The 113,961-nt window shown below is 72.8% G+C and carries 104 protein-coding genes (2 of these 104 only partly in view); 51 read left to right on the forward strand and 53 right to left on the reverse strand.

What is annotated here, in order from left to right:
- Nucleotides 1–471, forward strand: the 3' portion of a protein-coding gene (locus MICAU_RS03945; RefSeq protein ID WP_013283994.1) for a GTP-binding protein. The gene continues 123 nt to the left of window position 1, outside the view; only the last 471 of its 594 coding nucleotides appear in the window; its start codon lies beyond the left edge, outside the window; the stop codon is at nt 469–471.
- A 124-nt stretch (nt 472–595) separates the two neighbouring features.
- Here the strand turns inward: MICAU_RS03945 and MICAU_RS03950 are convergent, their stop codons facing one another.
- The 3 genes from MICAU_RS03950 to MICAU_RS03960 form a co-directional block, all read right to left on the reverse strand.
- On the reverse strand, nt 596–1,816 hold the full coding sequence (locus tag MICAU_RS03950) for an ABC transporter substrate-binding protein (protein WP_013283995.1): 1,221 nt from the start codon (nt 1,814–1,816) through the stop codon (nt 596–598).
- A gap of 121 nt (nt 1,817–1,937) precedes the next feature.
- Nucleotides 1,938–4,349, reverse strand: a complete 2,412-nt coding sequence (locus MICAU_RS03955) for a hypothetical protein (protein ID WP_013283996.1) — start codon at nt 4,347–4,349, stop codon at nt 1,938–1,940.
- 40 nt (nt 4,350–4,389) lie between these two features.
- Nucleotides 4,390–5,340: a SatS C-terminal domain-containing protein gene (locus MICAU_RS03960; protein WP_013283997.1), complete on the reverse strand. Its 951-nt coding sequence runs from the start codon at nt 5,338–5,340 to the stop codon at nt 4,390–4,392.
- 145 nt (nt 5,341–5,485) lie between these two features.
- Between MICAU_RS03960 and MICAU_RS03965 the strand changes: the two genes are divergently transcribed.
- Nucleotides 5,486–5,827, forward strand: a complete 342-nt coding sequence (locus MICAU_RS03965; RefSeq protein ID WP_013283998.1) for a PadR family transcriptional regulator — start codon at nt 5,486–5,488, stop codon at nt 5,825–5,827.
- Between the two features lie 70 nt (nt 5,828–5,897).
- Here MICAU_RS03965 and MICAU_RS03970 read toward each other — a convergent pair whose 3' ends face one another.
- The 10 genes from MICAU_RS03970 to deoC all read right to left on the reverse strand — a co-directional run bounded on the left by MICAU_RS03970 (nt 5,898) and on the right by deoC (nt 18,051).
- Nucleotides 5,898–6,581, reverse strand: a complete 684-nt coding sequence (locus tag MICAU_RS03970; RefSeq protein ID WP_013283999.1) for a permease prefix domain 1-containing protein — start codon at nt 6,579–6,581, stop codon at nt 5,898–5,900.
- 63 nt (nt 6,582–6,644) lie between these two features.
- Nucleotides 6,645–8,483 carry a thiol reductant ABC exporter subunit CydC gene (gene cydC, locus MICAU_RS03975; RefSeq protein WP_013284000.1) on the reverse strand — a complete coding sequence of 613 codons (1,839 nt, stop codon included), beginning with the start codon at nt 8,481–8,483 and terminating at the stop codon, nt 6,645–6,647.
- Nucleotides 8,484–8,517: 34 nt separating this feature from the next.
- The gene (gene cydD / locus MICAU_RS03980) at nt 8,518–10,197 is read right to left on the reverse strand and encodes a thiol reductant ABC exporter subunit CydD (protein WP_013284001.1); all 1,680 of its coding nucleotides are present in this window, start codon (nt 10,195–10,197) and stop codon (nt 8,518–8,520) included.
- A complete protein-coding gene (locus tag MICAU_RS03985) occupies nt 10,194–11,201 on the reverse strand; it encodes a cytochrome d ubiquinol oxidase subunit II (RefSeq protein WP_013284002.1) in 1,008 nt (335 codons plus the stop codon). Before MICAU_RS03985 ends, cydD begins: the two co-directional genes overlap by 4 nt.
- An 11-nt stretch (nt 11,202–11,212) precedes the next feature.
- On the reverse strand, nt 11,213–12,460 hold the full coding sequence (locus MICAU_RS03990) for a cytochrome ubiquinol oxidase subunit I (protein ID WP_013284003.1): 1,248 nt from the start codon (nt 12,458–12,460) through the stop codon (nt 11,213–11,215).
- A gap of 103 nt (nt 12,461–12,563) precedes the next feature.
- Nucleotides 12,564–13,469: a M56 family metallopeptidase gene (locus MICAU_RS03995; RefSeq protein ID WP_013284004.1), complete on the reverse strand. Its 906-nt coding sequence runs from the start codon at nt 13,467–13,469 to the stop codon at nt 12,564–12,566.
- Between the two features lie 10 nt (nt 13,470–13,479).
- Entirely contained in the window at nt 13,480–13,950 is a 471-nt protein-coding gene (locus tag MICAU_RS04000; protein WP_013284005.1) for a BlaI/MecI/CopY family transcriptional regulator, read from the reverse strand.
- Nucleotides 13,951–14,838: 888 nt separating this feature from the next.
- A complete protein-coding gene (locus MICAU_RS04005; RefSeq protein WP_013284006.1) occupies nt 14,839–15,663 on the reverse strand; it encodes an aldehyde dehydrogenase family protein in 825 nt (274 codons plus the stop codon).
- Nucleotides 15,656–17,086 (reverse strand): aldehyde dehydrogenase family protein, encoded by a 1,431-nt coding sequence (locus tag MICAU_RS04010; RefSeq protein ID WP_013284007.1) that lies wholly within the window; start codon nt 17,084–17,086, stop codon nt 15,656–15,658. Before MICAU_RS04010 ends, MICAU_RS04005 begins: the two co-directional genes overlap by 8 nt.
- Nucleotides 17,087–17,091: 5 nt before the next feature.
- Nucleotides 17,092–18,051: a deoxyribose-phosphate aldolase gene (gene deoC / locus MICAU_RS04015; RefSeq protein ID WP_013284008.1), complete on the reverse strand. Its 960-nt coding sequence runs from the start codon at nt 18,049–18,051 to the stop codon at nt 17,092–17,094.
- A 136-nt stretch (nt 18,052–18,187) separates the two neighbouring features.
- Here deoC and upp point away from each other — a divergent pair, with 136 nt between their 5' ends.
- Nucleotides 18,188–18,820 (forward strand): uracil phosphoribosyltransferase, encoded by a 633-nt coding sequence (gene upp, locus MICAU_RS04020; protein ID WP_013284009.1) that lies wholly within the window; start codon nt 18,188–18,190, stop codon nt 18,818–18,820.
- Between the two features lie 193 nt (nt 18,821–19,013).
- On the forward strand, nt 19,014–19,688 hold the full coding sequence (locus MICAU_RS04025; protein WP_013284010.1) for a GOLPH3/VPS74 family protein: 675 nt from the start codon (nt 19,014–19,016) through the stop codon (nt 19,686–19,688).
- A gap of 88 nt (nt 19,689–19,776) precedes the next feature.
- Here MICAU_RS04025 and MICAU_RS04030 read toward each other — a convergent pair whose 3' ends face one another.
- Nucleotides 19,777–21,441: a phospho-sugar mutase gene (locus tag MICAU_RS04030; RefSeq protein WP_013284011.1), complete on the reverse strand. Its 1,665-nt coding sequence runs from the start codon at nt 21,439–21,441 to the stop codon at nt 19,777–19,779.
- A 49-nt stretch (nt 21,442–21,490) separates the two neighbouring features.
- The gene (locus MICAU_RS04035; protein WP_013284012.1) at nt 21,491–23,509 is read right to left on the reverse strand and encodes a serine/threonine-protein kinase; all 2,019 of its coding nucleotides are present in this window, start codon (nt 23,507–23,509) and stop codon (nt 21,491–21,493) included.
- A gap of 200 nt (nt 23,510–23,709) precedes the next feature.
- Here MICAU_RS04035 and MICAU_RS04040 point away from each other — a divergent pair, with 200 nt between their 5' ends.
- Entirely contained in the window at nt 23,710–25,293 is a 1,584-nt protein-coding gene (locus tag MICAU_RS04040) for an acyl-CoA mutase large subunit family protein (RefSeq protein ID WP_013284013.1), read from the forward strand.
- A gap of 472 nt (nt 25,294–25,765) precedes the next feature.
- Nucleotides 25,766–27,025 carry an amidohydrolase gene (locus tag MICAU_RS04045; RefSeq protein WP_013284014.1) on the forward strand — a complete coding sequence of 420 codons (1,260 nt, stop codon included), beginning with the start codon at nt 25,766–25,768 and terminating at the stop codon, nt 27,023–27,025.
- Here MICAU_RS04045 and MICAU_RS04050 read toward each other — a convergent pair.
- Nucleotides 26,982–27,977, reverse strand: coding sequence for a DUF4349 domain-containing protein (locus tag MICAU_RS04050; protein WP_013284015.1), 996 nt, complete (start codon nt 27,975–27,977; stop codon nt 26,982–26,984). The two genes, MICAU_RS04045 and MICAU_RS04050, sit on opposite strands and share 44 nt — an antisense overlap.
- A gap of 124 nt (nt 27,978–28,101) precedes the next feature.
- Between MICAU_RS04050 and MICAU_RS04055 the strand changes: the two genes are divergently transcribed.
- Genes MICAU_RS04055 through MICAU_RS04070 form a run of 4 tightly spaced genes read left to right on the forward strand, consistent with a single transcriptional unit; the run spans nt 28,102 to nt 31,449 of the window.
- Nucleotides 28,102–28,731, forward strand: a complete 630-nt coding sequence (locus MICAU_RS04055; RefSeq protein WP_013284016.1) for an MBL fold metallo-hydrolase — start codon at nt 28,102–28,104, stop codon at nt 28,729–28,731.
- A 2-nt stretch (nt 28,732–28,733) separates the two neighbouring features.
- Nucleotides 28,734–29,660 (forward strand): hypothetical protein, encoded by a 927-nt coding sequence (locus tag MICAU_RS04060; protein WP_013284017.1) that lies wholly within the window; start codon nt 28,734–28,736, stop codon nt 29,658–29,660.
- A 43-nt stretch (nt 29,661–29,703) separates the two neighbouring features.
- A complete protein-coding gene (locus MICAU_RS04065) occupies nt 29,704–30,444 on the forward strand; it encodes an SCO6745 family protein (protein WP_013284018.1) in 741 nt (246 codons plus the stop codon).
- Nucleotides 30,445–30,486: 42 nt separating this feature from the next.
- Nucleotides 30,487–31,449 (forward strand): GNAT family N-acetyltransferase, encoded by a 963-nt coding sequence (locus tag MICAU_RS04070; protein ID WP_013284019.1) that lies wholly within the window; start codon nt 30,487–30,489, stop codon nt 31,447–31,449.
- A gap of 74 nt (nt 31,450–31,523) precedes the next feature.
- On the opposite strand, the gene MICAU_RS04075 is transcribed toward MICAU_RS04070, so the two are convergent.
- A complete protein-coding gene (locus MICAU_RS04075; protein ID WP_013284020.1) occupies nt 31,524–31,979 on the reverse strand; it encodes a gamma-glutamylcyclotransferase in 456 nt (151 codons plus the stop codon).
- Nucleotides 31,980–32,085: 106 nt separating this feature from the next.
- Between MICAU_RS04075 and MICAU_RS04080 the strand changes: the two genes are divergently transcribed.
- Complete coding sequence (locus tag MICAU_RS04080; RefSeq protein WP_013284021.1) at nt 32,086–33,489, forward strand: NAD(P)H-quinone dehydrogenase; 1,404 nt, start codon at nt 32,086–32,088, stop codon at nt 33,487–33,489.
- A 24-nt stretch (nt 33,490–33,513) separates the two neighbouring features.
- Here MICAU_RS04080 and MICAU_RS04085 read toward each other — a convergent pair whose 3' ends face one another.
- The 3 genes from MICAU_RS04085 to MICAU_RS04090 all read right to left on the reverse strand — a co-directional run bounded on the left by MICAU_RS04085 (nt 33,514) and on the right by MICAU_RS04090 (nt 35,117).
- Nucleotides 33,514–34,176, reverse strand: a complete 663-nt coding sequence (locus tag MICAU_RS04085; protein ID WP_013284022.1) for a DUF998 domain-containing protein — start codon at nt 34,174–34,176, stop codon at nt 33,514–33,516.
- Between the two features lie 96 nt (nt 34,177–34,272).
- The gene (locus MICAU_RS32345) at nt 34,273–34,455 is read right to left on the reverse strand and encodes a hypothetical protein (RefSeq protein WP_141722566.1); all 183 of its coding nucleotides are present in this window, start codon (nt 34,453–34,455) and stop codon (nt 34,273–34,275) included.
- A 38-nt stretch (nt 34,456–34,493) separates the two neighbouring features.
- Nucleotides 34,494–35,117 (reverse strand): DedA family protein, encoded by a 624-nt coding sequence (locus tag MICAU_RS04090; protein ID WP_013284023.1) that lies wholly within the window; start codon nt 35,115–35,117, stop codon nt 34,494–34,496.
- A 502-nt stretch (nt 35,118–35,619) separates the two neighbouring features.
- Here MICAU_RS04090 and thrS point away from each other — a divergent pair.
- A complete protein-coding gene (gene thrS / locus MICAU_RS04095) occupies nt 35,620–36,834 on the forward strand; it encodes a threonine--tRNA ligase (protein ID WP_013284024.1) in 1,215 nt (404 codons plus the stop codon).
- 70 nt (nt 36,835–36,904) lie between these two features.
- Here thrS and MICAU_RS04100 read toward each other — a convergent pair whose 3' ends face one another.
- The 4 genes from MICAU_RS04100 to MICAU_RS04115 all read right to left on the reverse strand — a co-directional run bounded on the left by MICAU_RS04100 (nt 36,905) and on the right by MICAU_RS04115 (nt 41,805).
- Nucleotides 36,905–38,983, reverse strand: coding sequence for an ABC transporter ATP-binding protein (locus tag MICAU_RS04100; RefSeq protein WP_013284025.1), 2,079 nt, complete (start codon nt 38,981–38,983; stop codon nt 36,905–36,907).
- Entirely contained in the window at nt 38,980–40,713 is a 1,734-nt protein-coding gene (locus MICAU_RS04105; protein WP_013284026.1) for an ABC transporter ATP-binding protein, read from the reverse strand. Before MICAU_RS04105 ends, MICAU_RS04100 begins: the two co-directional genes overlap by 4 nt.
- Nucleotides 40,707–41,228 (reverse strand): MarR family winged helix-turn-helix transcriptional regulator, encoded by a 522-nt coding sequence (locus MICAU_RS04110; protein WP_013284027.1) that lies wholly within the window; start codon nt 41,226–41,228, stop codon nt 40,707–40,709. Before MICAU_RS04110 ends, MICAU_RS04105 begins: the two co-directional genes overlap by 7 nt.
- A 61-nt stretch (nt 41,229–41,289) precedes the next feature.
- On the reverse strand, nt 41,290–41,805 hold the full coding sequence (locus MICAU_RS04115; protein WP_013284028.1) for a MarR family winged helix-turn-helix transcriptional regulator: 516 nt from the start codon (nt 41,803–41,805) through the stop codon (nt 41,290–41,292).
- A gap of 54 nt (nt 41,806–41,859) precedes the next feature.
- Between MICAU_RS04115 and MICAU_RS04120 the strand changes: the two genes are divergently transcribed.
- A complete protein-coding gene (locus MICAU_RS04120) occupies nt 41,860–43,482 on the forward strand; it encodes a DHA2 family efflux MFS transporter permease subunit (RefSeq protein WP_013284029.1) in 1,623 nt (540 codons plus the stop codon).
- Nucleotides 43,483–43,526: 44 nt separating this feature from the next.
- Here MICAU_RS04120 and MICAU_RS04125 read toward each other — a convergent pair whose 3' ends face one another.
- Nucleotides 43,527–43,970 carry a DoxX family protein gene (locus MICAU_RS04125; protein WP_013284030.1) on the reverse strand — a complete coding sequence of 148 codons (444 nt, stop codon included), beginning with the start codon at nt 43,968–43,970 and terminating at the stop codon, nt 43,527–43,529.
- Between the two features lie 84 nt (nt 43,971–44,054).
- On the opposite strand from MICAU_RS04125, the gene MICAU_RS04130 reads away from it, so the two are divergent.
- A complete protein-coding gene (locus MICAU_RS04130) occupies nt 44,055–44,594 on the forward strand; it encodes a TetR/AcrR family transcriptional regulator (RefSeq protein ID WP_013284031.1) in 540 nt (179 codons plus the stop codon).
- 21 nt (nt 44,595–44,615) lie between these two features.
- Here the strand turns inward: MICAU_RS04130 and MICAU_RS04135 are convergent, their stop codons facing one another.
- Both MICAU_RS04135 and MICAU_RS04140 read right to left on the reverse strand, forming a co-directional pair.
- Complete coding sequence (locus tag MICAU_RS04135) at nt 44,616–46,055, reverse strand: GuaB1 family IMP dehydrogenase-related protein (protein WP_013284032.1); 1,440 nt, start codon at nt 46,053–46,055, stop codon at nt 44,616–44,618.
- Between the two features lie 125 nt (nt 46,056–46,180).
- Complete coding sequence (locus MICAU_RS04140; protein ID WP_013284033.1) at nt 46,181–47,932, reverse strand: acetyl/propionyl/methylcrotonyl-CoA carboxylase subunit alpha; 1,752 nt, start codon at nt 47,930–47,932, stop codon at nt 46,181–46,183.
- Nucleotides 47,933–48,064: 132 nt separating this feature from the next.
- Between MICAU_RS04140 and MICAU_RS04145 the strand changes: the two genes are divergently transcribed.
- The 4 genes from MICAU_RS04145 to MICAU_RS04160 all read left to right on the forward strand — a co-directional run bounded on the left by MICAU_RS04145 (nt 48,065) and on the right by MICAU_RS04160 (nt 52,114).
- Nucleotides 48,065–48,655, forward strand: coding sequence for a PadR family transcriptional regulator (locus tag MICAU_RS04145; protein WP_013284034.1), 591 nt, complete (start codon nt 48,065–48,067; stop codon nt 48,653–48,655).
- A 127-nt stretch (nt 48,656–48,782) separates the two neighbouring features.
- On the forward strand, nt 48,783–49,742 hold the full coding sequence (locus MICAU_RS04150; RefSeq protein WP_013284035.1) for a daunorubicin resistance protein DrrA family ABC transporter ATP-binding protein: 960 nt from the start codon (nt 48,783–48,785) through the stop codon (nt 49,740–49,742).
- 17 nt (nt 49,743–49,759) lie between these two features.
- Complete coding sequence (locus MICAU_RS04155) at nt 49,760–50,515, forward strand: ABC transporter permease (RefSeq protein WP_013284036.1); 756 nt, start codon at nt 49,760–49,762, stop codon at nt 50,513–50,515.
- 63 nt (nt 50,516–50,578) lie between these two features.
- Nucleotides 50,579–52,114 carry an MFS transporter gene (locus tag MICAU_RS04160; RefSeq protein WP_013284037.1) on the forward strand — a complete coding sequence of 512 codons (1,536 nt, stop codon included), beginning with the start codon at nt 50,579–50,581 and terminating at the stop codon, nt 52,112–52,114.
- A 119-nt stretch (nt 52,115–52,233) separates the two neighbouring features.
- On the opposite strand, the gene MICAU_RS33360 is transcribed toward MICAU_RS04160, so the two are convergent.
- Genes MICAU_RS33360 through MICAU_RS04175 form a run of 4 tightly spaced genes read right to left on the reverse strand, consistent with a single transcriptional unit; the run spans nt 52,234 to nt 54,860 of the window.
- Nucleotides 52,234–52,368, reverse strand: a complete 135-nt coding sequence (locus tag MICAU_RS33360; RefSeq protein ID WP_255352853.1) for a hypothetical protein — start codon at nt 52,366–52,368, stop codon at nt 52,234–52,236.
- A gap of 25 nt (nt 52,369–52,393) precedes the next feature.
- Nucleotides 52,394–53,047, reverse strand: coding sequence for an O-methyltransferase (locus MICAU_RS04165; RefSeq protein WP_013284038.1), 654 nt, complete (start codon nt 53,045–53,047; stop codon nt 52,394–52,396).
- Between the two features lie 9 nt (nt 53,048–53,056).
- Complete coding sequence (locus MICAU_RS04170; RefSeq protein WP_013284039.1) at nt 53,057–53,713, reverse strand: Maf family protein; 657 nt, start codon at nt 53,711–53,713, stop codon at nt 53,057–53,059.
- A gap of 10 nt (nt 53,714–53,723) precedes the next feature.
- On the reverse strand, nt 53,724–54,860 hold the full coding sequence (locus MICAU_RS04175) for a S8 family serine peptidase (protein ID WP_041798796.1): 1,137 nt from the start codon (nt 54,858–54,860) through the stop codon (nt 53,724–53,726).
- An 813-nt stretch (nt 54,861–55,673) separates the two neighbouring features.
- On the opposite strand from MICAU_RS04175, the gene MICAU_RS33535 reads away from it, so the two are divergent.
- On the forward strand, nt 55,674–55,928 hold the full coding sequence (locus tag MICAU_RS33535) for a hypothetical protein (protein ID WP_013284041.1): 255 nt from the start codon (nt 55,674–55,676) through the stop codon (nt 55,926–55,928).
- Between the two features lie 292 nt (nt 55,929–56,220).
- On the opposite strand, the gene MICAU_RS04185 is transcribed toward MICAU_RS33535, so the two are convergent.
- Both MICAU_RS04185 and MICAU_RS04190 read right to left on the reverse strand, forming a co-directional pair.
- Nucleotides 56,221–56,673 (reverse strand): hypothetical protein, encoded by a 453-nt coding sequence (locus MICAU_RS04185; protein WP_013284042.1) that lies wholly within the window; start codon nt 56,671–56,673, stop codon nt 56,221–56,223.
- A gap of 101 nt (nt 56,674–56,774) precedes the next feature.
- Entirely contained in the window at nt 56,775–56,987 is a 213-nt protein-coding gene (locus MICAU_RS04190; RefSeq protein WP_013284043.1) for an acyl-CoA carboxylase subunit epsilon, read from the reverse strand.
- 91 nt (nt 56,988–57,078) lie between these two features.
- Between MICAU_RS04190 and MICAU_RS04195 the strand changes: the two genes are divergently transcribed.
- Nucleotides 57,079–59,058: a serine/threonine-protein kinase gene (locus MICAU_RS04195; RefSeq protein WP_013284044.1), complete on the forward strand. Its 1,980-nt coding sequence runs from the start codon at nt 57,079–57,081 to the stop codon at nt 59,056–59,058.
- An 87-nt stretch (nt 59,059–59,145) separates the two neighbouring features.
- Nucleotides 59,146–59,358 (forward strand): hypothetical protein, encoded by a 213-nt coding sequence (locus MICAU_RS04200; RefSeq protein WP_013284045.1) that lies wholly within the window; start codon nt 59,146–59,148, stop codon nt 59,356–59,358.
- Nucleotides 59,359–59,422: 64 nt separating this feature from the next.
- On the opposite strand, the gene MICAU_RS04205 is transcribed toward MICAU_RS04200, so the two are convergent.
- Nucleotides 59,423–60,175, reverse strand: a complete 753-nt coding sequence (locus tag MICAU_RS04205) for a GH25 family lysozyme (RefSeq protein WP_013284046.1) — start codon at nt 60,173–60,175, stop codon at nt 59,423–59,425.
- A 128-nt stretch (nt 60,176–60,303) separates the two neighbouring features.
- Nucleotides 60,304–60,852, reverse strand: coding sequence for a Uma2 family endonuclease (locus MICAU_RS04210; RefSeq protein WP_013284047.1), 549 nt, complete (start codon nt 60,850–60,852; stop codon nt 60,304–60,306).
- Nucleotides 60,853–60,952: 100 nt separating this feature from the next.
- On the opposite strand from MICAU_RS04210, the gene MICAU_RS04215 reads away from it, so the two are divergent.
- The 4 genes from MICAU_RS04215 to MICAU_RS04230 all read left to right on the forward strand — a co-directional run bounded on the left by MICAU_RS04215 (nt 60,953) and on the right by MICAU_RS04230 (nt 64,222).
- Nucleotides 60,953–61,696, forward strand: a complete 744-nt coding sequence (locus tag MICAU_RS04215; protein ID WP_013284048.1) for a M50 family metallopeptidase — start codon at nt 60,953–60,955, stop codon at nt 61,694–61,696.
- A 102-nt stretch (nt 61,697–61,798) separates the two neighbouring features.
- The gene (locus MICAU_RS04220) at nt 61,799–62,782 is read left to right on the forward strand and encodes a ketopantoate reductase family protein (protein ID WP_041798799.1); all 984 of its coding nucleotides are present in this window, start codon (nt 61,799–61,801) and stop codon (nt 62,780–62,782) included.
- A gap of 59 nt (nt 62,783–62,841) precedes the next feature.
- Nucleotides 62,842–63,345, forward strand: a complete 504-nt coding sequence (locus MICAU_RS04225; protein ID WP_013284050.1) for a SigE family RNA polymerase sigma factor — start codon at nt 62,842–62,844, stop codon at nt 63,343–63,345.
- Nucleotides 63,338–64,222: a hypothetical protein gene (locus MICAU_RS04230; protein WP_013284051.1), complete on the forward strand. Its 885-nt coding sequence runs from the start codon at nt 63,338–63,340 to the stop codon at nt 64,220–64,222. The genes MICAU_RS04225 and MICAU_RS04230 overlap by 8 nt, the downstream gene beginning before the upstream one ends.
- A gap of 43 nt (nt 64,223–64,265) precedes the next feature.
- Here MICAU_RS04230 and MICAU_RS04235 read toward each other — a convergent pair whose 3' ends face one another.
- Nucleotides 64,266–65,849 carry an acyl-CoA carboxylase subunit beta gene (locus tag MICAU_RS04235; RefSeq protein WP_013284052.1) on the reverse strand — a complete coding sequence of 528 codons (1,584 nt, stop codon included), beginning with the start codon at nt 65,847–65,849 and terminating at the stop codon, nt 64,266–64,268.
- Nucleotides 65,850–65,945: 96 nt separating this feature from the next.
- Here MICAU_RS04235 and MICAU_RS04240 point away from each other — a divergent pair, with 96 nt between their 5' ends.
- Both MICAU_RS04240 and MICAU_RS04245 read left to right on the forward strand, forming a co-directional pair.
- A complete protein-coding gene (locus MICAU_RS04240) occupies nt 65,946–66,818 on the forward strand; it encodes a biotin--[acetyl-CoA-carboxylase] ligase (protein WP_013284053.1) in 873 nt (290 codons plus the stop codon).
- Between the two features lie 142 nt (nt 66,819–66,960).
- Complete coding sequence (locus MICAU_RS04245; RefSeq protein ID WP_013284054.1) at nt 66,961–67,530, forward strand: PH domain-containing protein; 570 nt, start codon at nt 66,961–66,963, stop codon at nt 67,528–67,530.
- Nucleotides 67,531–67,585: 55 nt separating this feature from the next.
- Here MICAU_RS04245 and MICAU_RS04250 read toward each other — a convergent pair whose 3' ends face one another.
- Nucleotides 67,586–68,281 carry a GtrA family protein gene (locus MICAU_RS04250; protein ID WP_013284055.1) on the reverse strand — a complete coding sequence of 232 codons (696 nt, stop codon included), beginning with the start codon at nt 68,279–68,281 and terminating at the stop codon, nt 67,586–67,588.
- A 62-nt stretch (nt 68,282–68,343) separates the two neighbouring features.
- A complete protein-coding gene (locus tag MICAU_RS04255) occupies nt 68,344–68,880 on the reverse strand; it encodes a GtrA family protein (RefSeq protein WP_013284056.1) in 537 nt (178 codons plus the stop codon).
- A gap of 490 nt (nt 68,881–69,370) precedes the next feature.
- Between MICAU_RS04255 and MICAU_RS04260 the strand changes: the two genes are divergently transcribed.
- From MICAU_RS04260 to MICAU_RS04275, 4 genes are all read left to right on the forward strand, one after another.
- Nucleotides 69,371–71,212 (forward strand): phosphoenolpyruvate carboxykinase (GTP), encoded by a 1,842-nt coding sequence (locus MICAU_RS04260; protein ID WP_013284057.1) that lies wholly within the window; start codon nt 69,371–69,373, stop codon nt 71,210–71,212.
- Between the two features lie 40 nt (nt 71,213–71,252).
- A complete protein-coding gene (locus MICAU_RS04265) occupies nt 71,253–72,110 on the forward strand; it encodes a hypothetical protein (RefSeq protein WP_013284058.1) in 858 nt (285 codons plus the stop codon).
- A 91-nt stretch (nt 72,111–72,201) separates the two neighbouring features.
- Nucleotides 72,202–73,362 (forward strand): geranylgeranyl reductase family protein, encoded by a 1,161-nt coding sequence (locus MICAU_RS04270; protein WP_013284059.1) that lies wholly within the window; start codon nt 72,202–72,204, stop codon nt 73,360–73,362.
- Between the two features lie 31 nt (nt 73,363–73,393).
- Entirely contained in the window at nt 73,394–74,164 is a 771-nt protein-coding gene (locus MICAU_RS04275) for an isoprenyl transferase (protein WP_013284060.1), read from the forward strand.
- A gap of 131 nt (nt 74,165–74,295) precedes the next feature.
- Here MICAU_RS04275 and otsB read toward each other — a convergent pair whose 3' ends face one another.
- From otsB to MICAU_RS04290, 3 genes are all read right to left on the reverse strand, one after another.
- Nucleotides 74,296–75,120 carry a trehalose-phosphatase gene (gene otsB / locus MICAU_RS04280; RefSeq protein WP_013284061.1) on the reverse strand — a complete coding sequence of 275 codons (825 nt, stop codon included), beginning with the start codon at nt 75,118–75,120 and terminating at the stop codon, nt 74,296–74,298.
- Nucleotides 75,121–75,189: 69 nt separating this feature from the next.
- Nucleotides 75,190–75,543, reverse strand: coding sequence for a hypothetical protein (locus MICAU_RS04285; protein ID WP_013284062.1), 354 nt, complete (start codon nt 75,541–75,543; stop codon nt 75,190–75,192).
- Nucleotides 75,544–75,706: 163 nt separating this feature from the next.
- Nucleotides 75,707–76,147 carry an XRE family transcriptional regulator gene (locus MICAU_RS04290; RefSeq protein ID WP_013284063.1) on the reverse strand — a complete coding sequence of 147 codons (441 nt, stop codon included), beginning with the start codon at nt 76,145–76,147 and terminating at the stop codon, nt 75,707–75,709.
- A 264-nt stretch (nt 76,148–76,411) separates the two neighbouring features.
- Here MICAU_RS04290 and MICAU_RS04295 point away from each other — a divergent pair, with 264 nt between their 5' ends.
- The 6 genes from MICAU_RS04295 (at nt 76,412) to MICAU_RS04320 (ending at nt 81,660) form a co-directional block, all read left to right on the forward strand.
- Nucleotides 76,412–76,753, forward strand: a complete 342-nt coding sequence (locus MICAU_RS04295) for a hypothetical protein (protein WP_013284064.1) — start codon at nt 76,412–76,414, stop codon at nt 76,751–76,753.
- Nucleotides 76,750–77,175: a hypothetical protein gene (locus tag MICAU_RS04300; protein ID WP_013284065.1), complete on the forward strand. Its 426-nt coding sequence runs from the start codon at nt 76,750–76,752 to the stop codon at nt 77,173–77,175. The genes MICAU_RS04295 and MICAU_RS04300 overlap by 4 nt, the downstream gene beginning before the upstream one ends.
- Before the next feature lie 317 nt (nt 77,176–77,492).
- Nucleotides 77,493–78,902, forward strand: coding sequence for an RNA 5'-3' helicase PhoH2 (phoH2, locus tag MICAU_RS04305; RefSeq protein WP_013284066.1), 1,410 nt, complete (start codon nt 77,493–77,495; stop codon nt 78,900–78,902).
- A 233-nt stretch (nt 78,903–79,135) separates the two neighbouring features.
- The gene (locus MICAU_RS04310) at nt 79,136–79,825 is read left to right on the forward strand and encodes an aggregation-promoting factor C-terminal-like domain-containing protein (RefSeq protein ID WP_174361695.1); all 690 of its coding nucleotides are present in this window, start codon (nt 79,136–79,138) and stop codon (nt 79,823–79,825) included.
- A gap of 103 nt (nt 79,826–79,928) precedes the next feature.
- Nucleotides 79,929–80,585 carry a rhomboid family intramembrane serine protease gene (locus MICAU_RS04315; RefSeq protein WP_013284068.1) on the forward strand — a complete coding sequence of 219 codons (657 nt, stop codon included), beginning with the start codon at nt 79,929–79,931 and terminating at the stop codon, nt 80,583–80,585.
- Nucleotides 80,586–80,691: 106 nt separating this feature from the next.
- Complete coding sequence (locus MICAU_RS04320) at nt 80,692–81,660, forward strand: NAD(P)/FAD-dependent oxidoreductase (protein WP_013284069.1); 969 nt, start codon at nt 80,692–80,694, stop codon at nt 81,658–81,660.
- Between the two features lie 12 nt (nt 81,661–81,672).
- Here MICAU_RS04320 and MICAU_RS04325 read toward each other — a convergent pair whose 3' ends face one another.
- The gene (locus MICAU_RS04325) at nt 81,673–82,359 is read right to left on the reverse strand and encodes a TetR/AcrR family transcriptional regulator (protein ID WP_013284070.1); all 687 of its coding nucleotides are present in this window, start codon (nt 82,357–82,359) and stop codon (nt 81,673–81,675) included.
- Nucleotides 82,360–82,498: 139 nt separating this feature from the next.
- Here MICAU_RS04325 and MICAU_RS04330 point away from each other — a divergent pair, with 139 nt between their 5' ends.
- Entirely contained in the window at nt 82,499–83,437 is a 939-nt protein-coding gene (locus MICAU_RS04330; protein ID WP_013284071.1) for an NAD-dependent epimerase/dehydratase family protein, read from the forward strand.
- On the opposite strand, the gene MICAU_RS04335 is transcribed toward MICAU_RS04330, so the two are convergent.
- Both MICAU_RS04335 and glpX read right to left on the reverse strand, forming a co-directional pair.
- Nucleotides 83,434–84,414: a DMT family transporter gene (locus MICAU_RS04335; RefSeq protein WP_013284072.1), complete on the reverse strand. Its 981-nt coding sequence runs from the start codon at nt 84,412–84,414 to the stop codon at nt 83,434–83,436. The two genes, MICAU_RS04330 and MICAU_RS04335, sit on opposite strands and share 4 nt — an antisense overlap.
- Nucleotides 84,411–85,442 (reverse strand): class II fructose-bisphosphatase, encoded by a 1,032-nt coding sequence (glpX, locus tag MICAU_RS04340; RefSeq protein WP_013284073.1) that lies wholly within the window; start codon nt 85,440–85,442, stop codon nt 84,411–84,413. Before glpX ends, MICAU_RS04335 begins: the two co-directional genes overlap by 4 nt.
- Nucleotides 85,443–85,589: 147 nt before the next feature.
- On the opposite strand from glpX, the gene MICAU_RS04345 reads away from it, so the two are divergent.
- Both MICAU_RS04345 and MICAU_RS04350 read left to right on the forward strand, forming a co-directional pair.
- Entirely contained in the window at nt 85,590–86,279 is a 690-nt protein-coding gene (locus MICAU_RS04345) for a DUF4245 domain-containing protein (protein ID WP_030270737.1), read from the forward strand.
- A 92-nt stretch (nt 86,280–86,371) separates the two neighbouring features.
- Nucleotides 86,372–87,211, forward strand: coding sequence for a hypothetical protein (locus MICAU_RS04350; protein WP_013284075.1), 840 nt, complete (start codon nt 86,372–86,374; stop codon nt 87,209–87,211).
- Between the two features lie 40 nt (nt 87,212–87,251).
- Here the strand turns inward: MICAU_RS04350 and MICAU_RS04355 are convergent, their stop codons facing one another.
- Together MICAU_RS04355 and xseA are read right to left on the reverse strand one after the other, a co-directional pair.
- Entirely contained in the window at nt 87,252–87,464 is a 213-nt protein-coding gene (locus tag MICAU_RS04355) for an exodeoxyribonuclease VII small subunit (RefSeq protein WP_013284076.1), read from the reverse strand.
- A gap of 13 nt (nt 87,465–87,477) precedes the next feature.
- A complete protein-coding gene (gene xseA / locus MICAU_RS04360; RefSeq protein WP_041798801.1) occupies nt 87,478–88,644 on the reverse strand; it encodes an exodeoxyribonuclease VII large subunit in 1,167 nt (388 codons plus the stop codon).
- A 213-nt stretch (nt 88,645–88,857) separates the two neighbouring features.
- Between xseA and MICAU_RS04365 the strand changes: the two genes are divergently transcribed.
- Nucleotides 88,858–89,847, forward strand: coding sequence for a 4-hydroxy-3-methylbut-2-enyl diphosphate reductase (locus MICAU_RS04365; protein ID WP_041799174.1), 990 nt, complete (start codon nt 88,858–88,860; stop codon nt 89,845–89,847).
- A gap of 38 nt (nt 89,848–89,885) precedes the next feature.
- Entirely contained in the window at nt 89,886–90,302 is a 417-nt protein-coding gene (locus MICAU_RS04370; protein ID WP_013284079.1) for a hypothetical protein, read from the forward strand.
- A 58-nt stretch (nt 90,303–90,360) separates the two neighbouring features.
- Here MICAU_RS04370 and MICAU_RS04375 read toward each other — a convergent pair whose 3' ends face one another.
- Together MICAU_RS04375 and MICAU_RS04380 are read right to left on the reverse strand one after the other, a co-directional pair.
- Nucleotides 90,361–93,651: a S8 family serine peptidase gene (locus MICAU_RS04375; RefSeq protein WP_013284080.1), complete on the reverse strand. Its 3,291-nt coding sequence runs from the start codon at nt 93,649–93,651 to the stop codon at nt 90,361–90,363.
- 148 nt (nt 93,652–93,799) lie between these two features.
- Nucleotides 93,800–94,978, reverse strand: a complete 1,179-nt coding sequence (locus tag MICAU_RS04380; RefSeq protein WP_013284081.1) for a DNA recombination protein RmuC — start codon at nt 94,976–94,978, stop codon at nt 93,800–93,802.
- A 54-nt stretch (nt 94,979–95,032) separates the two neighbouring features.
- On the opposite strand from MICAU_RS04380, the gene MICAU_RS04385 reads away from it, so the two are divergent.
- Nucleotides 95,033–95,827, forward strand: a complete 795-nt coding sequence (locus tag MICAU_RS04385; protein ID WP_013284082.1) for a hypothetical protein — start codon at nt 95,033–95,035, stop codon at nt 95,825–95,827.
- 149 nt (nt 95,828–95,976) lie between these two features.
- Here the strand turns inward: MICAU_RS04385 and ppc are convergent, their stop codons facing one another.
- Entirely contained in the window at nt 95,977–98,763 is a 2,787-nt protein-coding gene (ppc, locus tag MICAU_RS04390) for a phosphoenolpyruvate carboxylase (protein WP_013284083.1), read from the reverse strand.
- Between the two features lie 123 nt (nt 98,764–98,886).
- The gene (locus tag MICAU_RS04395) at nt 98,887–99,915 is read right to left on the reverse strand and encodes an ABC-2 transporter permease (RefSeq protein WP_013284084.1); all 1,029 of its coding nucleotides are present in this window, start codon (nt 99,913–99,915) and stop codon (nt 98,887–98,889) included.
- Nucleotides 99,916–99,999: 84 nt separating this feature from the next.
- Here MICAU_RS04395 and MICAU_RS04400 point away from each other — a divergent pair, with 84 nt between their 5' ends.
- Complete coding sequence (locus MICAU_RS04400) at nt 100,000–101,040, forward strand: S66 family peptidase (protein WP_013284085.1); 1,041 nt, start codon at nt 100,000–100,002, stop codon at nt 101,038–101,040.
- A gap of 27 nt (nt 101,041–101,067) precedes the next feature.
- On the opposite strand, the gene MICAU_RS04405 is transcribed toward MICAU_RS04400, so the two are convergent.
- Nucleotides 101,068–101,976, reverse strand: coding sequence for a cyclase family protein (locus MICAU_RS04405; protein WP_013284086.1), 909 nt, complete (start codon nt 101,974–101,976; stop codon nt 101,068–101,070).
- A 155-nt stretch (nt 101,977–102,131) separates the two neighbouring features.
- Here MICAU_RS04405 and mfd point away from each other — a divergent pair, with 155 nt between their 5' ends.
- The 4 genes from mfd to MICAU_RS04425 all read left to right on the forward strand — a co-directional run bounded on the left by mfd (nt 102,132) and on the right by MICAU_RS04425 (nt 109,704).
- Complete coding sequence (mfd, locus tag MICAU_RS04410) at nt 102,132–105,788, forward strand: transcription-repair coupling factor (RefSeq protein WP_013284087.1); 3,657 nt, start codon at nt 102,132–102,134, stop codon at nt 105,786–105,788.
- A 104-nt stretch (nt 105,789–105,892) separates the two neighbouring features.
- Nucleotides 105,893–106,663, forward strand: a complete 771-nt coding sequence (locus MICAU_RS04415; protein WP_013284088.1) for a hypothetical protein — start codon at nt 105,893–105,895, stop codon at nt 106,661–106,663.
- A complete protein-coding gene (locus MICAU_RS04420) occupies nt 106,660–107,649 on the forward strand; it encodes a nucleoside triphosphate pyrophosphohydrolase (protein WP_013284089.1) in 990 nt (329 codons plus the stop codon). Before MICAU_RS04415 ends, MICAU_RS04420 begins: the two co-directional genes overlap by 4 nt.
- 435 nt (nt 107,650–108,084) lie before the next feature.
- Complete coding sequence (locus MICAU_RS04425) at nt 108,085–109,704, forward strand: DUF885 domain-containing protein (protein WP_013284090.1); 1,620 nt, start codon at nt 108,085–108,087, stop codon at nt 109,702–109,704.
- Between the two features lie 33 nt (nt 109,705–109,737).
- Here the strand turns inward: MICAU_RS04425 and MICAU_RS04430 are convergent, their stop codons facing one another.
- Both MICAU_RS04430 and MICAU_RS04435 read right to left on the reverse strand, forming a co-directional pair.
- Nucleotides 109,738–110,565 carry an NAD(+) diphosphatase gene (locus tag MICAU_RS04430; RefSeq protein ID WP_013284091.1) on the reverse strand — a complete coding sequence of 276 codons (828 nt, stop codon included), beginning with the start codon at nt 110,563–110,565 and terminating at the stop codon, nt 109,738–109,740.
- The gene (locus tag MICAU_RS04435; RefSeq protein ID WP_013284092.1) at nt 110,562–111,254 is read right to left on the reverse strand and encodes a hypothetical protein; all 693 of its coding nucleotides are present in this window, start codon (nt 111,252–111,254) and stop codon (nt 110,562–110,564) included. The genes MICAU_RS04430 and MICAU_RS04435 overlap by 4 nt, the downstream gene beginning before the upstream one ends.
- Nucleotides 111,255–111,466: 212 nt before the next feature.
- On the opposite strand from MICAU_RS04435, the gene eno reads away from it, so the two are divergent.
- The 3 genes in view from eno to MICAU_RS04450 are tightly spaced (at most 28 nt apart) and all read left to right on the forward strand, a layout consistent with a single transcriptional unit that may run on beyond the window.
- Nucleotides 111,467–112,750 carry a phosphopyruvate hydratase gene (eno, locus tag MICAU_RS04440; protein ID WP_013284093.1) on the forward strand — a complete coding sequence of 428 codons (1,284 nt, stop codon included), beginning with the start codon at nt 111,467–111,469 and terminating at the stop codon, nt 112,748–112,750.
- Nucleotides 112,751–112,778: 28 nt separating this feature from the next.
- Entirely contained in the window at nt 112,779–113,414 is a 636-nt protein-coding gene (locus tag MICAU_RS04445) for an FtsB family cell division protein (RefSeq protein WP_013284094.1), read from the forward strand.
- Nucleotides 113,415–113,437: 23 nt separating this feature from the next.
- Nucleotides 113,438–113,961, forward strand: the 5' portion of a protein-coding gene (locus MICAU_RS04450) for a DUF501 domain-containing protein (protein WP_013284095.1). Its footprint extends 34 nt past the window's final position; only the first 524 of its 558 coding nucleotides appear in the window; the start codon lies at nt 113,438–113,440; its stop codon lies beyond the right edge, outside the window.

Consider the following 113,961-nt stretch of genomic DNA (forward strand, 5'->3'; position numbering starts at 1 on the left):
ACCGAGGCGATCATGACCTCCGCCGGTGTCGGCGTCGACGACACCCGGCAGGTGCCGGGTAAGACGACGACCACGGTGGCGATGGACTTCGGTCGTATCTCGATCGACCGGGATCTGATCCTGTACCTGTTCGGTACTCCGGGTCAGACGCGGTTCTGGTTCATGTGGGACGAGTTGGTCCGGGGTGCGATCGGCGCGGTGGTGCTGGTCGACACCCGTCGGCTCGCCGACTGCTTCGCCGCGATCGACTTCTTCGAGCACCGGCGGTTGCCGTACCTGATCGCCATCAACTGCTTCGACGGCATGCAGTACCACGATCCGCAGGACGTCCGGGACGCGCTGGCGATCTCCCGCGACGTGCCGGTGGTGCCGTGCGACGCCCGGAACCGGGAGTCCACGAAGCACGTGCTGATCTCGCTGGTCGAGTACGTGCTCACCATGCGGCGCTCGCGGGCCGTCGCGCCCGCCTGACCGACGCGCGGAAGCGCCCGGCGGCCTCAGGGCCACCGGGCGCTTCCTGCCGTCTGGGGGCGGACACGGTACGCGATCACCCGGTGACCCTCCAGGCGGGACGGTCACCGGGCGACGGGTGAGGTCAGGCGTACCGGGTCCAGTTGCCCCGGAACACCTGGTACACGGCGAGCGAGTCGGGCTCCATGCCGCCGTGCCGGTCGGCGCGGAACGCGTACCCGCCGGCGATGCCCTCGACGGTCTGCGCCTGGAGGAGCGCCCGCAGCCGGCCCCGGTCCAGGCTCGTCGCCATCCGCGCCGACGTGGCGAGGAGCTGGAGCGCGTCCGAGGCGTACGGGGCGAAGTCCGGGCTGACGCCGTGCCGCTGCGTGTAGCGGTTGACGAAGTCCCGGCGGGCCAGCTGCGCCGTCGTGGTGGCGGTGGCGGCGGAGACGTCCAGGCAGGCCGGGTGCACCGCGTACGCGCCCTCCACGGCGGCGGCGTTCGCCCCCTGGACGGTGTCGTCGGCGACCGCGCCGGCGTCGAAGAAGATCGGGCCGCGGTGACCGGCGGCGCGCAGCTCCCGTGCCGCGACACCGGAGTCGGGTGCGGTAGCCCAGACCACCACGCCGTCCCGCTGGCCCCCGGCGACGCGCTCGGCGGCGGTACGGAAGCGCCGGCCGGTCGCCGGAAGGCGTACCGTGCGGGCCAGGTCGGTGCTGCTGTCGGCGAGCGCCTCCCGCATCGCCCGCACACCCGAGTCGCCGTGCATCCCGTCGGCGGCGAGCACCGACACCCGCCGGATCTTCTTGGACTCGAACAGCTCCACCAGGCGACGTGCCATGTCGACGGCGTCCGGGGTGAGCTTGTAGGTGAACGTGCGCTCGTCCAGCGGCAGCGCGATGCGGTCACCGTAGCCGAGCGACAGGAAGGGCGTCTTGACCCGCTGGGCGGCCGCCGCGAGGGCCACCGAGGTCTCGCCGAGCACGCCGCCGATCAGCGCCTGGGCGCCGGCCCGGGTGAACTCGGCGGCGTGGCGGGCGGCGACCTCGGGATTGCTGCCGTTGTCCAGGATCTGGAGCCGGACCGACCGGACCAGGTTCCCGACCGGCAGGCCGGTGCGGTTGAGCGAGTCGGCGGTGAGCTGAAGGGCCTGCCGCTGGGCGACGCCGAGCAGCGACCCGGCGCCGGTCAGTTCCAGGCTCGCGCCGACGATCAGGTCCTGGTCGCTCGGCGCGCTGCTGGACGGGCCGTCGTCCGGCCGCTGGCCCTGCGGCGCGCACCCGGCGAGCAGCAGGCTCCCGGCAGCGGCGGCGAGGACGCCCCGCCGGGTGAGCACAGTGGAGTCGAACGCCGGTGTCGCCAATGGAATCGCCTTCCCACCCCGGCGAACAGGCGCCGCCGCTGGTCCGCCGGGTATGTTCCCGGCCGGTCCAGCCCAGCGTCAAATCGTCCCGGTGTGGGATGGAACACCCCGGCGGGCCCGGTCAGGAGCGGTAGCCCGCCGAGCGGTACTCGTACTCCCGGTCGTCGTCGCGGTCGCCGGTGTCGCGGGTGAAGTCCCAGCCGCCGGCCGCCTCACGGCCCGGACGGCCGCCCACGGCGAAGCCGCCGATCTCCTGGCCGCGCCGCCAGCCCCGGAAGTATCCGGTGGTGTTCTCGGCGAGGCTCGCCGCGTTCCGGACGATCCGCAGAGGACGCTCCTCGCGCAGCGGGGAGCCCGGGACCAGGTTGGCCTGCGGCACGCGCTTCGGCAGCCCGGCCTTGGTCTCCGCGCCGACGGCCGGGCGGGCCGCCTGCTCGGCCGCCTGCCAGCCGGTGTCGGCGGTGGTCGACCACTCCAGGTCGGCCTCGTCGCCGTGGCCGACGAACCAGGCGGACTTGGCCTGCGCGAAGATCAGCAGGTCGCCGTCACCCTCGTCGGAGACCGGCGGCGGCCGGTGCTCCTTCGGGGCGGGACGCCGCTCGGGCGCGGCGGGCAGCGGTACGCGGCCCGGGTCGCCCTGGTCGACGAGACGCAGCGGGGGCGTCTCCAGGCCGGGGTCGGCCGGCCGGCCCATCTCGTCGCGCAGCGCGCGGTCGGCGAGCGGCGGCGGCTCCACCAGCCGCAGCATCGGCGGCTCCTGCGGCAGGTCGTCGGCGAGCCACGGCGGCGTGACCCGGCCCGGGTCGCTCGGCGCGTCCACGCCCCGCCCGTACGGGTAGGTGGTGCCCTCCCGCTCCCGGGCGGTGTCGTCCTCGGTGTTCACCAGCGGCCAGTTCGCCCGGGAGCCCGGCGGCGCCTCCGGCGCGGGCGGACGCGGGGCCGGCACCGGGATGCTCAGGTCGGTGGCGCTGAATCCACCGGTGGGCGGTTCCTGGTGCGGGTTCTGGTTGGTCTTCGGCCGGGGCGGGATGACTGTGCGCTGCCGCTCGGCCCGCGCCTTGTTGATCGCCGCGGTGGTGAGCGTCGGGCGGAACGGCTCGCCGGCCTCGGCCGGCGGCACGGCGCCGCGCGGGGACGGGGCGATCGGCGTGATCCCGGGTGGCGGCGGAGGCGGCGCGGAGACCGGCCGGTTGGTGGGGCCGTCCACCCGCGACGGCAGCGGCGCGCCGGTCGGCTCGGGCCGCGCCGGGGGAGCCGAGGACGGCCGGCCCAGTGCTGCTGCCGGAGCGACGGGCGTGACCGGCGCCGGGGCGACCGGCGGCGGCGTGACGGGCGCGGGCGCGACAGGTGGCGGGCCGAGCGGCCGGGGCGTCGTCGTGGCGGCCGGACCGGACACCGGCTCCGGACGGCTGCGCCGCCCGCCGGGGAGCGGCTCGGGACGACCGCGACGGCCGGCCGGCTCGGGTGCCCCGGCCGGCTCGGGACGACCGCGGTGGGGCTCGGCGATCGGGTCCGGCTGGATGGAGCGCACCGGACGCAGGTCGGCCGCCGGCGTCGAGGCCAGCTCGTCGACCTGCTCGCCCCGTCGGGCGGCGGCCCGGCGGCCGGTCGCGGGAGTGGGAGCGGTGCGTTCGGCGAGCGCGCCGACGAGCGCATCGCAGCCGGCGTCACAGGTCCGGACGGAGGCGACGGCCTGGCGTACGGTCTCGGCGACGGCCGCGGTGAGCGTGCGGTTGACGGTGGCCCGCCGGGGCGTCTCGGAGATGGCGACACGCAGCGCGGTCACCGCGTCGGAGACGGCGTCGGCGTCGGCCACGCCCTCGCCGGCCAGCTGCGCGACGACCGCGTCGGCGGCCAGCGCGCCGTCCCGGCCACCACGGCCCGCGGGGCCGGTGAGCATCCCCGGCTCGGGCAGCGCGTCGAGGACCGCCAGGGCGACCCGGTCGGCAGGATCCGGGTAGGCCCGCAGCGCGGCCGGGTAGAGCTCGCGGAGCACCTCGCGCAGTGTCACGGCGGCGGAGTGACGGCCACTCGCCAGCGCCGCGTGCGCGGCCAGGACCTGCGTGTATCCGGCGAGTTCGCGCGGCGCCGGGAGGGTCACCGCGGAGAGCGCGCCGGCCTGGAGCGCACGGGCCAGCCCGACCGCCCGGCGCTCGGCGGGCGGGGACTGCATCTCCTCCAGGGAGTCGTCGTCGGCGAAGCGCTCGGCGAAGTCGTCGACCGAGTCGTCGTCCGCGATCGCCAGCGGGCGGCCGGCGGCGCTCAGCAGCGAGGTGACGATGTGGTCGTCGCTGTCCGCGGCGATGGCCGCGCCGCTCGGACCGCCGGACCGTTCCACCAGCAGCGCGACCAGCCGGGCGTAACCGGCGGGATCGTCACCGATCTCGCAGACGTGCAGCAGACGGCCTGCGTCGTCGACCACAGCGGACGTCAGCGTCGTTCCGGCCGAAGCCGTTCGGTCGGCCGGATCTGCCGAGGCCAGACCGCAGTACACGCGCACGAGCGCCACGGCGTCGTCCTCCTCCCGGGACACAGGTCTTGCTCTGCCAGAGACTGATGCTCCCCGCTCCGGGTCAGTCGCGCCAGTCCACAACCGCAGAGATCTTGCCGACAATGGTGCGCCAACCCAAACTTGCGGTTTGTGCCCCGATTTTCTTCAGCCGCCGACGACCCAGGAAACCACCGACGCCACCGTTGACGGAAGCGCGCAGCGCCTCGTCCAGGTCGTCCAGGCTGGAGCCCGCCGAGAGCATGTCCAGCACGGCGGGTAGCCGCAGGGCGTACGCCAGGTCACGGGCGATCTCACCGGCTTCGATGAGCAGCTCGTGGTCCCACGCGTCGTGGCCGCCGCGCAGGTTCTCCACCACCAGGTCGAGCTCGTACGTGTCCTCGTCCAGCGGGGCGATGTCGGCCGGCTCCAGCCGTTCGGACAGTTCATTCCAACTGTCCAGCTGGGACAGGTCGTTGGGCGCACCGGAACGGATGAAAGTGACCAATGACTCCGGCGTCTTGAACAGCAGGAGCCGGCCCTTGTGGGTGAGGAAGACAGGCACCTCCTCGTCGCCCGCCTCGTCCTCGTCCTCGTCGTCCTCGGCGTCGTCCTCGTCGGCCTCGGCCTTCTCGTCGTCCGAGGCGTCGGCCTTGCCCTTGCGGCGGGACTTGGCGTCCTTCTCCTCGTCCTCGTCGTCCTCCTCGGCGGAGAGGGCGGCGAACTCCTCGTCGAGGATCACCACCTCCTCGTCCTCCTCGGTCTCGACGACCTGACGGCGGGCCAGGAACGGGTCGTCCTGGTCGCGCTCGGCGACGTCGGTCGGGGTCAGCTCGCGCGCCTGCCGGTACGCCCGCAGCGTGAAGCCGGTGCCGGCGGGCAGGGCGATCTCCACCGGGTCGATCCGCACCTCGTCCCAGAGCGCGCGGTCGGCCGGCGGGCGGTCCTCCTCGACCTCGTCGGCCGCGGCGGCGGCGTCGGTGTCGTCGAGCTCGGGCTCGTCGGCGTCGGGCCGTTGGGGCGACTGGCGGGCCACGCTGACCTCCGTGTGCGTTCGGGTTGCCCACCCGACGGCGTCGCGCCGCCGAGTGACTCTGCGCACATACCCTAGTGGGCGACGGTTCCGACCGGGAGTCGCACCCCTTGGCGTCGCGGCGGCGCGACAAGTAGCGTTGCTACGCATGAAGGCGCAGGCGCTGCACGGACACCTGGACGCGCTGCTGCTCGCCGTGCTGGAACGGGGCGCGCTGCACGGCTACGCGATCATCGAGGCGTTGCGTGCCCGCAGCGGCGGCACGCTGGATCTGCCCACCGGGACCATCTATCCGGCTCTGCGCCGGCTGGAGCGGGCCGGGCTGGTGGCGAGCACCTGGAGCACTGTGAACGGCCGGGAGCGCCGCACCTACGAGCTGACCGATGCCGGCGGCCGGGCGCTGGCGGGGGAGCGGGCCGGCTGGCGCGAGTTCAGCGCCACCGTCGGACGGTTCCTCAGCGCGGACGAGCCACCCACCGCACCGGCCTGACCGCGGCGGCAGCCCGGCCCGCCGAGCGGGCAGCCGGGACGCCCGAGCAGCAAGGCCGAGGGGCGGCCGCTCAGCCGGCCAGCCGGCGGTCGGCGAGCACCCAGCAGCGGGCCGCCCGGGCCAGCGCGAACCAGGCCGCCGAGACCACCACCATCCCGATGACCAGGGGCGGCCAGGTGAGCGCGGCGTCCCACAGCCCGATCGACCAGCCGAACAGCGCGCCCCCGGCGACCGCGCCGAGCAGCAGGCTGCCGGTCAGACCGAAACCGATCAGCCGCGCCGGGCGGACGAGCCGCGGTGAACCCCATCGGGCGACCAGCGGACCGACCAGCAGCGCGACCAGCGCCAGCGCGGCGACCACGCCCCAGATGCCGTTCAGCGCGGCGGAGAGCAGCAGGTAGCTCTGTGGCGGGGGCGGACCGTCGCTCCAGCTCGACCCCTGCCAGGTCAGGTCACCGGCGGCGATGAGCACCACCGCCACCACGAGCGTGCGCAGCGCCAGCCCGCGCAGCGCGCCGACCGCCAGCTCGGCCTGGAAACCCGGCACGAGCTGGGCGTCGCTGCCGAACTCGGCGACCGCCCGCCGCTGCGCCTCCGCGCGCGGCAGGCCCCCTTCCCGGTACGCCTCGACGGCGTCCTCCAGCGCGTGCCGCGCCTCGGTCAGCAGGTCGGCCTTGAGCCGGTTCGGTCCGTGCAACCGCGTGGACAACTCGTGCAGCCGGCGGTCGACCACTGCCTCCTCATGCACCCGCATGCGGGTAAGCCTGCCACCGGCGGGCGACAACCCGCGTCAGGGAAAACCCCGATCGGCCGGACGTCAGGGCGTGATCGCCAGGTAGCCGCGCTCGGCCGCCTCCTGGCGCAGCCACTGCTCCCGGTACCAGCCGGGGCGCGCCACCAGCTCGTCGTGCCGGCCGCGCTGCATCACCCGGCCGCCTTCGAGCACCACGATCTCGTCGAACCCGGCGAGGCCGCTGAGCCGGTGGCTGATCAGCAGCACCGAGTGCCCGGCCGGGGTGGCGGCGAGCGTGGAGTCCAGCACCGCGTCGGCGGCCGCCGGGTCGAGCCCCTCGGTCGGCTCGTCGAGCACCAGCACCGGTGGGGCGGCCAGCAGCGCGCGGGCCAGCGCGAGCCGCTGCCGCTGCCCACCGGAGAGCTGCCCGCCCTGCTCGCCGACCACCGTGTCCCAGCCGTCTGGCTGTTCGCGTACCCAGTCGAGCAGGCCGGCCGCCCGGGTCGCGGCGGTCAGGTCCGCCTCGGTGGCGTCCGGCCGGCCGAGGAGCAGGTTCTCCTTGACCGTGGCGTGGAAGACGTACGCCTCGGCGAGCAGGCCGCCGACCACCCGGGGCAGGTGCTCGGCCGGGATCTCGGACACCGGCACGCCGCCGGCGGTGACGCGGCCGGTGTCGGGGCGTACCGCGCCGGTGAGCACCGCGGCGAGCGTGCTCTTGCCGGCGCCGCTCGGCCCGACCACCGCCACCCGTCGGCCGGCCGGCAGGTCGAGGTCGAATCCGGCCAGGGCGGGGGCGGCGCCGGCCCGGTAGCGGACCGTCACGTCGGCGAACCGCACGTCGTGGCCGTCGACAGTGGGCTCCGGCGCGTCCGGTGGCGTCGCCGGGCCGGGCTCGGTGAGCAGGTCGGCGACCCGGGCCAGCCCGGCCCGCAGCTGGGTGCGCTGGCGGGCCGCCGCGACGAGCGCGAGCGCTACCTCCACGGCGGCGAGCGAGCCGACCGCGAGGACGCCGACGAGCACGCCGCCGACCTCGGCGCGCAGCGCCACGACCACCACGGCGGCGGCGGTGAGACCAGCCACGAGGACGCCGAGCGCGTCCACCGCGAAGCCGGTCGCGGCGAGCCTTCGTTCCAGCCGGGCCAGCCGTGCGGCCCGCTCGTCGGCGGCGGCGAGCGCGGCGCCTGTCGCCCCGAACGCGGCCAGGTCGGCGGCGCCGTGGGTGAGGTCGACCGCGTCGACGGCGAGCGCGCCCCGCAGCGGGGCCACCTCGTCGGCGGCGCGGCGGGTGATCCGGGCGGCGAGCGCGGGGAGCGCCATGCCCGCCACGAGCAGGCCGATCGCGAGCACACCGGCGGCCGGTGGCGAGATCAGCGCGGCGACGCCGACCGCGAGCACGCTGACCAGCGCCGCCGCCGCACCCGGTACGAGGACGCGCAGGAGCAGATCCTGGGCCGCCTCCACGTCCGACACCAGGCGGCTCAGCGCGTCCCCGGTACGGCGGCCGGTCTCCCGACGGGCGGCGAGCGTGGCGAAGACGCGCGCCCGCACGTCGGTGATCATGCGCAGGACGGCGTCGTGCCCGGCGAGCCGTTCGGTGTACCGGAACACGCCCCGGCTGACCGCCAGTGCCCGGACCGCGACGATCGCCACCGTCAGCCGGTCCAGCGGCGGACGGCCGGCGGCGCTCATCAGCAGCCAGGTGGCGGTGGCCATCAGCGCCAGGCCGGCGAACTCGGTGGCGGCGGCGAGCAGCCCGGCGCCGAGCAGCCGGCTCAGGTAGGGCCGGGCCAGGCGCAGCACCGCCCGTTCCGCCCCGGGCCGGGCGGGCGCGGGCGGTTCCGGCGAGCCGGAGGGCGGCACCGGAACCCCCGTCGGCCCGGCCGGCTCGCGGCCCACAGGCGTCACGCCGTCGCCGGCGGTCACCGGGTCACCGCCGGGCGGGCGGGGGAGACGGGGCTCATCGGGGCACCCCCGGTCCGGTGGCGGTCGGGTGCAGTTCGGTGACCCGGCCGTCCTCGACGCGCAGGATCCGGTCGGCGTCGGCGAGCAGCGCGGGCCGGTGCGCGACGAGCAGCGCGGTACGTCCGGCGACCAGCCGCCGGGTCGCGTCCAGCACGACCGCCTCGCTGGCGCTGTCCAGCCGCGCTGTCGGCTCGTCGAGCAGCACGATCGGCGCGTCCCGCAGGAACGCACGAGCCAGGGCGACACGCTGCCGCTGACCGCTGGACAGGCCGTGACCGCGCTCGCCGAGGCGGGTGTCCAGCCCGTCGGGCAGGGCGCCTACCACCTCGTCGAGCGCGGCGCCGGTGACGGCCGCGGCGAGCGCGGCGTCAGGGGTCTCCGGTGCGCCCAGGCGGATGTTGTCGGCGAGCGACCCGGCGAACAGGTGCGCCCGCTGCGGCACCCAGGCCAGTTCGCGCCGCCAGGCGTCGAGGTCGACCCCGGCCAGGTCCACCCCGTCGACCGTGACCCGGCCCGAGGTCGGTGCGACGAAGCCGAGCAGCAGGTTGAGCAGCGTGCTCTTGCCCGCGCCGCTGGGCCCGATGATCGCCACCCGGTCGCCGGGCCGGACGGTCAGCGTGACGTCGCGCAGCGCTGTGGTCCGGTCGTACGCGACTGTGACGCCCTCGAAGCGGATCTCACCACGGCCGCGCGGCGCCGGACGGCGCGGCTCGGCGGTGGCGGGCTCGGCGGTGGCGGAGAGCGTGAGCGCCTCGTCCAGCGCGGTGAGTCCTTCCATGCTGGCGTGGAACCGGCTGCCCGCGGCCCGCAGCGGCAGGTACGCCTCCGGGGTGAGCAGCAGCACCAGCAGCGCGGTGGAGAGCGTGAGGCCGCCGCCGAGCAGCCGGATGCCGACCGGCACCGCGACCAGCGCGACGGAGAGCGTGGCGACCAGCTCCAGCACCAGCGCGGACAGGAACGCGATCCGCAGCGTCTTCATGGTGGCCTGGCGGTGGCCGTCGGCCATCCGGCGTACCACGTCGACCTGCCCCCGGGACCGGCCGAACGCGCGCAGCGTGGGCAGCCCGGCCACCATGTCGAGGAAGTGCCCACCGAGCAGCGACAGGCGCCGCCACTGCCGTTCGGTGGCGGCCTGCGCCTGCCAGCCGAGCAGCGCGCCGAAGATCGGGATGAGCGGGATGGTGAGCGCGATGATCAGCGCCGAGCTCCAGTCGGCGAACACGATCCGGGCCAGCACCGCCACCGGCACCGTGACGCTCAGCACGAGCTGCGGCAGGTAGCCGGTGAAGTAAGGGTCGAGCGCGTCCAGGCCGCGCCCGGCCAGTGTGGCGAGCTGCCCGGCCCGCTGCCCGGCGACCCAGGTGGGGCCGTGCCGGCCGACCGCGCCGAGCAGGTCGGCGCGCAGCGCCGCCTTCACCGTGGCGGCGGCCCGCGCCGCCACGGTGCCCTGCGCCCAGCTCACCAGCGCCCGCCCGGCGACAGCGGCCACGAACCCGGCGAGCGCCGGCCGGTGCAGCCGCCCGTCGAACGCCGTCGCCAGCAGTGTCGCCAGCGCGGTGGCCTGGGCGATCACCAGCAGCGCGGTGAGCCCGCCCAGCACCGCGAGCACGGCGAGGTCGCGCCGGGCCGCGGGGACCCGACGCAGCAGACGCGGGTCGAACGGGCGGCGGTTCACCAGTACACCGGTGCCCTGCCGTCGATCCGTCCCCGGAAAACCCACCAGCACATCGCCTGAAAGCCTAGTAGGGCCGGCAGGAGCGGTAACGCGAGCCATCCCAACAGCGCCAGCGTCGGGCGGCCGGCGGCCGCCTCGGCCACCGTCAGCGACGCCGCCGGGTCGGCAGTGGAGACCAGGATCCGGGGCCAGAGCGCGGCCCCGATCAGCGGCGCCGGAAGCGCCAGCGCCGTCGCGGTCGCCGCGAAGGCCACCCCGGCCCGGCCCCGCCGCAGCGCCGCGCGGGCCGCCAGCAGCGCCGCCACGAGCGCCAACGGCAGGAGTACGGCGACAGCCGGGCGCGCCACAGCGGCGCGTACCCGATCGGAGAGCACACCCAGGACGGTGGCCGCGCCGACCGCGACGAGTGCGGCGGGCACCAGGCCGCTCGCCAGCCGGGCGAGCGCCGGGGCTTCGGCGGCGGGCAGCCGGAGCGTGAGGAACGTCGCACCGTGCACCGCCACCAGCGCGAGCAGCGCCAGCCCGGCGGCGGCGACGAACGGGGTGGCGAGATGACCGACACCGACCACGTGGCCGTCGGCGCTCAACGGCACGCCCTGGAGCAGCCCGGCGAGCACCGCGCCCCAGCCCAGCGCGGCGAGCAGGCAGCCGACCACCACCACCCGGTCCCAGCGGGCGCGGGCGGCGGCGGAGGCCGGGCGGCTGCGCAACTGCACCCCGGCGGTCACCAGCACCACCCCCGCCAGCGCGGCGAGCACGGCCGGGTAGAAGCCGGAGAGCAGTTCGCCCTCCAGCCGGGGGAACGCGCCGAACAGGATGCCGACGGCGGCGACCAGCCAGACCTCGTTGCCGAGGAAGAACGGCCCGAGCGCGGTGAGCGTGGCCCGGTTGCCCGGCGCCGGGCCACGTCGGGCCAGCAGCAGGCCGACGCCGTAGTCGTAGCCGCCGAGCACGAGGTAGGTGGCGAAGAAGAGGCCGAGCAGGGCGTACCAGGCGAGTTCCACGTCGGGCTCCCTCAGACGAACACGGGCTGGTGGCGGGCGTCGGTGTCGGGCGCGGGCGGGCGGCCGAGCGCGGGGTCCTGCGCTCCACGGGCCGCGTGCCGGGCCAGCAGCGTCCAGTTGGTCACCGCGAGCGCGCCGAGCAGCAGACTGAACCCGATCAGCGAGGTGAGCATCAGCCCCGGTGAGACCGGCGAGACGGCCTGCGCGGTGGGCAGCAGCCCGTACGCGGCCCAGGGCTGGCGGCCGACCTCGCGGGCGATCCAGCCGAGCAGCATCGCCACGAAGGGCAGCGGCAGGCCGAGCAGGATCAGCCAGAGCGGCGCCTTCAACCTGATGATCCAGTCGCGCCAGAGCAGCGGCAGCAGGAGCCAGAGCGCGCCGAGCGTGAAGCCGATCAGGATCATGAAGCCGAGGCCGACGTTCGACAGCACCGGCGGTTCCCAGTCGCCGGGGCCGAAGCGCGCGGTCCAGTCGGCGACGAGCGCGTCCCGCTCCGGCCCGCCGCCGAACTTGGTCGGCTGGAGCTGCCCGACCGGCCCGAACTGGGCGAAGCCGAAACCCTGGAGCATGCTGACCGCCAGGGCCGCGGTGACCAGGCCGAGCCGCAGCGAGGTGCGGAACAGCGCGTAGTCGGGGGTACGCCGCAGCAGGTGCCAGGCGCTCACCGCGGCCATCAGCAGCCCGCCGGTGACCAGGCTCGCCGAGATCACGTGACCGAACGCCATGCCGAACGTCGGGTTGGTGAGCAGCGCGCCGAAGTCGGTGAGGTGGGCGACGCCGTCGCGGACCTCGTACCCGACCGGGTTCTGCAGCCAGGCGTTCGCGACCATGATCCAGAAGGCCGAGGCGTACGCGGTGATCGCCACGCCCCAGAGCAGCGCCAGGTGCACGCCGCGCCGCAGCCGGTGCCACCCGAAGATCCACATGCCGAGGAACGTGGACTCCAGGAAGAACGCCACCAGCGTCTCGATGGCCAGCGGCGCGCCGAAGACGTTCCCGACGTAGCGCGACAGCCCGCTCCAGTTCAGGCCGAACTGGAACTCCATGACGATGCCGGTGGCGATGCCGAGCACGTAGTTGATCACGTAGAGCTGGCCCCAGAACCGGGTCAGCCGCTCGTACACCGGCTTGCCGGTCAGGTAGCCGGCCGTCTGCAACCCGACCAGGAGCGTGACCAGGCCGAGCGTGACCGCCACGAACAGGAAATGGATCGAGGTGGTGGTGGCGAACTGGAGGCGGGCGAGGAGCAGCGGGTCCACTGTCGTCCTCCCATGGGTTGGCTCTCTTGTCGTAGCCAACCTACACGTAGCCTCGCTACCTATAGGGGCGCGCGAACCCGGAGAAGTCCCGTAGGGGGCGACGTCAGCTCAGGAACAGGGCGAACGGCAGGGAGACGAGCGTGCCCGCGACAGCCAGCGCCATCGCGCCGAGCACCCGCGGCGGGCGGTCCGCGACGAGCAGCCGCTGCACGCGTACGTCGAGGTCGCGGTCGCCGAGTCCGAGCGTGCCGGCCGGCTGCACCCGGTGCTCGGCGGCGGCGAACCGGCGCAGCGCACCGGCCAGCGGCGCGTCCGCGTGCAGCTCCCGGGCCTTGTCGTCGGCACGCATCTCGACCAGCAGCGCCACCCGCGCGTGCGCGTCCCGCACCCACCGGAACCAGGGCAGCGCCCGGCACAGCGCGGTGAACGGCAGCAGCACCAGATCGTGCCGCTCCTGCGCGTGCGCCCGCTCGTGGGTGAGCACCGCCGCCAGCTCGGCCGGGTCGAGCAGGTCGAGCGTGCCCGCGCTCACCACTACCCGGGGACGCACCCCGGGCAGGCAGTACGCCGCCGCGCTCGGGTGGTCGAGCACCAGCGCGCCGGGCACCGTCGGGTCACGCCGGGCCACCAGGTGCAGCAGCTCCCGGTGCCGGCGCTGCGCGCGGACCGCGCCGTGCAGGCTGCGGACCGTCGTGGTGAGCAGCACCGCGCCGATGCCGATACCGACGCCGACCAGGCTGAGGTGCACCGCGCCCACACCGGCCGGCAGCGTGCCGTGGGCCAGGTCGTCGGCCAGCGCCAGCAGCGCGTGCCCGGTCGCCCGGTCGTACGCGTCGAGCCCCAGCGCCATCGGCAGCCCCATGGCGGACAGGCCGAGCGCCAGCCCGACCGCCTGCCAGCAGATGATCGCCACCCGGGGTGCCCGCCAGGTCCAGCGCGCGGCGGCGAGGACCTGCGCGGTCAGCCAGCAGGCCAGGATGATCGCGGCGAAGTGCAGGGCGTACGCCACGGCAGCCGCCCTACCGGTCCGTCGCCTCGTCGAGCGCCGGCCGGCCGGGCCGGGGGTTCTCGACCCGGCCGGCCGGTCCGTCCTCGACAGTCGACCCGGCCTCGGCGCCGAGCGCGGCCCCGGCCTCGGCGCCGAGCGCGGCGCGGAGCACGTCCGCCTCCGTGCCGGTCACCGAGCGGGCGAAGCGCACGAGCGCGGCGTCCCGGCTGCCGCCGAGGTCGAGGGCTTCGAGCATGAGCTGGGCGATGTGCGCCTCGCGGGTGGCGGCCGGACGGTAACGCCAGGCGCGGCCCTCCCGCTCACGCTGCACCATGCCCTTGCCGGCGAGCCGGTCGAGCACGGTCATCACAGTGGTGTAGGCGAGTTCCCGGCCGTCCAGGGCGTCGGCGACCTCGCGCACGGTCACCCCGTCCGACGAGGCGGGCGCCGCGTCCCACAGCACGTCCATCACCGCACGCTCAAGGTCCCCCAGCCGAGTCACCCGTCAATCCTACCCCCGGTAGTAGATCCCTTCCGTCGCCCCCGGTCCCCGTTCCCCGCTCCCGAAGATCAACACCAGCTCGGGGAAGTGGTGCCGTCCTGCGTCGGTCCATGCAGTCACTTCGGCGTACTGGTGTCGATCTTGCTGACGGGGAGTCCGGGCCGCTTCCCGGCGAACCGGTGCCGACCATGCCGCGGTCGTGTGGGCGCCCGTCGGCAAGATCCACGCCAGTTCGGGGAAGTGGTGCCGTCCTGGGCCGGTTGATGCAGCCACTTCGGCGCACTGGTGTTGATCTTGGTCATTCCGTATGGGTGCTCCGGGTGGGATCAACGCGGCTCGGGGAGGTGGCGCCGTCCCGGGCTGGTCGATGTGGCCACTTCGCGGAGCTGGTGTTGATCTTGCTGGCTTCGGGCGGCATCGGGGCCTTGTCCAGGCCACTCCGGGGTCTGGTGTTGATCCTGCTGATCCGGGCGGGCACCGCGGGCAAGATCCACGCCAGTTCGGGAAGGTGGCGCTGTCCCGGGCGGGTTGATGCAGCCACCTCGCCGTGCTGGTGCTGATCTTGAAGTCCGGGGTGGGGGTGCGTGGACAAGATCCACGCTGGTTCGGGGAGGTGGCGTTATCTGGGGCGGGTGGGATGCGGCCGCTTCGCGGAGCTGGCGTTGATCTTGCTGGCCGAGGGGGCAGGTTGGAGCAAGGTCGGCACCGGCTCGGGGAGGTGGTGTTGTCCGGGGGTGGCTGATGTGGCCACTTCGGGGGAATGACGTCGATCTTGGCGTGCGCACCGGGTGAGATCGACACCGGCTCAGGGAGGTGGGTGGAAGGGGAAGTGGCGGCAACCCGGCTGGGGGTGTGCCGCCACTTCGGGCCGGACTTGGGCTGCGCCGGTCAGACGCCCTTCGGGTGCCAGACCGTCTTGGTCTCCAGCAGCGTGGTCATCCGGGTGATGCCGGGATCGGCGTACCAGTCGTGGTCGGCCGGGGCCGGCCGGAGCACCCGCTTGAGGTTCTCCGCGGCCTTGATCTCCAGGTCGGCCGCCAGCTCGGCGTCGGCGACGCCGGTCAGGTCGATCGCGTTGACGTCCATGTGCGCGGCGAGCGTCGGCACGGTCTCGGTCAGCCGGCCGGTGAGGATGTTGACCACCCCGCCGGGCAGGTCGGAGGTGGCAAGCACCTCGGCCAGCGTCACCGCCGCCAGCGGCGCCGCCGGGGAGGCGGCCACCACCACCGTGTTGCCGGTGACGATCGCCGGGGCGATCACGCTCACCAGGCCGAGCAGCGCGGGCTCCTCGGGTGCCACCACCGCCACCACGCCGGTGGGCTCCGGCGCGGACAGGTTGAAGTACGGGCCGGCCACCGGATTCGCCCCGCCGTACACCTGGGACAGCTTGTCGGACCAACCGGCGTACCAGACCCAGCGGTCGATCGCCGCGTCCACCTCGTCGGCGGGGACGCCCAGGGCGACGAACTGCTCGCGCCGGCCCTCCAGCATCTCGGCGACCCGGTAGAGGATCTGACCCCTGTTGTACGCGGTCGCCCCGGCCCAGCCCTTCACCGCGGCGCGGGCGGCGACTACCGCGTCCCGCGCGTCCTTCCGGGAGGCAAGAGACACGTTCGCGGATTGCACGAGATACGACCGTCCCGACTCGCTGCGCGGGAACTTCCCGCCGATGAAGAGCTTGTACGTCTTGCGTACCGCGACCCGCTCAGACATTGAGGTACCCCTCCAGCCCGTGCCGGCCGCCCTCGCGACCGTAGCCCGACTCCTTGTAGCCGCCGAACGGCGACGTCGGGTCGAACTTGTTGAACGTGTTGGCCCACACCACGCCCGCGCGCAGCCGGTCGGCCAGCCACAGGATCCGGGAACCCTTGTCGGTCCAGATCCCGGCCGACAGCCCGTACGGCGTGTTGTTGGCCTTCTCGACGGCCTCCGCCGGGGTGCGGAACGTCAGCACGGACAGCACCGGGCCGAAGATCTCCTCGCGGGCGATCCGATGGGCCTGGGTGACGCCGGTGAAGATGGTCGGCGCGAACCAGAAGCCGCGCTCCGGCAGCTCGCACGGCGGCGACCAGCGCTCCGCGCCCTCGGCGGACCCGGCGTCGGACAGCTCCCGGATGCGGGCCAGCTGCTCGGCCGAGTTGATCGCGCCGATGTCGGTGTTCTTGTCCAGCGGGTCACCGACCCGGAGCTGGGCCATCCGGCGCTTGAGCGACTCCAGCACCCGGTCGGCCACCGACTCCTGGACCAGCAGCCGGGAACCGGCGCAGCAGACGTGCCCCTGGTTGAAGAAGATGCCGTTGACGATGCCCTCGACGGCCTGGTCGATCGGGGCGTCGTCGAAGACGATGTTCGCGGCCTTGCCGCCCAGCTCCAGCGTGAGCTTCTTGCGGGTGCCCGCGACCGAGCGGGCGATGGCCCGGCCCACCTCGGTGGAGCCGGTGAATGCCACCTTGTCCACGCCCGGGTGCTCGACCAGCGCCCGGCCGGTGTCGCCGGCGCCGGTGACGATGTTCACCACGCCGGCGGGCAGGTCGGCCTGCTGGCAGATCTCGGCGAACAGCAGCGCGGTCAGCGGGGTGGTCTCGGCCGGCTTGAGCACCACGGTGTTGCCGGCGGCCAGCGCCGGGGCGATCTTCCACGCCAGCATGAGCAGCGGGAAGTTCCACGGGATGACCTGGGCCGCTACGCCGAGCGGCTTCGGGTCGGGGCCGAAGCCCGCGTGGGGGAGCTTGTCGGCCCAGCCCGCGTAGTAGAAGAAGTGCGCGGCGACCAGCGGCAGGTCGACGTCGCGGGACTCCTTGATCGGCTTGCCGTTGTCCAGCGACTCCAGCACCGCCAGCTCACGCGAGCGCTCCTGAATGAGCCGAGCGATCCGGAACAGGTACTTGGCCCGGTCGCGGCCCGGCATCGGACCCCAGACCTTCTCGTACGCGCTCCGGGCGGCGCGGACCGCGCGGTCCACGTCGTCGGCGCCCGCCTCGGCGATCTCGGCCAGCACCTCCTCGGAGGCCGGGTTCACCGACTTGAAGCTGCCGCCGGAGGCCGGGTCGACGAACGCGCCGTCGACGAAGAGCCCGTACGAGGGCTTGATGTCCACCACCGAGCGGGACTCGGGGGCGGGTGCGTATTCGAACATCGCGTTCAGTCCAGGGTGAAGTAGTCGGGGCCGGCGTACACGCCGGTCGTCAGCTTGGTGCGCTGCATGAGCAGGTCGTTGAGCAGGCTCGACGCGCCGAACCGGAACCAGTCCGGGCTCAGCCAGTCCGCGCCGACTGTCTCGTTGACCATGACCAGGTACTTGATCGCGTCCTTGGTGGTCTTGATGCCGCCGGCCGGCTTGACGCCGACCTGGCGCCCGGTGGCGGCGCGGAAGTCGCGGACCGCCTCCAGCATCACCAGCGTCACCGGCAGGGTGGCCGCGACCGGGACCTTGCCGGTGGAGGTCTTGATGAAGTCACCGCCCGCGAGCATGGCGAGCCAGGACGCGCGCCGCACGTTGTCGTACGTGGCCAGCTCACCGGTCTCCAGGATCACCTTGAGGTGGGCGTCCCCGCATGCCTCCTTGGTGGCCACGATCTCGTCGTAGACGTCGGAGTAGCGCCCGGCCAGGAACGCGCCCCGGTTGATCACCATGTCGATCTCGTCCGCGCCCGCCTCGACCGCCGCCCGCACATCGGCGAGCTTGATCTCCAGCGGGGCCTGGCCGGACGGGAACGCGGTCGCCACGCTGGCCAGGTGCACGCCGCTGCCGCGCAGCACCTCGGCCACGTACGGGACCATCGACGGGTAGACGCAGACAGCGCCGACGTGCGGGCAGCTCGGGTCGGCCGGGTCGGGGCGCAGCGCCTTCGCGGCCAGCGCGCGCACCTTGCCCGGGGTGTCCGCCCCTTCGAGGGTGGTCAGGTCGACCATCCGGATCGCCAGGTCGATCGCCTCGGCCTTGGCTGTGGTCTTGATGGAGCGGGTGCCGAGTTGCGCCGCCCGCTGCTCCGCGCCGACCTGGTCCACGCCGGGCAGGCCGTGCAGGAAGGTCCGCAGAGCGGTCTCGGATCGTCCCAGCTCGGTGAGGTCCGACCGGGCCGACGTCGTTGTCGCCGTCATGCCCCGAATAGTACGCACCCGCGAGTCGAGTGATCTTGCTCACGGACGACCGGTCGTGAGCGTCATACGTGAGCGGTGTCGCTGGTCGTACCGCACCCGCCCTGCGCCGGACCGCCAAACGGTAGGTTGAGCGATCGTGGACGTACACGTCATTGACCATCCGCTCGCCCAGACGCGGCTGACCGCCATGCGGGACGCCCGGACCGACTCGTCGTCGTTCCGGGCGGCGCTGCGCGAACTCACCACCATGCTGGTGTACGAGGCCGCGCGCTCCTTCCCGGTCGAGAAGTACTCGATCCAGACCCCGGTCACCGCCACCGAGGGCAGCCGGCTGGCGAACCCGCCGCTGCTGGTGCCGGTGCTGCGGGCCGGTCTCGGCATGGCCGACGCCGCGCTCGGCCTGCTGCCCGAGTCGTCGATGGGCTTCGTCGGCCTGGCCCGCGACGAGGAGACGTACGAGCCCCGCGCGTACATGGAGTCGCTGCCGCGCGACCTCAGCGGCCTGCCGGTGCTGGTGCTCGACCCGATGCTCGCCACCGGCGGCTCGCTGGAGCACTGCTGCCGGCTGCTTGCCGACCGGGGCTGCACCGACATCACCGTGCTCTGCGTGCTGGCCGCGCCGGTCGGCATCGAGCGGCTGGAGCGCTCCGGCCTGCCGCTGCGCCTGGTCACCGCCTCGATCGACGAGGGACTGAACGACTCGAAGTTCATCGTCCCCGGCCTGGGTGACGCCGGCGACCGCCAGTTCGGCGGCATGCCCCGCTTCTGACCCGGCCGTCCGGGTTCCGGATCCGGCACCGGCGACGCCGGGGCTCCGGCGTCGCGGCGCCGCCGGCAATTCGGCAATCCGGCGATTCGGTGGAGAGGGCTCTTTCCTGCTGGGAAGGGCCCTCTCGCCGTGAATCGGGCGGCCCCGGCGAGTCGATGCGCGGGGGTGCGGGGAGGCGCTAGCGTTCCGGGCCATGACTGGTGTTGCGCTCGCCGAGGAGCTGCTGCTCCTCGCGTATGACGACGAAACCGGCAAGGCCACCATGCCACGGATCAGCCTGGACCTGGGCATGGCCGCCGCGGTGCTGGTCGAGCTGGCCCTGGCCGGACGGGTCGCGTACGCGGACGGGAACCTGGCGGTGGTCGACCCGGCCCCGACCGGCGAGCCGATCGCGGACGCCGTACTCGCCAAGATCGCCGCGGATACCCCGCACACGCCGTCGTCGTGGGTGCAGCGACTGCGGCACGGGCTGCGCGATCGGATCCTCTCCGACCTCTGCGGCCGGGGCGTGGTCCGCGACGTCGACGAGACCGAGCTGGGCTTCATCCACGTGCACCGCTACCCGGTGGCCGACGCCTCGGTCGAGGCGGACATCCGGCAGCGGCTGGCCGACGCGCTGACCAGCGGGCAGCTCCCGGACGAGCGGACCGCCGCGCTCGCGACGCTGGTCGCGGTGCTGCGGATGGAACCCGCGCTGGGGCTGACCGGCCCGGCCGCCGAGGACGCCGGCCGGCGCCTGGAGGAGATCGCCGCCGGCGCCGGGTTCTCCGGCACGGTGAGCCTGGACGACAGCGTCGTACGCCCGTCGATCAGCCTGGTCATCGCCGCGCTGGGCCAGGCCGTCGACGCCGCCCTGGGCAAGCGGTAAGGAAGGGCCCCCTCTTAACGCCTCAGGTAGAGGAAGGGCCCCTTGTTAACGCCAGGCGTTAACAAGGGGCCCTTCCTTGCACCAGGGGTCAGAGGCCCAGGGCGGCGGCGATCTCGTTGCGCAGCTCGGTGACGGCGGCCCGCGCGCGCTGCCGGGCCGCGGGCACGTCGCCGCCGGTCACCGGCTCCACCACCTCCAGGTACGCCTTGAGCTTCGGCTCGGTGCCCGACGGCCGGATCACCACCCGGGCCGCGCCGGTGCGCAGGATCACCACGTCCGCGTCGGGGAGCAGGTCGGACGCCTCGGTCACCGGCTGCCCGAGCAGCGTGGTCGGGGTGGCCGCCCGGATCCGGGCCATCGAGTCCGCGATCACCCGCAGGTCCTCCACCCGGACCGAGAGCTGCTCGGTGTGGTGCACACCGAACTCGGCGGCCAGCTCGTCCAGCCGGTCGAGGAGCGTACGGCCCTCGGCCTTGAGACCGGCGGCCAGCTCGGCGACCGTCAGCGCGGCGGTGATGCCGTCCTTGTCCCGGACGTGACCCGGCGCGACGCAGTAGCCCAGCGCCTCCTCGTAGCCGTACACCAGCGGCTCCCGGCCCCCGCCGGCCCGCACGATCCACTTGAACCCGGTGAGCGTCTCGTCGTAGGGCAGGCCCCGGGCCGCCGCCATGGCCCGCAGCAGCGCCGACGACACGATCGTGGTGGCGTACAGGCCGGTCACGCCGCGCCGCATCAGGTGGTCGGCGAGCAGCGCGCCCACCTCGTCGCCGCGCAGCATCCGCCAGGACCCGGCGTCGCGTACGGCCACCGCGCAGCGGTCCGCGTCCGGGTCGTTGGCGACGGCGAGGTCGGCGCCGGTGCGGTCGGCGAGCGCGACGAGGAGGTCCACCGCGCCCGGCTCCTCCGGGTTGGGGAAGCTCACGGTCGGGAACGCCGGGTCCGGCTCGGCCTGCTCGGGCACCACGCCTGGAACGCCGAAACCGGCGTGCGCGAACGCGGCGGTCAGCACCGCGCCACCCACCCCGTGCAGCGGCGTGTATGCCACCTTCAGGTCCCGCGGTCCGGCCGGGTCCACCACCGCGGCGGCCTGCTCCACGTACGCGGTCACCATGTCGTCGCCGAGCACCTGACCGGCCGGGCCGAGCGGCACCGCCGCGAGCGGGCCGACCGCCCGGATGGCCGCCTCGATGCCGGCGTCGGCGGGCGGCACGATCTGCGCGCCGGCGCCGAGCTCACCGCCGAGCTGCGCGCCCAGGTAGACCTTGTAGCCGTTGTCCTGCGGCGGGTTGTGGCTGGCTGTGACCATCACCCCGGCGACCGCGCCGAGCTGCCGGACCGCGAACGCCAGCACGGGCGTGGGCAGCGGCCGGGGCAGCAGCAGCGCCGGGCGGCCAGCACCGGTGGCCACCTGTGCGGTGCGCTCGGCGAAGGCACGGGAGCCGCGCCGGGCGTCGTACCCGATCACCAGCGGGCCCTCGCCGCCCTGGGCGGCGAGCCAGCCGACGAGCCCGGCGGCGGCCTGGGTGACCACGGCGAGGTTCATGCCGTTCGGCCCGGCCCGCAGCGGGCCGCGCAGCCCGGCGGTGCCGAACGTCAGCGGGCCGGCGAACCGGTCGGCCAGGTCGGCCGCCGTGCCGGGCAGCCCGTCGAGGACCGTGCGCAGCTCGACGCGGTCGTCCGGGTCCGGGTCGTCGGCGAGCCAGCGCTCGGCGCGTACGCGAAGGTCGTCAAGGTCAGTGGTTTCCGCCGCCATTGCCTCATGAAAGCACGGCGGCGGATCACCACTGGCCGTCGGCCTCGACTCAGTTGGCCGCCGTGAGCTGGAACGAGCCGGCCATCGCGTCGAAGATCGGCTTGCTCTCGGTGAACCGCGCGTCGGTCGAGGAGAGGTAGAACGAGTAGACCTTGCCGTCCTTGACCACGCCCCGCCAGATGCCGTGGCGCATGGACTCACCCTCGCCGCAGGTGTATTCGAGCTGGCCGGCGGTCTGCCCGGCCAGCGGCTGCTCGGAGACCGACACCTCGGTGTAGGGGGCGGGGCAGGTCTTGCTCTTGGTGCTGTTCTTCTTCAGGTTCCGCGAGGCGAACTCGGCCCAGCTGATCGAGGTGCCGCCCCACGCCTCGGCGATGACCCGCACCTTGCGGCCCTCGTCCTCCGGGTCGACGTAGTCGACGTAGAGGCCGCCGGTCTGCCGCTGCCAGCCCTTCGGCACCTGGATGGTCACGCCCTTGACGGTCTGTTCCTGCATCTCCACCGGCGAGGCGGCGGCCGAGTTCGACGGCAGCGCGCCCACGATCGGCGGGGGAGCGTCGTCGCCGCCGCTGGTCAGCGCGATCACGCTCACCAGCAGCACCACGGCGAGACCACCGGCGGCGGCGAGCTGGACCTTGCGCGGCCACGCCTTCACGCGCCCGAGCAGGCCCTTGGCGCCGCCGACCGCGCCGCCACCACCGGCGGCCGGTGGCGAGGTGGCCGCTGTGGTCCAGGGCTGGCCGGTGCCGGGCACCGACCACTGGTTGCCGCCGTACACCGGCTGGGTGGCGTCGACGGTGCGGCCGTAGGCGGTCGGCACCGCCTGCGTCGCGTCCGCTCCGGCGCCCTGGCCGAGCCGCACCGTGGCGTCCGGCGAGATGCGCTGGGTGGCCTCCGGCGTGCCCGGGCCGGACATCGCGCCGGTCGGGGTGTGCAGCGGGCCGGCCAGCGCGTCGGCGCTGGTCTCGTCGAGCGCGGCGGCACCCGCCGCGGGCTTCTCGCCGGCGGGCCGCTCCCCGCGGCGCAGCGCGGCGAGCCGGTCGGTGAGCGACTCGTCCGGGCCGATCATCGCCCGGCCGCCGATCTGCCCGCTCGGCTTCGGCTCCGCCGCGATCGCCGGCGGCGTGGTCGGGCGCGGCACCGGCACCACCGCGTACGGGTCGGTGACCGAGTTGACGGCTGTGGCGGTGCTGGTCAGCGGCCCGGCGAGCAGCTCGCGCAGGTTGGCGCGGGCCCGGTGCACGTCCATCCGGCGGGCCGGGTCCTTCTCCAGCAGCCCCATCAGCACGCCGGTCAGCGGGCCGCTGCGCTGCGGCGTGGCGGGCGGGTCCTCGACCACGGCGTGCATGGTCTCGATCGGGTCGCCCTTGTCGAACGGGGGCCGGCCCTCGACCGCTGTGTAGAGCGTCACGCCGAGCGAGAACAGGTCGCTCGGCGGCCCGAACTCCTGGCCCATGGCCCGCTCGGGCGAGATGAAGTGCGGCGAGCCGAGCACCATGCCGGGCGTGGTGAGCTGCACGTCGGTGGGCATCCGGGCGACGCCGAAGTCGGTGAGCACGCAGCGGCCGTCGGTGCAGATCAGCACGTTGGCCGGCTTCACGTCGCGGTGCAGCACGCCGATCGCGTGCGCCACCTCCAGCGCGCCGAGCAGCGCGATCCCGATCTTGGCGACGGCGCGCGGAGCGACCGGCCCGTCCTCGATCACCATGTCGGCCAGGCTGCGGGCGTCCAGCAGCTCCATCACGATCCACGGGCGGCCACCCTCGGTGACCACGTCGTAGACCTGCACCACTGCCGGGTGCTGGATCGCGGCGGCGGCACGGGCCTCCCGCAGCGTCCGTTCGTAGAGCGCGTCGCGGTCGCTCGGGGCGAGCCCCGGCGGGAGGACGACCTCCTTGACCGCCACATCACGGCGCAGCAACGTGTCTGTGGCCCGCCAGACCGTGCCCATGCCTCCGTTGCCCACCGGGGAGCGCAGCGAGTAGCGACCACCGATGGTGGTGCCGGGCGCCGCGCGTCCAGTGGGGGGACTGGCCGGTCCGCCGCTCCACGTCGGAATCTGAGTCACAGAAAAGCCACCGGGGGATATCGAGGGGGCTGGGACACAACCCCTCTATCTTGCTGGTTCCGACGCCCGATGCGAAACCCGACGCGGCGGGCGTTTACCTACTCGACGGTATGTGGTCGGTCGCTCACCTCCGGTGGGTCGCCGCGAGGTGTGCGGTATCCCTCACCCACCAGGCGGTCTGCGCGTCCTACCATCCGGTAATGAGCGATGCGCGGTCAAGCGAGTCGGGTTTCCCGATCCAGGGCGTCTACACGGCGGCAGACCTTCCGGCGGACCTGGACGCCCGGCTGGGCGAGCCGGGCGAGTTCCCGTACACCCGCGGGGTCTACCCGACGATGTACACGTCCCGGCCCTGGACCATGCGACAGTACGCCGGGTTCGGCACCGCGACCGAGAGCAACGCGCGCTACCACCAGCTGCTTCGCGCCGGCACCATGGGCCTGTCCGTCGCGTTCGACCTGCCCACCCAGATGGGGTACGACTCGGACGACCCGATCGCGCACGGCGAGGTGGGCAAGGTCGGCGTCGCCATCGACTCCATCGAGGACATGCGCACGCTGTTCGGCGGCATCCCGCTGGGCAAGGTCTCCACCTCGATGACCATCAACGCGCCCGGCTCGGTGCTGCTGCTGCTCTACCAGCTCGTGGCCGAGGAGAACGGCGTGCCCGGCGCGGCGCTCAACGGCACGATCCAGAACGACATCCTCAAGGAGTACATCGCCCGGGGGACGTACATCTTCCCGCCGAAGCCCTCGCTGCGGCTGGTCGCCGACACCTTCGCCTACTGCCGGGCCGAGGTGCCGAAGTGGAACACCATCTCCATCTCCGGCTACCACATGGCCGAGGCCGGCGCGTCGCCCGCGCAGGAGGTCGCGTTCACGCTCGCCAACGGCGTGGAGTACGTCCGCGCGGCGCTCGCCGCCGGGCTGGCCGTCGACGACTTCGCGCCCCGGCTGTCGTTCTTCTTCGTGGCCCGCACCACGCTGCTGGAGGAGGTCGCGAAGTTCCGCGCGGCCCGGCGCATCTGGGCCCGGCTGATGCGCGACGAGTTCGGCGCGAAGAACCCGAAGTCGATGATGCTGCGGTTCCACACCCAGACCGCCGGCGTGCAGCTCACCGCCCAGCAGCCGGAGGTGAACCTGGTCCGGGTGGCGGTGCAGGGCCTCGGAGCGGTGCTCGGCGGCACCCAGTCGCTGCACACCAACAGCTTCGACGAGGCCATCGCGCTGCCCACCGAGAAGGCGGCCCGGCTGGCGCTGCGGACCCAGCAGGTGCTGGCGTACGAGACGGACCTGACCGCCACCGTCGACCCGTTCGCCGGGTCGTACGTGGTGGAGGCGATGACCGCCGAGGTGGAGGCGGCCGCCACCGAGCTGATGGACCGGGTCTTCGACCACGGTTCGGCGGTGGACGCGATCGAGGCCGGGTTCCAGAAGCGGGAGATCGAGCAGTCCGCGTACCGGATCGCCCAGGAGATCGACTCGGGTGAGCGGGTGGTGGTCGGGCTCAACCGGTTCCGGATCGACGAGGAGGAGCCGTACGAGCCGCTGCGGGTCGACCCGTCGATCGAGGCGGCGCAGGGGGAGCGGCTGGCCCGGCTGCGCGCGGAGCGGGACTCCGGCGCAGTCGAGCGGGCCCTGGCCGAGCTGCGCGCCGCCGCCGAGGGGGACACCAACGTGCTCTACCCGATGAAGGAGGCGCTGCGCGCCCGCGCCACGGTCGGCGAGGTCTGCGGGACGCTGCGCGAGGTGTGGGGGATCTACCGGCCCAGCGACCGGTTCTGAAACTGTCCGGAGGCGGCCCCGTCGTACACCCTCGGTGTGCGGCGCGGGCCGCCTTCGCGTGTGCGATTCGGCGATTCGGGTAACCGGATCGGGTGAACGGGACGGACAGCGTGTGCGGTCGGCGGTCGGACGCTCGTGTCACCGTCGGGAGTCTTCCGGCAGCCGACAGTTGTCGTGCAATTGTCGGAGCGGCAGTTAATTGCCGCGACTAATGCGACAATTCGGAACGACGGGTCGTTATTTGTGACCGATGAAACGGTTACGCGTTGTAGGAGGTGGGAGGCGGATGACGGCGTTCGACCGCGATCTACCTGCTGTCCCGCAGATATTCGAGCCCTCTCACCAGGGCATTCGTGACGCTGCGCGGTCCGACCGCTACGCGAAAGATGTTGCGCAGCGTCACCGTCGGAGGTCTAGGCTGTCTGCTGTCCGACCCGAAGATCCATCCACTTCTAGTGATCGAGAATTCGACGTGACGAGTGCGTTGACGCTGCCTTCCGGCGGCCTGCTGTCGTCGTCCCGGCCCGAGGCGCCGACCGGTTACCAGCCCCTGCCCTTCGAGCTCGACCATCTGCTCGCGCTGCGCGTACCCGGCCTCATCGAAACGCGCCGTCACATCCACTCCCACCCGGAGTTGTCCGGCGAGGAGTTCGAGACGGCCGCGCTGGTGCACCGTGAGCTGTCCCTCGCCGGTCTCAAGCCGCGCCTGCTGCCGAAGGGCAACGGCGTCATCTGCGACATCGACGGACGCCCGGACGGTCCGGTCATCGCGCTCCGCGCCGACATCGACGCGCTGCCGCTGAGCGACCCGAAGGACGTGCCGTACCGCTCGACCGTGGAGGGCGTCTGCCACGCCTGCGGCCACGACGTGCACACGTCGGTGATGCTCGGCGTCGGCATGCTGCTGGCCCAGCTCGCCGACACGGGCCGCCTCGACGGCCGGGTCCGGCTGATCTTCCAGCCGGCCGAGGAGATCCTGCCCTGCGGCTCGCTGGAGGTCATCGAGGCCGGTGGCCTGGACGACGTGGTGCAGATCTTCGCGCTGCACTGCGACCCGAACCTGCCGGTGGGCAAGGTCGGCCTGCGGGTCGGGCCGATCACCGCCGCCGCCGACAACGTCACCGTCCGGCTCACCGGGCCCGGCGGGCACACCGCCCGCCCGCACCTGACCGTCGACCTGGTGGACGCGCTCGGCCGGCTGGTCACCGAGGTGCCGACGCTGATCAGCCGCCGGGTGCCGGCCAACAGCGGGCTGCTGCTGGTGTTCGGCCACGCCTCGGCCGGCACCCGTTACAACGTCATCCCGTCCGAGGCGTGCGCGGCCGGCACGCTACGCGTGATGGACCGCGACACCTGGGACCAGGCGCCCAAGATCGTCGCTCAGGTGGTGCGGGACGTGCTCGCGCCCACCGGCGCCACAGTCGACCTGGAATACCTGCGCGGCCGGCCCCCGGTGACGAACGACGCCCGCGCCATCGGTGTGCTCACCGCGGCCACCGCTGCGGCGCTCGGCCCCGACGGCATCGCCGAGACGCCGCAGAGCATGGGCGGCGAGGACTTCTCCTGGTACCTGGAGCACGTGCCGGGCGCGCTCGCCCGCCTCGGCGTCGGTCGCAGCGGTCCCAACGTGGACCTGCACCGGGCCTCGTTCGACGTGGACGAGCGCGCCATCGAGGCCGGCGTACGCCTCATGGTCCAGACCGCGCTGCGGGCACTGGCGGCGGCGCGCTGACCGGACCGCCGAGCGGCCCCGGCGGCATCGGCGCCGCCGGGTTCGGGCCGGGCGGCGGCGTCCGCCGGGCGCGCACCCGGCGCCGCCACAGGAGCAGCAACCACAGCGGTACGCCGATCACGACCGCGAACGGCAGCACCGCGCCGAGCACTGTGAGCAGGACCCGGGCCGAGGCCAGGAACGCCGTCCAGCCGCCGCCCAGCCCGGCCAGGAAGCCGAGGTCGGCCTCCTCCTCGGCGGTGCTGGCGTCCTGACCGAGGAACGTCACGGTGATGGTGGACAGCGAGGTCAGGTCCGCGAGCCGGCGCTTGCGGGCCTCCAGCGCGGCCAGGTCGGCCTGCCGGGTGCCCACCTCGTTCTCCAAGCGGACCAGCTCGTCCACCGACGTGGCCCGGGCCAGCAGCTTGCGGGAACTCTCCACCCGCGCCCGCTGGGTGGCGATCCGGGCGTCCAGGTCGACCACCTGCTCGGTGACGTCCTCGGTGCGGATCTCCCGGCGCTCCTGCCGGCCGAGACCGGCGAGCCGGTCGATCACCGCGGCGAACCGGTCCGCGGGCACGCGCAGCGTCAGCGCCGCCCGCGCCTCGGCGGCCCGGCTCGACCGCCGGTCCGCGCCGACGAATCCGCCGGCCGCCGTCACCGCTGTGGTCGCCTCCCGCGCGGCGGCCTCCACATCGTCCACCCGGACCTGCATGGTTCCGGTGTAGATGATGGACCGCTGGTCGACCCGCAGGTCAGCGCCACCGGTGCCGCCCGGAGCGGCCTGGTCGCGATCCGCGCCACCGCTGTCCGCGCCGCCCTCGGCGGCCTGCTCGCGCCCCGCGCCCCCGTCGGCCGCCGGCGCGGCCGAGTCGCTGCCGGAGTCCCCGCCCGCGCCGCAGGCGCCCACACCCAGTGCCGCTATCAGACCCACAGCCACCAGGGCCACGCCCCGGAGTCGTCGTCCGCCCATACCCCGTACTCCGATCGTCGACGGCCCCGACTGCCGGGACCGATACCTCGGACGTGACGCGTGGTCGCGCCGGTTCCGGCAGACTGCGCTGAGGACATCACGATTCGATAATCGAGGAGTCACGATGCAGGTGACCAAATACGCCCACTCCTGTCTCCGGCTGGAGCACGACGGTGCGGTGCTCGTCGTCGACCCGGGTGTCTTCAGCGATCCGGCGGCGCTGGACGGCGCCGACGCGGTGCTGATCACCCACGAGCACCCGGACCATGTGGACGTCGCCGCGCTGACCCGGGCGCTGGAGCGGCGGCCGGTGCCGGTGCACGGTCCCGCCTCGCTCGCCGGGGTGCTCGGCGACGCCGTCGAGGCGCTGGTGACGGTCGAGCCCGGACAGTCGCTCACAGTCGCCGGGACGCCGGTGCGGACGTACGGCGGGCAGCACGCGGTCATCCACCCGGACATTCCGGTGATTCAGAACATCGGCTACCTCTTCGCCGACGTGGTGTACCACCCGGGCGACGCGTTGTTCGTGCCCGACGACGTGCAGGTGGACACGCTGTTCGCCCCGATTCACGCGCCCTGGTCGAAGTTCTCCGAGGTGCTCGACTTCATCCGCGCGGTCGCGCCGCGCCGGGCGTACGCACTGCACGACGGGCTGCTCAACGACAACGGCTTCGGTGTGCTGGACCGGCAGTACACGGCGATGTCCAACACCGACTACCGCCGTCTGGAGCCGGGCACCCGGATCGACGCCTGAGCATGGCCGAGGTGCCCGCGGAGGTGGTCCGGCAGCTCTACGCCACGCCGCCGGACCGGTTCGTGGCGGCCCGGGACGCCGCCGTCGCGCAGGCGCGGCAGTCCGGCGACCCGCGTACCGCCCGGGAGATCGGCAAGCTTCGCCGGCCCACAGTGGCGGCGTGGCTGGTCAACCTGCTGGCGATCCGCCGTCCCGAGCTGGTCGCCGACCTCACCCAGCTCGCCGAGTCGCTGCGCGCCGCGCAACGCGACCTGCGCGGCGGCACGCTGCGGGAACTCTCCGCGCAGCGGCGCGCCGTCGTGGGCGCGCTGGTGGCGGAGGTACGCCGGCTGGCCGCCGCCGAGCCCGCCGCGCCCCCGGCCGGGAAGCTGCCGCTGGGCGAGGTGGAGGCGACACTCAACGCCGCGCTGTCGGACACCGAGGTGGCCGAGCAGGTACGCGCCGGACGCCTGCTGCGGGCCAGCCACTACGCCGGGTTCGGCGAGGTGCCCCGCCCCCAGCTCCGGCTCGTGACAGGGGGCGAGGAGGCGCCTGTCGTACCGGATCGGGCGGCCGAGCGGGCCGACGCGCGCCGGGCCCGCGACGAGCGGGCGGCGCGGGCCGAACGGGCCGGGCGGCGGCGGACCGCGACCCGGGAGCTGACCCGGGCCCGCGCGGACCTGGACCGGGCCGAGAAGGAGCTGGCGACGGCCGACGCGGCCGAGCGGGACGGCGCCGCGACGCTGGACCGGATCGAGACCGAGCTGGCCGAGCTGGAGCGTCGCCGGGCCGTCGCCGAGCAGGAGCTGAGCCGGGCCCGGCTGGCCCGCCGGGGCGCGGAACGGGCGGTCACAGCGGCCCGGCGCCGCGCCGGCGAGGTGGAGGCCGTGTTGGAGGCGCTCGACGCCGAAGAGGGGGATGCCGACACCGGTGACCACGCGGCAGACTGAGCGTGATGAATGGCTTCGGTGGAGTGACGGTGACGGGCGGCCGATGACTCCGGAACAGCTCGCCGCCGCCTGCAAACCGCTGGTGCTCGAACTCGGGGAGGCGTTCGCCCGCTGCCCGTCCACGCTGCGCCGGGCGCGGCTGCTGGGCATCTCCGGATGGGCCTTCTACATCACCGGGCGGGCCGGTGCGCTCGGCGACGTCCGCGCCGAGACGGTGGCCGCGGCGCTCGGCTTCATCGCGCCGGAGGCGGTCACGGACGGCTGGGACGCCGCCGCGCGGACCGTCCCGCCGCTGGAGGTGGCCGCCGCCAACCTGGCCGAGTGCTGCCGGTGGGGCACCGCCCGGCTGGGCGACGGCGCCGAGTCGTCGCGGCTCGCCGCGCTGCTGGGCCGGGCGGTCGACGCGGCGGACGGCAGCGGCATGCCACTGTTCGCCGCATGGCGGGCCATGCCCGTGCCCGATCCGTCCCCGGGTGCGCGGGCGGCTGTCGGCATGCTGCTGCTGCGCGAGCACTTCGCCGGGGCGTACCTGCTGGCGGTGCGCGCGGCCGGGCTGACGCCGCTGGAGGCGGTGCTGGCCGGGCCGGAGGGCGAGGCGGGCGCTGCGGCGTGCGGCTGGGTGCCCCCGTACCCGCCGGTCGGGCCGCTGGTGCGGCGCCGGCTGTGGGCCGAGGCGGTGACCGACCGGCTGGCGTCGGCGGCGTTCCGCGCGCTGGACGCGGCCGAGGGCGCTGAGCTGCTGGGTCTGCTCGGCGCCGCGAGGCTACGCGCCCGCGGCGGATAAATGGGAGGCGATCCGGCCGGTCCGGCTGCCAGGATCTGGCCCGTGACGCTCCCCGCCGGCTGGTCGGCCCGCCGCCCGACCCTCGACGACGTGCCCGCGATCCTCGCGGTGGTGCACGCCTCCGACACCTTCGCCGTGGGCTACCCGGACTTCGACGACGAGGACGTGCGGTCCGCGCTGACCGCGCCGTTCGTCGACCCGGACCGGGACTCCTGGCTGGTCACCGACCCGGACGGTACGGCGGTGGCCTGGTCGATCCTGGCCAACCCGAGCGGCGTGGGCCGGGAGTGGGTGGACGTCCTCGTCGACCCCGACCGCGGCGCCGACCTGCGCGCGCCGCTGCTTGCCCGGCTGCTGGAGCGCGTCGCCGAGCGGGCCGCCGAGCGCGGCCTGCCCGCGCTGACCGCGCGCACCGGGGTGTACGCGCCGGAGACCCGCTGGGCCGGTGAGCTGACCGAGGCCGGGTTCACCCGGATCAAGCGCTACATCCGGATGAGTCGCTCGTTCGCCGACCTGCCCGCCGAGCCGGCGCCCCCGCCCGGGGTGACGGTGCGGTCGCTGCGCGCCGACGACGAGAGCGACCTGCGGCTGTTCCACCGGATCTACGACACCGCGTTCCGGGACACCCCGGACCACGACCCGCTCGACTTCGAGCAGTGGCGGGAGCTGCTGCCGTCGTACGGCAAGGTCTGGGACGAGTGGTTCCTGGCCGAGGTCGACGGCGAGCCGGCCGGTGCGCTCCAGTCCTCCGACCAGGCGCTCGACCAGGACCTCGGGTGGGTGCGGACGCTGTCGGTGCTGCCCGCGTACCGGCGTCGCGGGGTGGGTGCGGCGCTGCTGCGCCGGGCCTTCGCGGTCTACGCGGCGAAGGGCCGCGCCGGGGCCGGGCTGGGCGTCGACCTGGCCAACCCGACCGCGCCGGTCACGCTCTACCGCTCCGTCGGGTTGGTGGAGGAGCGCTGGACCGACATGTACGAGCGGAGTGTGCCCGCCTCGCGGGTGTGACCCGGCACCCGCGTACCGGGGTCGCCGAGCGCCCGTAGGGTCGCGCGGCGCAGACTGTCGGTGTGGGAGACGCGCTACGCGGACGCGGTGCCGGTGGGGCGGGACCGCAGCTCGGTGACGTAGTCGTCCGGCGCGCCCGCCTTCTCCGCGGCGTTCGCGATCTCCGAGAGGTACCACGCCGTGGGCAGCCCGCCCTCGTACCCGTCGAACACGTAGACCCATGCGGTCACGTCGCCGTCGAGCGTCGAGACGCGGACGGTCAGCCTGCGGTACGTCTCGGCCGTCACGCCCTCGATCTCGTCGAGCTGCGCGGCGTCGTACGGGTGGATGTCGTAGAGCGCCACGAACACCCGGTCACCGGGGGACTCGACCACGGTGCTGACCGAGCCCTCCCACCCGATGACGTCCTCGCCGGCGAAGGTGAGCCGCCACCCCTCAAGCCAGCCGGTGCCCACCATCGGCGAATGCGGGCAGTAGGCGCGCATGCGGGCGGGGTCCAGGTTCGAGCCGTAAGCAGCGTAGAGACGCACGGCGACGACGATAGCCCGGCCGACGGGTGGGGGAGAATACGACAGTGCGTGTCGGACGGGACGGGGAGAAGAAAGTCACTGTGAGCTTCGACGAAGGGATGGCTCTGTGAGCCAGATCGTGATCATCGGCGGCGGGCCGGCCGGGTACGAGGCGGCTCTGGTCGCCGCACAGCTGGACGCCGATGTCACAGTGGTCGAGGCGGAGGGCGCCGGCGGCGCCTGCGTGCTCTCCGACTGCGTGCCCTCCAAGACGTTCATCGCCAGCTCCGAGGTGGTCACCGGCTACCGGGACACCGAGGAGTTCGGGGTGCACTCCGACGGCCTGGAGGCGGTCACCGTCGACGCGCGGGCGGTGCACGAGCGGGTCAAGCGGCTCGCGCTGGCCCAGTCCGCCGACATCCACACCAAGCTCGTCAAGGCCGGCGTCGAGTTCGTCGCCGGCACCGCCCGGCTCGGCGAGGACACGCTCGGCCACACCCACCGGGTGATCGTCACCCCGGCCGACGGCGGCGCCGAATACTCCATCGCCGCGTCGACGGTGCTTGTCGCGACCGGCGCGACCCCCCGCCAGTTGCCCACCGCCGTACCGGACGGCGAGCGCATCCTGACCTGGCGCCAGGTGTACGACCTGCCCGAGCTGCCCGAGCACCTGATCGTGGTCGGTTCCGGTGTGACCGGTGCCGAGTTCGCCAGCGCGTACCTCGCCATGGGTGTCAAGGTCACGCTCGTGTCCAGCCGGGACCGGGTCATGCCGCACGAGGACGCCGACGCCGCGTCGGCGATCGAGCGGGTGTTCCGCAACCGGGGCATGAGCATCCTGAACAACTCCCGCGCCGAGGCGGTCCGCCGTGTCGGCGACGGGGTGGAGGTGGTGCTCTCCGACGGCCGCCAGGTCACCGGCTCGCACGCGCTGATCGCTGTCGGTTCGATCCCGAACACCGCCGACCTGGGCCTGGCCGAGTACGGCGTGGAACTGGCCCGGGGCGGTTACGTAACGGTGGACCGGGTCTCGCGTACCAACGTGCCGGGCATCTACGCGGCGGGTGACTGCACCGGCGTGCTGCCGCTCGCGAGCGTCGCGGCCATGCAGGGCCGCATCGCCATGTGGCACGCGCTGGGCGAGGCGGTCCGGCCGCTGCGGCTGCGCACCGTCGCGGCGAACGTCTTCACCGACCCGGAGCTGGCCACCGTCGGCGTCTCGCAGGACGAGGTGGACGCCGGCAAGACCCCGGCCCGCCAGGTGATGCTGCCGCTGTCCGGCAACGCCCGGGCGAAGATGGACGACCTGGCCGACGGCTTCGTCAAGCTGTTCTGCCGGCCGGCGAGCGGCCAGGTGATCGGCGGCGTGGTGGTGGCGCCGAAGGCCAGCGAGCTGATCCTGCCGATCACGATGGCGGTGGAGAACAACCTCACCGTCAACGAGCTGGCCCACACCATCACCATCTACCCGAGCCTGTCCGGCTCCATCACCGAGGCCGCCCGCCAGCTCATGCTCCACGAGCTGGAGTAGCAGCCGTTCGCGGGCATTCGTCGATCATGGAGTTGTGGCCCCCGATCCGACCGGTATGCCCGGTCCGTGCGGGGTCGCAACTGCATGATCGACGGCGCTGGTCCTGGGGTTCAGGGTGGCGTGCAGGGCCAGGGTGGTTATGACGGCTGTCTCGGTGAGGATGAGGAGGCGCTCGATCAGGCCGAGCAGCGCGCGGTCGCCCGGGTAGGCGGACCAGATCATCGCGCCCGCCAGCACCAGGCTGGCCACGGTCAGTCCGCGCAGCCAGGCGGCGGCTCCGGCGACCGGGTGACGGGCGAGCAGCCAGCCGGCGACCGGCAGGGCCAGGAACGACAGCACCGAGGCGTACCGGTGCACGTACGCGGCGGTGTCCATGGGCGTGCCCGGCTCGTTCGTGGGCACCACGGCGGCGGCCAGCAGCCCGGCCGACCAGGCGGTCAGCAGCGCGAGCGGCACGCGGCCCGCACCGGCCCGGCGCAGCGACGGCAGCAGGACCAGGCTGGCCGCTGCGAGCACCGCCATCGCGGTGTCGATGACGCCGCCCCGGTCGGAGACGGCGAAGTCGCTGACGGTCAGCGACCAGGGATCCAGGTCGTCGCTCACCTCGAGATGACCGACCATCGCGAGCACCGCCGCCAGGACGATCCCGCCGAGGGCCAGCAGGCCGCTGCTCCGCGTTCCAGGCATACGGCCAGCCTGTCGCCGGAACCGCCCCAGACGGATCCGGGACCACCACCCACTTCGCTCCCCGGGTCGTCCCCTACCGGACCCCCGAGAACCGCGTCAGGTGAGGTCGGGTCGAGGTGGATCGTCCGCCCGGTCTCCCGCCGGTTGCGCGGCGGCGATCGATGCCAGCATCTGCTCCCTGAGATGTCTGCGCCGAGCCGCGCGCTCGGCGTCGTCCCACGAAGGATCGATTCGCCGGGCCCTGGCCTTGACGTCGTGCCATCTCGCCGCGTCGCTCATGGCCTGTGCTTCCTTTACGTCGATCAGGTGCTCGGGGGTCAGCTGCCGACGGAGTCGGCGGTGGCCTCGGCGCGGGTCTGCCGGGTGCTGCTGATCCAGGTCATCGCCCACCCGGCCAGCGCGAACCCCGCAGCGGCCACCCCACCGATCAGCAGCAGCCGCCACGCCGAGTGGGTCAGCGCCGTACCGCCCAGGTGACCGACGAGCGTGCCGTAGCTGGACCAGGCGAGCGCCGCCGCCGCCTCGTACGGCAGGAACAGGCGGTACGGGTAGCGGCTGCGCCCGGCCGAGAAGCAGGCAGCCATCCGGCCGCCGGGTACGAAACGGCAGAGCAGGATCACCATTGGCCCCGGTTCGCGCAGCCCACGGGTGACCCGGGTGACGGCGCGGCGTGCCCGTCCGGGTGGCGTGGCGCGTGCCGCGCGGCGGGTCGGCGTACTGCGGCCGATCAGGTAGCAGGCCAGGTCACCGATGAACACACCGGCAGCGCCGACCGCGATGGTGAGCGGCAGGCTGAGCCCGCCGTACACCGTCAGCGCCCCACTGGTGATCATGACGAGCTGGGTCGGCACCACCGGGACGAAGGCGTCGGCGATCAGCAGGATCAGCAGCAGCGCGTACGCCCACATGGGCGACGCGACGTCAGAGATGAGTTCGGCCACGACCGCCACCTCGCCGGAGTTCTCCGTTCGACCGGATCGAGCCTGACGCCGTGCCCGGCGTCACCACCACCGGCCCCACCGCACGGTGACAGCCGACACCGGCAGGCCGTAGATGTGAAACGAGGCGGCCCGCCCGCGAGTGACGGGTCACCGGGGCATACGCGCCGGGGCGGGGCGGCGCATCGTCGATTCCCGGCGTACCGTTGGTCGGACGCGGCACCGGAGCCGTCGGGTCCCCCGTTCCCGATGCCCGGGCCGCCGCGGGTCGCCGGCAGGTCCCGTGCCGGCGACCCGCACCCACTCTCCGAAACTCAGATGCGCCGTCGATACCCGCGTGCCTATCGTTCGGGCATGCGCAGCGCGGTAGTGACCACGACGCCGGGTGTTCCCGGCGCGCCGCACTGACGTTTCCGTCGACGAGGCCCCGGGGCGATCCGCTCCGGGGCCTCGCGGCGTTCCGGGCCTGCTCGCCTCCGGGTCGTACCCGATCAAGGAGAGCGACATGATCGACCACCGCAGGCTCGGCCGGGACCTGGAGCTGTTCGTCTCCGACCCGCTCGCGGGCGCCGGGCTGCCGATCTGGCTGCCGGCCGGCGCCGCCGCCCGGCACGCCGTCGAGGAGTACGTCCGGGAGCTGGAGCGCCGGGCCGGCTACCAGCACGTCTACTCGCCGCCGCTCGGTAAGCGGGAACTGTTCGAGCTGTCCGGGCACCTGGGCTACTTCGCCGACGACATGTTCCCGCCGATGCGGCTGAGCGCCGACGACGAGTTCGTGCTGCGTCCGGCGCTCTGCCCGCACCACGCGCTCGTGTTCCGCGCCCGCGGCCGCTCCTACCGGGAGCTGCCGCTGCGGGTCGCCGAGCTGGGCGGCATGTACCGGGCGGAGCGTTCCGGTGTGCTCGGCGGGCTGTCCCGGGTGCGGGCCATCTCGCTCAACGACGCGCACAACTTCTGCGCCCTGGAGCAGGTCGGTGACGAGGTCCGCGAGATCCTGCGGCTGATCGGCGAGGCGCACGCCGCGCTCGGCGTCCGTCCCGCCGGGTTGCGGTTGTCGCTGCGCGGGCCGGACCAGCGGTACGTGGGCGACGACGCCGGCTGGGCGCGGGCCGAGGAACTGCTCCGCGCGGCGCTCGACGGGGTGGACGTCGTCGAGGCGCCGGGGGAGGCCGCGTTCTACGGCCCGAAGATCGACATTCAGATCGTGGACGCGGCTGGCCGGGAGTCGACCATCTCCACCGTCCAGCTCGACTTCGACAAGCCGGAGCGGTTCGACCTGTCGTACACCGACTCGGACGGCCGCCGGAAACGGCCGGTGATGGTGCACCGCAGCCTGGTCGGCAGCATGGAGCGGCTGTTCGCGTACCTGATCGAGGTGCACGAGGGCGCGTTCCCCGCCTGGTACGCCCCGGTGCAGTTGCTGCTGCTCCCGGTGGACGCGGCGCAGGTCGACGCGGCCGTCGGGCTGGCCCGCCGGGCCGAGGCGGCCGGGCTGCGGGCCGAGGTGGACCACGCCGGTTCGCTCGGCGCACGGATCCGGGACGCGTCCCGCCGCCGCGTCCCGTACACCGGGGTCCTCGGCCCCCGGGAGGCGGCCGACGGTTCGGTCTCGCTGCGCCTGCGCGACGGCCGGGTGCTCGCCCCGATGCCCGCCGCCGAGGCGCTGGGCCTGATCGGCGCGGTGGTCGCGAGCCGGTCGGCGGCGCTGCTCCCGGCCTGACCCCGGCCCGTCCGGGTGCCGGTGAGGCACCCGGACGGGGACCGGTGCCGGACCTGTGGCCGGGTCCACGTCAGCTCCCGACCGGCGTGCCGGCGCCGGCACGCATCCCCGGCGGGCCGGCCGGGGCGGGCGCCGGCACCTCGTCCTCGATGACCGCGCCGCTGAACTGCGCCCGGTAGAGCCGGGCGTACGCGCCACCGGCGGCGACGAGCTGGTCGTGGGTGCCCTGCTCGACGATCCGGCCCTGCTCCATCATCAGGATCAGGTCGGCGTCGCGGATGGTGGAGAGCCGGTGCGCGATGACGAAGCTCGTCCGGTCCGAGCGCAGCGCCGCCATGGCGCGCTGGAGCAGCACCTCGGTCCGGGTGTCCACCGAGCTGGTCGCCTCGTCCAGGATCAGCAGCGACGGCTCGGCCAGGAACGCCCGAGCGATGGTGATGAGCTGCTTCTCCCCGGCGCTGACGTTGCTGCCCTCCTCGTCGATCACCGTGTCGTAGCCGTCCGGCAGGCTGCGGACGAACCGGTCCACGAAGGTCGCCCGGGCGGCGGCGAGAATCTCCTCCTCGGTGGCGTCCGGCCGGCCGTAGGCGATGTTGTCCCGGATGGTCCCGCCGAACAGCCAGGTGTCCTGGAGCACCATGCCGATCCGGCCGCGCAGGTCGTCGCGGCGCATCGTGGAGATGTCCACCCCGTCCAGCGTGATCCGCCCGGCGTCCAGCTCGTAGAACCGCATGACCAGGTTGACCAGTGTGGTCTTGCCGGCGCCGGTGGGACCGACGATGGCGACCGTGTGACCCGGCTCGGCGACCAGCGACAGGTCGTCGATGAGCGGCTTCTCCGGGTCGTACCGGAAGGAGACGTGCTCGAACTCGACCCGCCCGTGCGGGTCGGCGACCCGGGCCGGCTCGGCCGGGTCGGGGCTCTGCTCGTCGGCGTCGAGCACGGCGAAGACCCGCTCGGCCGAGGCGACCCCGGACTGCAGCAGGTTGGCCATCGACGCGACCTGGGTGAGCGGCTGGGTGAACTGCCGCGAGTACTGGATGAACGCCTGCACGTCACCGAGGCTCATCGAGCCCGACGCCACCCGCAGGCCGCCGACCACGGCGATCGCGACGTAGCTGAGGTTCCCGATGAAGAACATCGCCGGCATGATCAGCCCGGAGACGAACTGCGCGCCGAAGCCGGCCCGGAACAGCTCCTCGTTCTTGGCGTGGAAGGCGGCCTCGACCTCCTTCTGCCGGCCGAAGACCTTGACCAGCTCGTGCCCGGTGTACGCCTCCTCGATCTGGCCGTTCAGCTCGCCGGTGTGCTTCCACTGGGCGATGAACTTGCCCTGCGACCGCTTGGCGATCAGGCTGGTGACCACCACCGACATCGGCACCGCGACGAGCGCGACGACCGCCAGCAACGGCGAGATCCAGAACATCATCCCGAGTACGCCGACGACGGTGAGCAGCGACGTGAGCAACTGGCTCAGCGTCTGCTGGAGCGTCTGCGACACGTTGTCGATGTCGTTCGTGACGCGGCTCAGCAGCTCACCGCGGGGCTGCTTGTCGAAGTAGGGCAGCGGCAGCCGGTTGAGCTTCTCCTCCACGTCGGCGCGCAGCGTCAGCACGGTGCGCTGCACCACCCCGTTGAGCACCCAGCCCTGCGCCCACTGGAGCATGCTGGCGCCGATGTAGAGCACGACGGCGAACGCCAGCACCCGGCCCAGCGCGTCGAAGTCGATGCCTGTCCCCGGGATCACGTCCATCCGGGCCAGCATGTCGGCGAAGTTGCCGTTGCCCTCGGCGCGGGCCGCGTCCGCCGCCGCCTCGGTGGTGGTGCCGGGCGGCAGCTGCCGCCCGATCACCCCGCTGAAGATGATGTCCGTGGCGTGGCCGAGCACCTTCGGCCCGATGACGCTGAGCCCGACGCTGGCCAGGGCCAGCGCGAGCACGCCGGTGAGCTGGAGCCGGTACGGCCGCAGCCGTGCCAGCAGCCGGCGTGCCGACGGCCCGAAGTTCATCGCCTTCTCGGCCGGCATGCCCATGGTCATGTGCGGCGGGCCGCCAGCGGGGCGCCGTCCGGCCGGCGGCAGCCGCGTCGGCTCGTTCTTCTGCTGCGGAACCGGTGGCGTCCCGCTGTTCCCCCCGGTCGGCGCGCTCACGCGGCCACCTCCGCCGTCTGCTGCGACGCGACGATCTCGGCGTACGTGGGGCAGCTCTCCAGCAGTTCCTCATGTCGTCCCATCCCGACGACACCCCCGTCCTCGAGCACGATGATCTGGTCGGCGTCGATGATCGTGGAGACCCGCTGGGCCACGATCACCACCGCCGCGTCCGCGGTGACCGGCTTGAGGGCGGCCCGCAGCCGGGCGTCCGTGCCGAGGTCGAGCGCGGAGAAGGAGTCGTCGAAGAGATAGATCTCCGGCTTGCGGACGAGCGCGCGGGCGATGGCCAGGCGTTGCCGCTGGCCGCCGGAGACGTTGGTGCCGCCCTGCGCGATCGGCGCCTCCAGCCCGCCCGGCATCTCGGTGACGAAGTCACGCGCCTGGGCGATCTCCAGCGCGGCCCAGAGGTCCGCGTCGGTGGCGTCCGGGTTGCCGTAGCGCAGGTTGCTGGCGACGGTGCCGGTGAACAGGTACGGCCGTTGGGGCACCAGCCCGATCCGCCGCCACAGCTCGTCCGGGGCCAGGTCCCGTACGTCCACGCCGTCGACCAGGACCGCGCCGGCGGTCGGGTCGACCAGCCGGGGGATGAGCGTGAGCAGCGTGGTCTTGCCGGCGCCTGTGGAGCCGATGATCGCTGTGGTCCGGCCCGGTTCGGCGCGGAACGAGATGTCGTGCAGCACCGGCGCGCTGGCGCCCGGGTACTGGAATCCGGCGCCGCGTAGTTCCAGCTCGCCGCGGCCGGTGACCTCGGTGACCGGGTCGGTCGCAGGCACCACCGACGAGTCGGTGTCCAGCACCTCCTCGATGCGCTCGGCGCAGACGGCGGCCCGGGGCACCATCATCAGCATGAAGGTGGCCATCATGACCGCCATCAGGATCTGCATCAGGTATTGCAGGAACGCGGTGAGCGCGCCGACCTGGATCTGACCGGAGTCGACCCGTGCCGCGCCGAACCAGAGCACGGCGACGCTGGAGACGTTCAGCACCAGCATCACGATCGGGAAGATCAGCGCCTGGAGCCGTCCGATCCGCAGCGCGGTGGTGGTCAGGTCGGTGTTCGCGACCCGGAACCGGTCGGTCTCGTACGGCTCACGGACGAACGCCCGGACGACCCGGATGCCGGTGATCTGCTCGCGCAGCACCCGGTTGACGGTGTCGATCCGGGTCTGCATGAGCCGGAAGCCCGGCACCATCCGGCGGATGATCAGGCCCAGCGCGACTGCGAGCACCGGTACGCAGACCAGCATCAGCCAGGAGAGCCCGACGTCCTCGCGCAGCGCCATCACCACGCCGCCGACGCTCATGATCGGCGCGGCCACCAGCATGGTGCAGCTCAGCAGCACCAGCATCTGCACCTGCTGGACGTCGTTGGTGTTGCGGGTGATCAGGGACGGCGCTCCGAACCGGGCGACCTCGCGGGCGGAGAAGCTGTTGACGCGGCGGAAGATCGAGCCGCGTACGTCGCGGCCGAACGCCATCGCGGTCTTCGCGCCGAAGTAGACGGCGGCGATCGAACAGGCGATCTGGAGCAGGCTGACCACCAGCATCCACCCGCCCGTACGCAGGATCTGGTCGGTGTCGCCGACGGCGACGCCCCGGTCGATGATGTCGGCGTTCAGGCTGGGCAGGTAGAGCGAGGCGATGGTGCCGACGAACTGGAAGGCCACCACGGCGGCCAGCCATCGTCGGTACGGGTGCAGATGTGAGCGGAGCAGGCGGATCAACACGGATGGCTCCCCGTTGGCGGCTCGGTGTCGGACTCGCTGTCCCGGTTCAACCGACGGAGGTCCCCGTCGGACATGCCGGTGATGATTTCGATCAGGAACTGGCGGATCACCGCCCGGTTGGCCGGGTCGGCGTCGACCGACGTCAACGGCCGGTCGCTGTGGATCATGTCGATGATGGCGCGGGCGTGCTCGCCGCCCTTGTCGGTCAGCGTGAGCCGGACCGTGCGGCGGTCCTCCGGGTCGCGACGTCGGCTGACGAAGCCGTCGCGTTCGAGGGTGTCCACGATGCCGGTGAGCGTGGCGGGCCGGACGAAGCACAGCTCGGCCACTTCTCGGTGGCTCACGTCGCCGGAACGGAGGAGGATCATCAGGACCCGCATGCCGGCGGACGTGAGCCCGTGGTGTTCGGCCAGGTAACGCCCCCAGTGCTGCTCGACGACGTGACCGGCGATCGAGATCAGCCGGCCGAGTGGCGCGTGGTGCAACGCGTCGGGGAAGCGGACGAGCGGGCCCATGTTCACGAGCGTCAGATTAGCTCCCGAACCATCAGGCCCCAAACTATTTCTGAGAATCTCCTCAGCCGCGGTCGGCGCGTGCCCGGGACGGCTCGTCGGGGGCGGTGGCGACGTACTCCCGCATCACCTCGGTGACCTCGCGCAGGAACGCGGTGGTGGCCTCGGCCTGCTCGGGCGTGAGCCGGGCGACCGCCCGGTCGACGCCGACGAGCATCGGGCGCAGCGCCTCCAGCACCTCGCTCACAGCGCTCTCGGTCACCTGGAGGCTGAGTCGCCGCCTGTCGTGCGGGTGGGGGGTCCGGGCGACGTGACCGGCCTGCACGAGCCGGTCGACGAGCGTGGTCGCCGAGGCGGACCGGATGCCGAGCCGGTTGCCCAGTTCCACCGGGCCCAGTGGCTCCGGGCTGGAGACCAGGTGGTCGATCGCCGCGGCGTCGGTGGCGTTGAGGCCCAGGCGGCGGGCCAGCGCGGCCCGGGTGTCACCCGCGATCCGCAGCACGTCGCGCAGCGCGCGGGAGGCCTCGCTGCTCGGCGGCGGGCCCGGCGCGGGCTCTCCGGTTGACGGCACCCCTTCCATGGGATAAAGCTAGCATCTCGGGTAGCTAGAAAATCTAGCTAAAAGGAGGGCGAGATGCGCGGCGACGGGCGCGGACGCTGGTTCGGGCTGCTGGCCATCAGCCTCGGCGTAGCGATGATCATCGTGGACGCCACGATCGTGAACGTCGCGGTGCCGCAGATCATCCGGGACCTCGACATCACCTCCACCGACGCGCAGTGGGTGCAGGAGGCGTACACCCTGGTCTTCGCGGCGCTGCTGCTGGTCGCCGGTCGCTTCGCCGACCGGTCCGGGCGGCGGCGGATGTTCCTCGTCGGCGTCACCGTGTTCGTGGTCGCGAGCGTGCTCGCGGCGCTCGCCGGTTCCGGCGAGACACTCATCGCCTCCCGGGTGCTCCAGGGCGTCGGCGGGGCGATGATGCTGCCCACCTCGCTCTCCCTGCTCAACGCCAACTTCACCGGCCGGGAGAAGGGCATCGCGTTCGCCGTCTGGGGCTCCACGATCGGTGGCGCGGCGGCGCTCGGGCCGCTGCTCGGCGGCTGGCTCACCACCACGTACTCCTGGCGGTGGGCCTTCGGCATCAACGTGCCGGTCGGCCTGGCCGTGATCGTCGCGACGCTCGTGCTCGTGGCCGAGTCCCGCGACGAGCGGGCCGAGCGCGGGCTGGACCTGCTCGGCGCGCTGCTCTCGGTGGTCGGCATGACCGGCGTGGTCTTCGCGCTGATCGAGGGCCGCACCTACGGCTGGTGGGAACGGGAGCGGCCGTTGCGCCTGTTCGGGCTGGACTGGACCGCGTCGATCTCGCCGGTGCCGGTGGCCGCGCTGGTGGGTCTCGTCGCGCTCGGCATCTTCCTGGCCCAGCAGGTACGCCGCAACCGGGCCGGCCGCCCGGCGCTGCTCGACCTGTCGTTGTTCGGCATCGGTTCGTTCCGCAACGGCATCCTGGCCGCCGCGATCGTCAGCCTGGGCGAGTTCGGCCTGCTGTTCGCGCTGCCGCTGTGGTTTCAGAACGTGCTCGGCTACAGCGCCTTCCGAACCGGCCTGGCGCTGCTGCCGCTCGCCGTCGGCAGCTTCCTGGCCAGCGGCATCGGCGCGCCGCTGACCCAGCGCTGGGGCGCGGCCCGGGTGGTCCAGCTCGGCGTGGCCGCCGAACTGGTCGGCGTGGCCGGGCTCGGGTTCGTGGTCGCGCCGGACACCAGTTGGTGGGCGCCGCTGGGCTTCCTGTTCGTGTACGGCGTCGGCGTCGGCCTGGCCACCGCCCAGCTCACCGGCGTCTCGCTGTCGCAGGTGCCGGTACGCCTCAGCGGCCAGGGCTCGGGCCTGCAGAGCACCGCCCGGCAGGTCGGCTCCGCGCTCGGCATCGCGGTGCTCGGCACCGTGCTCTTCGCCGGTCTCGGCGGGATCCTCGGCGACCGCCTGGCCGACCAGCCCGGACTCACCCCGGTCCAGCGGGACCAGGTGGTGAGCGCGGTCAAGGAGAGCGCCGGTGCGGCGATCACCGGGTTGGCGGCGGACCCGCGTACCGCCCCGATCGCGGAGGAGGCGAAGCAGGCGTTCTCCGACGCCACCAGGTACGCGGCCTTCGCGGGCGCCGGGTTCCTGTTGATCGGCCTGGTCGCCTGCCTGCGCCTGCCGACGGTGCGCCACGAGGAGACCGGGGAGCCCCCGCCCGCCGAGGCGGAGCCGTCCCGGGCCTGAGCCGCGTCCCCGCCGGGGCCGTCCCGGCCGGGCCTGCCGTCGGGTCATCCGCCGAGGGCGACCGCCAGCGCCGCGGCCACGAAGACGACCTGGAGCACCGTACGGACGCCGAGCGGCGTCACCGGGCGGCCGGCGAGCGTGAGGTGACGCCGCGCTGCGGACACGTTCGCCGGGAACATGGCGAGCATCAGCAGCACCAGCCCGGCCGCAGCCGGGCGCGCGGTGGCCGGGAACAGCAGGGCGAGCGCGCCGGCGAGTTCCAGCACGCCGGTGACTGTGACCAGCAGGCCGGGCCGGGGCAGCGACGGCGGGACCATCGCGATCAGGTCGGCCCGGCGGGACGCGAAGTGGGCCACGCCGGTCAGCACGAACATCAGCGCCAGCCCCACCCGCAGCGCGGGGTGCCACCCGTCCAGGGCGTCCACGCCGAGCAGGCCGGCGATCCGGGCCAGCGCGGTGCCGGCGAGGAGTGCGATCAGGGGTGCCATTGTCGATCCCTCCGACGATCATCTTGTCGATGACAAGATTGCGCGCTACGCGCCATCTTGTCAATGACAAGTTAGGATGACGGCATGGCCTCGTACCACCACGGCGACCTCCGCCGCGTCCTGCTGAGCACCGCGGCCGAGGCGATCGCCGAGTCCGGGCCGGCCGCGCTGAGCCTGCGTGAACTGGCCCGGCGCGCCGGCGTCTCGCACGCCGCGCCCGCGCACCACTTCGGCGACAAGGCCGGGCTGCTCACCGCGCTCGCCACCCAGGGCTTCGACCTGCTCGCCGACGCGTTGCGGCAGGCCGGGGACGACCTGCTCGACACCGGCGTGGCCTACGTCGGGTTCGCGGTGCGGCACCGCGCGCACTTCGACGTCATGTTCCGGCCCGAGCTGTACCGGGCCGACGCCCCGGAGCTGGTCGCCGCCCGCGCCCGGTCGGGGGATGTGCTGCGCGAGGGGGTGGCCCGGCACACCGGTCGGGAGCCGGACGCGGACGCGCTCGCCGCCTGGTCGATCGTGCACGGCTTCGCCACGCTCTGGCTCTCCGGCGCGCTGCCACCACGGGTGGGCGACGACCCGGAGGCCGCCGCCCGCACCGTGATCAGGCGGTTGTTCGACTGAGCCGGCGGGCCGGTCGGGGCGTCACCAGCTCGTGGGCAGCGGCATCCCCTCGGTGTACCCGGCGGCGCTCTGCACGCCGACGAGCGCCCGCTCGTGGAACTCCTCCAGGCTGCGCGCCCCCGCGTACGTGAACGCGCTGCGTACGCCGGAGATGATCTCGTCGATCAGGTCCTCGACGCCGGGCCGGTTCGGGTCCAGATACATCCGGGCCGAGGAGATGCCCTCCTCGAAGATCGCCTTGCGGGCCCTGTCGAACGCGCTGTCCTCGGCCGTACGGGCGCTCACCGCACGCGACGACGCCATGCCGAAGCTCTCCTTGTAGCGCCGCCCGTCGGCGTCGGTGTAGAGGTCGCCGGGGGACTCGTAGGTGCCGGCGAACCAGGAGCCGATCATCACGTTCGAGGCGCCCGCCGCGAGCGCCAGCGCCACGTCCCGCGGGTGGCGTACGCCGCCGTCGGCCCAGACGTGCCGCCCCAGCGAGCGGGCCGCCGCCGCGCAGTCGAGCACGGCGGAGAACTGCGGGCGGCCCACGCCGGTCATCATCCGGGTGGTGCACATCGCACCCGGTCCGACGCCGACCTTCACGATGTCCGCGCCCGCGTCGACCAGGTCGCGTACGCCGTCGGCGGTCACCACGTTCCCGGCCGCCACCGGCACCGGCGGGTCCAGCCGGCGGACCGCCCGCAGCGCCTGGAGCATCCGCTCCTGGTGCCCGTGCGCGGTGTCCACCACGAGCGTGTCCACCCCGGCCTCCAGCAGCGCGGCGGCCTTGCCGGTGACGTCGCCGTTGATGCCCACTGCGGCGGCGATCCGCAGCCGCCCCCGGTCGTCCACTGCGGGCTTGTAGAGCGTGGCGCGCAGAGCGCCCTGCCGGGTCAGCACCCCGATCAGGCGTCCGTCTCCGTCCACCACCGGCGCGAGCCGCCGCCGGCCCGCCGACAGCCGGTCGAATCCGGTACGCGGGTCCGCGTCCGCCGGAACGGTGTGCAGCTCGGTCGACATCACGTGCCGGAGCTGGGCGAAGCGGTCCACCCCGACGGTGTCCGCCTCGGTCACCACACCCATCGGCCGGCCGTCCGCGTCGACCACGACCACCGCGCCGTGCGAACGCTTGGGCAGCAGGTGGATGGCGTCGCCGACGGTGTCGGTCGGGCCGAGCGTGATCGCCGTGTCGTGCACCAGGTGCCGCTGCTTGACCCAGCCGACCACGTTGGCGACGACCTCGATCGGGATGTCCTGCGGGATCACCGCCACCGCGCCGCGCCGGGCCACGGTCTCGGCCATCCGCCGGCCCGCGACGGCTGTCATGTTCGCCACCACGAGCGGGATCGTGGTGCCGGTCCCGTCGGTGGTGGCCAGGTCGACGTCGAGCCGGGAGCCCACCTCGGAACGGTTGGGCGCCATGAAGACGTCGTTGTAGGTCAGGTCGTGCGCGGGGACCGCGCCGTGAAGGAACCGCACCCGGCCATCATTCCCGCCCGGCGGCGCTCCCGCCCCCGGTGGTGGCTCAGACCACCCGGCCCCGCGCTGTTAAGAAGGGGCCCCTTCTCTACCTCAGGCGTTAAGAAGGGGCCCTTCCTTACACCTCAGGCGATGGTGCAGATCGCCGCGCCGGCGGTGATCACCGGGCCGACCTCGGCGGCGAGCCCGCTGACAGTGCCGGCCTTGTGCGCGTGCAGCGGCTGCTCCATCTTCATCGCCTCCAGCACCACGACCAGCTCGCCCTCGGCCACCTCGTCGCCGTCGGCGACGGCGATCTTCACGATCGTGCCCTGCATCGGGGAGGTGAGCGTGTCACCGCTGACCGCGGCACCAGCCTTGCCTCCGCCACCCCGGCGGGCCGGCTTCTTCGCGGCGGGTGCGGCTGCCGCCGTACCCGCGCCGAGCCCGGCGGGGAGGACGACCTCCAGCCGCTTGCCGCCCACCTCGACCACGACGGTCTCGCGCTCGGCCGGCTCGTCGGCGGCGCCGGCGGTGGCGGTGAAGGCCGGTACGGTGTTGTCCCACTCGGTCTCGATCCACCGGGTGTGCACGGTGAACGGCTCGGCGGTGAACGCCTCGTCGCGGATCACCAGGCGGTGGAAGGGCAGCGCCGTGGCCATGCCGTCGACCACCATCTCGTCGAGCGCCCGGCGGGCCCGCTCCAGCGCCTCGGTACGCGTCTCGCCGACGATGATCACCTTGGCCAGCAGCGAGTCGAAGTTGCCGCCGATCACGTCGCCGGCCGAGATGCCGGTGTCCACCCGCACGCCCGGCCCGGAGGGCAGGCGCAGGGCGGTGACGGTGCCCGGTGCGGGCAGGAAGTTGCGGCCCGGGTCCTCGCCGTTGATGCGGAACTCGATGGCGTGCCCGCGCGGCGTCGGGTCCTCGGTGAAGCGCAGCTTCTCCCCGTCGGCGATGCGGAACTGCTCGCGGACCAGGTCGATGCCGGCGGTCTCCTCGGTCACCGGGTGCTCGACCTGGAGCCGCGTGTTGACCTCAAGGAACGAGATCGTGCCGTCCACGCCGACCAGGTATTCCACGGTGCCGGCACCGTGGTAGCCGGCCTCCCGGCAGATGGCCTTGGCGCTGTCGTGGATCTGGGCCCGCTGGGCGTCGGTGAGGAACGGCGCGGGCGCCTCCTCGACCAGCTTCTGGTGCCGGCGCTGAAGCGAGCAGTCCCGGGTGCCCACCACGATCACGTTGCCGTGCTGGTCGGCCAGTACCTGCGCCTCGACGTGGCGCGGCTTGTCCAGGTAGCGCTCGACGAAGCACTCGCCGCGGCCGAACGCGGCGACCGCCTCGCGGGTGGCCGACTCGAACAGGTGCGGGATCTCCTCCATGGTGCGGGCGACCTTGAGGCCGCGCCCGCCACCGCCGAAGGCGGCCTTGATGGCGACCGGCAGGCCGTGGTCGACGGCGAACGCCATCACCTCGTCGGCGTTGCCCACCGGGTCCGGGGTGCCGGGCACCAGCGGCGCGCCGGCGCGCTGCGCGATGTGCCGGGCGGTCACCTTGTCGCCCAGGTCGCGGATCGCCTGCGGGGTGGGGCCGATCCAGGTCAGCCCGGCGTCGATGACGGCCTGGGCGAAGTCGGCGTTCTCGGAGAGGAAGCCGTAGCCGGGGTGCACCGCGTCCGCGCCGGAGCGGGCCGCCACGTCGATCAGCTTGTCGATGCGCAGGTAGCTGTCCGCGGCGGTGTCGCCGCCGAGGGCGTACGCCTCGTCGGCGAGCGTGGCGTGCAGGGCGTCCCGGTCGGAGTCCGCGTAGACGGCGACGCTGGCCAGCCCGGCGTCGCGGCAGGCGCGGATGACGCGGACGGCGATCTCGCCGCGGTTGGCGATGAGAACCTTGCGCACCTTGTGGCTCCTCCCGGGAGGTCGTTGCCGGGAGTTTAGCGGCCGAGCTGCGGAGCCTAACGATCGCTCAGTGTGGGATGCGGCACTGTAGTCAAACTTGGTTATTACGCTTGTCCCGTGTCGGCGACGCGGATGATGATTCTCGGCCTGGTCAGGTGGATGCAGCCGGTGCACGGCTACGACGTGCGCCGCGAACTGCTCAGTTGGAGCGCGGACAAGTGGGCGAACGTGCAGCCCGGCTCGATTTACCACGCGCTGCGCAAGCTCACCGACGAGGGCCTGCTGCGGACCGTCTCGGTCGAGCAGGTGGGCGCCCGTCCGGCGCGCACCACGTACGAGGTGACGGCGAAGGGGGAGGACGAGTTCGAGACGCTGCTGCGGGCGCAGTGGTGGCAGGTCCAGGAGCCGCCCGATCCGTTCGTCGCGGCGTTCTCCTTCCTGCCGGCGATGCCCCGCGACGAGGCCGCAGCGGCGCTGCGCAACCGGGCGAACCTGCTGCGGGCCGGGGTGGAGTCGATGCGGGCCTCGCTCGACTCGGACTGGGTGCGCACCCGCAAGCCGGTGCACGTCGGGTGGATGTTCGAGCTGTGGCTGGCCCGCGCCGAGGCGGAGACGGCCTGGTGCGAGCGGATCGCGGAGCGGATCGAGTCGGGAGTGTCGTACCTGCCCGATGGGATGGAGCAGGCCGAGGGCTGGTCGGGCTGGTCCGACGGATCACGGTGACACGACATAATCAACGTTGACCAAAAGAGCTATATCGCGTTAGCCTCAGCGGGAATCGCGGGGGATTCGTGCGTCCTCGCGGACGATCGGCGGCCGCTCAGGTCCGCCCGGACGACCAGGAGCAGAAATGATCGAGACCAGGGGGTTGCGGAAGTCGTACCGCTCCCGCGCGGGTCGCGAGACGAAGACCGTGGACGCTGTCCGCGGCGTCAACCTCGACGTGGCGGCGGGGGAGATCTTCGGCTTCCTCGGGCCCAACGGCGCCGGCAAGACCACCACGCTGCGGATGCTCGCCACCCTCATCGAGCCGGACGGTGGCGAGGCCACTGTGGCCGGCGCCGACCTGCGCAAGGACCCGGCCGAGGTGCGCCGCCGGATCGGTTACGTCGCACAGGGCGGTAGCACCTGGGACGAGTCGAGCGCCCGTGAGGAGCTGGTCCTCCAGGCCCGCCTCTACGGCATCGGCAAGGCCGAGGCGCACCGCCGCGCCGAGCACGCGCTCGAAGCGTTCCAGCTCGCCGAGTACGCCGACCGCAAGTGCAAGACCTACTCCGGCGGTCAGCGCCGGCGCGTCGAGATCGCGCTCGGCATCATCCACGAGCCGAAGATCGTCTTCCTGGACGAGCCGACCACCGGCCTCGACCCGCAGAGCCGCGCGCACATGTGGGACGAGATCCGCCGGCTGCGCACCGAGGGGATGACCGTCTTCATCACCACGCACTACCTGGACGAGGCGGACGCGCTCTGCGACCGCATCGCGATCATGGACCACGGCGAGGTGGTCGCCGAGGGCACACCGGCCGAGCTGAAGCGGGAGATCTCCGGCGAGGTGGTGATCGTCGGCCTGGACGCGCCGAGCACCCCGCGCGCCGCCGAGCTGCTCGACACCGAGGCGTACGTGAGCAAGCTGGAGACCGTCGACGAGGGCGGCCTGCGTCTCTACGTCGACGAGGGCGCCACCGCCATCCCGCAGGTGCTGCGCCGCCTCGACCACGCCGGGCTGGACCTGCGCTCGATCGAGCTGCACCGCCCCAGCCTGGACGACGTCTTCCTCACCAAGACCGGCCGCTCGCTGCGCGAGTCCTGACCCCCGGAGAAGCTGTCATGAAACTCGCCCGCGACACCTGGCTGATCTTCCAGCGCCAGACGCAACTGCTGCTGCGCAACCCGGTATGGATCTTCGTCGGCGTCTTCCAGCCGGTGATGTACCTGCTCCTGTTCGCCCCGCTGCTCAAGCCGGCGCTGAACGCGCCCACCCAGGCCGCCGCGTACAAGATCTTCGTGCCCGGCCTGCTCGTGCTGCTGGCCATCTTCGGCGGCCTGTTCCAGGGGTTCGGCCTGATCGCCGAGCTGCGCGCCGGCGTGATCGAGCGCTCCCGGGTCACCCCGGTCAGCCGGCTCGCCCTGCTGCTCGGCCGCTCGCTGCGCGACGTCGTCTCGCTGATCGCGCAGGCGATCATCATCACGCTGCTGGCGCTCGCGTTCGACCTGCGCGTGTTCATCGGCAACCTGCTCCTGGCGTACCTGATGCTCGCCCTCATCGCGCTGATGACCTCGGCCGTCTCCTACGGCATCGCGCTCAAGGTCAAGAGCGAGGACGCGCTCGCCCCACTGATGAACACAGTCGCGCAGCCGGTGCTGCTGCTCTCCGGCATCCTGCTGCCGCTCACCTTCGCCCCCGGCTGGCTCCAGGGCGTGGCCAAGTGGAACCCGTTCTCCTGGGCGGTCGAGGGCACCCGTGCGCTGTTCAACGGCGACCTCGGCAACGACCGCGTCTGGCAGGGCCTCGGCATCATCGCGGTGCTCGCCGCCGCAGGCGTGTTCTGGGCCGCCCGCCAGTTCGCCCGCAGCGTCCGCTGAGCAGGGGAGACCTACCTCTCAGCAGGGGCGGGGCACCGGCCGGGCGCGCGTAGCGTAAGGCTGGTGCCCCGCCTCACCCGTGACCGGATCACCTGGCTGACCTACGCCCAGCTCGGTCTGTGGGGCTTCTTCCTCTACGGGTTCGGCCCGGTCGTACCCCTGCTCCGCGACGAACAGGGCACCAGCGCCGCCGTCGCCGGCCTGCACAGCACCGGCATCGCCGTGGGCGCGCTCGCCGGCGGCGCGCTGTTCGCCCCGGTCGCCCGCCGCCTCGGCCGCGGCCCGGCCATCTGGCTCGGCCTCGCCGGTGTCGCTGCCGGAGTCACCGCGCTCGGCCTGCTCCGCCCGCTGCCGGCCACGCTCGCCTCCGTCGCGGTCATCGCCACCTTCGGCATGATGGTCGTCAGCGGCGTCAGCGTGGTGCTCACCGCCCGGCACGGACCCGCCGCCCCCGCCGCGCTCACCGAGGCCAACGCGGCCTGCGCCGGCATGGGCATCCTGGCGCCGCTGACCATCGGCGCCACCGTCGACGCCGGTCTCGGCTGGCGACCGCTGATGGCCGTCGAGGTCGGGCTGATCACGCTCGTCGCGCTCGCCGCCCTGACCTTCCGGGTACGCGGGCCGAAAACCGCCCCCGCTGACGCGGCTGCCGGCACACCCGTCCCCGTGGCCGCCTCCACCCGGGTCTCCGCCGTCCCCGCTCCCGGGGTTTCCGAGGCCGTCGTGCCTGCTCCCGTCGTCCCCGCTCCCGTCGTCCCCGGTCCCGTGGTGCCTGCTCCCGTCGTCCCCGCTCCCGTGGTGCCTGCTTCGGTCGTCCCCGCTCCTGCCGTGCCCGCTCCTGCCGTGCCCGCTCCTGCCGTGCCCGCTCCTGCCGTGCCCGCTCCTGCCGTGCCCGCTCCTGCCGTGCCCGCTTCGGTTGTTCCCGCCTCCGGTGCCGTCGAGGCCGTCGCCACCGATTCCTCCGTCCGGGCCTCGGCCGTTCCCGCCTCCGGGGAGCCCGTTTCCTCCTTCGGCTCCGGTGCGGCGGGGCGGCTGCCGCGTGCGTACTGGATCGCCTGGGTTCTGATGTCCGTCACCGGGTCGATCGAGGTCTGCCTGTCGTTGTGGACCGCCGACGTGCTGCGGACCCATGCCGGGCTGAGCGCGGGCGGGGCGTCGGCGGCGGTCGCTGCGATCGTCTGCGGCATGTTCGCCGGCCGGCTCGCCGGTGGCCGGGCCGCGTTGCGCTGGGCGCCGGTGCCGCTGCTGCTCGGCGCGCTCACCGTCTCGATGGCCGGGTTCGCGCTGTTCTGGGGCAGCACCGTCGGCTGGCTCGCGGTCACCGGGCTGGTCGTGCTCGGGCTCGGCAACGCGCTGCACTACCCGTTGGCGATCTCGATCGCGCTGGCCGTCGCCGGTCCGGCTGCGGACAAGGCGGCGGGCTGGTCCGCGTACTCGATGGGTGTGGGTTTCGGGATCGCGCCGGTGGCGCTCGGATGGGTGGCCGACGGCGTCGGCCCGCACCCGGCGTTCCTGCTGCTGCCCGCGTTCATCGCGGTGGCGGTGCTGCTGACCGTACGGCTGGGCCGTGCCCTCCCCGCGCCGGTCCGCGCGGCTTGATCGACTCCATGTCGGCGAGGTGGCGGCTTCCGGCGCTCAGGGATGCCGCCATTTCGGCGAGGTGGCGGTATCCGGTGCTCAGGGATGCCGCCACTTCGGGGAGGTTGTGTTCGGTCGGCTCAGCGCGTCCGGGCGAGTGTGAGGTCGTCGGCGGTGGGTGTCATGGCCGCCGTGCGCTGCCTGCTTGGTGCGGGTGGCTTGATCGACTCCATGTCGGCGAGGTGGCGGTATCCGGTGCTCAGGGATGCCGCCATTTCGGGGAGGTTGTGTTCGGTCGGCTCAGAGCACCCGGGCGAGCGTGACCCCGTCGGCGATCGGCAGCATGACCGCCTCGACGCGGACGTCCGCGATGACCGCGTCGTTGAACGCGGCGATCGCCCGGTCGTCGGCGTTGCGTGGGGCGAGCACCCGGCCGTCGCGCAGCGTGTTGTCGACGGCGATCACCGCGCCGGGACGCATGCGGGGCACCAGCTCGTCCCAGTAGATCGGGTAGCCGACCTTGTCCGCGTCGATGAACGCGAAGTCCAGGTAACGCTCGCGGGGCAGCTCGCGCAGCGTCTCCGCGGCCGGGCCGATGCGCAGCTCGATGCGGTCCTGAACACCGGCGCGCTGCCAGTAGCGCCGGGCCACGCCCGTGTACTCCTCGGAGATGTCGAAGCAGGTCAACCGGCCGTTCTCGGCCAGCCCTCGGGCGATGGCCAGCGAGGAGAGGCCGGTGAACGTGCCGACCTCGACCGCCTGCCGTACGCCGAGCAGCCGGGTCAGGAACGTCAGGAACGCGGCCTGTTCGGGCGCGACCTGCATGACCGCCTCGGCGGGCAGGGCCGCCCGGGTCTCCTCGGCCAGCTCCTGGACGATCTCGTCCGGGGCGGACCCGTGGGCCACCAGGTAGGCGTGCAGTTCCGGGGTGAGCGGCAGCGGCTTCGTGGTCATGTCCGGACGTTAGCCGAGATGTTCGATCTCCTGGCCCCCGGGCGCGATCTTCGTCCACAGGTCGACGATGCTCAGCTCCACCTCGGCGAGCAGCCGGCGCAGCAACGGCAGGGACAACCCCACCACCGTGCCCGGGTCACCCTCGATCCCGGTCAGGAACGCCCCGCCCAGCCCGTCGATGGTGAACGCGCCCGCCACGGCCAGCGGCTCGCCCGTCGCCACGTACGCGGCGATCTCGTCGTCGCTGACATCCGCGAAGTGCACGGTGGTCGAGGCGACGGCCTCGGCGCGCGACTCGTGGGTCACGTCGATCAGGCAGTGCCCGGTGTGCAGGACACCGCTGTGCCCGCGCATCCGCTGCCACCGCCGGGTGGCGTCCGCCGCGTCATCGGGCTTGCCGAGGATCTCGCCGTCGAAGGCGAGTACCGAGTCACAGCCGAGCACCAGCGTGCGCTCGTCCGGCGAGGGCCGCAGCCGATCACGTACCGCCTGCGCCTTCAGCCGGGCCAGCTCCAGGCACAGATCCTCGGCCCGATCGCTCACCACCTGCGACTCGTCCACGCCGCTGACCAGCACGTCCGGCTCGATCCCGGCGGCCTGGAGCAACTTGCGGCGGGCGGGAGACTGCGAGGCGAGCACGAGGCGCACCGGTACGGAGGTCGACACCCCGCCGACGCTACCGGCTGACCCTCGGCGGCGGGTCGTCGGCACGTCGGCGGCGCCGCCAGAACAGGTACCCGCCGCCCGCCGCCACCAGCACACCGAGGGTGGCGAGCCCGCGTACGGTCGCGCTGCCGTCGTCGCCCTTGTCGGGTGCTGCCTCCGCTGACGCCGGTGGCGTGACGTTGGAGGACTCGAAGCCGAGCGGGGGAACGTCGGCGGTGAGCGCGGCGACGAGGTCGATCACGCCGTAGCCGTACTGGTCGTCGCGGCCGGGTGGCCCCTTGTCGACGGCGGTGGCGGTCAGCCGGTGGGCGACTTCCTGGGCAGGGAGGTTGGGGTACTTGGAGCGGATGAGAGCAGCAGCCCCGGCAACGATCGCAGTGGCGCTGGAAGTCCCTGTGCCCTTCGAGTACTTGCCGTCGTAGCTGGTGCTGTAGATATCGACAGCAGGGGCAACCACATCTAGCTCGGGGCCGCTGACCGAAACGGGGGCATGATCGCCGGTACGGTCAACGCCTCCAACTGCGATTACACCTGATTCGCTGGCCGGGTATCCGACGTATCCGTCTTCTGGCCAATTTCCGGCGGCCGCTACGACTACAATATCGGCCAATAAGGCCGCACGTATTGATCGAACTAGTGCCGGGCTCGATACGCCATTGCTGGAAATGCTGATGACGGTCGCGTGCTGTGCGATAGCAAAGTTAATTCCCGCTGCCAGATCATCCGGCCGTCCGGTATTGCTGGCCCCAGAAGATTGGATTGGGAGAATCTTTGCGCGGGGGGCAATCCCAACCGCTCCCGTCCCATCGCTCTGGCCGTGGGCGGCGATAAGGCCAGCCATGCCCGTGCCGTGGCTGCTTTTGTCATCGCGACCATCCCCGGTTGCACCCGGGAGTGTGGTAGTGCCGAAAAGCAGGTTGTTGCGTAGGTCTGGATGAGGGGAAACGCCCGTGTCGGGGACCGCAACAATCACTCCCTCGCCTTGAGCTATTGAATTGGCGACGTCTGACTTCAAGTAACGAAGGTGCCACTGGTCCGCTCTTATGCGGTTGCTCGGCTCAGAAGCCGATTGAGATAGAACCGGGCGCCCTGGCACCACGACAGCCAGGGCTAAGAGAGCCGCTGCGATTGACTGCGTCACGCTCACCGGTTGAAGCCGATTGCTGGACCTGGGTCTATCGGTCCACCGTCATCGGGGGGACGCATAACTGGATCGACGCCTTGGCTCGTCTCCCAAGGGTGATCGGCGTCCCAGACCGGCTTACTTTCGCTGTCAGGATCCCGCCGGCTCCTAGAATTGGGATTCGCTGACGCTGAGGGGGAGCCGCCAATCGGGAAAGGGCCGTGGCCGACTCCGGGCTGTGCGCTTCGCCCAGTTCCCGGCCTAGATCCTGCGGCGCCGCTGGGGGCTGTGCCGGCTCCGCCCCCGCCAATTACTCCACCCACCGGGTTAACCCGCCGCGGAGCGCTTGGTGCTGGTTGGCTGATGCCTTGGCTCGGGGGTACTCCTACAAATCCGTTAGGCAAAGCTTGACGCCCAGCGCTGCCTGAAGGTGCGCGAGAAGTCCCCGCGTCGCTTGGGGGAAGGCTCGGCTGTGCGGGTGCTGCCGGGCGGTTGAATGAGTTGTGCCCGAGGTTTGCCGTTGATGGAACGCCGATCTGCCCTCCAATTCCAGGCGTGGGATGGGGCGCTTGGTTGATCGGTGGCGATGGAGCCAGCGGCGGTGCGGGCGCTGCCCCGGATCCAGCCCCTCCCAATATCGGTCCAACGTTGCTTGAAGGGGTTGTCGGTGGCTTGGCCGCTGATGAGGAGATCGTTGATGGCTGGGCGAGTGACCGTCGTGCTGAGGTCGAAACCTGGACCGGAACAACCGGTGGGATGATCGGTGGGACCTCGCCGTAGGCGTCGGGATCGTTGATCTGGCGGCCTGGGCGGACTGGTGTGGGCGGGCGCTGGAGCATGACCTGGGCGTGCTGGAGTTCGCCGCTCAACCCCGTCATCAACCCGCGCGCCCGTACGTTCAACTGCTCCAAGTCGTCGTCCGTCACCGGGGGACGCTCCGGCAACCGGCTGCCCGCCACCGCCTTCGGGTCGGCGATCGTCGCCTCGTACGCCTGCTTCTGCCGCAGCTTCTTCGCGTACTCCTCGTGCAGCGGCTGCAGCTCGGCCCGCGCGCTGCCGATGGCGCGGGCGGCGGCCGCCAACGCGTCGTAGTTCGCGGCGGCGGCGTCGTGGGTGCGCTGCACGCGGTCGATGAGCTGGTCGAGTTCGGCGATGTACGCCCGCGCGGCGGTGTTGGTCTCCGGCGGCCACGCCTCGGCCAGACCGCGCCGGTATTCCCGAAGGCGGCTCAGGTGGGCCAGGGCGAGGTCGCAGACCTTGCGCCAGCCGGCCACCTGCTTCCACTGGCCGGCGGTGTCCTGGTCCTGCACGCACGCCCACATGCTGAGGACGTCCATCAGCCGCCAGTCGGTCAGCCCGGAGGTGCGTCCGCTGCCCCGTTCGATCACGGCAGGATCACCCGGCTCTGTTCGGGGGCGGTGGGGTCGGCCAGTGGCGGCATCGGGCGGGCGACGGTGCTCGACGGCCCGGCGAGCGCTCGTTCGACGTCGGCCACTCGGGCGGAGGAGAACGCGTCGGCGTCGCCGTAGTGGGCGGCGATCCGCCCGGCGGCGTCGGCGAGGCGGCCGGTCGCCGGTGCGAGATCCCACACGGCGCTCACCGCGGCGGTCTGGGTGTCGTGGTGGGCCTGGAGGAACTGGACCAGCTCGATGAAGGCGTCGGCCGGGTTGGGCACCGGCGCCTTCATGTCGTCGGCGATGTAGGACAGGTGCGGCGAGTAGTTGCGCGTCACCTCGTCCTGGAGGCGGTCGGCGAACTCCCGCATCTGCCGGATGTCGGCCTCGATGCCGCCGTAGCCGCGCAGCCAGCCGGCTGGCTGGTTGTCCTCCGGGATCATCGGAGCCTCCTGCCCGTCACCACACGGTTTCCCTGAGTGAGGTTAATGGCTCGACGCTGATCCCGGCAGCCCCGCCCCGTCGCCGCGGGCGGGAGGTGAGGTCAGCGGGGGAGGGCGGAGGCCCGCCACGCGCCGGGCCCCGCGACGGGCCCGGCCAGGGCGGGGCGTGCGCTGCGCGCCCACTGCGACACGGGGGCCGGCGCGGCGGCCTGGGCCGGGCGGGTGCGGACCACGATCGCGCCGACCAGAGCGGCCAGCTCCTCGGCGGTGGGCACGCCACGGACGATCCGGAACAGCGGCTCCTCGGCAGACATGACCCAAGGGTACGCGTCGCGAATTCGACCTTCGCCGTACAGTGGCGTGCCGACGGTGTGGGCGTCGCAGCGGCCGGGTACGGTTTCTGCGATGTCGAACGCGCTCCCCCAACTCGTCGCCGACCGATACCGGCTTCTCACGCCGCTCGGTCAAGGCGGCATGGGCCGCGTCTGGAAGGCGCGGGACGAGGTGCTGCACCGGGACGTGGCCATCAAGGAACTGGTCCCGCCTCCCGGCCTCACCCCGGAGGAGCGCCGCGAGATGCGTGAGCGCTCGCTGCGTGAGGCGCGGGCGATCGCCCGGCTCAACAACGTCAACGTGGTCCGCATCTTCGACGTGCTGCGCACCGACGGCGATCCGTGGATCGTCATGGAGTACGTGGCGTCGAAGTCGTTGCAGGACACCATCGCCGAGGACGGCCCGGTCTCGGTGGCGAAGGCGGTCGAGATCGGCCTCGGCGTGCTGAACGCGTTGAAGGCCGCGCACAAGGCCGGGATCATGCACCGCGACGTCAAGCCGGGCAATGTGCTGCTCGGCGAGGACGGCCGCGTGGTGCTCACCGACTTCGGCCTGGCCACCATCCCCGGCGACCCGAACGTGACGCGCACCGGCATGGTGCTGGGCTCGCCCGCGTACATCTCGCCGGAGCGCGCCCGCGACGGCACTGCCGGCCCGGAGGCGGACCTCTGGTCGCTCGGCGCCACGCTCTACGCGGCGGTCGAGGGCAAGTCGCCGTACGCGCGCCCGTCGGCGATCGCCACGCTCGCCGCGCTCGCCACCGAGCCGATGCCGCCGCCGCGCAACGCCGGGCCGCTCAAGCCGGTGCTCCAGGGCCTGCTGCGCAAGGACCCGGACGAGCGGATCACCGCCGAGGTGGCCGAGCGCATGCTGCGCAAGGCCGCCGGCCGGCGGGCCAAGAGCATCTCGCTGCTGGACGGCGTACGCCGGCCCGGGCCGAACGGTCCGCGCGTGCCGCGCCCGCCGCTGGTGCCCGCGCCGCGCCCGGCCGACCAGGCCGAACGCGCCGCGTCCGGGGTCGCCGCAACCGGGGGTACGGCGGCAGCCGCCGACCCGACGGCGAAGGTGCCGGCGCCCACCTCGGACGCCGGGCCCACCGCGAAGGTGACCCCGCCGCCCGCCGACCCGACGGCGAAGCTCGACCCGGCGCCCTCGACCGACGAGACGCTTGTGGACGACGAGGCCCGGGTGGACGGCGTCGACCCGGCGCTGGACGAGACGCGGCTCGACGGCGAGCCGGTCACCGACACCCCGGCACCGGTGAGCCCGGCCGCGTCCGGCTCCGCGCCGGTCAGCCCGGCTCCGGCTTCAGCCGATCCCGCGCCGTCGACCGGCCGGGCGACGGTGCTGCCGGTCGAGAAGTCCGCGCCCAACCGGCGCAACCTGCTGATCGGCGCACTGGTCCTGCTGCTGCTCGTCGGCCTGGTGGTGGCCGTGCCGCTGCTGAACAACGGTGACGACGGCGACGGCGGTGAGCCGACGGCCGGCACCTCGGCGTCGGTGGCGCCGCCGCCCGCGCCGAGCGAGAGCGCGTCGCCGAGCGCCCCGGCGGCGTCGGCCAGCCCCACGCCGTCGGCCAGCCCGTCGGCGTCCGGGGCCGCGTTGCCGGCCGGCTGGCGCCTCTACACCGGCCCGAACGGCTTCAAGGTGCCGATCCCGGAGAACTTCCAGGCGCGGGTCGGCGGGGACAACGTCGTGCTCTACGAGGTCGGCGGCAGCCGGCGGGTGCTGTTCATCCAGTGGACGTCCGATCCGAAGCCCGACGCGTACACCGACTGGCAGAAACAGGAGCCGTACCGCGCGTCGCGTGTGCGGGGCTACAAGCTGGTCGGCATCACCAAGTGCGACGGCTACTACCGCACCTGCGCCGACTGGGACTGGCTGGAGACGCGCAACGGCGACACCCGCTTCCACGTCCGCAACCGGGGTGTGGCGACCGCCGGCAACCGGGGCTTCGCGTTGCGCTGGGAGGTGCCCGCGAAGGACTGGGACGCCAACCTGGCCAACTGGGAGATCATCACCAAGGGCTTCGTGCCGGACCGCAAGAACTGACCGGGAATCCCGCGGTTACGAAACTCGCTCGCATGGCTTTCCGTCGTCGGGGGTATGAATCCCTCCGACGACGGAAGGAGGCGCGACATGGGTTACCGACGGAGGTACACCGGCCCGCGGCTGGCACTGTGGATGCTCGTGGCGCTCGGCGACGTCGTACTGCTCCTGATCAGCGCCGGCCTGTCCGCGCCGGTCGCGGTCCTCGGCGTGCTGACGCTCACTGTCGCCGGTGTGGCGGCGTGGCGCCTGATGCGCCGGACGCCGGTGCCCGTCCCGGCCACCGCGCGCCGCAGAGCCTGACCTCGGGTACGACGACAGCGGGACCGCCCCGAGACGAGGCGGTCCCATTGCTTTCGCGCGCCGGTCAGGTGTTGTTGGCAAGCGCGATCAGCCGGCTGCGGTCACCGTTCCAGTAGTTGCGGTCGACGTTGCCGCTGATCCCGGAGACGGAGCCGGTGCTGGTGTACTGCCAGAAGCTCCAGAACGGGGCGCCGGCCGGCAGGGTGCCCGGCGCGCTGGCCCAGCGGGCGAGCCACAGCGGGTGGTTGGCCCACGGGCCGGTCCAGCTGCCGGTGCACTGGTTCCACCAGCTCGTTGTGGTGTAGATGACCGCGTACCGGCCGGTGCGGGAGCGGTAGGTGTTCAGGAAGTCCTGGATCCAGTTGCGCATGCCGGTGGTGCTCAGGCCGTAGCAGTAGCCGCCGCTGTACGGGTTGCCCTCGATGTCCAGCGCGGCGGGAAGCGTACGGCTGTCGGCCGACCAGGCGCCACCGTTGCTGGCCAGGTAGTTGGCCTGGGTGGAACCGGCGGAGATGTTCGGCCGGGCGAAGTGGTACGCCCCGCGGATCACCCCGGCGTTGTACGCGTTGACGTAGTTCGCGTTGAAGTTCGGGTCCTTGTAGCTCGTACCCTCGGTGGCCTTGATGAAGGCGAATTGGATGCCCGAGTTGCGCACGCTGGTCCAGTTGATGCTGCCCTGGTACCGGGAGACGTCGATCCCGGGCGTGGTCGCGGCGGCGGCCGGTCCGGCGGTCGCCACGAGGGCCGCGGCCGCGGTGGCGGCGGCGGCCAGGCCGGCGGCGAGAAGCCGGCGTACGGAGAGTCTGGTACGGGCCATGGTTGCCTCCAGAGGGACGTCCGTCTATTGACGCCCATCTTTGGAGCTTAGTGCCCTAGATCGCAATAGGGGGAAAGGAAATTTTCATCGACGGTCGTCGTTCGCCCAGGTGGCGCGACAGTTGCGGATCAGCGCAGGTCGCTCGGGTCCATCGCCCAGCGGAACGGCTCGGTGACACTCAGCGTCTCGCCCGCCTTGGCCACCGCGTCCTCGACGTAGTGCGCGCCGTCGAGCCGGTGCAGTCGCAGCGAGTGGCTGTCGCCGTCCTGCTCGACGAGCAGGTACCACGGAATTCGGGCGATCGCGTAGAGCTGCATCTTCAACACCCGGTCGACTCCGGAGTTCCGGGGCGAGACGACCTCGCCGACCAGCGCCACACGTTCCGCGTCCAGGATCGCGCCCTCGTCGTCGGCATCTGTGACGACGAGGGCGGGGATCATGATCCGGTCGACGCCGAGCCGAACGTTGACGCCGTGATGGACGCAGAACCCGACCGGCGCGGCCACCGACTCGACGGCGTTCGCCAACCGGCGCACCACCCGCTGATGCCGCAGGTCCGGGGCGGGGCTGACGACCAGTCCTCGGTCGAACAGTTCGACGCGGTGGTGACCGTCGCCCATCGCGAGATAATCGGCCTCGGTCAGCGGGGTCACGGACGCACCAGTTACCGAATCCACCCGACATCATCTCCGTTCCAGTAACTGCCCGGCCAAGTCTGACCGGCTGCGGGAGCACGCCGGTCGAACGACACGGCTCGGGGCGGTAGGCTCCCCGCCCATGCCCCTGATCGACGGTCTCACCACGCTCTGGGACACGCTGACCAGCGCCCAGCCGGACCCGCCGCCGCTGCTCGTGGTGGTCACCGCCGTGGTCGCGCTCGCGGTGGTCGTGGCCCGGCTGCCCTGGCGGATCGCCCGTAACGCGGTGACCATCGCGCACGAGGGCGGCCACGCGCTCGTCGCGTTGCTCACCGGCCGGCGGCTGCACGGCATCCGGCTGCACTCGGACACCTCCGGGCTCACGCTCTCCGCCGGCCGTCCCACCGGGCCCGGCATGATCCTCACGCTGCTCGCCGGATACGTCGCGCCGTCGCTGCTCGGCCTCGGCGGCGCGTGGCTGCTGGCCGGGAACCGGATCACGCTGCTGCTCTGGCTCGCGGTGGCGCTGCTGCTGGCCATGCTGGTGATGATCCGCAACCTGTTCGGCGTGCTGTCGCTACTTGTCACCGGTGGGGTGGTGCTCGCCGTCTCCTGGTACACCTCGCCCGAGGTGCAGGCCGCGTTCGCCTGGACGTCGGTCTGGTTCCTGCTGATCGGCGGCGTACGGCCGGTGTTCGAGCTGCACCGGCAACGCGCCCGGGGCCGGATGCCGCAGTCCGACGCCGACCAGCTCGCCCGGATCACGCCGTTCCCGGCGCTGTTCTGGGTGGGCCTGTTCCTGCTGGTGAGCGTGGGCGCACTCGCCGCCGGAGCGCTGCTGCTGGCCGGCCCGATCCTGGCCGACGCGGGGCTCACCGGCTGACCGTGCCGAGCCGCACGAACGCGCCGAGCCGCGCCGAGCCGGCCGCAGCACGCCGTATCGCGCCGCGGAGCGGGCCGCTACGTGGCAGGGCAGAATCGGACCGTGCGATACGTGATCATCGGAGCGGGCGCGGTCGGCGGCACCATCGGCGTACTCCTGGCCGACGCCGGCCACGACGTGACGCTCGTGGCCCGCGGCGCGCACCTGGACGCGCTGCGGGAGCGGGGTCTGACGCTGCGCACGCCGGACGGTGACGTGACCGGCCGGCTCCCGGCGGTGGCCGGGCCGGACGGGCCGCCGCTGCCGGCGGACACAGTGCTGGTCCTCACCGTGAAGTCGCAGGACACCGTGGCGGCGCTCGACGTCTGGGCGGACGCCCCGGTCGAGGGTGGCGGGACGGCGGGCGAACGGCTGCCGGTCGTGCTGGCCCAGAACGGCGTCGCGAACGAGCCGGCCGCGCTGCGGCGCTTCGCCCGCGTACACCCGGTGTGCGTGTGGCTGCCCGCCACCCACCTGGAGCCGGGCGTGGTGGTCGCCAACGGCCATCCGCATCCGGGCATGCTGCACATCGGCCGCTACCCGAGCGGCGCCGACGACACCAGCCGCGCGGTCGCCGCCGACCTGACCGCCGCCGGGTTCGTCGCGCCGGTGCGCGACGACGTGATGCGCTGGAAGTACGGCAAGCTGCTCGCCAACCTCGGCAACGGCCTCCAGGCGCTTCTCGGCCGGGACGTGCCCGAAGCCCTGTCGACGCGAGTACGCGCCGAGGGCGAGGCGGCGCTCGCGGCGGCGGGCATCGCCCACACCTCGGTCGCGGAGGAGGCCGCGGAACGCGGTGACCTGGTGTCGCACCGGCCGGTCGGCGGCGAGGAGCGCTCCGGCGGCTCCACCTGGCAGAGCCTGGCCCGTGGTGCGGGCTCGGTCGAGACCGATCACCTCAACGGCGAGATCGTGCTGCTCGGGCGACTGCACGGCGTACCCACCCCGGCCAACGCGGCGGTGCAGACCGCGGTACGCCGGGCCGTCCGCGACCGGATCCCGGCCGGCGGCTTCCCGCTCGGCGAGTTGGAGAAATTGCTCGGCTGAGCGGGCAACCCGCGCCGCGCCGCCAGGCGTGTCCCCTCACGAACACGGGGAGGTGGCAGGTGCCCGACAGCGACGGCTTCGACGAGTTCTACCGGGGCAGCCGGCAGCGGCTGCTCGGCTTCGTCTACGTGCTCACCGGCGACCTCGCCGAGGCGCAGGACGCCGTGCAGGAGGCGTACATCCGGGCCTGGCAGCGTTGGTCCACAGTGCGTGCGTACGACGACCCGGAGGCATGGGTACGGGTGGTGGCGAGCCGGATCGCGGTGAGCCGCTGGCGCAGCCTGCGCAGCCGGGCCCGTGCCTACCTGCGCCATGGCGCGGTGGCGGACGTGCCGGCGCCGAGCACCGAGACGCTGGACGTGGTCGCCGCGCTGCGCCGGCTGCCCGAGGCCCAGCGCACCGCGATCGCCATGCACTACCTGCTCGGCATGCCGGTCGCCGAGGTGGCGCGGGAGACCGAGGCCCCGATCGGCACCGTCAAGGCCCGGCTGTCCCGGGGGCGGACCGCGCTCGCCGGGCTGCTCGCCGTGGTGGACCTGGAAGAGGAGGCGGCAGATGCCTGACGACGTCGCACTCGTGGAGTTGCTGCACCGGGACCTGCGCAACGTCACCTGGCCGGAGCCGGAGGCGATCCGGGCCACGGCCCGGCGGCGCAGCCGGCGCTCCGCCGCGCTCGCCGCGGTCTCGGTGGTGGTCGTCGCGGCGCTCACCGCGACCCTCGTGGACCGGGCCGGTGCGCCGCCACCGCCCGCCGGCGCCGTCGACGGGCCGGGGGAGATCGTGGCCGAGGCGATGCTGGAACCGGCCGACATCCCCGTTCCCACAGGCGAGCGGCTCAGCGAGACCGGCCTCGACGAGCCGGTCCGGGTCGACGACCTCCTCCAGGTCTGCGCCGGGGAACAGGGGCGGCCGGCCGAGGAACCGCGCTCGCGCTACTCGCGGTCGCAGACCCTGATGGAACCGCCGACCGAGCCCGCGACCACCGTCGGATCGGTCCTCACCCAAGAGGTCTACCGGATGGAACCCGGGGCGGCGGGCCGGTTCGTCACCGGCCTGGAGGGCACTGTCGCGGCCTGCGGCGCGTGGCGGACGACGGGCCAGGCCTACACCGAGCGGGGGATGGTCAGCGCCGAGGTCGTGCACCGCTGGTACGTCGCGGCGAGCGGCTTCGCCGGAGATCAGGCGCTGCTGCTGCGCCACGAGGCGAGCGTGCCGCCGGACCAGGCGACCGGCCGGCCGCCCGGCTATGCGCCGTTGTACGAGGACCGGCTGGTCGTAAGGGTGGGTGACCTGGTGACGGTGCTGATCCCGTCCGGCCGGCTGCGGACCGACCTGCCCCAGGGCCAGGTGCCCGAGGCCAGGGTGACCGAGGAACAGGTACGGCAGATGGCGCGGGTCGCCGCCGAGCGGATGTGCGTGGCCGCGAACCCGGGTTGCTGACGCCGGTGCCCCCGCCGATCTCCCGGCGGGGGCACCCGACGCGCTACAGCGGGATGTTGCCGTGCTTCTTCGGCGGCAGCGTCTCGCGCTTGGTGCGCAGCACCCGCAGCGCCCGCACGATCTGGGTACGCGTCTCGTGCGGCGGGATCACCCCGTCGACGTAGCCGCGCTCGGCGGCGATGTACGGGTTGGCGAGCGTGTCCTCGTACTCGGCGATCTTCTCGGCGCGGACGGCGGCCGGGTCCTCGGCGTTCGCCAGCTCCGAGCGGTAGAGGATGTTCACCGCGCCCTGCGCGCCCATCACCGCGATCTGCGCGGTCGGCCAGGCGAAGTTCAGGTCCGCGCCGAGGTGCTTGGAGCCCATCACGTCGTACGCGCCGCCGTAGGCCTTGCGGGTGATGACTGTGACCTTCGGGACGGTGGCCTCGGCGTACGCGTAGATGAGCTTCGCGCCGCGGCGGATGATGCCGTCCCACTCCTGGCCGGTGCCGGGCAGGAAGCCGGGCACGTCGACGAAGGTGAGCACCGGCACGTTGAACGCGTCGCAGGTGCGCACGAACCGGGCCGCCTTCTCCGAGGCGGCGATGTCGAGCGTGCCGGCGAACTGCATCGGCTGGTTCGCCACCACGCCCACCGGGCGCCCCTCGACGCGGCCGAAACCGACCACCATGTTCTGCGCGTACAGCGGCTGCACCTCGAGGAACTCGCCGTCGTCGAGCACGTGCTCGATGACCCGGTGCATGTCGTACGGCTGGTTCGCCGAGTCCGGGATCAGCGTGTCCAGCTCCCGGTCCTCATCGGTGACGTCGAGGATCGCGGGCGCGTCGAAGACCGGCGGCTCGTCCAGGTTGTTCGACGGCAGGTACGACAGCAGCGCCTTGACGTACTCGATCGCGTCCTCCTCGTCGGTGCCGAGGTAGTGCGCGTTGCCGCTGCGGGTGTTGTGGGTGCGGGCGCCGCCCAGTTCCTCCATGCCGACGTCCTCGCCGGTGACCGTCTTGATCACGTCGGGGCCGGTGATGAACATGTGCGAGGTCTGGTCGACCATGACGGTGAAGTCGGTGACCGCCGGGGAGTAGACGGCGCCGCCCGCGCACGGGCCCATGATCAGCGAGATCTGCGGGATGACGCCGCTGGCCCGGACGTTGCGGAAGAAGATCTCGCCGTAGAGGCCGAGGGAGGTGACGCCCTCCTGGATCCGCGCGCCGCCGGAGTCGTTGATGCCGACGACCGGGCAGCCGATCTTCATGGCGAGGTCCATCAGCTTGACGATCTTCTCGCCGAAGACCTCGCCGAGGGAGCCGCCGAAGACGGTGAAGTCCTGCGAGAAGACGCAGACCTGCCGGCCGTCCACGGTGCCGTAGCCGGTCACCACGCCGTCCCCGTACGGGCGGGTCTTCTCCAGCCCGAAGTTGGTCGAGCGGTGCCGGGCGAACTCGTCCAGCTCGACGAACGAGCCCTCGTCGAGGAGCATCTCGATCCGCTCGCGGGCGGTCTTCTTGCCCCGCGCGTGCTGCTTCTCGACCGCGCGTGCCGACCCGGCGTGCACCGCCTCGTCGAGCCGTCGCTCCAGGTCCGCCAGCTTGCCGGCGGTCGTGTGGATGTTGAACCCGGTCTCGGTAGTCACCCGTGGAATATAACGATGGTTCAGGTGTCTGAGGCTGTGCAGTGCGCCTCACCGCTTCGCGGCGACCGGCGGACCCGGTGGCCGTAGGCTGGCGGGATGCCCGGTTCGCCGTACACCGATCTGGACCGACCGCCGCTGTCGGCGGCCCGGCTGCGGCGCGCGCTCGTCGCGCCGCACGGGCCCTGGCGCCGGTTGGAGTTGCTGGCCGAGACCGGCTCGACGAACGCGGACGTGGTGGCCGCGGCGCGGGCCAGCGAGCCGGAGGGCCTGGTGGTGGTCGCCGAGCGGCAGACCGCCGGCCGGGGCCGGCGGGGCCGCGTCTGGCAGTCGCCGCCGCGCGCCGGTCTCGCGACGAGCGTGCTGCTGCGGCCCGGCGAGGCGGTCGCGGAGCGCGGCTGGTCGCCCGTGCCCACCACCGGGTACGGCTGGCTGCCGCTGCTGGCCGGTGTCGCGCTGGCCGAGGCGGTACGGCTGCTGGCCGAGCTGGACGCGCGGCTGAAGTGGCCCAACGACCTGCTGGTGGACGGTGCGAAGTGCGCCGGGGTGCTGGCCGAGGCGGTGCCGGGGGAGAACGACAGGCCCCCCGCGATCGTGGTCGGTGTCGGGCTGAACGTGACGCTGCGCGCCGACGAGCTGCCGGAGAACCCGACCGGGCTGCCCGCCACGTCGCTCCAGCTCGCCGGCGCCACCGCCACCGACCGCGATCCGCTGCTGCGGGCGCTGCTGCGCTCGCTCGCCGACTGGTACGAGCGCTGGCGTGACGCCGGAGGCGACGCGGAGGCCAGTGGGCTGCGTGAGGCGTACCTGGCGGGGTGCGCCACAGTCGGCCGCCAGGTGCGGGTGCTGCTGCCCGACGGCAGCGAGGCGCACGGCACCGCCACCGGCGTGGACGCCGACGGGCAGCTCCTGGTCGAGACGGGGGCCGAGACGTTGCGGCTGGCCGCAGGCGACGTGCTGCACCTGCGGTGAAAGGAAGGGCACCCTCTTAACGCCTCCGGTAGAGGAAGGGCCCCCTGTTAACAACCACGGGTAGCCGTCCGCGCGGCCGATGCCGGCCGGATGCGCCGACCGGTTACGGTCAGCGCGTCCGGTTCTGCGAGGAGGTTCAGCCGTGGCGTTCCCCGAAGACGTGCTCACCGAGGACGAGCACGTCGTGTTGCACCTGCACCCGCACTGGAAGGCCCTGATCCGGCCGGTCCTGGTGCTCGTGCTCGCCGTCGCGGCGGTCGTCGCCGGGTGGCTCCTGCTGCCCGACGGCAGCGGCGGCACGATCGCGCTCTACGCGATCGCGGTGGTCGGCCTGGCACTGGTGCTGTGGCTGGGTCTGTGGCCGTTCCTGGTCTGGCGCACCACGCACTACCTGTTCACCAACGAGCGGGTGCTGCTCCAGCAGGGGGTGCTGTCGCGTAACCGGCGGGACCTGCCGCTGACCCGGATCAACGACCACGCCATGCACCAGCGTTTCGTGGAGCGGCTGCTCGGCTGCGGCACGCTGACCATCGAGTCGGCGGGTGAGCGCGGCCAGTCGGTGCTGCACGACGTGCCGGGCGTGGACAAGGTTCAGACGAAGCTCTACGAGCTGGTCGAGGCGCACCACGACAAGCACAGCCTGGGTGACGGCGAGATGCGCGAGATCCTGGCCGACATGACCGAGGGCAAGGCCCTGCGCGACCAGCCCTGACGTTGACCGACGGAAAGGCCGGCACCTCGTGTCAGGGGTGCCGGCCTCTCGTCGTTCAGCGGCGGGCGCGGCGGGGCTGGAGTTCCGCGGCGAGTTCGGCGTCCAGGTCGGTGCCGAGCGCGCCACCCAGTCCGGCGTCCGCCGGTGCGGGGCGGCCACGCGGTGGCGGGAAGTCGGCCACCCGGCCGGCGCCCGGAGCTGGTTCCTCCTCCTCCAGCTCGCTGACCGACTCGGCCAGCTCGGCCACCGGGTCCATCTCGGCGACGTTGTCCCACTCGTCACGCGGCACCGAGTGCCAGGTCTCCTCGGCGTGCTTGGGTACCGGCTGGAAGACGAACGTGCGGTACGACCAGAAGCGGAACAGCGTGGCCAGCAGGACACCGATGGTCTTGGCGACGTTCAGCGCGAGCAGGCCGTGTACGCCGAGGCCGTACTTGGCCAGGGCCAGGACGCCGAGTTCGATGAGCAGACCCGCACCGTTGAAGAGGAAGAACAGGACGTATTCGCGCCGGAGTGCCGATTTCGGTCGATCACGGTACGTCCAGTGACGATTCATCAGATACGACGTGATCGTGGCGATAATCGTCGCGATCACTGTCGCCTTCAGCTGACCGTCACGGAAAACCGTGAGTGCCAGCGCATTGAACACCGCGTAATTGATGACGGTGTTGATGCCGCCGACGATGCCGAATTTGAGCGCCTCGTGGATGAACTTCTGCCAGCGCTCGGGCAGCAGACGGACTCCAGGCATGCGGAACACCTTAGGCAGTTGGCTGGGCCGGCTGGGCCCGGCGGGTCGGGATGGGCGGTTCGTCACGCCCCGGACTCTCGGTCGTGGCTCGTTGCCGGAACGGGAGGTGTTCCCGCCTCGACGAAGACGAACCGTCGGTACGACCAGAACCGGAAGAGTGTCCCCAGGCCGGTGCCGACGACGAAGCTGGCGATGTTGTCGGCCAGGGGGGTCTGGAACACCGCGGGCCAGATCGCGCCCAGCCCGTAGTGGCTGATCGCCAGGCAGGCCACCGCGATGCCGAGGCCGACCGCGTTGAAGAAGAAGAACAGCGCGTACTCGCGGGCCGGGTTCGACCGCTGCCGGTGCCGCCACGTCCAGAACCGGTTGCCGAGGAAGGCGACGGTCGCGGCGATCACCGTGGAGATGGTCTTCGCGGCCAGCGGCGCCATGTCCCGGCCGCTGGACAGGTAGTTGAAGAGGATGAAGTCCACGACGAAGGCCAGGCCGCCGACGGTGGCGAACTTGCTCAGCTCGTGGATGAGGTGACCGAAACGGTCGAGCAGTGCTCCGATCGGACCCCGGCGGGTCTGCGGAGCCCCCGGTTGGTCTCCGGTCATCGTCGCGGCCACCCGCCGAGAGTACCGGTTGCGCGGTAACCGGGCGGACTGCAACGGCGAGTCGGCCACGACGGCTTCGCCGCGGCCGTCGCGCTCGGGCTGCCTGGGTCGGAGAGGCGTCGCCCGTTCTCGATGTCCGTGAGCAGAGCGTAACGCGCTGTGCGAATCTGTGGAGCGCATCACGGAATCGTCTTTCGCGACATGTTCGTACGCTTCAACGCGATCGGGCGTCGCGGTCACTCGGTGCCGGACCCGGCCGTCGAAGGTTCACCGCAGGATTTGCGTGAAACTGCGCGCGAAAGCGGGTATCAGATCGTGATGCCGCAGCGTGGCCGTACCTTGTGCAGTTCTTCACAACCAGTCCCACTGACTGACGAGGCAGTCCGGTTTACGCTGAGCCCAATCCCAGGTTTCCACGAGGCGGCGTACCAGCCCGCCGGAACTCGTGCACCCCATAGATCGGTCAGCGTCGACCACAAGGAGAAGTGACATGGTTGCTCCGGCTGCTGTTCGGGGTATCGATCAGGCCCCGACGTCCAACCCCAAGCTGCTCGCCTGGGTACGTGAGGTCGCGGAACTGACCACCCCGGACCGTGTGGTCTGGGTGGACGGGTCTGATGAGGAGTGGCGCCGCCTCACCGACGAACTCGTCGAGAACGGCACCCTGATCCGCCTCAATCCCGAGAAGAAGCCCAACTCGTTCTACGCGCGTACCGACCCCACGGACGTCGCCCGGGTGGAGGAGCGCACCTTCATCTGCTCCGTCGACGAGGCGGACGCCGGCCCCACCAACAACTGGATGGCGCCGGCCGAGATGAAGCGGACGATGACGGAGCTGTACCGCGGCAGCATGCGCGGGCGCACCATGTACGTCATCCCGTTCTGCATGGGCCCGGTCGAGGCCGAGAACCCCATGTTCGGCGTGGAGATCACCGACAGCCCGTACGTCGTCGCCTCGATGCGGATCATGACCCGGATGGGGTCGTCGATCCTGGAGGCGATGGGCGACGACGCCGACTTCGTGCACGCGCTGCACTCCATCGGCGCCCCGCTCGCGCCGGGTGCGCAGGACGTGGCGTGGCCGTGCAACGAGACCAAGTACATCTCGCACTTCCCGGAGACCCGGGAGATCTGGTCGTACGGCTCCGGCTACGGCGGCAACTCGCTGCTCGGCAAGAAGTGCTACTCGCTGCGTATCGCCAGCGTGATGGGGCGCGACGAGGGCTGGCTCGCCGAGCACATGCTGATCCTCAAGATCACCTCGCCCGAGGGCAAGGTCTACCACATCGCCGGCGCCTTCCCGTCGGCCTGCGGCAAGACCAACCTCGCCATGCTGGAGCCGACCATCCCGGGCTGGAAGGTCGAGACCATCGGCGACGACATCGCCTGGATGCGGTTCGGCGCGGACGGCCGCCTCTACGCGATCAACCCCGAGTACGGCCTGTTCGGCGTCGCACCCGGCACCGACTGGAAGACCAACGCCAACGCCATGCGGACGCTGGACCGGGGCAACTCCATCTTCACCAACGTGGCGCTCACCGACGACGGCGACATCTGGTGGGAGGGCATGGGTGAGCCGCCGGCGCACCTGATCGACTGGAAGGGCAACGACTGGACGCCGGAGAGCGAGAGCCTCTCCTCGCACGCGAACAGCCGTTTCTGCACGCCGATCACGCAGTGCCCGATCCTGGCCGACGACTACTACGACCCGAACGGCGTGCCGATCGACGCGATCCTGTTCGGTGGCCGCCGCCGGGACACCATCCCGCTGGTCACCGAGGCCCGCGACTGGGTGCACGGCGTCTACATGGGCGCCACGCTCTCCTCGGAGACGACCGCCGCCGCCTCCGGCGCGGTCGGCGTGGTCCGCCGCGACCCGATGGCCATGCTGCCGTTCATCGGTTACAACGCCGGCGACTACTTCCGGCACTGGATCGAGATGGGCAAGGGCGCGGACGGCGACGAGGCCAAGCTGCCCAAGATCTACTACGTGAACTGGTTCCGCAAGGACGCCGAGGGCAACTTCCTCTGGCCGGGCTTCGGCGAGAACTCCCGCGTGCTCAAGTGGGTCATCGAGCGGCTGGAGGGCCGGGCCGAGGCCGTGGAGACGCCGATCGGCATGGTGCCGGCGCAGGACGCGCTCGACGTCGAGGGTCTGGACATGACCCCGGAGGACGTCCGGATCGCGCTGAAGGTCGACGCGGACGAGTGGCGCAACGAGCTGCCGCTGGTCACCGAGTGGTTCGAGAAGTTCGGGGACAAGCTCCCCGGCGTGCTCTGGGCCGAGCTGGACGCGCTGCGCGCCCGGCTGGACGCGGAGCCGCAGAAGTAACAGGTGTGCCTGTTGCCCCCGCCGGGCAACATCGGATGCCATGAGGACGGCCGCTGAACCTGTCGAGGTCCGGCGGCCGTCCGCCGTCCGGGCGCTCACCACGCTGCTCGCCGTGACCGCGGCGGCCACCGTCGTGGTCGAGCTGCTCAACTACTGGTACGCCCCGGAGCAGGAGTTCGGTCTGGCCGTACGCACCGGCTGGGCGATGCTCCGGTCGCTCGGCTTCCTGCTGCTGATCGGGCAGGTGAACAAGGGCCGGGTGGGTGCGCGGCCGTTCGGGCTGATCCTGGCCGTGACCACGATCTTCGCGGTCGGGCGGCTGATCGTGCCCCGGCAGGGGGTGCCCGCGCTGCCGGGCCTGGTCGGGTTCGCCGTGCTCACCGCGCTCTGCGTCGCCGTGGTGGTGCTGCTCTACCGCTCCGAGGCGATCCGCGCGCACCTGGTCCGGCACCGCAAGGGCCTGGTCGTCGAGGGCGGGACGATCGCCTGGCGGGAGATGGCGCCGAAGCGCCCGCAGGCGAACGGCTGGCTGCTCACCGCCCGGGTCGCGGCGTTCACCTACAGCCCGCTGATGCTGGTGCCGGCGCTCGTCGCGACCGGCGCCGTACTGGACGGGCGGCTGGCCGCCGTACCGGCATTGATCTTCTGGTTCGGCGCCGGGATCGCGGTCAGCTACGCCGTGCTGTTCTGCACCGCCTTCCTGCTGCGCGACCGGGCATGGGCGCGCCGGGCGCTGGTAGTGGTCACACTCGGCGTCCTGGCGATCGACCTGCCGCTGTGCTGGTGGCTGCTCGGCACCGACGGCCTGATCCGCGACGGCGCCCCCCTGGTCACGGCGGCGGCCCTCACCTTCTACTCCCTGCACCGCGCCACCCGCAACCCACCCTCACTCGGTTGACCATGAAGTTGGCGGCTTATTCGATCTCCTTCGCTGCCGTCAACCTCATGATCGTCGCCCGGGGCGGGGTGCGGCGGGGCAGGATGAGGGGGTGTGGGACGTCGTGGTGGTGGGGGCCGGGCCGGCCGGAGCGGCCGCAGCGCTCGGCGCGCGGCGGGCCGGGGCGGCGCGGGTGCTGCTGCTCGACCGGTCCAACTTCCCCCGCGACAAGGCGTGCGGAGACGGCATCGCCGCGCACGCGCTGGACGTCCTCGCCGAGCTGGGCGTGACCGGGGCGGTCGACGGCTACGCACCGCTGCCCGCGCTGCGCCTGGTCGGCCCCGGTGGCGGCACCGTCGCCCGGACGCTGCCCCGGCCCGCGTACACGGTGCCCCGCCAGGTGTTCGACGCGCGCCTGGTGGCAGCGGCGGTGGCGGCCGGCGCGGAGTTGCGGCGGCACACCGTACGCCGGGTGGACATCGCCGCCGACCGGGTGGTGCTCGACGGAGAGCTGTCCGCACGGGCGGTGGTCGGCGCTGACGGCGCCGGATCGGTGGTACGGCGCGCGCTCGGCCACCCGGTCAACCCGGACCGGCACCTGGCGCTCGCCATCCGGGGCTACGCGCCCACACCGGCCGGGCCGCCCGAACAGCTCATCGTCACCTCGGCGGCGCGCTGGCCCGCGTACGCCTGGGCCTTTCCGATCGGCGACGGTCGCGCGAACGTCGGGTACGGGGAGGTGTTGCGCGGCGAACCGCTGACCCGCGCGCACCTGCTGGACCGGATGGCCGCGCTGCTCCCGGACGTCGACCCGGCCACGGTGACCGGCCTGCGGGCCCACCACCTGCCGCTGTCCACCCACCGGCCCGCGCCCGGCCGCGGACGGGTGGTGCTGGCCGGGGACGCGCTGTCGCTGATCAACCCGTTCACCGGCGAGGGCATCTTCTACGCGCTGCGCTCCGGAGCGCTCGCCGGCGCGGCGGCGGCCGGCTCCCCGGCCGAGGCCGCCCGGGCGTACGCCGCCGCGCTGCGCGCCCGGCTCGGCACCCACCTGCGGCACAGCTCGGTGGCGGCGTGGCTGGCCCGGCGGCGCCGGGTGGTCGACGCGGTGGTCGGCGCGGCCCGGCGGGACGAACGCGTCTACCGCACCGTGGTGGAGCTGGGACTCGGTGACGGCCGGCTGGACGCGCGCACCCTGATGGCGATCGGGGCGGACCTGCCGCGACCACGCCGGACCGGCGCACAGTCAGGTGATATGCCACCGAGACACTGATCTCTCCCGCGGGTCGCTACCCTGCAAGGTGATGACTCTGCGGAAACTCCTCTACTCCGTGTACGAGCGCCGGCTGACGGCGAAGCTCGCGGGCAAGCCCGTACCCGCACACGTCGGCGTGATGTGCGACGGCAACCGCAGATGGGCCCGGGAGATGGGCTTCGTCGACCCGAACGACGGCCACCGGATGGGCGCCGAGCGGATCAAGGAGCTGCTCCGCTGGTGCGACGCGGCAGGCGTCGGGCACGTCACACTCTGGCTGCTCTCCACCGACAACCTGTCCCGCCCGGCCGCCGAGCTGGACCCGCTGCTCCAGATCATCGAGGACCTCACCACCGAGCTGGCGGAGGAGGGCAACCCCTGGCGGCTGCGGATGGTCGGCGCGCTCGACGTGCTGCCGGCGCAGCACGCCGCCGCGCTCAAGGCCGCCGAGGAACGCACCCGCGACCGCGACGGCGGGGCTCAGGTCAACATCGCAGTCGGGTACGGCGGGCGGCGCGAGATCGCCGACGCGGTCCGCTCGCTGCTGGTGGAGCACGCGGCGAACGGCGGCACGATCGAGGAGCTGGCCACCTCGATCAACGTCGACCACATCTCCGAGCACCTCTACACGAAGGGGCTGCCGGACCCGGATCTGATCATCCGGACCAGTGGCGAGCAGCGGCTCTCCGGCTTCATGCTCTGGCAGAGCGCGCACTCGGAGTTCTACTTCTGCGAGCTGAACTGGCCCGACTTCCGCAAGGTCGACTTCCTGCGGGCCCTGCGCTCCTACGCCACCCGCCAGCGCCGCTTCGGCACCTGACCCCCTCGCCCTCTCGCCGCACTCTCGCCCCGGCGATCTTGCACTTTCGGCCCCGAGGGCGGGGCTTTTGCCCTGCTTTGCCGGGGCGGCAAGTGCAAGATCGCGGGGGAGAAACCGCGGGGGCGGGGGTGTCAGCGGAGGTGGGGCAGGGCGGCGGTGAGGAAGTCGGCCAGGGCGGCCGGGGAGTCCAGGGTCAGGTCGGCGGCATCGGCCACCTCGTGACCGGTCTCCGGGTTGGCGACGGCGACGCAGACACCGAGGAAGTCGGGATCGGCGGCGGCGCGGGCGCGCAGCGCGGCGAACGCCTTGATGTCGGAGACGTCGTCGCCGAAGTACCAGGCGCCACCGGCGTCCCGGACCGTCTCGCCGATCACCATGCCCTTGTCCCGGTCGACAGGGGGCTTCAGTTCCAGCACCATCCGGCCCGGCTGGGCGCGCAGGCCCAGCCGCTCGGCCTGGGCCCGGCCCCACTCCTGCACCAGGTCGCCGAGCTGCGGGGCGGTACGCCAGTGCAGCGCCACGGAGAGCCGCTTGAACTCGACGAGCGCGCCGGGCGGCAGTTCGGCGCGGGCCTGCTCGGCCAGCTCCGACATGGTCGGCACCCACGGCAGGGCGGCCGGCTCGGTGACCGTCTCGCCGCCGGAGTGGCTGTGCTCCAGGCCGTAGAGCCCGTACAGGTCGATGCCGGCGAGGCCGCCGAGGTGGTCACGCAGGAAGTCCACCGGGCGGGCGGAGACGATGGCGATCCGGCGGACGTGCGGGGCGAGCGCCTCCAGCGCGGTGAGCACGTTGGGCGCGGGCCGTACGGCCGTGGGGTCGTCGTCGACGGGCGCCAGTGTGCCGTCGAAGTCGAAGAAGAGGACGACGTCACCCGCGCGGTCAGCGGTCGCACGCCATGCGTGCTCCGCGTTCAACGGGGTCTTCGGCTGCTGGTTGCCCAGATTCAACGGCGGCACGCGCGTCAGCGTACCCCGCGCCGGGCGGCGTATTCGTGGCCGAGATGTGACGTCGGAACGACGTGGGGATCAGCGTTCGGCGGCTCCTCGTCCCCGGCGACCGAACGGCACCACGGCCGCCTCCTGCCCGTGGCTGAGCAGGTAGCCCTCCACGAAGCCGGTGTTGCGGTCGCCGGTGTGCGCCTCGATCTCGTTGAGCCGCGCCACCAGGAACTCGGTGAGCGCGCTGACCCGGTCGTTGAGCCGATCGTGCAGCTCGGCGACGACGGCGAGGATCACCGCGGTGCCGGCCGTGGTGAGCGCGAAGAGGTTGACGACCAGGGGAAGCTGCCCGCCGTCCAGTACGCCGACCACCACGTTGCCGGTCACGCACGATGTCAGCGACACCACCGCGACCACGACTGCCAACCATTTCAGGGTCATGGACAGACCCCTCCTTCTGTCCCGCAGGGCTGGGTTCGGCTGTGTCCCGTCCCCCCGCCGATGACGAGCCCCTAGCAGTACAAACGTGGACGCTAGCGGGTCCGATCCGTCCCCGAGGCGAAACGATCGGGTCCGACCTTCCGTTCTTTCGCCATCTGAGGAACTACCCGGCTTGTTTACCCCTATTTCGGACACCGCCCGGCAGAGTCGGGCGATATGCGAGGTAACGAATGGTTTCTCGAATGTGGAACTTCTCCGCGTCGGACACGTTCGGATCGACCAGCCGGCGCAGCAGCGCCTCCACGTCCGGGTCCATCGGGGGCGGGGTCGGCGCGGTACGCGGTCCGGCGGCCCGGTCCCAGCCGAGCGCGATGAACGCGGCGGCGGGGTCGAGCCCCAGCCCTTCGCAGAAGGCGACGACGCGTTCCGCCTCCGGGTCGCTGGCCCAGTCGCCGCGTACCCATCGGTTGATGGTCTGGCGGGAGACGCCGGTGCGCCGGGAGACCTCGGTGCCGCTCCAGGCCCGCAGTGCGCGGGCGTCGTCGAGCGCGCGCCGGACGAAGGTGGCGAACGCGATCTTCCGTGCGTTGGTCGTCTCGGTCACCCCGTGACGGTACGGCCAGTCGGTCCCTAGAGGACGGCTCGGCGCGCTGCTGTCACGCCGACGTGACGATGATCCGGGATTTCCGGTAAACGATTCAGTGCTGCTCCTGAGGGGTGTCACCCGGGCAGAATAGATGGACACGAGTACGGCGGCAAAGGCCTGAAAAGCTGATACTGTCACGCTCATGAGACAACTTACGGTGTGTCACGTGCTTGAGACGACGAGTGCTCACATGCGTCACTCCGCGGGTGCCGAGGGGGTTTCGTGACCGAGCTCGCGACACGTGCCCAGGCTTTCGGGCTGATCGCGGACGGAGTGTCCGCCGGGCTGAGCGCCCCCTGGCGTCTCTATCTCGCCCGCGGGTGCCGGTATCTCTCACTCAGCGTCGGCGACCGGGGGGAGTGGGACGCCTGGCGGACCCATCTCGGCTGCCCGGAGCTGAGCGTGCGGGTCTACGACTCCGGCGGGGAGATCCGCCGGGCGTCGGTGGCCGAGGTGATCCTCGACGGCTGCCGGATCAGCGTGGAGCTGGTCGAGGAGGTCAGCACCGACGATCTGGAGCGCCTGCTGGTGGTCGACCCGCTGCCCGGGGCGGACGAGCGATGACCCCCTTTCTCGCCGTGGTGCTCGTTCTCCTGCTCGGCTCCACGTGCTACGCGGCCGGGCGCCTGCACGGTCAGCTCAGCTACCGCATCGGCTACCGGTTCGGTTACCGCCAGGGCTACTTCGACGGTGACCGGGGCGCCTGGAACCGCCGTCGGCGAGATGCCCAGGCGGCGATCGCCTCGGCGCTGTCCGGTCCCGGCCCGACCGTGGTGACCTCGGCCGGGCGCTCGGCCGTGCCGTTCGGCGGCACCTCCGTACCCGCAGCGGTCGCCGCCCGGCCCGGCTCGGCCCCGGCCGTCCGCGTCACCGCCACGGCCCAGCTCGGCGCCGTCGGCCGGGTGGGCACCACGTACACCGGATCGTCGTTCGGCGCGGCCGGCGCCGGACCGCGGGCCGGCACGCTGGTGCGCCGCCAGGGCTGAGGCCCGCGCCGCGTCGCGGCGCCGCAGTGGACGACCGGCCGGGGTGCGCGCAGGGGGCATGCATCCCGGCCGGTTCCGGTCCGCCGGTCACTCGAACGGGTGTACGTCCGGCGAAGACCGAACGATGATCCACGCGCACCTCTAGCCCCGCGGCCCCGGTGCGATTAGCGTCTAGGCATGGCACGGGGTTTTCCCGGGCCAGCCGGACAGCCCGGACCTGCGTCCTCGCGCACGGGGCCCGCATCCGACCCCGTGTCCTCCGGGCACCGGAAGAGGCGGAACTCGGGTGGCCGGGTGCCCATCCGCGGAGCAGGCCTGTGACCACTCGCCGTACCCCCGCCGGAGCCGAGCAGACCCCGGCCTCGACCGCCCCGACCCGCCGGACCACCCGCAGCCGCCGCGGCGCCGCCGCCGCGGAGGCCGAGGAGCCCCGACCAGCCGGCCCGGCCTTCGTCCTGGACACCTCGGTCCTGCTGTCCGACCCGGCGGCCTTCCACCGCTTCGCCGAGCACGAGGTGGTGCTGCCGCTGGTGGTGATCTCCGAGCTGGAGGGCAAGCGACACCACCCCGAGCTGGGCTGGTTCGCCCGCCAGTCGCTGCGCATGCTGGACGAGCTGCGCGTGCGGCACGGCCGGCTGGACCGCCCGGTGCCCGCCAACGACCAGGGCGGCACGCTGCGGGTGGAGCTGAACCACACCGACGACGGGGTGCTGCCGCCCGGCTTCCGCAACGAGTCGAACGACGCGCGCATCCTGTCCGTGGCGCTCAACCTGGCCGCCGAGGGGCGTGAGGTCACGCTCGTCAGCAAGGACATGCCGCTGCGGGTGAAGGCCGCCTCGGTGGGCCTGCGCGCCGACGAGTACCGGCACGGTCAGGCCAGCGACCCGACCTGGACCGGGATGGCCGAGCTGGACCTGGCCGAGGAGGAGATCGGCCGGCTGTACGCGGGCGAGACGCTCGACGTCGACGCCGCGGCGGGCCTGCCCTGCCACACCGGCCTGGTGCTGCACTCCGGGCGGGGCTCGGCGCTGGGCCGGGTGCTGCCCGACAAGACCATCCGGCTGGTCCGGGGCGACCGGGAGGCGTTCGGTGTGCACGGGCGCTCGGCGGAGCAGCGGGTCGCGCTCGACCTGCTGCTGGACGAGTCCATCGGCATCGTGTCGCTCGGTGGGCGGGCCGGCACCGGCAAGTCCGCGCTGGCGCTCTGCGCCGGCCTGGAGGCGGTGATGGAGCGGCGCCGGCACAAGAAGGTGATCGTGTTCCGCCCCCTGTACGCGGTCGGCGGCCAGGAACTCGGTTACCTGCCCGGGTCGGAGTCGGAGAAGATGTCGCCCTGGGCGCAGGCGGTCTTCGACACGCTCGGCTCGGTGGTGCACGAGAACGTGCTGGAGGAGGTCACCTCGCGCGGGCTGCTGGAGGTGCTGCCGCTGACCCACATCCGCGGCCGGAGCCTGCACGACGCGTTCGTCATCGTGGACGAGGCGCAGTCGCTGGAGCGGGGCGTACTGCTCACCGTGCTGTCGCGCATCGGCCAGGGGTCGCGGGTGGTGCTCACCCACGACGTGGCCCAGCGGGACAATCTGCGGGTCGGCCGGCACGACGGGGTGACGGCGGTGATCGAGGCGCTGAAGGGGCATCCCCTCTTCGCGCACGTCACGCTCAGCCGATCGGAGCGTTCTCCGATCGCCGCCATGGTCACCGATCTGCTGGAGGACATTCCCGGCTGAGCGCCGCTTTTGCCCTACTTTGTCCGCATTTTCAGGGTGACGCAGATCACTTTTGAGCCCGGCCATTTCCCACTGGCCTCACTGTGCGCAATGGTGTCCATCGAGCGTCACCTACCACTCGGGAGCCGGACACGGCCCGGAGTCACACCGGTACCGGTGCGCTCACGGCACCGGCGGTGACCCGACCCGGCCATGCGCGTGCCGTGTCCCTGCCCCCGACGAAGGGAAACTTCGTGAGTCGGCTGTGGAGCCGGTTCGGCGCCCGTACGGCCGCTGTCGCGCTGCTCTCCGTGGGCGTCGCCGGCGGCTTCTATCTGGGCGAGGATCGACAGACCCAGCAGCAGGGCCTGACCGCGCAGGTCGGCCTGAAGGTCGACCAGACGGAGTACGCGTACCAGCGCGACCGGCTGTCCGACCACCGCGTGGACTCGTCCCGGCAGCGTGCCGCCGAGTACCAGGCGAAGCTGCGTGCCGCCGCGGCGGCGAAGGAGGCCGCCGAGCGGGCCAAGAGGGCCGAGGCGGCCGCCGCCACCCGCAAGAAGGAGCGGGCCGCGGCCGAGGAGGAGGCGGAGGCGAAGGCCAAGCCGTACGACGGCCCGATCCCGTCCTCGTGCGCCGAGTACAGCGGCAACCGGAAGATCGGTTGCGCCATCATGCTCGACAAGGGCTTCGGCATCGACCAGTTCCCCTGTCTGGACAAGCTCTGGACCAAGGAGAGCGGCTGGAACCCGAAGGCCTCCAACAGCTCCTCCGGGGCGTACGGGATCCCGCAGGCGGTGCCGGGCAGCAAGATGGCCTCGGTCGCCGACGACTGGAAGACCAACCCGGCGACCCAGATCACCTGGGGTCTCGGCTACATCAAGGGCCGGTACGACACTCCCTGCGGCGCCTGGCAGAAGTCGCAGAGTTCGGGCTGGTACTGACATCACCACGACGGCGGGACACGCGGACAGACCCGGGTGTCCCGCCGTCGTCGTACCGCCGTCCGACTGGCGGCCTGCCGCATTTGCTGATAGCTCTTGGTAGGTGACCTGGCACGGCGGCCCCAGTGGCGACCCCTACCGGTTCGGCACCGACGCGTTCTATGCGGCGCTCGGCCGGGCCTTCGTCGCCATGTGCGCGGTGGTCCCGGTGCTGTTCCTCATCGAGGCGCTCGACGTCGGCCTTCGACTCGGCCTGGACTACACCGCCGGCATCATCCCGCAGCGGCTCCAGGGCCTGGACGGCGTCTTCTTCTCGCCGTTCCTGCACGCCGGCTGGAACCACCTCTACAGCAACAGCATCCCGCTGATCCTGCTCGGCACGTTCGTGCTCGCCGCGGGCACCCGCCGGTTCCTCTGGTCCACCGCCGTCATCATCCTGGTCAGCGGTCTGGGCGTCTGGTTCACCGGCTCACCCAACTCGGTGGTGGTCGGTGCCAGCGGCGTGATCTTCGGCTACCTCGGCATCCTGCTCACCCGGGGCGTGGTGGAGCGGAGCTGGTGGAACTTCGCCGTCGGCCTGCTAGTCGGGTTGCTCTACGGCTGGCAACTGCTCGGCATCCTGCCGACCGACGAGCGCATCTCCTGGCAGGGTCACCTGTTCGGGTTGCTCGGCGGCGTGGTCGCGGCGATCCTGTTCCGCCGCCGCAACGACACCGGCGAGTCCGACCGTCTCGGCTCACCGAGGATGACGCTGCCCTGACGGCGCGTTGATCGAACCGCGGGACGTCCTTGCCCGCGGCCACCTGCCCGCCTACCGTTTCCGCATCAGCACGGGGTGATCCCGAAGCGGAAAGTGACGGTACGCCATGCGCGAGGTCGATGTCGCCGTGATCGGGGCCGGTCCCGCCGGGCTCTTCGCCGCCTACTACGCCGGTTTCCGTGGACTCTCCGTGTCGGTGATCGACGCGCTGCCCGAGCCGGGCGGTCAGGTCACCGCGATGTACCCGGAGAAGCTGATCCTCGACGTCGCCGGCTTCCCCGCGATCAAGGGCCGCGAGCTGGTCACGAACCTGGTCGCGCAGGCCGCGCCGTTCCGTCCCGACTACCGGCTCGGCGTACGCGCGGAGAAGCTGTCCTACCTGGACGGCCGGCCGGTGCTCGGCCTCGCCGGCGGTGAGCAGCTCAGCTGCGGCGCGGTGCTGGTCACCGGTGGGCTCGGCAGCTTCACGCCCCGGCCGCTGCCGGTCGCGGAGAGCTTCACCGGCGGTGGGATCGTCTACTTCGTGCCGCAGCCCACCGAGTTGACCGACCGGCACGTGCTCATCGTCGGCGGCGGCGACTCGGCGTTCGACTGGGCGGCCACGCTCGCCCCGCTGGCCCGGTCGGTGACGCTTGTGCACCGGCGGGACCGCTTCCGGGCGCACGCGGCCACCATCGAGCGTGTCCGCGCGCTGCCGGTGCGGATCGTGGTCAACGCCGAGGTGAGCCGGCTCTACGGCGAGGAGACGGTCACCGGCGCCGAGCTGACCGTACGCGGCGGCGAGGTGGAGACGCTGCCGGTGGACACCGTGGTGGCCGCGCTCGGCTTCACCGCCGACCTCGGCCCGCTCGCCGAGTGGGGGCTGAACCTCGACCGCCGGCACATCGTGGTGGACAGCGCGATGGCCACCAACCTGCCCCGGGTGTTCGCGGCCGGGGACATCACCGAGTACCCGGGCAAGGTCCGCCTGATCGCCACCGGCTTCGGTGAGGCCGCCACCGCCGTCAACAACGCGGCTGTCGTCATCGACCCGACCGCGCACCTGTTCCCGGGTCACTCCTCCGACGGCACCTGACGCCGACCGGCGTCAGGGCAGGCCGACCAGGTCGGCCATCAGGCCGATCTGGTGGTCGAAGTACTCGTCGCGGTGCGGCAGCGCCCGGTTGATCCGGCCGAACAGCTCGAAGCTGATCAGCCCGAACAACTGGGTCCAGCCGGCCATGCCGCGGGCCAGCAGCGCGGGCGGCACGTCCATCCCGATCAGCTCGACCAGTTCGGCCACGTCGCCGCGCAGCGGCTCGGGTAGATCCTCGTCGGGCGGGGCGAGCCGGCCGGAGGCCAGGCCGTCGCGCAGGATGCCGACCAGGGTCACCGGAGGGCGCTGGGCCGGCACGACGGTGTCGTCCGGGGCCGCGTACCCGGGCACCGGGCTGCCGTAGAGCAGCGCGTACTCGGCGGGGTGGTCGAGCGCCCACACGCGGGCGGCCCGGCAGGCGGCGAGCCAGCGTCCGCGCAGGTCGGCCTGGTCGGCGGCGGCGTCGGCCGCCTCCACCGCGTCGCCGAGCGCGTCGTACGCCTCCAGGATCAGCGCGGTGAGCAGGTCGTCGCGGCTGGGGAAGTAGCGGTAGATCGCCGAGGAGACCATGCCGAGGTCGCGGGCGACCGCGCGCAGGGAGAGGTTCGCGCCGTCGGTGTCCAGGTGGCGGCGGGCGACCGTCTTGATCTCTTCGATCATCCCGGCGCGGACCCGGGCGCGGAGCGAGGGAGCGACCATGTCCCCACTCTGCCACGACGAGAGCAGCAATCAAAAGAGAGAGCACTGCTCTTGACTTGCGCCGCTTCCGTGAGTCATGCTCTGTTCCGAGAGCGGGGCTCTCGATTCGAATTACTGCTTCAGTGAAGGTGGACCTGTCATGGCACTGCACGTGATCGTCGGCGCCGGCCCCGTCGGCACCGCCACCGCCCGCCTCCTCGCCGAACGCGGCGAGCGGGTGCGGGTGGTCACCCGGCGCGGCACCGGCCCCGAGCACCCGGCGATCGAGCGGGTGGCCGCCGACGCCGCCGACGCGGACCGGCTCGCCGCGCTGACCGAGGGCGCGGACGCGCTCTACAACTGCGCCAACCCGCAGTACCACACGTGGCCGACGGACTGGCCGCCGCTGGCCGCCGCCCTGCTCACCGCCGCCGAGCGCAGCGGCGCCGTGCTCGCCACAGTCGGCAACCTCTACGGGTACGGCCCGGTCGACGCCCCGATGACCGAGGCGACCCCGCTCGCCGCCACCGGCGTCAAGGGCCGCGTCCGCAACCGGATGTGGGCCGACGCGCTGGCCGCCCACCGCGCCGGCCGGGCCCGGGTCACCGAGGTACGCGGCTCCGACTACATCGGCCTCGGCGGCACCTCGCTGCCCATGATGGTGCTGCCCAAGGTGCTCGCCGGGCACCGGGTGTTCCTGCCGGTCGCCTGGGACGCGCCGCACACCTGGACGTACGTGGGGGACGTGGCCCGTACCCTCGTCGCCGCCGCCACCGACCCGCGCGCCTGGGGACGGGCCTGGCACGTGCCCAGCGCGCGCCCGATGTCCATGCGGGCGCTCGCCGAGCGGGCGGCGAAGCGGGCCGGGGCGCCGGCGCCCCGGCTGACCCGGATGCCCTACCCGGTGCTCTGGCTCGGTGGTCTGGCCGACCCGTTCGCCCGGGAGATGCGGGAGACCGCGCACCAGTTCGCCGGGCCGTTCGTGATGGACTCCACCGCGGCCAGCGAGACGTTCGGGATCGAGGGGACGCCGCTGGACCGGGTCGTCGACGAGATGGTGACCGGCCTGCGCGCCGCCGCGCCCGCCGCCGCCCGCTAAGGGCGGCGGGTGGGGCCGAAGGCGGCGACGAGCACCGCGACCAGAGTCAGCGCCGCGCCGAGCAGCGTGTCCAGGCCGGGGTGCGAGGCGGCGGTGGGCAGCAGCAGGTCCAGCAGCACCGCGCCGACGATCTGCCCGGCGATCGTGGCCAGGCCGAGCAGCAGCACCCCGGTGAACCGGACGAGGGCGGCGGCCAGCGCGATGAACACGATCCCGAGCGGGCCGCCGAGATAGAGCCACGGCTCGTCCGGGAACGCGCCTGCCGGCCGTCCGCGTACCGCCAGGTCCACCGCGAAGGTCACGAGCAGCGCCACCGTGCCGACTGTGAAGTTCACGAGCGTGGCGGTCATGGCACTGCCCGCCGCCGCCCGGACCCGACCGTTGACCGCCTGCTGCCAGGCGATGCCCACCCCCGCCGCCAGTGGCAGCAGCGCCAGCGCAAGCGCGTGCGGGTCGCCGAGCCGGTCGCCCACCGCCAGCAGGACGGCGAGCACAGTGAGCACCGCGCCGATCAGCCGGTTCGGGGTGACCGGCTGCCGGCCGGCCGGGCCGATGCCGGCCCGGTCGACGAGCAGGCTGCTGCCGGACTGCCCGGCCACCACCGCGACGGTGAAGACCGCGACGCCGAGCGCGCCGATGGTCAGCCCCTGCGTCGCCACCAGGAACGCGCCGCAGACGCCGCCCAGGCATTGCCAGGGCCGCAGCGCGCCGGAGCGCAGCGCGCCGCGCAGGGCGGCCAGTCCCCGCCGGCCACCGGGGGTGGCGGGGACCAGCACCAGCAGGATCAGCAGGCCCACACCGAACGAGACCACCGCGGCGGCGATCCCGTCGGCCAGGCGTACGCCCAGCTCACCGTTGATCCGGGACTGCACGGCGACCATCACGCCCGAGGCGGTGGCCAACCCGACACCGGCGACACGTCGCCCGGTCGACAGCGTCTGCGGTGCCGGTGGTGCCGCCGTCCCGGTCCGGCTCACTCCTGCTCGGCCAGCGGGCGTCCGTCGAAGTCGACAGCCGAGTAGAGGGCGAGCTTCTCCAGGCGGTGGTACGAGTCGATCACCCGGATGGTGCCGCTCTTGGAGCGCATCACGATCGACTGGGTGTACGCGCCGCCGGAGCGGTAGCGCACGCCGCGCAGCAGGTCGCCGGAGGTGACACCGGTGGCCACGAAGAAGCAGTTGTCGCCGGTGACCAGGTCGTCGGTGAACAGCACCCGGTCCAGGTCGTGCCCGGCGTCCAGCGCCTTGCGACGCTCGTCGGAGTCCTTCGGCCAGAGCTTGGCCTGCATCATGCCGCCCATGCACTTGAGCGCGCACGCGGCGGTGATGCCCTCCGGGGTGCCGCCGATGCCCATCAGCACGTCCACGTCCGACTCGCCGCGGGCCGCCGCGATGGCGCCCGCGATGTCCCCGTCGGAGATGAGCCGGATCCCGGCACCGGTACGCCGGATCTGCTTGATCAGGTCGTCGTGGCGCGACCGGTCCAGCACGCACACGGTCACCTCGGCGGCGTCGGTGCCCTTGACCTTGGCGATCCGGTTGATGTTCTCGGCCACCCCGGCGTTGATGTCCACCACGTCGGCGTACATCGGGCCGACCGCCAGCTTCTCCATGTAGAAGACGGCGCTCGGGTCGAACATCGCGCCGCGCTCGGCGACCGCGAGCACCGCCAGCGCGTTCGGCATGCCCTTGCTCATCAGCGTGGTGCCGTCGATCGGGTCGACCGCCACGTCCACCTCGGGGCCGGTCCCGTCGCCGACCTCCTCGCCGTTGAACAGCATGGGGGCGTTGTCCTTCTCGCCCTCGCCGATCACCACGACGCCGCGCATCGGGATCGAGTTGATCAGCTTTCGCATGGCGTCGACTGCTGCGCCGTCGCCGCCTTCCTTGTCGCCCCGGCCGACCCAGCGGCCGGCGGCCATCGCCGCGGCCTCGGTGACCCGGACCAGATCGAGGGCGAGGTTGCGGTCGAGATCCTGGGGCGTCCGCGTCCTGGTGGTTGTCATGGCGGCCTCCTCGCGACGTTGCGGGGTGGGACCGGCGGCCACCGCCGCCGGTTTTGTCGCTGATCCTCACACGATCTCAGGTTCGCCGTCCCGGCGGGGCGGAGGAGGCCAGGATCACGTCACCCGGTGGGCTGCGACAATGGCCGGGTGGAAGCCGCACAGCCTGCCGACCGCACACCGACCGACGCCACCCCGCCGGAGGGCCAGCCGCCGGTCCGACCGGACGGCGCCCCGGCCCCGTCCGAGGGTCAGCCCGCGCTCGTCGCGGACCGGGGCGAGCCGGCCCCCGCGGTGGACACCCCCGCGCCGCCGGCGGGCAAGGAGAAGGCCCGCTCCGAGCGGTCGCCGAAGGACATGGCGCTGTCCCTGCTGATCCTGCTGGTCCCGATCGCGCTGCTGCTCGCCTTCTACCGGGGCTTCCTCGGCGGCGACTCGCCGGTCACAGTCGACCCGGCGCCCGCGCTGGAGCAGGCCCGCTCCGCGAACGCCTTCCCGGTCAGCGAGCCGACCGGGCTGGGCGACGACTGGCGTACGGTCAACGCCCGCTTCCGGACCGAGGCGGACGGCTCGACGCTGCGGATCGGGTACGTGACCCCGGAGGGCCGGGGCGCGCAGCTCGTGGAGAGCAACGTCCCGGCGGAGAAGCTGCTGCCGGCCGAGCTGACCGAGGGGCAGCCGCAGGGCGCGGCCGACCTGCCCGGCGGGCTGAGCTGGCAGCGCTACACGGCACGCGGCAACGAGCAGGCGCTCGTCCTGCTGGAGCCGAACCGTACGGTGATCGTTGTCGGTGACGCGGGGGAGACGGAGCTGCGCAAGCTCGCCACGTCGCTGCGCTGACGTCCTCCCTCCGGGTGACGCGGGATTGCGGAACCCCGCTTCCGGGAACAGAAGGGACATCGAGCCCGGACGACCCACCTGGAGAGGTTGACGTGAAGATTCGACGCTTCAGCGCCACCGCGTTCGCCGCGGCGCTGCTCATTCCCGGCCTGGCGGCCTGCAACGGCAACGGGACGACGTCCGACGCCTCCGCGACCCCGAGCGCCTCCGGCAGCGTCGCACCGAGCGCCACGGCGTCCAGCAGCGCGGCCAAGCAGGCTCTGCTCGACTCCACGAACGCGATCCGTGAGGGGAACTTCAAGTTCTCCATGACCGGCGCGGGCTCCACCGCCGAAGGGCAGGTGCACGAGCCGAGCCAGAGCGCCGACATGCGGATGACCATCGGCGACCCGTCGTCGGACCTGATGATGAAGCTGGACCTGATCCACGCCAAGCCGGACAGCTGGGTCAAGCTGGAACTCGGCGGCACCGCTGCGGCGCAGATCCCCGGCGTGAAGAACCTCAACACCGGCAAGTACCACCACCTCGACCAGAACCGGGTCAAGGGCAACCGGGCGCTGGGCTTCGACTTCGAGAAGCTCGACCCGGCCGGCAGCGCCGTGCTCACCCAGGGCATCACCGAGGTACGGCAGACCGGCGAGGGCGCGTACGAGGGCACCGTCGACGTGTCGAAGGCCGCCGAGGCGGGCTCGCTCGACCCGGCCGTGATCACCGCGCTCGGGGCGCAGGCCCAGTCGGTGCCGTTCACCGCCAAGGTCGACACCCAGGGCCGGCTCAGCGAGATGGTGCTCAAGATCCCGGCCGCCGGGCAGAGCGCCGCGCAGGACCTGAAGATCACCTACACCGACTACGGCAACGCGGCGCCGGCCCAGAAGCCCTCGGCCGACCAGGTCGTCGAGGCCCCCGCCGAGCTGTACAACCTGTTCAACTGAGGTCTGCGGTGGGGTTCGGCGATCGCGCCGAATCCCACCGTCACTCCTCGGCGCGCTGGCGGGCGGCGTCGATGCGGGCGCGGGCGCCGTCCAGCCAGCGCTGGCACACCCCGGCGAGCTGCTCGCCGCGCTCCCAGAGGGCGAGGGACTCCTCCAGCGAGGTGCCGCCCGCCTCCAGCTTCTCCACCACCGAGGCCAGCTCGGCGCGGGCCTGCTCGTAGCTGAGCTGTTCGTCCTGCTTCGTCCCGGTCATCGTCTCTCTTCCCTCAGCCGTCGACGGTGGCGGTCAGCTCGCCCTCGGCGAGGCGTACCCGCAGTGGATCGCCCTTGGCCACCTCGGAGGCCGCGCGGACGACGTGGCCGTCGACGCGCTGCACGATCGCGTAGCCGCGCTCCAGCGTGGCCGCCGGGGACAGCGCGCGCAGCCGGGCCAGCGTGTGCCGCAGGTCGTCGGTGGCGCCCCGCAGCCGGTGCTCCAAGGACCGGCCGGCGCGGTCGCGCAGCGCGGACACGTCCACCGCCCGCTGCTCGACCATCACCTGCGGCCGGGCCAGCACCGGGCGGGAGCGCAGCAGGTCGATCCGGTGCTGCTCCCGGTCGACCAGGTGACGCACCGCCCGTTCCAGCCGGGACCGGGCCTGGCCGATCAGCCGGGTCTCCTCGGTCAGATCCGGCACGACGCGCTTCGCCGCGTCGGTCGGGGTGGAGGCGCGCACGTCGGCCACGTAGTCGAGCAGCGGCGCGTCCGTCTCGTGGCCGATCGCGCTGACCACCGGCGTGCGGCAGGCGAAGACCGCCCGGCACAGCGCCTCGTCGGAGAAGGGAAGCAGATCCTCGATGCCCCCGCCGCCCCGGGCGATGACGATCACGTCGACGGCCGGGTCGACGTCGAGCACCTTGAGCGCCCCGACGATGTCCGGCACCGCGCTCGGCCCCTGCACCGCCACGTTGATCGTGCGGAAGTCGACGGCGGGCCAGCGGCGGCGGGCGTTGGTCAGCACGTCCCGCTCGGCCGCCGAGGCTCGGCCGGTGATCAGGCCCACCCGGCCCGGCAGGAACGGCAGCCGCCGCTTGCGGGACCGGTCGAACAGGCCCTCGGCGGCGAGCAGCTTCTTGAGCTTCTCCAGCCGGGCCAGCAGCTCACCGAGGCCGACCTGGCGGATCTCGTCGGCCCGCAGGCTGAGCGTGCCCCGCGCGGCGTAGAACTCGGGTTTGGCGTGCAGCACCACCCGGGCGCCCTCGCGCAGCTCCGGCGCGCCCGCGTCCAGCACGTCGCGGTTGGTGGTGACGGTCAGGCTGAGATCGGCCGACGGGTCGCGCAACGTGAGGAAGACGGTGCTCGCGCCGGGGCGGCGGCTGATCTGCGCCACCTGGCCGTCGACCCAGACCCAGCCCAGGCGGGCGATCCAGGCGCCCACCTTCTGGCTGACCACCCGGACCGGCCACGGCTCCTCGGCCGTGCTGCGCCCGTCCGACCTGCTCTGCCCGTCCGACCTGCTCTGCCCGTCCGACCTGCTCTGCCCGTCAGACGTGCTCCGCCCCTCCTCGCCCGCGCTCACCCGCCCACCCTACGGCCCGGGACCGACAGCACCCGCGTGCGCCTCGCGGCCGCTGCCGCGCGGGAGGGCGGCACGTACGATGGGCGGGTGACTGACGCTGAGACGACTCCCCGGACCGGCAAGCGCGTGCTCCTGGCCAACCCCCGCGGCTACTGCGCGGGTGTGGACCGGGCGGTGCAGACCGTCGAGGAGGCGCTGAAGCTCTACGGCGCGCCGATCTACGTGCGCAAGCAGATCGTGCACAACAAGCACGTGGTGCGCACGTTGGAGGCCCAGGGCGCGATCTTCGTGGAGGAGAACGAGGAGGTGCCGGAGGGCGCCACGGTCATCTTCTCCGCCCACGGCGTGGCCCCCGAGGTCTACGAGCAGGCCAAGCAGCGCTCGCTGCGGGCGATCGACGCCACCTGCCCGCTGGTCACGAAGGTGCACCACGAGGCCCGGCGGTTCGCCGCGCAGGACTACGACATCCTGCTCATCGGGCACGAGGGGCACGAGGAGGTCATCGGCACCGCCGGTGAGGCCCCCGCCCACATCCAGCTCGTCGACGGCCCGGACGGCGTCGACAAGGTCACCGTGCGCGACCCGGAGAAGGTGGTCTGGCTGTCCCAGACCACGCTGTCGGTGGACGAGACGCTGGAGACGGTGGCCCGGCTCAAGAAGCGGCTGCCGCTGCTCCAGTCGCCGCCCAGCGACGACATCTGCTACGCCACCTCCAACCGCCAGCACGTGGTCAAGGAGATCGCCCCCGCGTGCGACGTGGTGATCGTGGTCGGCTCGCGCAACTCCTCGAACTCGGTCCGGCTGGTCGAGGTGGCGCTCGACGCCGGGGCCCGCGCCGGCTACCTGGTCGACTTCGCGCACGAGATCGAGGACGCCTGGCTGACCGGCGCCCGGACGGTGGGTGTGACCTCCGGCGCGAGCGTGCCCGACGAGCTGGTCCAGCAGGTGCTCGCGCACCTGGCCGAGCGCGGTTTCGGCGACGTGGAGGAGATCACCACCGCGGACGAGCGCCTGACGTTCTCGCTGCCGCAGGAGCTCAAGCGCGACATGAAGGCCGCCGCCGCGGCCCGCGGCTGACCGGGAACGGATCGGCCGCCCGCCGCGTCCAACCGACCATGAAGACTCCTCGTACGGTGCTCGTCGCACTGCTCGCCGGCCTCGCGCTGACCGCCTGCGCCGCGCCCGGCGACGGGTCCGCCGACTCCAGCCCGAACCCGAGCCCGAGTACGACGGGAGCCGCCCCCGTGACCAGCCAGCCCGACCCCGGCACCAGCCCGAGCCGCCCGGACCCGTCCTGGAAGGGTGGCCCGTCGACCCCACCGGGGGTCGGCGGCACCGTCCTCAGCGGCACCGTGCAGGCCGGCGTCGAGCCGAACTGCCTGCTGCTCGACGGCCACCTGCTCGTCGGCGGGCCGCGCGACGTGCTCAAGGCCGGTGCCAAGGTCGAGGTCACCGGCCGTCCCGAGCCGGGCATGATGACCACCTGCCAGCAGGGCACCCCGTTCGTGGTCGAGTCCGCCCGCCCCGCCTGACGACACGAAGGAGCCCCGCCCCCTACGAGAGGGGACGGGGCTCCTTCGTGTCAGCGGATCAGTCGACCGAGACGACCTCCACCGAACCGCGGCCGACGACCGCGCCCTCGGTGGTGGTGACGGCCATGTCGCCGTACAGCTCCCGGCCGGCGGCCGGGGTGGACAGGGCGGTCACCGCACCGGTGAGGGTGGCGGTGGCGCCGTTGGCCAGGGACAGCGGCGTGGACGGGGCGGAGAGCGTGCCCAGCGCCGGGGACGCGAACGAGTCCCGGTAGTCGTACGCGGTGCTCGGGTCGCTCATCGAGTAACCGTCGACCACGACCCGGTAGGTGCCGGGCGCCGGGTTGGTCAGCGTGACGGCCTCCTCCGAGTCACCGTCGGCTGCCTGCCCCACCTGGGTGGTGCCGCGGAACACCGTCAGGTCCAGGTCGGCGCTCAGGTCGGACGGGTTGCCGATCCGGGCGGTGAACGAGGTGGCGCCCGCGGGCACCTCCACCACGTACTCCTGGCTGGCGCCCTCGGTGATGCTCGGCCGCTCGGTCCGGACGCTGGCCAGCGGGCCGCCGACGCCGGTCACCTGGACCGGGCCGAAGGTGTTGGTCAGGCTCCAGCTCACCGGGGACGGGGTGCCGGCGGTGACCGACGGGAGCTGGACGACGGCCGGCTCCACCTTGACGCCCTGCACGCGGGCCTGGAGCCGGAACGGGTTGTCCAGCGCCGGCGAGGTGCGACGCGCCTCCACCTCGATCTCCCACACGCCCGGCAGCGGGTTCTGGTAGTCCCGCTCCTGCGGCTTGCAGACCGCGGCGTCGGAGAAGTTGGTGTAGCAGGCGGTGCTGGCGGTGCTCTCGACCGGCACGCCGTACGGGTTGATGGCGATGAACCGGGTCTGCGAGCCGGTCGCGATGCCGGACAGGTTGACCTGGAGCGCGCCCGCACCCGGCGGGACGGTCACGAAGTACGACCGGAAGCCGTTGCGCTCGACCGAGCCGTCGGCCGAGAACGAGAACGCCGGAGCGGCGACCGGGTTCGAGGCGATCACGACGGTGGCGACCTCGAAGTCGACGACGGAGGTGGCCGGGTCGTCGACGGTCATGATGGCGCCGTGCGCGCCGGCGGTCATCGGCTTGGCCTTCACCTTGACGGTGACGGTCTTGTTCAGCGGCAGCCAGACCACCTTGGGGGCGCTGTAGGTGCCGTCGTTGCCGCGGAAGGCGACCTCGTGCTTGACGCCCTTGTTCGGGCCGCTGGTACGGGTCAGCTTCACCTCGTAGTGGCGGCTCTCCTTGACCTTCTGGCCACCACGGTCGGCGGCGCAGCGGTTGTAGAGGCCGGTGCCGACGTTCGGGTTCGGCACGAACGTGCCGGAGGCCCGGTCGTAGCGGGTCAGGTTCGGCGACAGCTCGGTGCAGACCGGTGCCTCGGAGGTGTAGGTGCGGGTCTGCACGCCCTTGGCGAGCAGGCTCCACGCGCCCGGCACGTTGAACATGCCGTAGCCCTGCGCGTACGTCGGGACGCCGGTGATCGGCTGGCCCGAGGTGTAGACGGCCCGGCGCAGCGCGGCCGGGGTGACGCCCTTGCCGGTCGCCTTGGCGGCCGACAGCAGCAGCGCGGCGGCGCCGGTGGCCTGCGGGGCGGCCATCGAGGTGCCGTTGAGCATCTGGTAGCCCGGGGGCAGCGGGTAGCCCGCCTCCGGCACCGGGCTGCCCGCCTGCCAGGTCGGCGCGGTGGAGATGGCCGAGCCGGGGGCGGTGATGTTCGGCTTGAAGCCGCCGTCCTCACGCGGGCCGCGCGAGGAGAAGTTGAACAGCGCGTTGTCCTTGCGGACCACCGAACCGTAGTTGGCCAGCCAGGTGTCCTTGCTGACGCTCGCCGCGACGCTCACCACGTCGGTGGCGACCGACGGGTCACCGACCGTGTTCACGCCCGGACCGGAGTTGCCGGCCGAGATGAACAGCTGCACACCGTAGGTGTTGATCAGGTCGTTGTAGAGGACCGCGCGGGCGTTCGAGCCGTCGTTGAGCGCGGGCAGACCGCCGATCGACATGTTCACCACGTCGACCTTGCGGTTGATCACCAGGTCGGCCATGCCGGTGGTGAGTGCCGCCGCGGTGCAGCCGCCACCCCACGAGCAGGCGCGGGCGGAGACCAGCTTGGCGCCCGGGGCGGCGCCGTCGAAGGCGCTGTTACCCAGCATGTCGTTGGCGGCGGTGATGCCGGCGACGTGGGTGCCGTGGGTGCTCTCGATGATGCCGATGTTGACGTAGTCGACCAGACCGGGGCCGCCGACCGGGGCGGTGTTCACGTTGCGCCGGTACTCGACGACGAACGGGATCTGCTCGCGTACCGCGGTGGCGGGGTTGTCGGTGCCGAAGCGTCCGACCTGGAACCGCTCCTTGTACGGCCGCATCACCTCGTCGTCGGTGAAGTCGTTGTTCTGGTTCGCGTCGACGCGCACGTCACCGTTTGCGGGGTTGTAGAGCACGCCCCAGAAGTCGGTGGTGTCGCCGTCGCGGTTGAGGTCACCGCGCGCGTCGCTGTTCGCGGTGATGTTCTCGCGGAAGACGTTGAACCGGTAGTTGCCGGCCGGTGCGGTCCACGTGCCGAGCGAGGTGGTGAACGCCGGGCCGCTGACCTCGGTCAGCATCGGCCGCCAGGAGGCGTCCTCCAGCGGGTCGGTGGCGGTGACCCAGTCGACGATCTTGCGCTCGCCGGTGGTGGTCGTCTGGAGTGCCGGCTGGTCGAGGTCCACACCGGAGTCCATGATGCCGATGGTGACGCCGCGGCCGTCCCACTCCGGGTGCGCGGCCTTGAAGGCCTCCGCGCCGGTCTCGTTGGTCGGCATGTACGGGTTCACCGCACCGGTGTCACCGCCCGGCCCGGCCAGCGCCTGAGCCTGGGTGGCGGACTTGGCGCCCTTCGGTGCCGCCTCGGGCGCCGGGTCGGGGAGCTTGATGGTCTCGTCCAGGTCGACGGCGGCGACACCGGGCAGCGTGGCGGCCTTGAGCGCCTTCGCGGTGGGGACCTTCGCCAGCACGTAGCCGATCTGGTCGTACCGCTGGCTGACGGTGGCGCCGAGGCCGGTCAGGCCGTCGACGACCTTCTCGGCCGAGCCCTTCTTCGCCGCGATGATCATCGTGACGGTCGGCGCGTTCTTCGCCTCGGCCTCGTCGAGCAGCTTGGCGTCGTGTGCGCCCAGTGCCTTCGCGGCGGCCGGCAGCGAGGGGTCGGCGGCGGGGGCGGCGCTCGCGGTACCGGCGCCACCTCCCACGGTCAGGGCGCCGGCCGCGAGGACCGAGGCCAGAAGCGCGGCGGACGGTCGCCGGCTGCGCGTGCGGGGTTTACTCAACGTTCTCTTCCTCCAGAGAACAGGGCCCTCGTGGGGCAGGGCACGTGTGACGGTGATCCTGCGTGTCACGACGACATGTGTCACTACCCGGCCTCGGTTTGTGATCAGTCCGTGACACGGATCGGTCTACGTCACCGCGCGTGCCGTGTTAGGCGTCGACGTCCGTCGACCTTTCGGCCGATGTGGACGGCGTGCCCAGCAACTCGGGTGCCTGCGGCTGCCTCGGCGCCAGCTCGACCTGCGCCGGCGCGGCCAGCTCGTCGTCGGAGACGCCCAGCTCGGCCAGCTTGCGGGCGCTGACGAGCACCCGCGCCTCCAGCGACCCCACCGCCCGGTTGTACGCCGTCACCGCACCGCTCAGCGAACTGCCGAGCTTGCCCACGTGGTCGCCCAGTGTGGACAGCCGCCCGTACAGCTCGCGGGCCAGCGAGTGGACGGTGGCGGCGTTACGCGCCAGCGCCTCCTGCCGCCACGAGTAGGCGACGGTGCGCAGCAGCGCCACCAGCGTGGCCGGCGTGGCGAGCACCACGTTGCGGGCGAACGCGTGCTCCAGCAGGGACGGGTCGCGTTGCAGTGCCACGTCGAGGAACGGGTCCGCCGGCACGAACAGCACCACGAACTCGGGCGTCTGGTCGAACGCCGACCAGTAGGACTTGGCCGCCAGGCCGTCCACGTGCGCGCGCAGGTGCCGGGCGTGCGCGTCCAGGTGGGTGTCGCGCCCCCGCTCGTCGCGCGCCTCCATCGCGGTCAGGTACGCGTCGAACGGCGCCTTCGCGTCCACCACCACCGTCCGGCCGCCGTGCAGCCGCACCACCAGGTCGGGGCGTACCCCCTGGTGGTCGGTCGCGGCGGTGACCTGCTCGCTGAAGTCGCAGTGTTCGAGCATGCCGGCGGCCTCGACGATCCGGCGGAGCTGGTGCTCGCCCCAGCGGCCCCGCACCTGCGGTGCGCGCAGCGCGGCGACCAGCTGCTTGGTCTCGGTGCGCAGCTCGCCGGAGACGGCGCTCATGGACCGCACCTGCTCGCGCAGTTCGGCGTACGCGTCGACGCGGTCCCGCTCCAGCTCCGCCACCCGCTGCTCGTAGCGGCGCAGCGTGTCGTGCAGCGGCGCGACCGCGCGGGCCACCGCCTCCTGGGACTGCGCCGTCGCTTCGTAGCTGAGCGCCCGCATGGACTGCTCCAGCCGGCCCTCGCCGGCCTGGGTGGCGGCGAGTGTCGCCTCCAGGCGGGCGATGTCGGCCGCCGCGCGCGCCCGCGCGGCCAGCCAGCCCACCGCGCCGCCCGCGGCGAGGCAGAGCACCACCACGGCCAGCGTCGCAAAGCTCATGGCCAAGAGCTTGCCAAACGGGTACGACGAGCGCCCGGTGGGTACGTTCGAGTCATGGAGTTCGCGTTGTGGCTGGTCCCGATCCTGCTGCTCGGAGGTGCGTTCGTGTTCTGGCGGAGGGGGAGCAGATCGCGCCGGGCGAACGAGCTGGCCGACGCCCGCGCCGAGGCGCAGCGCTGGTACGAGCGGCTCGGCGGCCAGCTGATGAACCTGCACGGCGACGCTCCGGCGGTCCGGCAGGCGCTCGCCGACGCCGGTGAGCGGTACAACGCGGCCGGTTCGCAGCTGGAGCAGGCGACCACGCCGCGCCAGTTCGGGCTGGCCCGGGAGACCGCGCTGGAGGGGCTGGCGTACATCCGGGCGGCGCGGACCGCGATGGGCATCGACCCGGGCCCGGAGCTGCCGCCGCTCGCCGCTGCCCAGGGCGCCGGCGCGCTCACCAAGGAGCGCCAGGTCGACGTGCAGGGGCAGACGTTCCGGGCCGGCCCGCAGCCGGGGAACGCGACGCCCTACTACTACCCGGGTGGCCGGTTCCAGGGGCGGCCGGTGCCGGCCGGCTGGTACTCCACGCCGTGGTGGAAGACCGCGCTCGGCGCGGGCGTCGGTGTGGTCGGCGGTCTCCTGATCGCGGACGCGCTGTTCTCACCCGCGTTCGCCGACCCCGGGTACGACGCCGGCTACCAGGAGGGCTTCGGCGACGGCCAGGACTTCGGCGACCAGGGCGGCGACATGGGCGGCGGCGACACGGGCGGCGGTGGTGACTACGCCGGTGGCGACTTCGGCGGCGGCGACTTCGGTGGCTTCGGCGGCGGGGACTTCGGTGGTGACTTCGGCGGCGGCGACTTCTAGGCGGCGACTTCTAGTCGACGCCGCCGCGCCAGGCGCCGCCGCGTCGGGCGCCGCTCGCGTCGGGCACCGCTCGCGGCGCGCCGGGCGCAGGCGTTAAGAAGGGCCCCCTCTTATGCACGAGGCGTTAAGAGGGGGCCCTTCCTTACATCTCAGCCGGTGTTGCGCATGCCGGCGGCGATGCCGTTGACGGTGGTCAGCAGCGCCCGCTCCAGCGCCGTACCGTCGTTCGGGGCACGCCGCCCACCCGGCGCGGTCACCACCGCACGCCCGGCGGCGCCGGATTCGCGGTACTGCCGCAGCAACGCCACCTGGAGGTGGTGCAGCGGCTCCAGGTAGGTGTCCCGCACGGCGAGCGTGCGCTGGAGCACCGGCGAGTTGTCCAGCAGCGCCGGTGCGGCGGTGACCGCGAGCACCTCCTGCTTGGTCAGCTCGTACTCCTGCTCGATCTTGTCGAAGATCGGGTGCAGCTTCTTCGGCACCAGCGTCTCGACGTACCGCCGGGCGATGGTCAGGTCGGTCTTGGTCAGCATCATCTCGACGTTCGACAGGAACGTGCGGAAGAAGTGCCAGTTCCGGTTCATCTCGGCGAGCACGTCGGCCAGCCCGGCCGCCCGCGCGGCGGCCAGACCGGAACCCACGCCGAACCAGCCCGGCACGATCTGCCGGGTCTGCGTCCAGCCGAACACCCACGGGATGGCGCGCAGGCCGGACAGGCCGGCGCCGGTGTTCGGGCGCTTCGCCGGCCGGGAGCCGATGTTCAGCGCGCCCAGCAGCTCGGTCGGGGTGGAGGCCCAGAAGTACGCGGGCAGGTCCGGGTCCTCGACCAGCGACCGGTACGACCGGAACGCGGACTCGGACACCACGTCCATCGCCGCGTCCCAGCGCTCCAGCATCTCGGCCGGCTGCCGGGGCGCGGTGTGCAGCAGCGTGGCCTGGAGCACCGCCGCCACCGTCAGTTCGAGGTTCTCCCGGGCCAGCGCCGGCAGCGTGTACTTGTCGGAGATGACCTCGCCCTGCTCGGTCACCTTGATCGCGCCGTCGAGCGTGCCGTACGGCTGAGCCAGGATCGCGTCGTGGGTGGGGCCGCCACCACGGCCGACGGTGCCGCCGCGGCCGTGGAACAACCGCAGGTGCACGCCGTGCCGCGCGGCCACGTCCCGCAGCGAGCGCTGCGCCCGGTGGATGGACCACTGGCTGGTGGTGATGCCCGCCTCCTTGTTGGAGTCGGAGTAGCCGAGCATCACCTCCTGCACGTCGCCCCGGGCCGCCACGAGCGCCCGGTACGCGGGCAGCGACAGCAGCTCGTCCAGCAGCTCGCCACCGGCGTTCAGTTCGGCCGGGGTCTCCAGCAGCGGCACGATGCCGATGCGGGCCCGCCCGGAGTGCACGTCCACCAGGCCGGCCTCGCGGGCCAGCACCACGGCGGCCAGCACGTCGTCGACGCCGAGCGTCATCGAGATGATGTACGACTCGATGACCTCGGGGCCGAACCGGTCCTGCGCCTCGCGGATCGCGGCGAACACGTCGAACGTCTTGCGGGCCGACTCGGTGAGCGGGCTGTCCTGGGTGGAGAGCGGCCGCCGGCCGGTCAGCTCGTCGGCGAGCAGCTTGGTGCGCTCCAGCCGGGACAGTGCCGGGTAGTCGGAGACCTCGCCGACCGCCTCGTAGAGCTGGGCCAGCACCTCGTGGTGCTTCTCCGCGTGCTCCCGGATGTCCATGGTGGCCAGGTGCAGGCCGAACGCGGACACCGTACGGATGGCCGAGGCCAGCCGCCCGACGGCGGTGAGCTGGCCGGAGTTGCGGGCCAGCGACGCGCGCAGCAGTTCCAGGTCGGCGATCAGCTCGGACGAGCCCCGGTAGTCCCGCCCCGGCACGTGCGGGGTGTCGGCACGCAGCCGCTCCCGGGTGTTGGCGAGCTTCGCCTTCACACACCGCGCCTTGAGCCGGTACGGCTCCTCCGCGTTGACCCGGCGGAACCGGGGCGCCACCTCGGGCAGCGCGTCCAGGTCCTTGGCGAGGCTGGCGGACAGGTCGAGCGACACCGCACGCAGCCGCCGGGACACGCTGACCTCGGTGATCAGCTCGTCCATCGCCTTCTCGGTGGCGGCGATGCCGTGCTCGTGCTGGATGCGCAGCACCTCGCGGGTGACCACCGGCGTGACGAACGGGTTGCCGTCGCGGTCACCGCCGATCCAGGTGCCGAAGCTCAGCGGGCGGGACGTCGGCGACGTCTCCACGCCGAGCGTGCGCAGCGTGTCGGCGAGGTCGTCGAGGACCTGGGGCGCGGCCTCGGCGTACAGGTCGCGCAGGTAGTAGATCGCGTTGCGCGCCTCGTCGGTCGGGTCCGGCCGGTCCAGCCGCAGTTCGTCGGTCTGCCACATGAGATCGAGCAGTTCGGCCAGGCGGCGGTTCGCCGGGCCCTCGTCGCTGGCGCCGTACAGGATCGCGTTCGCGGTCTCGGTGTCCAGCTCGTCGGCGACGGCGCGCAGCTTGGACAGGATGGACCGGCGGGCCGCCTCGGTGGGGTGGGCGGTGAAGACCGGTCGTACGGCCAGCCGACGGGCCGCGGCGGCGATCTCCTCGGCCGGTACGCCGCGCTCGGCGATCATCTTGGCCGCCTGGTCCAGCCAGCCGCCGTGGGTCGCCCGGCGGCGGCGCAGGTCCCGGGCGCGGTGCACCTGCTCGGTGATGTTCGCCAGGTGGAAGTAGGTGGAGAAGGCGCGGGCCAGCTTCGTGCCGGTGGTGACGTCGAGCCCGGCGAGGCGCTGGGCCGCGGCCGGTACGTCGGAGCGGACCTGGGCGCGGATCTCCTCGACCAGGTCGAGCAGCGGGCGGCCCTCCTGCCGGGCGAGGGTCTGCCCGAGCAGCGTGCCGAGGCGGCGGATGTCGGCCCGGAGAGCGGCGTCGGGGCCGTCGTGGTCGTGCTGGTCGGTCACGGTTGCGCTCCTTACGCGAGGACGAAGGACAGCGCTGTCCGACTCCTCTGGATGGTATCCGCGCGGCCCCGGCGGACAGGAGGGGGACGGCGTGATGATCTGCACTCTGGGACGGCCCGTCGGTCAGCCCCGCTCGACGGCGTGCCGTCCCGCCTTCGGCCGGCGGCGTGCCCGGAACACGGTCGCGGTGAGCAGGCCGGCCAGGCCGGCGACCACCCAGACCAGCAGCCCGGTCAGTGCCCAGCCGCCGCCGCGCCAGTCGAAGTAGATGGCCGACTTGAACAGGTCGGTGGCGAGGCCCGGAACGTTCCAGCGGTGCATCCCGCGCAGGAACGGCGGCAGGAACTCGGGCGCGTAGATGCCGCCGGAACCGGGGTTGCCGAGCACGACGAGCAGCAGGATCACGATGCCGGTGCCGAGCAGCCCGAGCCAGCCCTGGACGGCGGCGGCGACCATCCCGGCCGCGAACGCGGCGAGCGCGCCGACCACCGCCACCGTCGCCACCTGATCGGGGAACACGCCGAGCACCGGCCCGACCAGGATCGCCCCGATGACGCCGAGCAGGATCGCGTGCACCGCGAGCGTGGCGATCCGCAGCCCGGCCCGGCGCAGGTCGCGCGGGCTGGTGCCGAGCGAGATGCCGAGCGCCGTGGACGCCAGGTAGCCGCCGAGCACCACGCCGACGGCCAGGTAGAACGGGACCAGGCCGCGCGGGTCGTCGGCGGAGACCGGCACGTCGTCGGTGACCTCCAGTGGCACCCCGGCCTGCCGGGCCGCCTCGGTGAACACGTCGGTGACGAGTTCGGTGGCGGCGGGCGCTCCCGCGCTGGCGGTGGCGAGCGTCAGGCCGCCGTCGGGGGCGGAGCTGAGCACCGCGTACACCGATCTGTCGGTGAGACCGTCGGAAGCGGCGTCGCGGCTGCCGTACCCGACGGGTTTGATCGTGTCCGTGCGGGCGCGGACGGCGGACATCACGGCCTGGGCCTGCTGGTCGCTCGTGACGACGGCGACCGGCACGTCGCGGGGGTCCGGCTTGTGCAGCGCGCCGACGTAGGCGGCGATGAACGCGCTGGCCAGCGCCAGGGTGCCGAGGATCAGCGCCGCCGTGCGGGGCAGCCAGTCCCGGGTACGCAGCTCCGGCTCGTCGTCCACGGCCTCAGCCTATTGCGGGCATATGCCCGGCTCATGGGGTTTCGTCGGGCGAAAACCGCTGGCCCGGGCCGATAGCGTCGGGCCATGACGGTGCCTGTCTATCCCGCCAAACCGCAGCCCGGCGACCGGGTCGCGGTCGTCTCACCCTCCGCCGGCCTGCCGGGTCTCTTCCCCCACGTGTACGAGCTGGGCCTGCGCCGGCTCCGCGACGAGCTGGGGCTGGAACCGGTGGAGTATCCGACCACTCGGGTCATGGGCGCCGACCCGCGCGACCGGGCGCGTGACCTGACCGCCGCGTTCGCCGACCCGACGATCACCGCCGTGCTGGCGACGGTCGGCGGGGACGACCTGATCACCGTCACCCCGTACCTGGACGACGACGTGTTGCGGGCCAACCCGAAGCCGTACTTCGGCTACTCGGACAACACCAACGTGCTCAACCACCTGTACCGGCTGGGCGTCGTCGGCTACCACGGCGGCTCCGTGCTCGTGCACCTCGGGCGCTCCGGGAAGCCGCACCCGCTCACGCTCGACTCGCTGCGCGCCGCGCTGTTCACCACCGGCTGGTACGAGCTGAGCGCCGCTTCCGAGTGGGGCGACGAGCCGCGCGACTGGCGCGACCCGGCCACGCTCGCCGAGGAGCCGCCGATGTACCCGTCCGAGGGCTGGCGCTGGCACGGCCCGGCCCGGGTGGTGCAGGGCCGGACGTGGGGCGGCAACCTGGAGATCCTGCACTGGCTGATGGCGGCCGACCGCGTTCCGCGCGCGGCCGACCTGGCCGGCTCGGTACTGGTGCTGGAGACGTCGGAGGAGATGCCCACCGCGCAGGAGGTCTTCCGGATCGTGCGCAACATGGGCGAGCGGGGTCTGCTCGCCGCCGTCCCGGCGATCGTGGTGGGCCGCCCCAAGGCGTGGGACTTCGACCGGCCGCACTCGGTCGCGGAGCGGCTGGCCTGGGCCGCCGACCAGCGGGCGGCGATCCTGTCGGCGCTCGCCCCCTACGCCGGCGACCCGGTGGTGGTCTTCGACGTCGACCTGGGCCACACCGACCCGCAGGTGATCATCCCGTACGGCGGCGAGATCCGCGTGGACGCGGCCGAGCGCCGCATCGCCGTGCGCTACTGACGGCGGCGTCGGGCCGACGGCGCGGGGTCAGGCGTCGACGACGGCGAAGGCGCGCACCGGGAACGTGCCCATGCCGGCGACCCGCGGCGGAGCGGCGGTGAACCGGAAGCCGGTCGGCGGCAGCGCGTCCAGACCGGTCAGGTGCTCCACGATCGGCACCCCGGCGGCCAGCAGACCGGTGTGCGCCGGGCGCTGACCTGCTGCCGCCGCCGTCATGTCGTCGATGTTGATCGAGTCGATGCCGACGAGCGCCGCGCCCGACTCGGCCAGCCACTGGGCGCCGTCACCGGTCAGGTAGGGCGCGTCCGGTGCGGCGTACGCGTCGGTGCCGAAGTGCGCGTCCCAGCCGGTGTGCAACAGCACCGCGCACCCGGCCACGTCGTACGGGGCGAGCATCAGCCGGTCCACCGCCCGCGTACCGGCCGGCACGCGTACCACCAGGCCGGGCAGGTCGGCGAGGCGGTCCAGCGGCACCCCGGTCAGGTCCGGGCCGTCGGCGAAGCGGTGCGACGGCGTGTCCACGTACGTGCCGGTGTTGGCGATCATGTCGATCCGCCCGACCTGGAACTCGACACCGGGCGCGTACCGGCTCCGGGACGCCTCCCGGGTCAGCCACTCGCTGATCGCCGGTGCGGGCCAGCCGGGCAGCGTGACCAGGCCGTCGGTGATCACGTGACTCAGCTCGACGACACGCCGACCGCCGCCGGCCGGGGCGGCCACCCCGCGCCCGCCCTTGTGCGGCTCCTCGACGACGGTCCGGTTCGTGATCCGTACCTCGCCGACCATGAGCAGCCCCAGGTGCCGGACCAGCAGCGCGGCCACCTCGTCGTCGGTGACGTCGGGGTGCGGCACGTCCAGCCGGAACCCGTCGGTGCGCAGACCGCCACCGTTGGAGAAAACCACCTCGGCGTCGAAGACCGTCCGATACTCGACCATCCGCCCACCGCACCACGCCCGGTCGCAGCCGGTCAAGATCCAACGTCGGGCGGGCCCGGTTCGTCGGTGGAGGGGGATAGGCTCGAACGGTGCACCCCCCGTCCGGCTGGACGCGGGGTCGTCGTCGTGTGTCGATCCGCTGGAAGTGATCACTGATGCTCACCGGACTCTTCTCCGCCGCCCTGGCCGACCCGGGGCTGGCCCGGGCGCGTGACCTGGCGCGCTCCGGTGCCGCGCAGGTCGACGGGCTCGACCTCACCGCCCCGGCCGCGCTGCGCCCGTTCGCGGTGGCAGCGGTCGCCGCCGACGAGCCGGCCGGAGGCGCGGGCCGCCCGGTGCTCGCGGTCACCGCCACCACCCGCGAGGCCGACGACCTGGCCTCCGCGCTGGGCAGCCTGCTGCCGCCGGAGCAGGTGGCGGTCTTCCCGTCCTGGGAGACGCTGCCGCACGAGCGCCTGTCGCCCCGATCCGACACGGTCGGGCGGCGCCTCGCCGTGCTGCGCCGGCTGGCCCACCCGGACGCCGCCGACGCGCACGGCCGCACCGGGCCGCTGCGGGTCGTCGTCGCGCCGGTGCGCTCGCTGCTCCAGCCGCAGCTCAAGGGCCTCGGCGACCTGGAGCCGGTGCAGCTCGCCGCCGGGGACGAGGCCGACCTGGAGGAGGTCGCCCGCCGGCTCACCGACATGGCGTACGCCCGGGTCGACCTGGTCACCAAGCGCGGCGAGTTCGCCGTACGCGGCGGCATCCTGGACGTCTTCCCGCCCACCGACGAGCACCCGTCCCGGGTCGAGTTCTGGGGCGACGAGGTGGAGGAGATCCGCACCTTCGCGGTGGCCGACCAGCGCACCATCGAGGGCGTGGCGCAGATGTGGGCGCCGCCGTGCCGGGAACTGCTGCTGACCCCGGCGGTGCGGGAGCGGGCCGCCGCGCTCGCCGCCGAGCACCCCGAGCTGGCCGAGATCCTGGACAAGCTGGCCGAGGGCATCCCGGTCGAGGGCATGGAGTCGCTCGCTCCGGCCCTGATCGGCGCCGACGCGCTGGAACTGCTCGTCGACTGCATGCCGGCCGGCACCCACGTACTCCTCTGCGACCCCGAGCGCATCCGCACCCGCGCACACGACCTGGTCCGTACCTCGGAGGAGTTCCTCCAGGCCAGCTGGGCCGCGGCCGCCGTCGGCGGCCAGGCCCCGGTCGACCTCGGCGCCGCCGCCTTCAAGACCCTGGCCGAGGTACGCACGGCAGCCCGCGCCCTGCGCCAGCCCTGGTGGACGCTCGCGCCGTTCGGCCTGGTCGAGGCGGACGCGGCGCCGGCCCGGCAGCCCTGGGAGGACGAGCCGGCCGCTGTCGACGTCACCCCCGACGACGCCATCGCGGTGAGCCTGGCCGCCCAGCCGGCCCCGCTCTACCACGGCGAGACCGCCCGGGTGGTCGACGACCTGAAGCGCTGGGCCGGTGAGGGCTGGTCGATCGCGCTCGTGTTCGAGGGGCACGGCCCCGCCCAGCGGGCCGTCGAGGTGCTCCGCGACGCCGGTCTCGGCGCCCGGCTCACCGAGGAGGTGCCCGCCGCACCGGCACCGGGCGAACTGCTCGTGTCCTGCGGCTGCCTGACCGCCGGCTTCGTCGACGAGGCGTCGAAGTTCGTGCTGCTCACCGGCAACGACGTCACCGGTGGCCGGGGCACCTCCACCCGCGACATGCGCAAGATGCCCAGCCGGCGGCGCAACACCATCGATCCGCTGGAGCTGAAGGCCGGCGACTTCGTGGTGCACGAGCAGCACGGCATCGGCCGGTACGTCGAGCTGGTGCAGCGCACGGTGAACGGCGCCAGCCGCGAATACCTGGTCATCGAGTACGCGCCGAGCAAGCGCGGCCAGCCCGGCGACCGCCTCTTCGTCCCCACCGACCAGCTCGACCAGCTCTCCCGCTACGTCGGCGGTGAGCAGCCCACGCTGCACAAGATGGGCGGCTCGGACTGGCAGAAGTCCAAGGCGCGGGCCCGCAAGGCGGTCCGCGAGATCGCCGCGCAGCTCATCCAGCTCTACGCCGCGCGCAAGGCGTCGAAGGGGCACAACTTCGGTCCCGACACCCCGTGGCAGCGTGAGCTGGAGGACGCCTTTCCCTGGCAGGAGACGCCCGACCAGCTGGCCGCCATCGAGGAGGTCAAGCGGGACATGGAACAGACCGTCCCGATGGACCGGCTGATCTGCGGCGACGTCGGCTACGGCAAGACCGAGATCGCGGTACGGGCGGCGTTCAAGGCGGTGCAGGACGGCAAGCAGGTGGCCGTGCTGGTGCCGACCACGCTGCTGGTGCAGCAGCACTACAACACGTTCGCCGAGCGGATGAGCCAGTTCCCGGTGTCGATCCGGCAGCTGTCCCGGTTCCAGACGCCGAAGGAGTCCGAGCAGACGCTGGAGATGGTCGCCGCCGGCACCGTCGACATCGTCATCGGCACCCACCGGCTGCTCCAGGCGGCCACCCGGTTCAAGTCTCTGGGGCTGGTCATCATCGACGAGGAGCAGCGGTTCGGCGTCGAGCACAAGGAGCACCTGAAGACGCTCCGCGCCTCGGTCGACGTGCTCGCCATGTCGGCCACCCCGATCCCGCGCACGCTGGAGATGGCGATCACCGGCATCCGGGAGATGTCCACAATCGCCACCCCGCCGGAGGAGCGGCACCCGGTGCTCACGTTCGTCGGGGCGTACGACGACCGTCAGGTGGCCGCCTCCATCCACCGTGAGCTGCTGCGCGACGGTCAGGTCTTCTACCTGCACAACCGGGTCGAGTCGATCGAGAAGACGGCCCGCAGGCTGCGGGAACTGGTCCCGGAGGCCCGGGTCGCGGTGGCGCACGGCCAGATGGGCGAGGAGGCGCTGGAGAAGGTGATGGTCGGCTTCTGGGAGAAGGAGTTCGACGTCCTCGTCTGCACCACGATCGTCGAATCAGGCATCGACATCCCGAACGCCAACACCCTCATCGTCGAGCGCGCCGACCTGCTCGGCCTGGCCCAGCTGCACCAGATCCGCGGCCGGGTCGGCCGTGGCCGGGAACGGGCGTACGCGTACTTCCTCTACCCGCCGGAGAAGCCGCTCACCGAGAACGCGCACGAGCGGCTGGCGACCATCGCCCAGCACACCGAACTCGGCGCCGGCATGTACGTGGCGATGAAGGACCTGGAGATCCGCGGCGCCGGCAACCTGCTCGGCGGCGAGCAGTCCGGCCACATCGAGGGCGTCGGCTTCGACCTGTACGTCCGGATGGTCGGCGAGGCCGTGTCCGCCTTCAAGGGCGAGCAGCAGGAGGAGGAGGCGGAGGTCAAGGTCGACCTGCCGATCGACGCGCACCTGCCGCACGACTACGTGGCGGTGGAGCGGCTGCGCCTGGAGATGTACCGCAAGCTCGCCGAGGCCCGCGACTCCGAGCGTCTGCGCGAGGTGGTCGCCGAGATGACCGACCGGTACGGCGAGCCGCCCGCGCCGGTGCAGAACCTGGTCGCGGTGGCGCGGTTCCGGCTGCTCGCCCGCCGCTACGGGCTGACCGACGTGTCGATGCAGGGCAAGCACATCCGGTTCGGCCCGCTGCCGCTGCCCGACTCGAAGCAGATGCGGCTCAAGCGCTACCACCCGGACTCGGTCTACAAGCAGGCGCTCGACCAGGTCAGCGTGCCCCGGCCGAGCACCCGGCGGATCGGCGGCGAGCCGCTGCGCGACCAGGCGCTGCTGGAGTGGTGCGGGCAGCTCCTGGCCGACGTCCTCGGCAAGCCCGAGGAGCTGGCCGGTGTTGCCAGCCCCGCAGTGGCGAGCGGACGATGACACAGCAAGCCCGAGGAGCTGGCCGGTGCCGCCCGGTCCGGGGCGGGCGCGCGATGAGGTGGGCGGAGTCACAGGCCGGTACTCGGCGTGAGAGAGTGACCCTCATGCGTGCTCGCCGTTCCCTCGTCGCCGTCAGCGTCGCGGCCCTTGCCGCGCTCTCTCTCGCCGCCTGTGGCCGCTCCGCCCCGGACGTCGCCGCCTACGTCGGCGACAGCCGGTACTCCGTCGACCGGGTCGACGCGATCTACGAGGACGCGCAGCGGCAGTACGCGGAGGCCGTCCGTAGCCAGTCCCCGCAGACGCCGTCGCCGGCGGAGCTGCGGTCCTCGGTGACCCGGCAGGACGTGCTGAACCTGCTGGTGGCGATCGACCTGGGCAAGCGTGTGGCGGCCGACAAGGGCCTCCAGGTCACCGACCAGATCTCCCCGGAGCAGATCCAGCAGGCGCTCCGCATGCCGGCGACCACCGAGTACACGAAGCTGTGGGGCGAGTGGGTCGACCTCTCCGGCACGCTCCAGCAGAGCCTGCCCCCGGCCGACCTCAGCGACGAGTCCCTGATGGCCGTCTACCACGCCCTCGAGAAGACCGGGGCGATCCAGCCGGGCCTGAGCATCGACCAGGTGCGGCAGGCGTTCGGCGAGGCCGGGTTCGTCCGCACCGCCACCGCGCTCAGCAGCGCGCTGCAGGAGCAGGCCGAGAAGTCGGACGTCCGCGTCAACCCCCGGTTCGGCGTGACGGGCGTGCCGTCGCTGGTCAACACCGGCCAGTCGTTCGTCTTCTACTCCCTGCCGTACGTCGACCAGGACGGTCCGGTCACCGACATCTCGACTCCGGAGGCGCCGGCCTCCGGCTCCCCGGCTCCCGGAGCCGCATGACCGCGCGGATCGTCCTGCTCGTCACCTCACCCCGGCTGCCCGCCGGCCTGCTGACTTCGGCCGCCTGGGACGCCGTACGCTCCGCCCCGGTCCTCGCCGGTGCGGAGAGCGAGCTGACCCGTGCGGTCCGAATGGCCGGCGCCGACGTGAGCGTGGTGACCGAGGGTGCGACCCAGGCGCTGCTCGACGCCGCCGCCGCGCACGGCGGGGCGGTGTGGCTGGCCGGTCCGGCCGGCGACGAGACGCTGGCCCGTGAGCTGGGGCTGCGGCTGGCCCGCGAGCCCGGCCTGGCCGAACTGGAGCTGATGTACGGCTCGTGGGATCCGCCCGGCGCCCGGCTGCTCGACGCGGTCGAGGTGATGGACCGGCTGGCCTCCCCGGGCGGCGATCCGTGGAAGCGGGCGCAGACCCACCGCAGCCTGGCCGGTTTCCTGCTGGAGGAGTGCTACGAGGCGTACGACGCGATCAGCGCCGACGACACCGACGCGCTCCGCGAGGAACTGGGCGACGTGCTGCTCCAGGTGCTGCTGCACGCCCGGCTGGCGGAGAACCTGCCGGAGGGCAAGAGCTGGACCGTCGACGACGTCGCGGGCACCCTGGTCGACAAGATGGTGCGGCGCAACCCGCACGTGTTCTCCGGTGAGCCGGCCGGCTCGATCGAGGAGATCGAGGCGAACTGGGAACGGATCAAGCGGACCGAGAAGACCCGCGACTCGGTGCTGGACGGCATCGCGCTGAGCCAGCCCGCGCTCTCCCTGGCCGCGAAGATCCTGGACCGGGCCGGCCGGGTGGGCCTCGCCGTACCGCCGCCACTGGCCGAGTCGCAGGTGGATCCGGAGGCCCGGCTCGGCGCGAGCCTGCTGGCCACTGTCGCCGCCGCCCGGCAGGCCGGCATCGACCCGGAGGCCGCGCTGCGGCGGGCCACCTTGGCGTACGCCGAAGCGATCCGAGCCGCCGAACGCCCCACCCCCACCAACCCCGCCTAACCCCCCCGCGCCTCACCCTGCCCCGCCCTCTCCCCGCGATCTTGCACTTTCGGCCCGAGCGGTGCCGCAAATGCCCCCTCTGCCCGGGCACAAAGTGCAAGATCGCCGAGTCGGCTGCCGGGCCGGACCTCGCCAGCCATGCCCAGCCGCGCCCCTCCCGGCAGGCGAGACTCGTCGCCCGCATCCCGGGATCGCCGTAGATCTTGGTACGAAAGTGCCCCTATAGGGGCCGTTTCCGTCCAAGATCTACGCCGGCCTCGGGGTGAGGCGCGCTCGCGGCCGACCAACCGGCACCCAGGCGATGGCCTGTCAGGGGACTCGCGGCGGTGATCAAGGGGTTTGGGCCGGGGGCGGGCTCGGGCGGGGACACGAACTCCTTGATCAACGGGGGCGGGGAGGCGGGAGAGTGGGCGGGGTGATCGGTAGGGTCGGGGGATGGAGTCGTTCGGGCCGCTTGCGGAGCGGATCGTGGAGGCGTTGCTGGAGAGCCGGCCCGGGCTGGCCACCTCCGCCGGGGATCACCGCTACGACGACCGGCTGCCCGATCTCTCCGCCGACGCCCTCGCCGCCGACCAGGCGATGCTGAAGGACGCCGCCGACGCGCTCGCGGAAATCGACCCGGACGCGCTCGACGTGGCGGAGAGCGTCGACCACGCGCTGCTCACCAGCCTCGTCGACAGGGGACTGTTCGAGGCCACCGAGATCCGCGGCCACGAGTGGGATCCGCTGCGCCACAATCCGGGGCCGCTGCTGCACGCCCTGCTGGCCCGTCCCTTCGCCCCGGCCGAGGAGCGCCTGACCAGTCTCGTCGGGCGTCTGTCGGCCGTACCCGATGCGCTGTCGACGGCGCGCGCGACGCTGCGGGACATGCCGCGGGTCCACGCGGAGACGGCGGTCGGGCAGTTCGCCGGTACGGCGGCGCTGATCCGCGACGAGGTTCCCGGGTTGCTCGCCGAGGCGCCGGCGATGCGCGATCGGGTCGGCCCGGCGGCCAGCGAGGCGATCGCCGCGCTGGAGGAGTTCGTGGCCTGGCTGCGGCAGGGTCTGGCCGCGGACGCCGGTCCGGGGCGTGACCCGCGGCTGGGCCGGCGGCGGTGGGAGGCGCGGCTGTGGCACACGCTCGACACCGAGCTGAGCGCCGCCGAGGTGCAGCGCCGCGCCTGGGCCAACCTCGACCGGGTCACCGAGGAGATCCGCGCGGCGTCGGTCGAGCTGGTCGGTGGTCCGGCCGACGACGAGACGGTACGCCGGGCGCTGGACCTGCTGGCCGCCGAGCACCCGGACGACGCCACGATCGTCGACCTCGCCTCGGTCACGCTCGACGAGGCGAGTGACTTCGTCAGCCACCACGACCTGGTCAGCATGGTCGGCGACCCGTGCGTGATCCAGGAGATGCCGGAGTTCGCGCGCGGCGTGGCGGTGGCCTACTGCGACTCGCCGGGCCCGCTGGAGACGGCCGACGTGCCGACGTTCTACTGCATCTCGCCCACCCCGGCGGACTGGCCGGCGCAGCGGGTCGAGTCGTTCTACCGCGAGTACAACGACCACATGATCCGCAACCTGACCGTGCACGAGGCGATGCCGGGTCACTTCCTCCAGCTTGCCCACGCCCGCCGGTACGACGGCCCGACCCGGGTACGCGCGCTCACCGAGTCGGGCGTGTTCGTCGAGGGCTGGGCGGTCTACGCCGAGGAGCTGATGGCGGGGCTCGGCTTCGGCGGGCTGCCGGTGCGGTTGCAGCAGCTCAAGATGCAGCTCCGGATGACCATCAACGCGCTGCTGGACCAGCTCGTGCACTGCGACGACATGCCCGAGTCCGAGGCGATGGCGCTGATGACCGGGCGCGGCTTCCAGGAGGAGGGCGAGGCGGCCGGCAAGTGGCGGCGGGCGCTGCTCACCTCGACGCAGCTCTCCACGTACTTCGTCGGCTACAGCGAGATGGCCGACATCGCCGCCGCCCGGCCGGACGGCGTGACGGTGCGCGACTGGCACGACGCCATGCTGGCGCACGACTGCCCGCCGCCGCGCCACCTGCGGACACTGCTGGGGGTGTGACGGCCACCGCCCGGGCGGCGACCCGGCCGGCGGTCACCGCCCGGCGGCGACCGCGTCGATCAGCCAGCGCGACAGGGAGTACGCGGGCGGCAGCTCGGCGGGCAGCGCATCCACCGGGAACCAACGCGCCTCGGTCAGCTCGATGCCGTCGACGACGGGTTCGGCGGCCGGGTCGGTCACCTCGGCGGTGAAACCGGCGAGCAGCGTGCCCGGCCCGGACAGCGCCCACGGCTGGCTGTCCACGTAGACCGGTCGCCGCAGCGTCAGGCCGACCTCCTCGGCGACCTCGCGGTGCACCGCCGCCTCCAGCGACTCGCCCGCCTCGACGAACCCGGCGACGAGTGCCCACAGCTGCGTCGGCCCCTGCGCGTGCCGGACCAGCAGCAGTTCGTCGACGCCGCCGGCCGGGCCGGGGCGGGTGATCGCGGTCAGCACCGCGACGGACAGCGGCACGAACACCGTCAGCCCGCAGTCCGGGCAGCGCCGCGCGGTCTCGCCCGGCACGTCGGCCAGCTCGGCCCGGCACGCGCCGCACCACCTGTGGGTACGCCGCCAGGTGACCACGGCGAGCGCCCGTCCGGCCAGGTCGGCGCGGGGTGCGGGCAGCTCGGCGGCGAGGCCGCGCCAGCCGCGCCACGGGCCGGGAAGCGACTCCGGATCGGCCACCTCGGCCGCCCACGCCGGGACGCCGTCGAGCGTGCCGACCGGGATCCAGGCGAGGTCGCCGGGCAGCGCGCCGATCCGCAGCGGCTGCTCGTCCGGGCCGGTCAGCAGCTTCCGTCCGGCCACCGGCAGCGCCAGGTCGTCCGGCTCCGGCGGCCGCCCGTGATCGGCAGCAGGCAGGAACCCGGGCGGGGTCACGACGTGGACGGGCGGCGGTCCACCACGCCGGCGCCGTCCGGGACCGCGAACGCGGCCGCCTCGACGCTCTCGGTGTAGCGGCTCAGCGTCACCTCGGTGGGCTTGCCGTCGAGCGTGCCGGAGAAGCTTCCCAGCACACCCTCGTTCGTCACGCAGGCGTTGAAGCGCTCCCCGTCGTGGGTGACGTCGACGCAGGTGGCGTGGTGTCCGGCGAGAGTGGTGTCGCTCTGCTCGATGACCGCCTCCGGCGCCAGCGCCGCCTCGGTGAGCAGCCGGATCACCGCGGGCGGCGTGACCAGGCCCTGCTTGCGTGCCTCGTCGTAGACGATCACCGACGGCTTCCCCGCGGTGAGCACGGGCGGCGAGACGGTGCAGGAGGTACGGGCGGCCGTGCTCGCGCACCGGGTCACCGACTCCTGCGTCACCGTGATCTTGCCGCCGGGCCAGGTGTACGTGGACCGCAGCGGCTTCTTGGTCTGCGCGATCGAGGCGGTCCGGCCGCCGTCGATCTGGTAGTCGGCGGCCCAGGTCTGCTCCAGCGCCCGGTCCATCCGCGCGGCGAGGTCGTTGACCAGGTCGGCGCGACCGAGCGCGACGTTCGCGTCGTCCAGGGCCTGACAGCCGGTGACCGAGAGCGACGCGATGACCGAGGCGGCGAGCACGCGGAGAGTCGTCGAGGCGGCAGGCATGATGCCCAGCCTTGTCGATCGACGCAACGTCTCGCAAACCGGTTGCCGGTTGACGACCGGTAATCCGGGAATGTCCGTCTCAGCAAGCGCCTCGGGGGCCGCCCCGAGCGGGGTGCGGCAGGGCGGGGACCGATACGCTGCGTTCAACACCTGCCTCAGCCGCACCGTCGCGGCCCATACGGACCGGAACCACACAAACGAGGAGCGACTCAGTGGCAACCATCGAGGGAATCGTCGCCCGGGAGATCCTGGACTCGCGGGGCAACCCGACGGTCGAGGTCGAGGTCGGGCTCGACGACGGCACGATCGCCCGCGCCGCGGTGCCGTCCGGCGCCTCCACCGGCGCGTTCGAGGCGGTCGAGCTGCGCGACGGTGACAAGGATCGCTACCTGGGCAAGGGCGTCGAGAAGGCGGTCGCCAACATCGAGGACCGCATCGTCGACCAGCTCATCGGCTACGAGGCCAGCGAGCAGCGGCTGATCGACCAGAAGATGATCGACATCGACGGCTCGGACAACAAGGGCGAGCTGGGCGCGAACGCCATCCTCGGCGTCTCCCTGGCCGTGGCCAAGGCCGCCGCCGGCAGCGCCGAGCTGAGCCTGTTCCGCTACCTGGGCGGCCCGAACGCGCACCTGCTCCCGGTGCCGATGATGAACATCCTCAACGGTGGCGCGCACGCCGACTCGAACGTCGACATCCAGGAGTTCATGATCGCGCCGATCGGCGCGCCGACGTTCCGGGACGCGCTGCGCTCGGGCGCCGAGGTCTACCACGCGCTGAAGTCGGTGCTGAAGAAGAAGGACCTGTCGACCGGCCTGGGCGACGAGGGCGGCTTCGCCCCGAACCTGCCCACCAACGCCGCCGCGCTGGACCTGATCGCCGAGGCCGTGGAGAAGGCCGGCTACCGGCTCGGCACCGACATCGTCTTCGCGCTCGACGTGGCCGCCACCGAGTTCTTCGACAACGGCACCTACACGTTCGAGGGCAGCGCCAAGAGCGCCGAGGAGATGAGCAACTACTACACCAAGCTCGCCGGCGACTACCCGATCGTGTCGATCGAGGACCCGCTGGCCGAGGACGACTGGAGCGGCTGGGCCACCCTCACCGCCGCGCTCGGCGACCGCATCCAGATCGTCGGCGACGACCTGTTCGTGACCAACCCGCAGCGCATCGCCCGGGGCATCGCCGAGCAGGCCGCCAACGCGGTGCTGGTGAAGGTCAACCAGATCGGCTCGCTCACCGAGACGCTCGACGCCGTCGACCTGGCCCACCGGGCCGGCTTCAAGTGCATGATGAGCCACCGTTCCGGCGAGACCGAGGACACCACCATCGCCGACCTGGCCGTCGCCACCGGCTGCGGGCAGATCAAGACCGGCGCGCCGGCCCGCTCGGACCGGGTGGCCAAGTACAACCAGCTCCTGCGGATCGAGGAGGAGCTGGCCGACGCGGCGCGGTACGCCGGTGCCGGCGCGTTCCCGCGCTACCGTTCGGCCTGAGCGAGCGCTCCGGGGGAGGGGTGTGACGATGCAGCAGCGCCGCACACCGGGTGGCCAGCGGCCCGCCCGCCGGCCGGGTCAGCCCGGCCGGACGGGCGGTGCCCGGGTCCGGTCCACGGCACGCGACAACGGCGTCCGCGCGGAGGCGCGCGCCGCCGGCCGGTCACCCGGCGCGTCCCGTGCCGCCGACGGCGTACGCTCCGCGAGCCGCCCCGCCGCGGCCCGGCGTACCGCCGCCGGTGGCCCGGTCAAGCGGCTCACCGCACCCCAACCCCGGCGCTTCACCGGGCGCGCCACGGTGCTGTTCGCGGTGCTGATCGCGCTCGCCCTGGCGTACACCTATCCGGTCCGGGTCTACCTGGACCAGCAGGCCGACATCGAGCGGATGGAGGCGGCGCAGGCCGCCCAGCGGGCCGAGATCGACCGGCTCACCGCCGAGGCGGCCAAGTGGAAGGACCCGGAGTACGTCAAGACGCAGGCCCGGGAGCGGTTCTTCATGGGCAAGCCGGGCGAGACGCTGCTCGTGGTGCTCTCCGACCCGGAGGGCGCCGCGAAGGACGCCGGCAAGGGCGCGAAGCCGGGGGCGCCGAAGCCGCCCGAGCCCTGGTACGACACCCTGTGGGGGAGCGTGCGGGCGGCCAACGCCGAGCGCCCCGACAAGTGAGCTTTGATTCGAGAGGCACTTCCTTGAGCGTCGTACCACCGCAGGAGCCGGCGGCGGACTCCGTACCCCCGCCGGAACGCCAGCCGGCCACCGAGGCCGACCTGGCCGCGGTGGCCGCGCAGCTCGGACGCCCGCCTCGCGGCACCCGCGCGGTGGCCCACAGGTGTCCCTGCGGCCTGCCCGACGTGGTGGAGACGACGCCCCGGCTGGCGGACGGCACGCCGTTCCCGACGCTGTTCTACCTGACCTGCCCGCGTGCCACGGCGGCGTGCAGCCGGCTGGAGTCGGCCGGGCTGATGAAGGAGATGGCCGAGCGGCTCGCCGAGGATCCGGAGCTGGCGGCGCGGTACCGGGCGGCGCACGAGGACTACCTGACCCGCCGGGAGGCGATCGGGGAGGTGCCGGAGATCGCGGGCATCTCGGCCGGCGGCATGCCGGGGCGGGTGAAGTGCCTGCACGTGCACCTCGGGCACGCGCTCGCGGCCGGGCCGGGGGTCAACCCGTTCGGCGACGAGACGCTGGCGCTCGTGGAGAAGTGGTGGGCGGC

Source organism: Micromonospora aurantiaca ATCC 27029, assembly GCF_000145235.1.
Classification (GTDB): Bacteria; Actinomycetota; Actinomycetes; order Mycobacteriales; family Micromonosporaceae; genus Micromonospora; species Micromonospora aurantiaca.

Coding starts and splice junctions, on each gene's coding strand:
- MICAU_RS03965 (WP_013283998.1), top strand. CDS start 5,486: ATGAAGGCGCAGGCGCTGCACGGACACCTGGACGCGCTGCTGCTCGCC.
- MICAU_RS03970 (WP_013283999.1), bottom strand. CDS start 6,581: ATGCGGGTGCATGAGGAGGCAGTGGTCGACCGCCGGCTGCACGAGTTG.
- MICAU_RS04005 (WP_013284006.1), bottom strand. CDS start 15,663: ATGTCTGAGCGGGTCGCGGTACGCAAGACGTACAAGCTCTTCATCGGC.
- MICAU_RS04010 (WP_013284007.1), bottom strand. CDS start 17,086: ATGTTCGAATACGCACCCGCCCCCGAGTCCCGCTCGGTGGTGGACATC.
- deoC (WP_013284008.1), bottom strand. CDS start 18,051: ATGACGGCGACAACGACGTCGGCCCGGTCGGACCTCACCGAGCTGGGA.
- MICAU_RS04025 (WP_013284010.1), top strand. CDS start 19,014: ATGACTGGTGTTGCGCTCGCCGAGGAGCTGCTGCTCCTCGCGTATGAC.
- MICAU_RS04030 (WP_013284011.1), bottom strand. CDS start 21,441: ATGGCGGCGGAAACCACTGACCTTGACGACCTTCGCGTACGCGCCGAG.
- MICAU_RS04040 (WP_013284013.1), top strand. CDS start 23,710: ATGAGCGATGCGCGGTCAAGCGAGTCGGGTTTCCCGATCCAGGGCGTC.
- MICAU_RS04050 (WP_013284015.1), bottom strand. CDS start 27,977: ATGGGCGGACGACGACTCCGGGGCGTGGCCCTGGTGGCTGTGGGTCTG.
- MICAU_RS04055 (WP_013284016.1), top strand. CDS start 28,102: ATGCAGGTGACCAAATACGCCCACTCCTGTCTCCGGCTGGAGCACGAC.
- MICAU_RS04060 (WP_013284017.1), top strand. CDS start 28,734: ATGGCCGAGGTGCCCGCGGAGGTGGTCCGGCAGCTCTACGCCACGCCG.
- MICAU_RS04065 (WP_013284018.1), top strand. CDS start 29,704: ATGACTCCGGAACAGCTCGCCGCCGCCTGCAAACCGCTGGTGCTCGAA.
- MICAU_RS04085 (WP_013284022.1), bottom strand. CDS start 34,176: ATGCCTGGAACGCGGAGCAGCGGCCTGCTGGCCCTCGGCGGGATCGTC.
- MICAU_RS32345 (WP_141722566.1), bottom strand. CDS start 34,455: ATGAGCGACGCGGCGAGATGGCACGACGTCAAGGCCAGGGCCCGGCGA.
- thrS (WP_013284024.1), top strand. CDS start 35,620: ATGATCGACCACCGCAGGCTCGGCCGGGACCTGGAGCTGTTCGTCTCC.
- MICAU_RS04110 (WP_013284027.1), bottom strand. CDS start 41,228: ATGGGCCCGCTCGTCCGCTTCCCCGACGCGTTGCACCACGCGCCACTC.
- MICAU_RS04115 (WP_013284028.1), bottom strand. CDS start 41,805: ATGGAAGGGGTGCCGTCAACCGGAGAGCCCGCGCCGGGCCCGCCGCCG.
- MICAU_RS04120 (WP_013284029.1), top strand. CDS start 41,860: ATGCGCGGCGACGGGCGCGGACGCTGGTTCGGGCTGCTGGCCATCAGC.
- MICAU_RS04125 (WP_013284030.1), bottom strand. CDS start 43,970: ATGGCACCCCTGATCGCACTCCTCGCCGGCACCGCGCTGGCCCGGATC.
- MICAU_RS04130 (WP_013284031.1), top strand. CDS start 44,055: ATGGCCTCGTACCACCACGGCGACCTCCGCCGCGTCCTGCTGAGCACC.
- MICAU_RS04145 (WP_013284034.1), top strand. CDS start 48,065: ATGATGATTCTCGGCCTGGTCAGGTGGATGCAGCCGGTGCACGGCTAC.
- MICAU_RS04150 (WP_013284035.1), top strand. CDS start 48,783: ATGATCGAGACCAGGGGGTTGCGGAAGTCGTACCGCTCCCGCGCGGGT.
- MICAU_RS04155 (WP_013284036.1), top strand. CDS start 49,760: ATGAAACTCGCCCGCGACACCTGGCTGATCTTCCAGCGCCAGACGCAA.
- MICAU_RS33360 (WP_255352853.1), bottom strand. CDS start 52,368: ATGGCGGCATCCCTGAGCACCGGATACCGCCACCTCGCCGACATGGAG.
- MICAU_RS04165 (WP_013284038.1), bottom strand. CDS start 53,047: ATGACCACGAAGCCGCTGCCGCTCACCCCGGAACTGCACGCCTACCTG.
- MICAU_RS33535 (WP_013284041.1), top strand. CDS start 55,674: ATGACCTGGGCGTGCTGGAGTTCGCCGCTCAACCCCGTCATCAACCCG.
- MICAU_RS04185 (WP_013284042.1), bottom strand. CDS start 56,673: ATGATCCCGGAGGACAACCAGCCAGCCGGCTGGCTGCGCGGCTACGGC.
- MICAU_RS04190 (WP_013284043.1), bottom strand. CDS start 56,987: ATGTCTGCCGAGGAGCCGCTGTTCCGGATCGTCCGTGGCGTGCCCACC.
- MICAU_RS04195 (WP_013284044.1), top strand. CDS start 57,079: ATGTCGAACGCGCTCCCCCAACTCGTCGCCGACCGATACCGGCTTCTC.
- MICAU_RS04200 (WP_013284045.1), top strand. CDS start 59,146: ATGGGTTACCGACGGAGGTACACCGGCCCGCGGCTGGCACTGTGGATG.
- MICAU_RS04205 (WP_013284046.1), bottom strand. CDS start 60,175: ATGGCCCGTACCAGACTCTCCGTACGCCGGCTTCTCGCCGCCGGCCTG.
- MICAU_RS04215 (WP_013284048.1), top strand. CDS start 60,953: ATGCCCCTGATCGACGGTCTCACCACGCTCTGGGACACGCTGACCAGC.
- MICAU_RS04230 (WP_013284051.1), top strand. CDS start 63,338: ATGCCTGACGACGTCGCACTCGTGGAGTTGCTGCACCGGGACCTGCGC.
- MICAU_RS04240 (WP_013284053.1), top strand. CDS start 65,946: ATGCCCGGTTCGCCGTACACCGATCTGGACCGACCGCCGCTGTCGGCG.
- MICAU_RS04250 (WP_013284055.1), bottom strand. CDS start 68,281: ATGCCTGGAGTCCGTCTGCTGCCCGAGCGCTGGCAGAAGTTCATCCAC.
- MICAU_RS04255 (WP_013284056.1), bottom strand. CDS start 68,880: ATGACCGGAGACCAACCGGGGGCTCCGCAGACCCGCCGGGGTCCGATC.
- MICAU_RS04260 (WP_013284057.1), top strand. CDS start 69,371: ATGGTTGCTCCGGCTGCTGTTCGGGGTATCGATCAGGCCCCGACGTCC.
- MICAU_RS04265 (WP_013284058.1), top strand. CDS start 71,253: ATGAGGACGGCCGCTGAACCTGTCGAGGTCCGGCGGCCGTCCGCCGTC.
- MICAU_RS04275 (WP_013284060.1), top strand. CDS start 73,394: ATGACTCTGCGGAAACTCCTCTACTCCGTGTACGAGCGCCGGCTGACG.
- MICAU_RS04285 (WP_013284062.1), bottom strand. CDS start 75,543: ATGACCCTGAAATGGTTGGCAGTCGTGGTCGCGGTGGTGTCGCTGACA.
- MICAU_RS04300 (WP_013284065.1), top strand. CDS start 76,750: ATGACCCCCTTTCTCGCCGTGGTGCTCGTTCTCCTGCTCGGCTCCACG.
- MICAU_RS04320 (WP_013284069.1), top strand. CDS start 80,692: ATGCGCGAGGTCGATGTCGCCGTGATCGGGGCCGGTCCCGCCGGGCTC.
- MICAU_RS04325 (WP_013284070.1), bottom strand. CDS start 82,359: ATGGTCGCTCCCTCGCTCCGCGCCCGGGTCCGCGCCGGGATGATCGAA.
- MICAU_RS04330 (WP_013284071.1), top strand. CDS start 82,499: ATGGCACTGCACGTGATCGTCGGCGCCGGCCCCGTCGGCACCGCCACC.
- glpX (WP_013284073.1), bottom strand. CDS start 85,442: ATGACAACCACCAGGACGCGGACGCCCCAGGATCTCGACCGCAACCTC.
- MICAU_RS04355 (WP_013284076.1), bottom strand. CDS start 87,464: ATGACCGGGACGAAGCAGGACGAACAGCTCAGCTACGAGCAGGCCCGC.
- MICAU_RS04370 (WP_013284079.1), top strand. CDS start 89,886: ATGAAGACTCCTCGTACGGTGCTCGTCGCACTGCTCGCCGGCCTCGCG.
- MICAU_RS04380 (WP_013284081.1), bottom strand. CDS start 94,978: ATGAGCTTTGCGACGCTGGCCGTGGTGGTGCTCTGCCTCGCCGCGGGC.
- MICAU_RS04385 (WP_013284082.1), top strand. CDS start 95,033: ATGGAGTTCGCGTTGTGGCTGGTCCCGATCCTGCTGCTCGGAGGTGCG.
- MICAU_RS04400 (WP_013284085.1), top strand. CDS start 100,000: ATGACGGTGCCTGTCTATCCCGCCAAACCGCAGCCCGGCGACCGGGTC.
- MICAU_RS04405 (WP_013284086.1), bottom strand. CDS start 101,976: ATGGTCGAGTATCGGACGGTCTTCGACGCCGAGGTGGTTTTCTCCAAC.
- mfd (WP_013284087.1), top strand. CDS start 102,132: ATGCTCACCGGACTCTTCTCCGCCGCCCTGGCCGACCCGGGGCTGGCC.
- MICAU_RS04415 (WP_013284088.1), top strand. CDS start 105,893: ATGCGTGCTCGCCGTTCCCTCGTCGCCGTCAGCGTCGCGGCCCTTGCC.
- MICAU_RS04420 (WP_013284089.1), top strand. CDS start 106,660: ATGACCGCGCGGATCGTCCTGCTCGTCACCTCACCCCGGCTGCCCGCC.
- MICAU_RS04425 (WP_013284090.1), top strand. CDS start 108,085: ATGGAGTCGTTCGGGCCGCTTGCGGAGCGGATCGTGGAGGCGTTGCTG.
- MICAU_RS04435 (WP_013284092.1), bottom strand. CDS start 111,254: ATGCCTGCCGCCTCGACGACTCTCCGCGTGCTCGCCGCCTCGGTCATC.
- MICAU_RS04445 (WP_013284094.1), top strand. CDS start 112,779: ATGCAGCAGCGCCGCACACCGGGTGGCCAGCGGCCCGCCCGCCGGCCG.